The 104,515-nt window shown below is 36.2% G+C and carries 102 protein-coding genes and 2 riboswitches (1 of these 104 running past the window's edge); of the genes, 90 read left to right on the plus strand and 12 right to left on the minus strand.

Annotation, left to right across the window (positions count from 1 at the left end; all coding sequences use genetic code 11):
• Positions 1 to 547: the 3' portion of a septum site-determining protein MinD gene (minD, locus tag U8521_RS08200; RefSeq protein WP_334332671.1), read on the plus strand. It extends 251 nt beyond the left edge of the window; the window shows 547 of its 798 coding nt (coding positions 252-798); the start codon falls outside the window, past its left edge; the stop codon is at positions 545 to 547.
• A gap of 32 nt (positions 548 to 579) precedes the next feature.
• Positions 580 to 681: riboswitch (TPP riboswitch) on the plus strand.
• Between the two features lie 48 nt (positions 682 to 729).
• Positions 730 to 1,311, plus strand: coding sequence for an energy-coupled thiamine transporter ThiT (gene thiT / locus U8521_RS08205; protein ID WP_334332670.1), 582 nt, complete (start codon positions 730 to 732; stop codon positions 1,309 to 1,311).
• A 50-nt stretch (positions 1,312 to 1,361) separates the two neighbouring features.
• Here thiT and U8521_RS08210 read toward each other — a convergent pair whose 3' ends face one another.
• On the minus strand, positions 1,362 to 1,478 hold the full coding sequence (locus U8521_RS08210) for a DUF4044 domain-containing protein (protein WP_135370922.1): 117 nt from the start codon (positions 1,476 to 1,478) through the stop codon (positions 1,362 to 1,364).
• A gap of 233 nt (positions 1,479 to 1,711) precedes the next feature.
• Here U8521_RS08210 and mraZ point away from each other — a divergent pair, with 233 nt between their 5' ends.
• The 26 genes from mraZ (at position 1,712) to recD2 (ending at position 27,480) form a co-directional block, all read left to right on the plus strand.
• On the plus strand, positions 1,712 to 2,143 hold the full coding sequence (gene mraZ, locus U8521_RS08215; RefSeq protein ID WP_334332669.1) for a division/cell wall cluster transcriptional repressor MraZ: 432 nt from the start codon (positions 1,712 to 1,714) through the stop codon (positions 2,141 to 2,143).
• Positions 2,133 to 3,083, plus strand: coding sequence for a 16S rRNA (cytosine(1402)-N(4))-methyltransferase RsmH (gene rsmH, locus U8521_RS08220; protein ID WP_334332668.1), 951 nt, complete (start codon positions 2,133 to 2,135; stop codon positions 3,081 to 3,083). Before mraZ ends, rsmH begins: the two co-directional genes overlap by 11 nt.
• A 12-nt stretch (positions 3,084 to 3,095) precedes the next feature.
• On the plus strand, positions 3,096 to 3,461 hold the full coding sequence (gene ftsL / locus U8521_RS08225; protein WP_334332667.1) for a cell division protein FtsL: 366 nt from the start codon (positions 3,096 to 3,098) through the stop codon (positions 3,459 to 3,461).
• Positions 3,452 to 5,626, plus strand: coding sequence for a penicillin-binding transpeptidase domain-containing protein (locus U8521_RS08230; protein ID WP_442885973.1), 2,175 nt, complete (start codon positions 3,452 to 3,454; stop codon positions 5,624 to 5,626). Before ftsL ends, U8521_RS08230 begins: the two co-directional genes overlap by 10 nt.
• 14 nt (positions 5,627 to 5,640) lie before the next feature.
• Entirely contained in the window at positions 5,641 to 6,606 is a 966-nt protein-coding gene (mraY, locus tag U8521_RS08235; protein ID WP_334352397.1) for a phospho-N-acetylmuramoyl-pentapeptide-transferase, read from the plus strand.
• Between the two features lie 16 nt (positions 6,607 to 6,622).
• Complete coding sequence (murD, locus tag U8521_RS08240; RefSeq protein ID WP_334352398.1) at positions 6,623 to 7,996, plus strand: UDP-N-acetylmuramoyl-L-alanine--D-glutamate ligase; 1,374 nt, start codon at positions 6,623 to 6,625, stop codon at positions 7,994 to 7,996.
• A gap of 8 nt (positions 7,997 to 8,004) precedes the next feature.
• Complete coding sequence (gene murG, locus U8521_RS08245; RefSeq protein ID WP_334352447.1) at positions 8,005 to 9,105, plus strand: undecaprenyldiphospho-muramoylpentapeptide beta-N-acetylglucosaminyltransferase; 1,101 nt, start codon at positions 8,005 to 8,007, stop codon at positions 9,103 to 9,105.
• An 18-nt stretch (positions 9,106 to 9,123) separates the two neighbouring features.
• Complete coding sequence (locus U8521_RS08250) at positions 9,124 to 9,819, plus strand: cell division protein FtsQ/DivIB (protein WP_334332663.1); 696 nt, start codon at positions 9,124 to 9,126, stop codon at positions 9,817 to 9,819.
• Between the two features lie 75 nt (positions 9,820 to 9,894).
• Positions 9,895 to 11,223: a cell division protein FtsA gene (ftsA, locus tag U8521_RS08255; protein WP_334332662.1), complete on the plus strand. Its 1,329-nt coding sequence runs from the start codon at positions 9,895 to 9,897 to the stop codon at positions 11,221 to 11,223.
• Positions 11,224 to 11,270: 47 nt separating this feature from the next.
• Positions 11,271 to 12,506 (plus strand): cell division protein FtsZ, encoded by a 1,236-nt coding sequence (ftsZ, locus tag U8521_RS08260; RefSeq protein WP_334332661.1) that lies wholly within the window; start codon positions 11,271 to 11,273, stop codon positions 12,504 to 12,506.
• Between the two features lie 14 nt (positions 12,507 to 12,520).
• Entirely contained in the window at positions 12,521 to 12,925 is a 405-nt protein-coding gene (locus U8521_RS08265; RefSeq protein ID WP_334332660.1) for a cell division protein SepF, read from the plus strand.
• Positions 12,926 to 12,941: 16 nt separating this feature from the next.
• A complete protein-coding gene (locus U8521_RS08270; RefSeq protein WP_135370934.1) occupies positions 12,942 to 13,208 on the plus strand; it encodes a YggT family protein in 267 nt (88 codons plus the stop codon).
• A 1-nt stretch (position 13,209) separates the two neighbouring features.
• Positions 13,210 to 14,004, plus strand: coding sequence for a YlmH family RNA-binding protein (locus U8521_RS08275; protein ID WP_334352399.1), 795 nt, complete (start codon positions 13,210 to 13,212; stop codon positions 14,002 to 14,004).
• Positions 14,005 to 14,016: 12 nt separating this feature from the next.
• Complete coding sequence (locus U8521_RS08280) at positions 14,017 to 14,754, plus strand: DivIVA domain-containing protein (protein WP_334352400.1); 738 nt, start codon at positions 14,017 to 14,019, stop codon at positions 14,752 to 14,754.
• Positions 14,755 to 14,929: 175 nt separating this feature from the next.
• A complete protein-coding gene (ileS, locus tag U8521_RS08285; protein ID WP_334332657.1) occupies positions 14,930 to 17,707 on the plus strand; it encodes an isoleucine--tRNA ligase in 2,778 nt (925 codons plus the stop codon).
• Between the two features lie 12 nt (positions 17,708 to 17,719).
• Positions 17,720 to 17,935: a cold-shock protein gene (locus tag U8521_RS08290; RefSeq protein WP_334332656.1), complete on the plus strand. Its 216-nt coding sequence runs from the start codon at positions 17,720 to 17,722 to the stop codon at positions 17,933 to 17,935.
• A 33-nt stretch (positions 17,936 to 17,968) separates the two neighbouring features.
• Entirely contained in the window at positions 17,969 to 19,390 is a 1,422-nt protein-coding gene (locus U8521_RS08295; protein WP_334332655.1) for a DHA2 family efflux MFS transporter permease subunit, read from the plus strand.
• On the plus strand, positions 19,383 to 19,952 hold the full coding sequence (locus tag U8521_RS08300) for an NUDIX hydrolase (RefSeq protein ID WP_334352401.1): 570 nt from the start codon (positions 19,383 to 19,385) through the stop codon (positions 19,950 to 19,952). The genes U8521_RS08295 and U8521_RS08300 overlap by 8 nt, the downstream gene beginning before the upstream one ends.
• Entirely contained in the window at positions 19,953 to 20,237 is a 285-nt protein-coding gene (locus tag U8521_RS08305) for a hypothetical protein (RefSeq protein ID WP_334352402.1), read from the plus strand. It begins immediately after the preceding gene.
• Positions 20,238 to 20,247: 10 nt separating this feature from the next.
• The gene (locus U8521_RS08310) at positions 20,248 to 20,937 is read left to right on the plus strand and encodes a 5'-methylthioadenosine/adenosylhomocysteine nucleosidase (RefSeq protein WP_334332652.1); all 690 of its coding nucleotides are present in this window, start codon (positions 20,248 to 20,250) and stop codon (positions 20,935 to 20,937) included.
• A gap of 12 nt (positions 20,938 to 20,949) precedes the next feature.
• Complete coding sequence (locus U8521_RS08315) at positions 20,950 to 22,101, plus strand: cysteine desulfurase family protein (protein WP_334332651.1); 1,152 nt, start codon at positions 20,950 to 20,952, stop codon at positions 22,099 to 22,101.
• A gap of 46 nt (positions 22,102 to 22,147) precedes the next feature.
• Positions 22,148 to 22,483 carry a hypothetical protein gene (locus tag U8521_RS08320; RefSeq protein WP_135370944.1) on the plus strand — a complete coding sequence of 112 codons (336 nt, stop codon included), beginning with the start codon at positions 22,148 to 22,150 and terminating at the stop codon, positions 22,481 to 22,483.
• Positions 22,484 to 22,496: 13 nt separating this feature from the next.
• The gene (mnmA, locus tag U8521_RS08325) at positions 22,497 to 23,615 is read left to right on the plus strand and encodes a tRNA 2-thiouridine(34) synthase MnmA (protein ID WP_334332650.1); all 1,119 of its coding nucleotides are present in this window, start codon (positions 22,497 to 22,499) and stop codon (positions 23,613 to 23,615) included.
• A gap of 193 nt (positions 23,616 to 23,808) precedes the next feature.
• Entirely contained in the window at positions 23,809 to 24,459 is a 651-nt protein-coding gene (locus U8521_RS08330; protein ID WP_334332649.1) for a histidine phosphatase family protein, read from the plus strand.
• A gap of 8 nt (positions 24,460 to 24,467) precedes the next feature.
• Positions 24,468 to 25,130, plus strand: coding sequence for a tetratricopeptide repeat protein (locus tag U8521_RS08335; protein ID WP_334332648.1), 663 nt, complete (start codon positions 24,468 to 24,470; stop codon positions 25,128 to 25,130).
• The gene (gene recD2, locus U8521_RS08340; RefSeq protein ID WP_334352403.1) at positions 25,120 to 27,480 is read left to right on the plus strand and encodes an SF1B family DNA helicase RecD2; all 2,361 of its coding nucleotides are present in this window, start codon (positions 25,120 to 25,122) and stop codon (positions 27,478 to 27,480) included. Before U8521_RS08335 ends, recD2 begins: the two co-directional genes overlap by 11 nt.
• Before the next feature lie 41 nt (positions 27,481 to 27,521).
• Here recD2 and U8521_RS08345 read toward each other — a convergent pair whose 3' ends face one another.
• From U8521_RS08345 to def, 4 genes are all read right to left on the minus strand, one after another.
• Complete coding sequence (locus U8521_RS08345; RefSeq protein WP_334352404.1) at positions 27,522 to 28,463, minus strand: diacylglycerol/lipid kinase family protein; 942 nt, start codon at positions 28,461 to 28,463, stop codon at positions 27,522 to 27,524.
• Between the two features lie 55 nt (positions 28,464 to 28,518).
• Positions 28,519 to 30,210: a ribonuclease J1 gene (gene rnjA / locus U8521_RS08350; protein WP_334332645.1), complete on the minus strand. Its 1,692-nt coding sequence runs from the start codon at positions 30,208 to 30,210 to the stop codon at positions 28,519 to 28,521.
• A gap of 3 nt (positions 30,211 to 30,213) precedes the next feature.
• The gene (locus U8521_RS08355; RefSeq protein WP_135370951.1) at positions 30,214 to 30,426 is read right to left on the minus strand and encodes a DNA-directed RNA polymerase subunit epsilon; all 213 of its coding nucleotides are present in this window, start codon (positions 30,424 to 30,426) and stop codon (positions 30,214 to 30,216) included.
• 133 nt (positions 30,427 to 30,559) lie between these two features.
• A complete protein-coding gene (gene def, locus U8521_RS08360) occupies positions 30,560 to 31,120 on the minus strand; it encodes a peptide deformylase (RefSeq protein WP_334332644.1) in 561 nt (186 codons plus the stop codon).
• Between the two features lie 226 nt (positions 31,121 to 31,346).
• Between def and U8521_RS08365 the strand changes: the two genes are divergently transcribed.
• From U8521_RS08365 to holA, 16 genes are all read left to right on the plus strand, one after another.
• Positions 31,347 to 32,345: a D-2-hydroxyacid dehydrogenase gene (locus U8521_RS08365; RefSeq protein WP_334332643.1), complete on the plus strand. Its 999-nt coding sequence runs from the start codon at positions 31,347 to 31,349 to the stop codon at positions 32,343 to 32,345.
• A 148-nt stretch (positions 32,346 to 32,493) separates the two neighbouring features.
• Positions 32,494 to 33,597, plus strand: coding sequence for a thiamine pyrophosphate-dependent dehydrogenase E1 component subunit alpha (locus U8521_RS08370; RefSeq protein ID WP_334332642.1), 1,104 nt, complete (start codon positions 32,494 to 32,496; stop codon positions 33,595 to 33,597).
• A 2-nt stretch (positions 33,598 to 33,599) separates the two neighbouring features.
• A complete protein-coding gene (locus U8521_RS08375; RefSeq protein ID WP_334332641.1) occupies positions 33,600 to 34,577 on the plus strand; it encodes an alpha-ketoacid dehydrogenase subunit beta in 978 nt (325 codons plus the stop codon).
• A gap of 25 nt (positions 34,578 to 34,602) precedes the next feature.
• Positions 34,603 to 35,886 carry a 2-oxo acid dehydrogenase subunit E2 gene (locus tag U8521_RS08380; RefSeq protein WP_334352405.1) on the plus strand — a complete coding sequence of 428 codons (1,284 nt, stop codon included), beginning with the start codon at positions 34,603 to 34,605 and terminating at the stop codon, positions 35,884 to 35,886.
• 6 nt (positions 35,887 to 35,892) lie between these two features.
• Positions 35,893 to 37,320, plus strand: a complete 1,428-nt coding sequence (gene lpdA, locus U8521_RS08385; RefSeq protein ID WP_334332639.1) for a dihydrolipoyl dehydrogenase — start codon at positions 35,893 to 35,895, stop codon at positions 37,318 to 37,320.
• Between the two features lie 137 nt (positions 37,321 to 37,457).
• The gene (locus U8521_RS08390) at positions 37,458 to 37,751 is read left to right on the plus strand and encodes a UPF0223 family protein (RefSeq protein ID WP_334332638.1); all 294 of its coding nucleotides are present in this window, start codon (positions 37,458 to 37,460) and stop codon (positions 37,749 to 37,751) included.
• Complete coding sequence (locus U8521_RS08395; RefSeq protein WP_334332637.1) at positions 37,735 to 38,514, plus strand: inositol monophosphatase family protein; 780 nt, start codon at positions 37,735 to 37,737, stop codon at positions 38,512 to 38,514. Before U8521_RS08390 ends, U8521_RS08395 begins: the two co-directional genes overlap by 17 nt.
• A 55-nt stretch (positions 38,515 to 38,569) precedes the next feature.
• Positions 38,570 to 40,429, plus strand: a complete 1,860-nt coding sequence (typA, locus tag U8521_RS08400) for a translational GTPase TypA (protein ID WP_334352406.1) — start codon at positions 38,570 to 38,572, stop codon at positions 40,427 to 40,429.
• Between the two features lie 122 nt (positions 40,430 to 40,551).
• Positions 40,552 to 41,730: an FtsW/RodA/SpoVE family cell cycle protein gene (locus U8521_RS08405; RefSeq protein WP_334332635.1), complete on the plus strand. Its 1,179-nt coding sequence runs from the start codon at positions 40,552 to 40,554 to the stop codon at positions 41,728 to 41,730.
• Positions 41,731 to 41,734: 4 nt separating this feature from the next.
• Positions 41,735 to 42,004: a DUF2129 domain-containing protein gene (locus U8521_RS08410; RefSeq protein WP_334332634.1), complete on the plus strand. Its 270-nt coding sequence runs from the start codon at positions 41,735 to 41,737 to the stop codon at positions 42,002 to 42,004.
• The gene (rsmD, locus tag U8521_RS08415; RefSeq protein WP_334332633.1) at positions 42,001 to 42,555 is read left to right on the plus strand and encodes a 16S rRNA (guanine(966)-N(2))-methyltransferase RsmD; all 555 of its coding nucleotides are present in this window, start codon (positions 42,001 to 42,003) and stop codon (positions 42,553 to 42,555) included. Before U8521_RS08410 ends, rsmD begins: the two co-directional genes overlap by 4 nt.
• A gap of 1 nt (position 42,556) precedes the next feature.
• Positions 42,557 to 43,048 carry a pantetheine-phosphate adenylyltransferase gene (gene coaD, locus U8521_RS08420; RefSeq protein ID WP_334332632.1) on the plus strand — a complete coding sequence of 164 codons (492 nt, stop codon included), beginning with the start codon at positions 42,557 to 42,559 and terminating at the stop codon, positions 43,046 to 43,048.
• Between the two features lie 4 nt (positions 43,049 to 43,052).
• The gene (locus tag U8521_RS08425) at positions 43,053 to 44,099 is read left to right on the plus strand and encodes a SepM family pheromone-processing serine protease (protein ID WP_334332631.1); all 1,047 of its coding nucleotides are present in this window, start codon (positions 43,053 to 43,055) and stop codon (positions 44,097 to 44,099) included.
• A 49-nt stretch (positions 44,100 to 44,148) separates the two neighbouring features.
• Positions 44,149 to 44,742, plus strand: coding sequence for a helix-hairpin-helix domain-containing protein (locus U8521_RS08430; protein ID WP_334352407.1), 594 nt, complete (start codon positions 44,149 to 44,151; stop codon positions 44,740 to 44,742).
• 116 nt (positions 44,743 to 44,858) lie between these two features.
• On the plus strand, positions 44,859 to 46,976 hold the full coding sequence (locus tag U8521_RS08435; RefSeq protein WP_334352408.1) for a DNA internalization-related competence protein ComEC/Rec2: 2,118 nt from the start codon (positions 44,859 to 44,861) through the stop codon (positions 46,974 to 46,976).
• Between the two features lie 28 nt (positions 46,977 to 47,004).
• Positions 47,005 to 47,976 carry a DNA polymerase III subunit delta gene (gene holA, locus U8521_RS08440; protein ID WP_334352409.1) on the plus strand — a complete coding sequence of 324 codons (972 nt, stop codon included), beginning with the start codon at positions 47,005 to 47,007 and terminating at the stop codon, positions 47,974 to 47,976.
• Between the two features lie 68 nt (positions 47,977 to 48,044).
• Here holA and rpsT read toward each other — a convergent pair whose 3' ends face one another.
• A complete protein-coding gene (rpsT, locus tag U8521_RS08445; RefSeq protein ID WP_334352410.1) occupies positions 48,045 to 48,293 on the minus strand; it encodes a 30S ribosomal protein S20 in 249 nt (82 codons plus the stop codon).
• Between the two features lie 214 nt (positions 48,294 to 48,507).
• Between rpsT and rpsO the strand changes: the two genes are divergently transcribed.
• From rpsO to yihA, 7 genes are all read left to right on the plus strand, one after another.
• On the plus strand, positions 48,508 to 48,777 hold the full coding sequence (rpsO, locus tag U8521_RS08450; protein WP_135370970.1) for a 30S ribosomal protein S15: 270 nt from the start codon (positions 48,508 to 48,510) through the stop codon (positions 48,775 to 48,777).
• 176 nt (positions 48,778 to 48,953) lie between these two features.
• Positions 48,954 to 50,651 (plus strand): ribonuclease J, encoded by a 1,698-nt coding sequence (locus U8521_RS08455; RefSeq protein ID WP_334352411.1) that lies wholly within the window; start codon positions 48,954 to 48,956, stop codon positions 50,649 to 50,651.
• Positions 50,652 to 50,682: 31 nt separating this feature from the next.
• Positions 50,683 to 51,630 carry a tetratricopeptide repeat protein gene (locus U8521_RS08460; RefSeq protein ID WP_334352412.1) on the plus strand — a complete coding sequence of 316 codons (948 nt, stop codon included), beginning with the start codon at positions 50,683 to 50,685 and terminating at the stop codon, positions 51,628 to 51,630.
• A 205-nt stretch (positions 51,631 to 51,835) separates the two neighbouring features.
• Positions 51,836 to 53,026, plus strand: a complete 1,191-nt coding sequence (gene tuf, locus U8521_RS08465) for an elongation factor Tu (protein WP_135370973.1) — start codon at positions 51,836 to 51,838, stop codon at positions 53,024 to 53,026.
• 208 nt (positions 53,027 to 53,234) lie between these two features.
• Positions 53,235 to 54,521, plus strand: a complete 1,287-nt coding sequence (gene tig, locus U8521_RS08470) for a trigger factor (protein ID WP_334332625.1) — start codon at positions 53,235 to 53,237, stop codon at positions 54,519 to 54,521.
• Between the two features lie 138 nt (positions 54,522 to 54,659).
• Positions 54,660 to 55,907: an ATP-dependent Clp protease ATP-binding subunit ClpX gene (gene clpX / locus U8521_RS08475; RefSeq protein WP_135370975.1), complete on the plus strand. Its 1,248-nt coding sequence runs from the start codon at positions 54,660 to 54,662 to the stop codon at positions 55,905 to 55,907.
• Positions 55,908 to 55,960: 53 nt separating this feature from the next.
• Entirely contained in the window at positions 55,961 to 56,545 is a 585-nt protein-coding gene (yihA, locus tag U8521_RS08480) for a ribosome biogenesis GTP-binding protein YihA/YsxC (RefSeq protein ID WP_334332624.1), read from the plus strand.
• Positions 56,546 to 56,699: 154 nt separating this feature from the next.
• Here yihA and U8521_RS08485 read toward each other — a convergent pair whose 3' ends face one another.
• Positions 56,700 to 57,278 carry a histidine phosphatase family protein gene (locus tag U8521_RS08485; RefSeq protein WP_334352413.1) on the minus strand — a complete coding sequence of 193 codons (579 nt, stop codon included), beginning with the start codon at positions 57,276 to 57,278 and terminating at the stop codon, positions 56,700 to 56,702.
• Between the two features lie 327 nt (positions 57,279 to 57,605).
• Between U8521_RS08485 and tyrS the strand changes: the two genes are divergently transcribed.
• The 7 genes from tyrS to U8521_RS08520 all read left to right on the plus strand — a co-directional run bounded on the left by tyrS (position 57,606) and on the right by U8521_RS08520 (position 64,858).
• Positions 57,606 to 58,850, plus strand: coding sequence for a tyrosine--tRNA ligase (gene tyrS, locus U8521_RS08490; protein WP_334352414.1), 1,245 nt, complete (start codon positions 57,606 to 57,608; stop codon positions 58,848 to 58,850).
• A 259-nt stretch (positions 58,851 to 59,109) separates the two neighbouring features.
• Positions 59,110 to 60,006 carry an aspartate carbamoyltransferase catalytic subunit gene (locus U8521_RS08495; protein ID WP_334352415.1) on the plus strand — a complete coding sequence of 299 codons (897 nt, stop codon included), beginning with the start codon at positions 59,110 to 59,112 and terminating at the stop codon, positions 60,004 to 60,006.
• A 3-nt stretch (positions 60,007 to 60,009) separates the two neighbouring features.
• The gene (pyrC, locus tag U8521_RS08500; RefSeq protein ID WP_334352416.1) at positions 60,010 to 61,278 is read left to right on the plus strand and encodes a dihydroorotase; all 1,269 of its coding nucleotides are present in this window, start codon (positions 60,010 to 60,012) and stop codon (positions 61,276 to 61,278) included.
• A 12-nt stretch (positions 61,279 to 61,290) separates the two neighbouring features.
• Positions 61,291 to 61,983, plus strand: coding sequence for an orotidine-5'-phosphate decarboxylase (gene pyrF, locus U8521_RS08505; RefSeq protein WP_334352417.1), 693 nt, complete (start codon positions 61,291 to 61,293; stop codon positions 61,981 to 61,983).
• A complete protein-coding gene (gene pyrE / locus U8521_RS08510) occupies positions 61,983 to 62,618 on the plus strand; it encodes an orotate phosphoribosyltransferase (protein WP_334352418.1) in 636 nt (211 codons plus the stop codon). Before pyrF ends, pyrE begins: the two co-directional genes overlap by 1 nt.
• On the plus strand, positions 62,618 to 63,766 hold the full coding sequence (locus U8521_RS08515; RefSeq protein WP_334352419.1) for a quinone-dependent dihydroorotate dehydrogenase: 1,149 nt from the start codon (positions 62,618 to 62,620) through the stop codon (positions 63,764 to 63,766). The genes pyrE and U8521_RS08515 overlap by 1 nt, the downstream gene beginning before the upstream one ends.
• Positions 63,767 to 64,024: 258 nt before the next feature.
• Positions 64,025 to 64,858 carry a Cof-type HAD-IIB family hydrolase gene (locus U8521_RS08520; RefSeq protein WP_334352420.1) on the plus strand — a complete coding sequence of 278 codons (834 nt, stop codon included), beginning with the start codon at positions 64,025 to 64,027 and terminating at the stop codon, positions 64,856 to 64,858.
• A gap of 1 nt (position 64,859) precedes the next feature.
• On the opposite strand, the gene U8521_RS08525 is transcribed toward U8521_RS08520, so the two are convergent.
• Positions 64,860 to 66,449 carry an L-lactate permease gene (locus U8521_RS08525; protein WP_334352421.1) on the minus strand — a complete coding sequence of 530 codons (1,590 nt, stop codon included), beginning with the start codon at positions 66,447 to 66,449 and terminating at the stop codon, positions 64,860 to 64,862.
• Positions 66,450 to 66,849: 400 nt separating this feature from the next.
• Here U8521_RS08525 and U8521_RS08530 point away from each other — a divergent pair, with 400 nt between their 5' ends.
• On the plus strand, positions 66,850 to 67,200 hold the full coding sequence (locus U8521_RS08530; protein WP_334352422.1) for a PadR family transcriptional regulator: 351 nt from the start codon (positions 66,850 to 66,852) through the stop codon (positions 67,198 to 67,200).
• On the plus strand, positions 67,193 to 68,533 hold the full coding sequence (locus U8521_RS08535; protein ID WP_334352423.1) for a DUF4097 family beta strand repeat-containing protein: 1,341 nt from the start codon (positions 67,193 to 67,195) through the stop codon (positions 68,531 to 68,533). Before U8521_RS08530 ends, U8521_RS08535 begins: the two co-directional genes overlap by 8 nt.
• A 244-nt stretch (positions 68,534 to 68,777) precedes the next feature.
• Here the strand turns inward: U8521_RS08535 and U8521_RS08540 are convergent, their stop codons facing one another.
• Positions 68,778 to 69,317: a hypothetical protein gene (locus tag U8521_RS08540; RefSeq protein WP_334352424.1), complete on the minus strand. Its 540-nt coding sequence runs from the start codon at positions 69,315 to 69,317 to the stop codon at positions 68,778 to 68,780.
• Positions 69,318 to 69,472: 155 nt separating this feature from the next.
• On the opposite strand from U8521_RS08540, the gene U8521_RS08545 reads away from it, so the two are divergent.
• From U8521_RS08545 to U8521_RS08610, 14 genes are all read left to right on the plus strand, one after another.
• Positions 69,473 to 70,978, plus strand: coding sequence for a YfcC family protein (locus U8521_RS08545; RefSeq protein ID WP_334352425.1), 1,506 nt, complete (start codon positions 69,473 to 69,475; stop codon positions 70,976 to 70,978).
• 13 nt (positions 70,979 to 70,991) lie between these two features.
• A complete protein-coding gene (locus U8521_RS08550) occupies positions 70,992 to 72,329 on the plus strand; it encodes a M20 family metallopeptidase (protein WP_334352426.1) in 1,338 nt (445 codons plus the stop codon).
• A 177-nt stretch (positions 72,330 to 72,506) separates the two neighbouring features.
• Positions 72,507 to 73,811: a 3-phosphoshikimate 1-carboxyvinyltransferase gene (gene aroA / locus U8521_RS08555; RefSeq protein ID WP_334332610.1), complete on the plus strand. Its 1,305-nt coding sequence runs from the start codon at positions 72,507 to 72,509 to the stop codon at positions 73,809 to 73,811.
• Between the two features lie 105 nt (positions 73,812 to 73,916).
• Positions 73,917 to 74,735: a Cof-type HAD-IIB family hydrolase gene (locus U8521_RS08560; protein ID WP_334332609.1), complete on the plus strand. Its 819-nt coding sequence runs from the start codon at positions 73,917 to 73,919 to the stop codon at positions 74,733 to 74,735.
• Positions 74,736 to 74,959: 224 nt separating this feature from the next.
• A complete protein-coding gene (locus U8521_RS08565; protein WP_334332608.1) occupies positions 74,960 to 75,268 on the plus strand; it encodes a PTS sugar transporter subunit IIB in 309 nt (102 codons plus the stop codon).
• Positions 75,269 to 75,363: 95 nt separating this feature from the next.
• Positions 75,364 to 75,699 carry a PTS lactose/cellobiose transporter subunit IIA gene (locus U8521_RS08570; protein WP_334332607.1) on the plus strand — a complete coding sequence of 112 codons (336 nt, stop codon included), beginning with the start codon at positions 75,364 to 75,366 and terminating at the stop codon, positions 75,697 to 75,699.
• Positions 75,700 to 75,702: 3 nt separating this feature from the next.
• A complete protein-coding gene (locus U8521_RS08575) occupies positions 75,703 to 77,148 on the plus strand; it encodes a 6-phospho-beta-glucosidase (protein ID WP_334352427.1) in 1,446 nt (481 codons plus the stop codon).
• Positions 77,149 to 77,166: 18 nt separating this feature from the next.
• Complete coding sequence (locus U8521_RS08580) at positions 77,167 to 78,624, plus strand: 6-phospho-beta-glucosidase (RefSeq protein WP_334352428.1); 1,458 nt, start codon at positions 77,167 to 77,169, stop codon at positions 78,622 to 78,624.
• Positions 78,625 to 78,759: 135 nt separating this feature from the next.
• Positions 78,760 to 79,533, plus strand: coding sequence for a MurR/RpiR family transcriptional regulator (locus tag U8521_RS08585; RefSeq protein ID WP_334332604.1), 774 nt, complete (start codon positions 78,760 to 78,762; stop codon positions 79,531 to 79,533).
• Between the two features lie 139 nt (positions 79,534 to 79,672).
• Positions 79,673 to 80,968 (plus strand): PTS cellobiose transporter subunit IIC, encoded by a 1,296-nt coding sequence (gene celB, locus U8521_RS08590; RefSeq protein ID WP_334332603.1) that lies wholly within the window; start codon positions 79,673 to 79,675, stop codon positions 80,966 to 80,968.
• Between the two features lie 20 nt (positions 80,969 to 80,988).
• Positions 80,989 to 82,074 (plus strand): DUF871 domain-containing protein, encoded by a 1,086-nt coding sequence (locus tag U8521_RS08595; RefSeq protein ID WP_334352429.1) that lies wholly within the window; start codon positions 80,989 to 80,991, stop codon positions 82,072 to 82,074.
• Positions 82,075 to 82,130: 56 nt separating this feature from the next.
• Positions 82,131 to 83,291, plus strand: coding sequence for a GNAT family N-acetyltransferase (locus tag U8521_RS08600; protein WP_334352430.1), 1,161 nt, complete (start codon positions 82,131 to 82,133; stop codon positions 83,289 to 83,291).
• A gap of 141 nt (positions 83,292 to 83,432) precedes the next feature.
• Entirely contained in the window at positions 83,433 to 84,560 is a 1,128-nt protein-coding gene (locus U8521_RS08605) for a GGDEF domain-containing protein (RefSeq protein ID WP_334332600.1), read from the plus strand.
• 112 nt (positions 84,561 to 84,672) lie between these two features.
• Entirely contained in the window at positions 84,673 to 85,800 is a 1,128-nt protein-coding gene (locus U8521_RS08610; protein ID WP_334352448.1) for a GGDEF domain-containing protein, read from the plus strand.
• A gap of 56 nt (positions 85,801 to 85,856) precedes the next feature.
• On the opposite strand, the gene U8521_RS08615 is transcribed toward U8521_RS08610, so the two are convergent.
• Positions 85,857 to 87,200, minus strand: coding sequence for a uracil-xanthine permease family protein (locus U8521_RS08615; RefSeq protein ID WP_334352431.1), 1,344 nt, complete (start codon positions 87,198 to 87,200; stop codon positions 85,857 to 85,859).
• Positions 87,190 to 88,491 (minus strand): guanine deaminase, encoded by a 1,302-nt coding sequence (gene guaD / locus U8521_RS08620; protein ID WP_442886150.1) that lies wholly within the window; start codon positions 88,489 to 88,491, stop codon positions 87,190 to 87,192. The genes U8521_RS08615 and guaD overlap by 11 nt, the downstream gene beginning before the upstream one ends.
• A gap of 395 nt (positions 88,492 to 88,886) precedes the next feature.
• Here guaD and U8521_RS08625 point away from each other — a divergent pair, with 395 nt between their 5' ends.
• The 15 genes from U8521_RS08625 (at position 88,887) to ribH (ending at position 102,144) form a co-directional block, all read left to right on the plus strand.
• Complete coding sequence (locus U8521_RS08625) at positions 88,887 to 89,840, plus strand: glycosylasparaginase (RefSeq protein WP_334352433.1); 954 nt, start codon at positions 88,887 to 88,889, stop codon at positions 89,838 to 89,840.
• A 13-nt stretch (positions 89,841 to 89,853) separates the two neighbouring features.
• The gene (locus U8521_RS08630; protein WP_334352434.1) at positions 89,854 to 90,570 is read left to right on the plus strand and encodes a GntR family transcriptional regulator, LSA1692 subfamily; all 717 of its coding nucleotides are present in this window, start codon (positions 89,854 to 89,856) and stop codon (positions 90,568 to 90,570) included.
• A gap of 13 nt (positions 90,571 to 90,583) precedes the next feature.
• Entirely contained in the window at positions 90,584 to 91,108 is a 525-nt protein-coding gene (locus U8521_RS08635; RefSeq protein ID WP_334352435.1) for a GrdB-related putative oxidoreductase, read from the plus strand.
• Between the two features lie 18 nt (positions 91,109 to 91,126).
• A complete protein-coding gene (locus U8521_RS08640) occupies positions 91,127 to 92,443 on the plus strand; it encodes a PTS sugar transporter subunit IIC (protein WP_334352436.1) in 1,317 nt (438 codons plus the stop codon).
• 15 nt (positions 92,444 to 92,458) lie between these two features.
• Complete coding sequence (locus tag U8521_RS08645; protein ID WP_334352437.1) at positions 92,459 to 93,763, plus strand: Sapep family Mn(2+)-dependent dipeptidase; 1,305 nt, start codon at positions 92,459 to 92,461, stop codon at positions 93,761 to 93,763.
• A gap of 118 nt (positions 93,764 to 93,881) precedes the next feature.
• On the plus strand, positions 93,882 to 94,652 hold the full coding sequence (locus tag U8521_RS08650) for a Cof-type HAD-IIB family hydrolase (RefSeq protein ID WP_334332589.1): 771 nt from the start codon (positions 93,882 to 93,884) through the stop codon (positions 94,650 to 94,652).
• On the plus strand, positions 94,652 to 95,464 hold the full coding sequence (locus U8521_RS08655; protein ID WP_334332588.1) for a Cof-type HAD-IIB family hydrolase: 813 nt from the start codon (positions 94,652 to 94,654) through the stop codon (positions 95,462 to 95,464). Before U8521_RS08650 ends, U8521_RS08655 begins: the two co-directional genes overlap by 1 nt.
• A 66-nt stretch (positions 95,465 to 95,530) precedes the next feature.
• Positions 95,531 to 96,523, plus strand: coding sequence for a dihydroxyacetone kinase subunit DhaK (gene dhaK / locus U8521_RS08660; protein ID WP_334352438.1), 993 nt, complete (start codon positions 95,531 to 95,533; stop codon positions 96,521 to 96,523).
• A gap of 15 nt (positions 96,524 to 96,538) precedes the next feature.
• On the plus strand, positions 96,539 to 97,123 hold the full coding sequence (dhaL, locus tag U8521_RS08665) for a dihydroxyacetone kinase subunit DhaL (protein ID WP_334352439.1): 585 nt from the start codon (positions 96,539 to 96,541) through the stop codon (positions 97,121 to 97,123).
• 5 nt (positions 97,124 to 97,128) lie between these two features.
• Positions 97,129 to 97,497, plus strand: a complete 369-nt coding sequence (dhaM, locus tag U8521_RS08670) for a dihydroxyacetone kinase phosphoryl donor subunit DhaM (protein WP_334332586.1) — start codon at positions 97,129 to 97,131, stop codon at positions 97,495 to 97,497.
• A gap of 234 nt (positions 97,498 to 97,731) precedes the next feature.
• Positions 97,732 to 98,511 carry a gamma-glutamyl-gamma-aminobutyrate hydrolase family protein gene (locus tag U8521_RS08675; RefSeq protein WP_334332585.1) on the plus strand — a complete coding sequence of 260 codons (780 nt, stop codon included), beginning with the start codon at positions 97,732 to 97,734 and terminating at the stop codon, positions 98,509 to 98,511.
• A 101-nt stretch (positions 98,512 to 98,612) separates the two neighbouring features.
• A riboswitch (FMN riboswitch) is annotated at positions 98,613 to 98,748 on the plus strand.
• A gap of 116 nt (positions 98,749 to 98,864) precedes the next feature.
• Positions 98,865 to 99,890: a bifunctional diaminohydroxyphosphoribosylaminopyrimidine deaminase/5-amino-6-(5-phosphoribosylamino)uracil reductase RibD gene (ribD, locus tag U8521_RS08680; protein WP_334352440.1), complete on the plus strand. Its 1,026-nt coding sequence runs from the start codon at positions 98,865 to 98,867 to the stop codon at positions 99,888 to 99,890.
• Positions 99,890 to 100,483 (plus strand): riboflavin synthase, encoded by a 594-nt coding sequence (gene ribE, locus U8521_RS08685; RefSeq protein ID WP_334352441.1) that lies wholly within the window; start codon positions 99,890 to 99,892, stop codon positions 100,481 to 100,483. The genes ribD and ribE overlap by 1 nt, the downstream gene beginning before the upstream one ends.
• Entirely contained in the window at positions 100,476 to 101,672 is a 1,197-nt protein-coding gene (gene ribA, locus U8521_RS08690; RefSeq protein WP_334352442.1) for a GTP cyclohydrolase II, read from the plus strand. Before ribE ends, ribA begins: the two co-directional genes overlap by 8 nt.
• A 1-nt stretch (position 101,673) precedes the next feature.
• Positions 101,674 to 102,144 (plus strand): 6,7-dimethyl-8-ribityllumazine synthase, encoded by a 471-nt coding sequence (gene ribH / locus U8521_RS08695; RefSeq protein WP_334352443.1) that lies wholly within the window; start codon positions 101,674 to 101,676, stop codon positions 102,142 to 102,144.
• Between the two features lie 15 nt (positions 102,145 to 102,159).
• Here ribH and U8521_RS08700 read toward each other — a convergent pair whose 3' ends face one another.
• Positions 102,160 to 103,005, minus strand: a complete 846-nt coding sequence (locus tag U8521_RS08700) for an aldo/keto reductase (protein ID WP_334352444.1) — start codon at positions 103,003 to 103,005, stop codon at positions 102,160 to 102,162.
• A gap of 152 nt (positions 103,006 to 103,157) precedes the next feature.
• Between U8521_RS08700 and U8521_RS08705 the strand changes: the two genes are divergently transcribed.
• Positions 103,158 to 104,360, plus strand: a complete 1,203-nt coding sequence (locus U8521_RS08705) for a NupC/NupG family nucleoside CNT transporter (protein ID WP_334332579.1) — start codon at positions 103,158 to 103,160, stop codon at positions 104,358 to 104,360.
• Positions 104,361 to 104,515 lie beyond the last annotated feature (155 nt).

Below are 104,515 nucleotides of genomic sequence, written 5' to 3' on the forward strand. Positions count from 1 at the left end.
GTATTTATTAGCGGCTTCACAATTTGCTGATAAATATGTCTTGGATAAGGATTCTTTAGCAATGATCGTGAATGAATTGAAACAGCGGTTTGATTTCGTGATGATCGATTGTCCAGCTGGAATTGAATATGGTTTTCAAAATGCCGTATCTTCAGCTGATGGGGCCTTAGTCGTTACTAATCCAGAAGTCGCTTCAGTTAGTGATGCGGATCGAGTAGTTGGTATTTTAGAAAACATGAATATGCCAATTACACCACATTTAATCATTAACCGAATCCGCAAGAATATGATTAATAATGGGACCTCAATGCGAATTGATGACATCGTTAATCATTTAGGAATTCCACTATTGGGCATCGTGATCGATGAAGATCGGGTGATTTCCGCGTCAAATGCCGGGCAGACGGTTGCTTTTGACCGGGATAGTGATGCAGGTCACAGTTATCAAAATATTGCTCGCCGAATGCTAGGTGAAAATATTCCGTTAGATTTATCAAGTCAGACAAAAAAAATCGGTTTTTGGGGCCGAGTTTTTGGAAAAAAATAGAACCTATGGTAGAATTTACTTGAATTAAATAAAGTCAACACAGGGGGAGCCAGTGGCTGAGAGTGAACGAATTGTTCAGACCCTTTAAACCTGTTATGTTAATGCATGCGTAGGGATAGTGTTGTTCAAGCAAATGCTCGAACTCTCTTGTGATGGCTAAAATCAGAAGGGAGTTTTTTTGTATGATCAATAAGGTTAGTAGCCAAGATGGCTTGGTGGTTTTAACTGAGGGTGCTATTATAGCAGCCTTGGCAATGGGATTATCATATATCCCTCATTCAACGGGGATTTCTTCAATTCAAGTGGCTTATGGATTGATTCCAATGTCTGTTTATTCATTGAGACGAGGTTTAAAGGCTGGTTTACTAGCTGGACTTGCTTGGGGATTGTTGGATATGTTCTTGCGTGGACTTGGTGGCGGAGTTTTAAATCCATTACAAGGTTTTGTCGAATATCCTTTGGCTTTTGGTGTTGTTGGATTAATCGGTTTGGGTAGCGTTAGTGTTCAACGTGCAGTTAGAAATGGCAAGAATGCTATCGGATTGATTATTTTTTATTCGGCAATTGGATTCTTCGCTAAGTACTTCTGCCACTTTTTAGCTGGTGGTATATATTGGGGGTCATATGCTCCAAAGGGTATGAATCCTTGGATCTATTCATTAGTTATTAACGGTGGTAGTTTTATTGCTAATATGATTATGCTAGTTGTTTTGGCATTTTTATTGAATCGTATTTTTAAACAATTAGTTATTCCAAGAAATTAAATAATAAAAAAGACGGGATTCGAAGATTCGAATCCCGTCTTTTTTGCGTTCTAGATAAAGCTCATAACTGAACCGAGAACTACACCGCCGATTGTGACAATAATCATTAACCATACAACTATTTGAATAATTTTAGTTAATGTACTTTTAGGCTTTTTTTCACTCAAAACTTCCACCACCTAATTAATATATAGTGAAATGTTACTTCACAAACTCGAAATATGCAATATTTGTAACTGCTTTCTTTTAAATTTTGGGAAAATCCCCCACTATGATAATTCTTTTAATACCAACACTTTACAAGTTTTTTGAAGACTTAGTACTGATTGTAAAATATCGTGTGGTTAATTGTGGTGATTTGTGGTAAATTAGGAAGTGTTAAAGAATTGAGGTGATTTCCATGTTCATGGGTGAATTTCATCACGCACTTGATAATAAGGGTAGAATTATCATTCCTGCCAAATTTAGAAAATTGCTTGGTGAAGAGTTTGTAATCACTCGTGGAATGGATGGTTGCCTATTTGGTTATCCGATGGAACAGTGGGATAAGTTGGAAGGTCAACTTGACAAATTACCATTGACGAAAAAGGATGCTAGGGCATTCACGAGATTCTTTTATTCTGCAGCAGCAGAAGTTGAATTTGATAAACAAGGGCGGATCAATTTGTCAGCTCCTTTAATCAAATTTGCTAAGTTAACAAAAAATTGTGTCATCGTAGGTGTTTCAGATCGCTTTGAGATTTGGGATGAACAACGATGGAACGACTTTAGCCAGGAGGCTGAAGATAATTTTGAAGAAATATCGGAGAAAATGACAGACTTTGACTTCTAATGAATATAAACATAAAACAGTACTTTTGAAGGAAACTATTGATGAAGTGAATCCACATGATGAAGGAGTCTATGTGGATGCAACTTTTGGGCGTGGAGGACACACAAAAGAGTTGTTGAGTCGGGTTCATCATAGTAAGCTTTATGTTTTTGATCGTGATGAGGCTGCTATTGAGGTCGGTGAAAGTATTCAAAAAAATGCCGAGATAATTGGTGATAATTCATTAACGTTAATACGTGATAATTTTGAGAATATGCAAGAACGTCTATTAGAACTTGGTGTAACTGAGGTTGATGGGATAGTTTATGATTTGGGAGTTTCCTCGCCACAATTTGACGATGCTGTACGCGGTTTTAGTTACAAAAAAGCAGCGCGTTTAGATATGAGGATGGATCAAAGACAAGATCTTGACGCGGAAAAAATTGTCAATGATTGGTCTTATAATGATTTAGTCAGTATTTTCTATAAATACAGTGATGAAAAATTCTCCAAACAAATAGCCAGAGCAATCGAAAGAACTCGTGCTGACCATCGAATCACTTCGACATTGGAATTAGCAGATATAATTAAAAATGCTATTCCAGCTGCCAAGAGAAGAACTGGTGGTCATCCTGCCAAACGTGTCTTTCAAGCTATTCGAATTGCTGTCAACGATGAATTAGGATCTCTTGAGAGATCTCTTGAACAAGCAATTCAACTACTTGCACCACACGGCAGAATCAGTGTTATAACTTTTCAATCCAAAGAAGACAGAATTGTAAAACATATATTTAAGAATAATTCACACGTTGATGTGCCAAGAGGGCTCCCTGTGATTCCGGATGATATTAAGCCGGTTTTGAAGCAGATCACTAGAAAACCAATCCTGCCTAATGATGAAGAATTATCTGAAAATAATCGAGCACATAGTGCAAAATTACGCGTTGTTGAAAAGATATAATGGAGAAATAATATGAGAGAAGAAAGTACAGCTAGAAATTTACAAGATTATCAAGCTGAGGCACAACCACAACAGGTTGAACAACCAGCTGTAAAAACTCATAGTGTCAGTTTGTCAAAATTTGAGACTTTTTCAATCGTTGGTCTCGCTCTTTTAACGTTGGCATTAATGGTTGCCGTTGTGAGTTTGAAAGTATCTATGACTTCTTCTCAAAATGAATTAGATAGTCTCACTACTCAAATATCAAAAACAAATACAAGTAACGTAAATTTAAAACAAGAAATTTCTGAGTTAAGTAGTTTTGATCGATTTTCTTCTTTCGCCAAAAAACATAATTTAAAAATGAGCGACAATAACGTAAGGAATATATCAAAATGAGTAAGTTCAGAAAATTATTAAAAAATAAGGCAAGACGCAATCATTATATAGTTGGTATATTAATTTTGATTGCGACTGCCTTTTCTTTTATCCTTTTTATTCAAAGATTTGCCTATATTGCAATTGAGAAACATTATGATGGTACCAACTTAGTTGAAAGGACACGAGCTCAGTACGTTAAAACATCGAAAATTAATGCTAAACGTGGTGATATTTTAGATGTCAATGGTGATATGATTGCTGGGGATTCAACGGTTTACAACATTGTTGCAATTTTGGATCATGATAGTAAAACAGCCAGTGGCAAACCGAGATATGTTGTCAATAAGGAAAAAACGGCACGTGAATTGAGTAAATATTTGGCCCTTTCACAAAAACAGATTTTGAAATATTTAAATCCTAGTAACAAAGGGCAATATCAAGTGGAAATGGGTCAGGCTGGACGTAATTTATCAATTGAAATCAAAAGAAAGATTGATGCGTTACATCTGCCAGGAATTACTTTTACAGCGCTTCCGTCACGGTCGTATCCTAATGGAGTTTTTGCGACCAATTTAGTGGGTATTACTAAAGCCGATAATGTTAACGATAAAAATAGTAATATCAGTGGTGTCATGGGAATTGAAAAATATTTCAATAAGATATTATCAGGGAAAAATGGTAAAAAAATTACTAAGGTCGATGGCAACGGTAATGAGTTACCAAATTCTCAGAAAAATGAAGTAGAATCAGCTGATGGAACTAATATTTATCTAACGTTAAATAGCAAGATACAACAGTATGCTGAAATCTTAGCTGAAGAAGCAGATGAGAAATATCAACCGGAAAATCTGCAAGTTATTGTGATGAATGCTAAGACGGGGGCAATTGAAGCGGCCACCCAAAGACCAACCTTTAATCCGACTACCGGTAAAGGCTTGTCCAATAGTTGGCGTGATACTTTAGTCGAGGATCAATATGAACCGGGTTCAGTCATGAAAATATTGACTCTTTCAGCTTCAATTGATTCTGGTAACTATGACCCTGATGAACTGTATCATTCTGGTTCCGTTGAAGTAGGCGGTCGAACGATCAGTGATTGGAATAATGCCGGCTGGGGTTATATTCCTTTATCTGAAGCTTTTCCAAGATCTTCTAATGTCGGAATGGTAAAACTCGAGGAGAAGATGGGTTCAAAAACTTGGATGAAATACATGCAACGGTTTAAAATTGGGACTAAGACTGGAATTGAGCTCCCTGGTGAAGTTGCTGGTGGTATTTCTTACAAGCATGTTAGTGACCAAGCAATGACTTCGTTTGGTCAAAGTGTCAACGTTAATGCGATTCAGATGTTACAAGCATTTTCTGCGATTGCAAACGACGGTGAGATGATTAAACCACAAATTATTCAAAAGACAGTTGATCCTGATACTGGTAAGACTATCAAGAATTTTAAACGTACAGTTGTGGGACAACCAATCAAGAAATCGACTGCTAAAAAAGTTCAAAAGGCAATGCGCCAAGTTGTGACGAAGAATTATGGTACTGGTATGGTTTATAACGTCCCTGGCGTTAAAGTTGGAGTTAAGACGGGTACAGCTCAGATTGCTTCACCAAATGGTGGTTACTTGACTGGCTCAAATAATTACATTTTCTCGGTCGCTGGGATGATTCCTTATGATGATCCTAACTACATCGTATATATTACTTTGAAGCAACCTCAAAAAATGACAGAATCTCCTGAAAAAATTCTGTCAGAAATTTTTAATCCACTCGTTAAGAGGTTAGTAAATCAAGGTAAGTCGCCAACTCGTGCTACTGAGGCAGGTAGTCAATATGTGAAGATTCCAAGTCTTTTGGATGAAACAACGACTGCGGCACAAAGTAAGATCAAGAGTTTGAATTTGCAATCCGGTGTTATTGGTACGGGTAACAAAGTTGTTCAGCAATTGCCATCAAGCGGTGAAAAAGTCATGCCGGGTCAAAGAATGGTCTTGTTAACTAACGGTGCAATGACAATGCCTGATCTTTCTGGTTGGTCCAAGAATGATGTCTTAAAGTTTGCTGAAATCACAGGTAAGTCGGTCAAAACCAAAGGTGATGGCTATGTTACGGAACAGTCAGTCAAGGCTGGTCAGGTGATAAATGGCAGTGGTAAAATTGTAGTTACATTGAAAAATAATTAATTAAGGGGATTTTCATGGAAACTAGTCATATTGTTTTCGATATATTGAGTTCGTTTCTAATCGTGGCAATTTTAATGCCATTCATGATTAGATATTTAATCAAACACAAGGAAGGCCAATCGATTCGTGATGAAGGACCGAAATGGCACGAAAAAAAATCGGGTACGCCAACTATGGGTGGACTCTTAGTGATTTTAGCTACTCTGATTACAAATATTTGGGTTGGAGCTTGGCAAGGTCAATTAACACATTCACTTTTAATAACAACTTTTGTAATTGTGTTGTATGGATGCATCGGTTTTATCGATGATTTCATCAAAGTTTTTAAAAAACGCAATTTGGGCTTGCGAGCCTATCAAAAAGCTTTATTACAAATAATTGTTGGCCTGATTTTTCTTTACGTCTACAACAATGATCAATTACCTATGAATTTTACGATTCCAGGGATTCTTTCGGTCAACTCGATAGTGATCTTCATCCTGTTCACATTATTCTGGTTGGTTGGTTTTTCAAATGCCACTAATTTGACAGATGGACTCGACGGTTTGTTAGGTGGTTTAGGAACGATATCTTATGCTACGTATGGAATTATTTCATTGAGTCAAAATCGTATTGATTTGGCAATTGTCTGTTTCTCAGTGGTAGGTGGTCTCTTGGCTTTCTTACTTTACAATCATAAACCTGCAAAGATTTTCATGGGTGATGTTGGTTCATTAGCCCTTGGAGCAGGTTTAGCTGCAATTTCGATTCTTTTGGGTCGTTATTGGTCATTATTGTTGATTGGTTTTGTTTATGTAGTGGAAACTACTAGTGTTATGCTGCAAGTCTTTTCATTCAAAGTTTTTCATCGTCGTATTTTCAAAATGACTCCGATTCATCATCATTTTGAGATGCTCGGCTGGACGGAATGGAAGATTGATATTGTCTTTTGGATCGTCGGTTTAATTTGTTCCGCAATTTATTTAATTTTATTCGTATAGGAAGTAATTGATAGCAATGAAAACGAAAAGTAATTATTCAAATAAAAAATTCTTAGTTCTAGGTTTAGCTAAAAGTGGTTATGCGGTGGCTAAACTTTTGAAAAAAATGGGTTCTGAAGTTACGGTAGTTGATTCTAACCCCTTAGAAAAAAATACCGAGGCTAAGGCCTTGATCGATGAAGGATTCAAAGTGATCACCGGTAGTAATGATAAAAGTTTGATCGATGACTCATATGATTACTTAGTTAAGAATCCCGGAATCTTTTACTCAAATGAATTAGTCCAAGCTGCTGAAAAATTGAATATTCCAGTTATTACTGAACCAGAGATTGCTTATAGTTTTTCTGATGCCACAATGGTTGCAGTTACAGGAACTAATGGTAAAACGACTGTGACAACATTGATTCAATTGATGTTGAAACATTCTCCTAAATTTAAAAATGCTTATTATGCTGGTAATATTGGTATTCCTATTTCAGATGTGATTCAAAAAGCTACTAAAGATGACGTTGTTGTGACTGAATTATCTAGTTTCCAACTTCAAGGAACAATCGATCTACATCCTCATGTTGCTGTTTTGAATAATATTTACTCAACCCATTTAGATTTTCATAAAACACGTGCTAATTATATTAAAGCCAAGATGCATATTACTAAGAATCAAACTAAGAATGATTACTTTGTTGTTAATTGGAATACGGAAGAGTGGCGTAATCTTGCTAGCGAATCCGCTGCCAAAATTTTGCCATTCTCAGATAATCAAGAATTAGATAATGGTGCTTTTGTAAAGGATGACATTATTTATTGCAATGGTGAAAAGATTATGAATGCTTCGGACATCAAAATCCCTGGCGAACATAACGTTCAAAACGCTTTAGCTGCTATCAGTGTTGCAAAACTATACGACGTAAGTAACGAAGATATTATCGAAGTCTTAGCTACTTTTACTGGTGTTAAGCATAGAATTCAATATGTTGATACTTTTGGTGGACATAAATTCTACAATGATTCCAAAGCAACTAATGTTGAAGCCACCATCGTTGCTTTGACAGCGTTTAAGACACCAATCACTCTAATTGCTGGTGGCCTTGATCGTGGAAACGGTTTTGACGAATTGATTCCTTCTCTGAAGGGTAAAGTTAATAACTTGGTCGTTTATGGTCAAACCGCTGATAAGGTGATTGAATCAGCTCAAAAGGCTGACGTCGGCAACATTGTTAAAGTAGATAATTTGAAACAAGCTGTACCTGAAGCTTATAAACAAAGTGATGCTGGAGATGTGATCTTACTTTCACCAGCTGCTGCTAGTTGGGATCAATTTAAGACTTTCGAACAACGTGGAGATCAATTCATTGATGAGGTTGAAACTCTAAAGGGAGAAGTTAAGTAATGAAAAAAATACGTATAATTGTTTCCGGTGGTGGAACCGGTGGTCATATCTATCCGGCAATGGCTCTAATTAAGCGTCTAAAAGAACGAGACATGATTGAAGATGTTTTATACGTTGGTACCGAAAAAGGCTTAGAAAGCAAAATAGTAAAGAATGCTGGGATTGATTTTAAGACGATTGAAATTCGTGGATTTAAACGAAAGCTAACTTTAGAGAATATCAAAGTAGTTGAATTATTCTTGTCAAGCATTCACAAATCCAAGAAAATCATCAAGGAATTTAAACCAGATATTGTTATTGGAACCGGTGGTTATGTTTCCAGCGCTATCGTTTATGCGGCTCATGTGATGCATATCCCAACCGTGATTCATGAACAAAATACTATTGCGGGTGTGACAAATAAGTTTTTGGGCAATTTTGTTGATAAGATTGCGATTGCTTTTCCAGATGCAGTTGATCAATTCAGTGAAAAAAAGAAATTGGTCTTCGCTGGTAATCCTCGAGCTCAGGAAGTAGTCAATATTCAAAAGAATGATCGATTGAAGGAATTCAATTTAACACCTGATAAACCAACTGTGATGATTTTTGGTGGTTCAAGAGGAGCAAAACCAATTAACCTTGCAACTATCAGTGCATTGGAAAAATTTTCCGAAACTGATTATCAAGTATTATTTGTCACTGGACGGGTCCATTACGATGCTGTGATAGAAAAAATCGATAAAAAGTACCTAAATTGTGCAAATATTGCCGTATTACCATATATTGATAATATGCCGGAAATTTTACCTGATCTAAATTTGATCGTTGGTCGTAGCGGCGCTACAAGTATTGCGGAGATTACAGCATTAGGTATTCCAGCAATCTTTATTCCAAGTCCTTATGTAACGCATGATCATCAAACAAAAAATGCTCAATCTGTTTCTAAAGTGGGTGCTGCCCGCGTGATACCAGAAGCAGAATTGACACCTGAATTACTTTTCAAGAATGTTGATGAGATCATGGGCGACAAGAAGTTACAAAGTGAGATGTCAGAGAAGTCGAAACAAATCGGGGTTCCTGATGCCGCTGATCGCTTGATAAAAGTCTTAAGTGGCTTGGTAAATAAGTAATGTAAGGATTTGATGGTGTTGAAAAAAAGAATTAGGATAAGTAAAAATAGTCTGATATTTTTGATAGGCTTCATTATAGTTATCATTGCTTATTTTGGTTCACCTTTAAGTAAAGTCAGAAACATCAATGTTGAAGGTGTTAATGACTTAGGCGCACAACAAATTATCAATGCTTCTAAAGTAGATGATCATTCAATTTTGTTGCACGTTTTGATACACCATAAGTCTATTGCCCAGCAGACTGAAAAAAAGTTACCTTCAGTTGAATCAGTTTCAATCAGGAGTCGAAATTTTCGTGATTTAACGATTAAAGTTAAGGAATTCCCAACTTTAGGGTTCATTTATAAAAATGGTTCTTATTACCGAATAATTAAAAATGGTAAAGTGCTAAGTCAAAAAATGAACGCACCGATTGGTAATTATCCAGTCTATAGTAATTTTGGTTCTAAGCGTTTGAAGCAGATGTCTAAGTTATATGCTGATCTGCCAAGTAATGTTCAAACGAACATATCGGAGTTTTATAACGCTCCAACTAAATTGAATCCTTATCGGATCAAGATTGATATGAATGATGGTAACAAGGTCGTTGCGGATATTCGCACTGTAAAATCCAAATTAAAATATTATCCAGGTATGGCTGCCCAAATGAAGAAAAAGGGCGTTATAGATTTGGAAATTGGTGCCTATTCTCATCCGTATAAAGACAAGAAATAGGTTTAATATAATCATATTTGTGTTAAAATTTTTTAGTGAATAGATTTTTCTAGGTAAGGGAGGCTGCCACGATTAATGGACAATTCAGAGTTTTTTGTAGGTCTTGATATTGGCACAAATTCGATAAAAGTAGTGGTTGCTGAATCGTCAGATGATCGTTTAAGTATCGTCGGCGTTGGAAGCGAACGATCACAAGGAGTTAGCCGTGGCGTTATAGTCGATATAGATAAAGCTGCGGGTGCCATTAAACGGGCTGTTAAGCGAGCTGAAACACAAGCAAATATTTCGATTCGTGACGTTGTGGTCGGTATATCGGCTAATATGTTACAGATTGAGAAATGTCAAGGGATGATTGCCGTAGGTTCTTCATCCAAAGAAATTACAGAAAATGATGTCAGACAGGTTATGCTGGCAGCTATGGTTCAAAACTTACCTAGTGAGCGAGAAGTAGTTTCTTTAATTCCAAAGCAATTTTCTGTTGATGGATTTAATAATATTCGTGATCCGCGCGGTATGATCGGTGTCCGTTTAGAAATGAATGGAATTATTTATACAGCACCAAAAACAATCGTCCATAATACCAAAAAGGCAATTCAAAAGGCTGGATTGAATATAATCCACAAAGTGATTTCACCAATGGCTTTGAGCCAGGTTGTGTTAAACGATGGTGAAAGTGATTTTGGAGCTGTAATCATTGATATGGGAGCAGGTCAAACAACTGCATCTGTTGTTCATGATCATAATTTGAAATTATCGACTGTTGATTTTGAAGGTGGAGATTATGTTACACATGATATTTCAGTCGTTTTAAATACAACAGTTGAAAATGCCAATCAATTAAAGCTTTATTATGGAAATGCATCATCAGCAAAATCTTCTAAGGAAGAAAATATTAATGTTGAAGTAGTTGGCAAGAGCGAACCAGTTATGATTTCGGAAGAGTATCTTTCTGAGATCATTGAAGCAAGATTGGAACAAATTTTTACAAGACTTCAAGCACCACTTGAGGATGCTGGTGCACTGTCTCTTCCTGGTGGTATTGTTTTAACAGGCGGAGTGGCTGCAACACCGAATATTGAAGATTTAGCTAAACGAATATTTGATGTGAAAGTAAGAAGCTATGTACCGACACAAATGGGTATGAGATATCCTTCATATTCACTAGGCTTAGGATTAGTTACTTATGCTTCGAGGTTGAATGATATTGGTGTGATTGCTGATAACGTTGTCAATGGTGCTGTTGTAAATCATAATCAACAAGTACCAAAGACACCTGTCAATCCAACACCTCAGCCACAGCAACCACAACAGCAGCCAAAGGAATCTGAGGAACAGGCTTCTGAGGAACCAAAACCGAAGAAAACGTCTAAACTCAAAGACTTTTGGAGTAAGTTTTTTGATTAATTAAAAAGAAAATTATAATAACAATTTAAACTAGGAGGAACTCCTTAATGGAATATACTTTAGACTCAACCAATAATAAGGGAGCGGTAATTAAAGTTATCGGTGTTGGTGGCGCCGGTGGCAATGCCGTAAATCGAATGGTGGAAGCAGGCATCAAAGGCGTGCAATTTATTGCTGCTAACACTGACGTTCAAGCGCTAGAAAGTTCTAACGCTGAAACAAAAATTCAATTAGGACCTAAATTGACTAGAGGGTTAGGTGCTGGCTCAAATCCCGAGGTTGGCCAAAAAGCCGCTCAAGAAAGTGAAGAAGCCATTAAAGAGGCCCTTGAAGGTGCAGATATGATTTTTGTTACTGCCGGAATGGGTGGCGGTACTGGTACTGGTGCAGCACCAATTGTTGCTAACATCGCTAAAGAAAGTGGTGCTTTGACAGTCGGAGTTGTAACACGTCCGTTTGCTTTTGAAGGTGCTAAGCGTTCTCGTTTTGCTGCCGATGGTATTACTGAACTTAAAAAAGATGTTGATACTTTGGTTATCATTTCTAACAGTAAATTACTTGAAATTGTTGATAAAAAGACTCCAATGGGCGAAGCTTTCAGTATTGCCGATGATGTTTTACGTCAAGGCGTTCAAAGCATTTCTGATTTGATTACCTCACCAGGATTTGTTAACTTGGACTTTGCCGATGTAAAGACAGTTATGTCTGATCAAGGTTCTGCTTTGATGGGTATTGGTACTGCCAACGGTGAAAACAGAATTACGGAAGCCACTAAGAAGGCTATTTCTTCTCCACTACTTGAAGTTTCAATTGATGGAGCAAAACAAGTTCTTCTTAATATTACTGGTGGCCCAGACTTGTCACTATTTGAAGCACAAGATGCAGCGCAAATTGTTTCCGAACAAGCCACATCTGATGTTAATATTATCTTTGGTACTTCCATTGATGATACTTTAGGTGATCAAGTTAAAGTTACTGTAATTGCTACAGGCGTTGAAAGTGAAGATAAGAAGCGTGAACCTTCAAGACGTCCATTAAACAATCCTAGAGCTACTTTGAACAATAATAATGCTCAACAAAAAGCTCCAGAACAAGCCAAGAAGCCAGAAACTTCTAATGACCCATTGGCTGATTGGGACATCAATCGTGATGCTTCTAAATCAAAAGACGTTACTGGTGAAAAAGGAGATTTTGAAATTTTCCAAAAACCAGAAACAATTGATTTGAGTGATGATGATGACGATTCAACTCCTCCAATCTTTAAACGTCGTAACAACAAATAAAGGGAGATTTTCTTATGGCATTTGAAAAGTTAAGCAGTTTTTTTGGAATTAATGATGAAGATGATCTTGAAGATAACAAGGTTGAAGCACCAGTCCAAAAAAATTATTCAAACAATGAAAAGGTCGTTTCTATGAGTGCTGCTAGTGAAAGCCGAAGTGCAGTCAACAGTAAGATTGCAATTTATCAACCAAGAGTTTACTCAGATGCAAAAGTTATTGCTAAACAACTTTTGAATAATAAAGCTGTGATTGTTAATTTCAACAATGTCAACGATGAACAATCAAAGAGAATCGTAGATTTCTTAACTGGTACTATTTTCGCTTTGAATGGCGAAATCAAACGTGTTGGAGAAAAGATCTTTCTTTGCACACCACCGAAGTTTGAAATCGATGGAAGCATACCAGATATAAACGAATAGTTAGTCGAGGAAAGATATGGATCGAATTTTAAGTGGATTACCATTTATTATTGGGACGGCATTTGAATTATACGAATTTATATTGTTCGTATACTGTTTAATGTCATTTATACCGTCACTTTATGGTTCTAGCTTTGGAAGGTTTGTGGCCTCTTTGGTTAATCCATTGTTAGATCTAATTAGAAAAGTTATTCCTACAACAATAGGATTTCTAGATTTTTCTCCAATAATTGCTATTATTTTAATTCAATTATTGCAGAAAGTGATATTTATGATAATTTAAAATGGAAAATAAAAATGGAGTCGCAGGTGGAGGCTATTTCCGGCCTGAAGAAAAGCCGTTTATTGATAAGATGAGCGATATTTTATTGAAGGCACAGACGATGTATACTCCGCAATTAACGGATTTTTTGAATTTACGAGAACAAACAATTTTAAATAATCTGATTAATAAGTATGATGATTTATTTGTACATTATTTTGGCGGTTATCATAATGCTGAAAGGGTCAGGGGAATTGTTGCTCCTGACTATTTTGTGCCCCAAGAATCAGATTATCAGGTATCAATGATTGAGATTCGCTATCCAGAGAAATTTGCTAATTTACATCATGGCCAGATACTTGGTTCATTAACTGGATCTGGTGTAGATCGTGATCGATTTGGAGATATAATCACTGACGGACAACATTGGCAATTTTTCATGTTTAAATCAATGGTTCCTTATATTGAGGAACAAGTGAAAAAGATTGGTCCATTTAAAGTTCATTTACTGGAAAAAGATTTTAAAGACTTGTTATTGCCGATGGATGATTCAACTGATGAAACAGTGAGTGTGCAATCACTACGATTGGATTCTATTATCGCTACGGTTTATGACATGTCACGACAAAATGCAAAAACTTTGGTCGAACATGGGCAAGTTCAAATTAATTGGGCTGTGAATAAAAATGCTAGTTCATTTATTACAATTACTGATACACTTAGTGTAAGAGGTTTTGGTAGAATAAGGATTAACGACATTTTAGGACGTACAAGAAATAATAAATATCTTCTTGGCGTCAATGTGATTAAGAAATAGGGGCGTGAAGTTATGGTATTGTCACCGGTAGAGATACATGATAAAGAATTTGATAGCAAATTTCGAGGCTATGACCGCGACCAAGTGAATGAATTTTTGAAGCAAGCAGCCCAAGATTATAATTTAGCTTTGCAAAAAAATGCTGAACTGGAAAAAGAACTTAAAGATACAACTGACCAATTGAAATATTTCACTGATATGAAAGATGCTTTGAATCAGTCGATTTTGGTAGCTCAAGAAGCGGCTGAAAAAGTTAAGACTGAATCAGAGCAAGAAGCTCAAATTATTGTGGAAGAATCACAAAAAAAAGCTCGTGATTTGTTGAATCAATCAACACAGAAGTCAAATCAGATTTTACAAGATGCTTCTGAAAGAGCTCGTCAGGTGACAATTGAAACCGATAATTTGAAAAAATCAGTTAATTCCTTTAGAAAAGGTTTGCAAGGAATGTTGCAACAACAACTTGATATGGTTGATAATCCAGAGTGGTCAAAACTTGATGATGGGACTTCAACTGAAAAATTGAAGGAAAAGGTTGGTGGACAAGGCTTTGACAGTGGTTCTAATGGTCATGCAGAACAGTCAAATTCTGAAAATCAACAAGATACGGTTTTCAAGAACGACCAAATGAATTATAATAACAATGTTCTAGAAGATCAGTCTGGTGAATCTTATACGATCAATCATCAACAAAATGAACCAACGTTTAATTTTAAAGATGATCAGACTAAGGATACTTCGAATAATTAAAAGACTTAGTACTTAAATGTTTGTTTTTTCAGCGAGCTAGTGTTGGTGTGAGACTAGCAAAACTATTTTAGGTATATCAACTTTTAAACAGTTTATGTAATTTACCAATAGGTGGTATAGCGAGAACTCGTCCTAGAATTGGATGAGTTTTTTTTATTTTAGAAGGGGTGAAAAGATGCGAGTAAAAGATACATTAAATTTAGGTAAAACTAAATTTCCAATGCGTGGTAATTTGCCAAACAAAGAAGCTGAATGGCAAAAGGCATGGGAAGATAACAAGCTTTATGAGCAAAGACAAAAATTAAACGAAGGTAAACCAACTTTTGAGTTGTTAGATGGCCCTCCATTTGCTAATGGAGATATTCATATGGGACATGCTTTGAATAAAATTTCAAAGGATATTATCGTTCGTTTCAAATCAATGAATGGTTTCCGTTCTCCATATGTTCCTGGTTGGGATACTCACGGTCTTCCTATCGAACAACAATTGGCTAAAAAAGGTGTTAAACGTAAGGAAATGTCAATGAGTGAATATCGTAAATTGTGTTACGAATTTGCTCAAGGTGAAATCAAGAAGCAAATGGCTGGCTTTAAGCGTCTAGGTATCTCTGCTGATTGGGATCATCCATACATTACTTATCAAAAAGAATTTGAAGAAGCCGAGATCAAAGTTTTTGGTGAAATGGTCGATAAAGGTTACATTTATCGCGGTAAAAAACCGGTTTATTGGTCACCTTCTTCAGAATCAACCCTAGCTGAAGCTGAAGTTGAATATAAAGATATCAAGTCACCATCTATTTTCGTTGCTTTCAAAGTACGTGATGGCAAAGGTGTAGTCGATAGTGATGCCTCATTTATCATTTGGACAACTACTCCATGGACAATTCCATCAAATGAAGCTATCTGTGTAAATCCTAAGTTTATTTACGCTGAAGTTAATGCTGACGGTAAAAAATACGTCGTTGCTCAAGAAAGAATTCAATTTGTTCAAGAACAACTTGGCTGGGAAAATGTTGAAATTTTGAAGACTTTCAAGGGTGCTGAACTTGAGGGCTTAACAGCTACACATCCATTCTATGATCGTGAATCACAATTGATTCTTGGTTTCCATGTTACTTTGGACGATGGTACTGGTTTAGTTCATACGGCACCTGGATTTGGTGCTGATGACTTTGTTGTTGGTATGAAATACAAGTTGCCTGTGTTCTCACCAATTGATGCTCAAGGTCGTTTTACTGATGAAGTTCCTGAATACCAAGGTGTCTTCTATGATGACGCTAATAAGATGATCACTGAACGTATGAAGGAAAATGGCTCACTTTTGAAATTGAGTTTCTTCACTCACAGTTATCCTCATGATTGGCGGACTAAGAAACCAGTTATTTTCCGTGCTACACCACAATGGTTTGCTTCAATTGATAAGTTTAGACAACAAATTCTTGACGCTATTGATAATATTGACTTTAAACCAGCTTGGGGTAAAACACGTCTTTACAATATGATTCGTGATCGTGGTGACTGGGTAATTTCCAGACAACGTGCTTGGGGTGTTCCATTACCAATTTTCTATGCTGAAAATGGTGATCCAATCATGACTAAAGAAACAGTTGACCATGTCGCAGAATTATTTGGTAAATATGGTTCTAACATTTGGTTTGAAAGAGATGCTAAGGATCTTCTTCCAGAAGGTTATACTAACCCAGGTTCTCCAAATGGTAAGTTTACTAAAGAAACTGACATTCTTGATGTTTGGTTTGATTCTGGATCGGTTCACGCTGCAGTTGCTAAACAACGTGATAATTTAACTTATCCAGCTGACTTGATTCTTGAAGGATCAGATCAATATCGTGGTTGGTTCAACTCAATGTTAGTAACTTCAATTGCTGCCTTTGGTCAAGCTTCTTACAAGTCATTGATGTCACAAGGATTCACTTTGGATAAGAACGGTGTCAAAATGAGTAAATCACTTGGTAACGTTATTGCACCTAGTGATATTGAAAGACAATTCGGTGCTGAAATTATTCGTCTCTGGGTAGCCTCAGTTGATTCAAGTTCTGATGTGTCAGTTTCAGTTGACTCGTTCAAGCAAGTTTCTGAAACATACCGTAAGATCAGAAATACTATCAGATTCATGTTAGCTAATACAACTGACTTTGATCCAAAGACTGATGCTGTTTCATATAGTGATCTTCGTCCAGAAGATAAGTACATCAAGGTTAAGTTGAATGACTTAGTTAAAAATGTTTTGGCTGATTATGACAAATATGATTTTGCCGATGTTGAAAAATCAATTGTCAGCTTTATCGTTAACGAGATGTCAACTTTCTACTTAGATTTTGCTAAAGATGTTGTTTACATCGATGCTGAAGATTCACATGCTCGTCGTTCGATGCAAACTGTTATTTACGACGTAGCTGTTAAGCTAGCTAAGATGTTGACACCAATCTTGCCACATACTATGGAACAAGTTTGGGATTACCTCAAAGAACCAGAGGATTACGTTCAATTAGCTGAAATGCCAGAGGTTGAAGATATTCCTGATCAAGCTGAGATTGAAAATGATTGGGAAATCTTTATGAACTTTAGAGACAATGTTTTGAAATCACTCGAGGTAGCTCGTGGTAATAAGATGATTGGTAAGTCACTTGAAGCCAAAGTAACGGTTCACCCTAGTGCTGACTTAAAGGCTGTTCTTGATAAAATCGATAGCAATTTTGGTCAATTATTGATTGTTTCTCAATTTGAGTTAACAGATCAAGAACTTAACGATGCTGACAAGTATGAATTAGCCGATGTGCTCGTTGAAAAGGCTCAAGGAGACGTTTGTCAAAGATGTCGTATGATTAAGACTGATGTTGGCAGTGACTCTGATTATCCAACATTCTGTGCTAGATGTGCTAAAATAGTTGCACAAGAGTATCCAGAAACAAAGTCAGAAGGCTTTGATGATTAGGAATGGTGAATAATGTTCACAGGTAAAATTGTTAGATTTAATAAAAATCGTGGTTTTGGGTTTATCAATAATGGCGAAGAAGATATTTTCTTTTTTGCGGACTCAATTCTCAATCGTAGTGACTTCTATATCAAAGAAGGACTAGTCGCTACTTTTGAAATTGCTCCAGGATACAAGGGACCACAAGCCGTTAATATAAATATCCAAAAAGAAGAAAGCGCTGAATAGTGCTTTCTTTTTCTTTGGCAGTGAGGAAGAAATATGGATGAACAAGTAAATCCAAGAAGATGGCTGATTTTAATTTCAGTTGGGATCTTCACATTGATGTCTACACTTGATGGCTCAATTGTAAATATCGCTTTACCGATTATCAGTAAGAATTTGAAGATCGGGATGAATATGGCTGAATGGGTTGTCTCAATTTATTTAGTCACGATTTGTATTTTTTTGTTAATGTTTGGAAAGATTGCTGATTCAATTGGAAAAATTAAAGTTTTTAAAATTGGTTCGATTACTTTTATCGTTGGCTCAGTTATTTGTGGATTAAGTAATAACCTCGTTTTATTGTTGATAGGTCGAGTTATTCAAGCAATTGGGGCTTCAATGGCGATGGCAACCAACAACGGCATTATTACCCAAACTTTTCCGAGAAGTGAACGTGGTTATGCTTTAGGTTATATTGGTTCATTTGTTTCGATAGGAGCTATTGCTGGACCAGGAATCGGTGGATTGATTTTAGGACATTTTCACTGGAGTTATATTTTTTGGATCAATATTCCCATTGGAATCGTGGCTTTAGTCTTAGGCTATGTTAATTTGCCAAAGCAAGAACCAAAAAATCCAGTTAAATTTGATAAAAAAGGTTTTATGGTGTATTTTGTAACTTTATTGTTATTCTTTGGCGCTGTTTTTATTGGACAAGCAGTTGGTTTTTCAAATCCTTATATTATTGCTGCATTTGTATTGGCAATTGTTTTCTTTTATTACTTTCTTCGTTTGGAAAAGAAAATTAGTGATCCAATGATTGAATTGCGTATTTTTAAAAATCATAATTTTACTTTAGGTTTAGTAGCAGGATTCTTCATTTTTGTAACAAATTTCTTTTTCAACGTTTTATCACCGTTTTACTTGCAAAATGCATTAGGAATTGCCGCATCGACAGCTGGTTATATTTTGATGGCTTTTCCATTAGTTCAAGTTGTAGTTGCACCAATTTCTGGTAAAATATCAGCAAAGGTCAATCCCATCTTATTAACGATAGTTGGTTTAACGGTGATTGAAATTGCTCAAATTGGCTATTTGTTCTTTAATCTACAGACTCAAATTTGGTTCATTCTTTTGTGTATCGGACTCAATGGGCTTGGCAACGGGCTCTTTCAGGCACCAAACAATACAATGATCATGAGTTCTGTTGAACCCAAAGATCTCGGGATTGCGGGTGGTTTAAATGCCTTGTCCCGTAATTTAGGTATGATAATTGGAGTATCCCTTTCGACCACTATTCTATTTTTGTCCATGAGTCATTTTTATGGAAAATCAGTCACAACGTATATTGATGGACGACCGGATATTTTTATTAAAGGAATGCGTGTTACAATGACATTTGCAGTGGTAATTTGTTTAGTTGCAATTTTGATGTCGGTAATTAGATTAATTAAGTCAGGAAGGTCCCAAAATGAATAAAGAAGATTCAAGATATTATGAAGCAGTAGTTGAAAAGAAAAGAATGTTTGGCGGTAAAATTTTTAATGTTGATGTCGAACAAGTGATTTTGCCAAATGGTATTCCTGATATTCGAGAAGTTGTTGAACATCATGGTGCAGTCGCAATTATTCCGTTTACTGATGATAATAAAATGATTTTTGTTAGACAATGGCGGACTCCTTTGGAACAAGAGACTTTAGAAATTCCAGCTGGTAAAATCGATTCGGATGAAGGTAGCGATTTGAAGGAAGTTGCCTTAAGAGAGATGAATGAGGAACTTGGTTTGACAACGGATAAATTGGAAAAAATCACCGCTTTCTTCGCTAGTCCGGGTTATTCTAACGAAAAATTAACAGTATTTAAGGCTACTGATCTACAAAAAGTTGAATTCAAACGTCCTTTGGATGCTGACGAATTTTTGAATGTTGAAGAGTTAACTTTAGAAGAAGCAAAAAAACAAATTAAAGCTGGAGTTATTTGTGATTCTAAATCGATCTATGCGGTAACTTATTGGGAATTATTACAAGCAAAGGAAAAATAAATGTTCTCGAAAATAAAAGACTTTTATCACTCAAAGGTTAAGAAAAATCAGCCACAATCAGTCATGCGAGCTGATCAAGTCGAAAAGCAACAGCAAAAATATCGGCAGCAACAACGAAAAGCGGCTGAAAATGCCTATGCTCAAGAACATCCGGAGCAAATTTTAGAAGAAAAAACACGAGTTTTTGAGTATAAGACTAATCAATTGAAAAAAAAGCTAAATATTGCCATCATTACAGTATTCGGCTTAATTATTTTGGTATTTTTAATATTATTTTTTATTTAAGGAGTAAAGTATGAAAATTGGCGTAATCGTTCCCATGGAAGAGGAAATTAAATTAATGAAAGAATCTTTAACGGATATTAAAAAAGATTCAGTAGCTGGAGTAGATATTACTATTGGTAATTATAAAAATCATCAAGTTTATCTAGCTCAAAGCGGTATTGGTAAAGTCCAAGCGGGAATGACGACGACAATTATCAATGACCGTTATCAACCAGATTTTGTGGTTAATACGGGTTCAGCTGGTGGCATCGGAACTGGTTTAAAAATTGGAGATGTAGTAATTTCTGAAAAATTAGCTTATCACGATGTTGATGCAACTGGTTTTGGTTACAAAGTTGGTCAATTACCTCAACAAGACTTGTATTTTGAGGCAGACCCTACTTATGTCAAGAAAATTGCTGCTGCCGCAGAACGTACCGGATTAACTCATCATGTTGGTTTAATTGTCAGTGGAGACCAATTTATTGACGCAGCTGAAAAAATTGCTACAATTAAAAAGTCGTTCCCAGATGCTTTAGCATCTGAAATGGAAGGCGCAGCTGTGGCTCAAGTCTGTGCACAATTCAAGACACCATTTGTTGTTATTCGTTCAATGAGTGATGTTGGTGACGAAAATGCTAGTGTAAACTTTGACGAATTTGTTCTACAAGCCGGACGCAAATCAGTAACAATGTTATTGAACTTTTTAGACCAAGAATAGAGGGGATTTATTGTGGCATTTGTTTATTTAGATAATGCCGCTACAACACCAATGGCTACATCTGTAGTCGATGTTATTAGCGATCAAATGGCGCATAATTTTGGTAATGCATCTGCAACCAATTATTTTGGACGTCAAGCTCGTAAAGTGTTAGATGAAAGTCGACACGTGATTGCACAAAGTATCAATGCTAAGGATTCAGAAATTGTCTTTACTAGTGGTGGTACTGAAAGTGACAATACGGCCGTGATCGAAACGGCTTTGTCACGCCAAAAATTGGGTAAACACATCATTACGACTGCTATTGAACATGAAGCTATTTTGAAACCAATGGCTTATTTGGAATCACTAGGTTTTGAGATTACCTATTTGAAACCAAATAAACGTGGTGAAGTAACAGCTCAACAAGTTAAAGATGCTTTACGCGATGATACAATTTTAGTTTCAATCATGTATGGTAATAACGAGGTTGGATCAATGAATCCAATCAAGGAGATCGGTGAACTTTTAAAAGATCACCAAGCCTTTTTCCATACGGATGCCGTACAAGCTTTTGGAATGGAAGATATTGATGTAAAAGCTGAACATATTGACATGTTGTCGACCTCAGCACACAAGATCAATGGACCAAAATTCATTGGTTTCTTGTATATTAATGATGACATTCATATTCCATCCTTTATTAAAGGTGGAGATCAAGAGACTAAACGTCGTGCTGGAACGGAAAATGTACCGGCAATTGCGGGTTTTAGTAAAGCTGTGCAATTGTTGACTCCAGAAGTTAAAGAAGAACGTCAAAATCGTTATTTTGGCTTTAAACAAAAGATTCAAGCAATTTTAAAAGAAAATAATATTGCTTTTGAAATCAACGGACCAACTGATAAACATGCGCTCAATCACGTTATGAACTTGTATTTACCAGGAGTTGATCGTGGAGTTTTATTGACAAGACTTGATTTGGAAGGATTTGCCATTTCTGGTGGATCAGCATGTACAGCAGGAAGTCTAGAACCATCACACGTCTTGGTGGCTATGTTTGGTGAGGATAGTCCTAAGATCAATGATTCAGTACGAATTAGTTTTGGTAAAGATAATACAGAAGCTGAAATTGTTAAATTCGCTAATAAATTAGTTGAAATCGTTTCTGACTTGACTAATCAATAATTATTATTCAAACTTATCTTATGATTACTGATAAGGGATGATAAATATGGATAAAAAACAAGCTCAAGTATTAGGGGATCAAGAAGTTTATACTTTAAGCCCTGATGTAAAACGTTATTCATTGATGGATAGTGGTTTTATGGAAACTAATAAAGGTGGGTTCCGTTTGGAACATCCTTTGAATGGAACTTCTCCATATGCAGCCAGATTTTATCTAAAAGCCATCGTCAATAAGGACTTAGATAGTTTAAAATTGTCGATTACCGATAAAAGTGGGATGCACAATATTAATATATTTAAATTAAAAGATTCAGAAGCAGAGATTAACGATTATCGTTATTTAATGAACTTTCTGAAAGAAAAAAACGTATTAGCAAAATAAATGAGGTTTTAAAATGGAAAATAAGAAGAAGCGTGTTGTAGTAGGTATGAGTGGTGGCGTTGATTCGTCGGTAAGTGCACTTCTTTTGAAACAACAAGGTTATGAGGTTATCGGAGTTTTCATGAAGAATTGGGATGATTCTGATGACTCCGGTGTATGTACTGCAACTGAGGATTACGAGGATGTTGCTAAGGTTGCCAATAAGATTGGTATTCCTTACTACTCAGTTAATTTTGAAAAAGAATATTGGGATCGCGTTTTTGAGTACTTCCTTGATGAGTATCGTAAGGGTAGAACTCCAAATCCTGATGTTATGTGTAACAAGGAAGTTAAATTCAAGGCTTTCTTAGACTACGCAAATAAGTTAAACGCTGACTATATTGCCATGGGTCACTATGCACAATCATTCCGCGATGACAATGGTGTTGTTCATTTGTTACGTGGTGGTGATGCTAACAAGGATCAAACTTATTTCTTGAGTACTGTTCAACAAGACCAGTTGCAAAAAGCAATTTTCCCAATTGGTGGTATGCAAAAGTCAGAGGTTCGTCGTATTGCCCAAGAGGCTGGTTTGGCAACTGCTAAGAAGAAGGATTCAACTGGTGTATGTTTCATCGGTGAGAGAAACTTCCGTAAGTTCTTGAGTGAGTTCTTACCTGCACAACCTGGTAAGATGATGACACCTGATGGTGAGATCAAGGGTGATCATGCTGGTTTGATGTACTACACGATCGGTCAAAGATCAGGACTTGGAATTGGCGGTAACGGTAAGTCAAACGAGCCTTGGTTCGTAGTTGGTAAGGATATGAGTAAGAATATCCTTTATGTAGATCAAGGATATGACAATCCTAGACTTTATGCTGATCATCTTGATGCTTCAGATTTGTCATTTATCACAGGTCTTGACTATGGTGATACTTTCCATGCTACAGCTAAGTTCAGATATCGTCAGCAAGATACTGGCGTTACAGTTCACGTCTTAGACGGTGGCAAGGTCAGTGTTGAGTTTGATAACCCAGTTCGTGCAATTACACCTGGACAAGAAGTTGTCTTCTATGATGGCGAAGAGTGTCTCGGTGGCGCTACAATTGATGCTGCTTATATGGCAGAAAAGAAATTACAATATATTTAAAACTAAATCTAACTAAATTCAACTTAACGCGAATGGCACCGGGTAATCGTTTTTGATTATCCGGTGCTATTTGCGTTAATGATTGAATGATCCTTTTATGGCTGTTCTACTCTCTGTTTTTCATCTGACTTGAAAAAAGCAATGAAAAAACCGATAATTGTACTTAATTAACTTTGTAAGGTGAGAAGAAAAAATGGATTTGTATTTTGTCAGACACGGTAAGACTCAATGGAATTTAGAGGGGAAATATCAAGGTGGTCATGGTGATTCACCGCTTTTGGATGAAAGTTTACATGATATCAGTTTGTTAGCGAAACGTTTAAAAAATGTTGAAATCGATCATATGTATACTAGCCCGTTGCCACGGGCAAAAACGACTGCTGAAACGTTGATCAAAGATTTACATCGTTCGATTGACTTGTCAGTTGTTGATGGTTTGCGTGAATTCGATTTAGGTATTATGGAAGGCCGAAAGTTTTCCGAGTTGGAACTAGAAATGCCAGAGGTTATTTATGCTTTCCGCAACGAACCAAAAGATTATGATTATAGTTTGATTCGTGGTGAATCATTTGAACAAGTTGCTAAAAGAACTACTGAAGCGGTCAAAGATATCGTTAGTGAAAATAATGGTCAGGGAAGTATCGTAATTGTCAGTCACGGGGCCGCTTTAGTGACATTGATTCAATCACTTTTGGGTACTGATATTGAGAATATCCGTAAAGATGGTGGTCTTTCAAATACGAGTTTGACTCATTTACAATATAAAGATGGTCAATATAAATTGATCGAATGGAACGAAACGGGTTATTTACATAAAAAACTTGAAAGTTCGGATACAATTTGAGGTTATAAATGGACAGAGAAGCAGAGAAATTATTTAATCAAAATAAAAAAGAAGCAGCGATTAAACTCTTGGTAGCCGATTTAAATAAAGATGCTCATCAGTTGCCAAAAATTTTACAATTGTCTACTTACTTGGTTCAAGCTGGTGACTTAGAACAGGCTGAAGAATTACTAGCTAGAGCTTTAGAGATGTTTAAGAATAATCAGGATTTACTTTATAATTTAGGAAATGTCTACTATTTAGCGGATAAATTTGATAAGGCTAATCAAATTTTTAAAGATTTGGTCGATGATAACTATGCTTTTGAAGCTTATTTCATGTTGGCTAAGACTTTGGATCAACAAGGAAAACGTCAATTGGCAGTGATGTACGCATTGACTGCGGTTGAAAAAGCCCCTAAGGATTTACAAGCTAATGAGTTATTAGCCGATTTATTGCTTGCTAACGGCAATTTCAAGGAGTCATTGGGATTTTATCAACAAGCTAATAAAATCAAGCCAGAGGCCAAGCATTACTTTAATATGGCATTGTGTGCGATGAATCTGAAACAGGATTATCAATCGTACTTGAACGAATCAAAAGAATTAGATGAAGATTATTATTTGAAACATGAAAAGAAATTAGCTGATCTGCAAGAATTCATCAAACAAGGGGATAGCAATGACGAGTGATAAACAATACTTTGTCGGTACCGTTAAAGCCATTTTTTTTGAAAATCCTGAAAATCTTTTTAAAATTTTTACGATCAAAATAAAAAAGACTAATACTGACTGGGATGCTTCGGATATTGTTGTTACGGGTAGTTTTGGTGAAATTTCTGAAGAAGAAGAGTATCGTTTCGAAGGCCATATGGTCGACCATCCTAAATATGGAAAACAATTTCAAGCTGATTCATATAAACGGAGTTTGCCAAGTGGTCGTAAAGAATTGATCAGTTTCTTTTCTAGTGATGAATTCCCTGGTATTGGTAAGAAAAAGGCCGAGAAAATTGTTGATAAATTAGGTAATAATGCCATCGAGAAAATTTTACAAGATCCTAATGCGTTAGATTTCCTGAAATTAGGTGAAGAGAAAACCAAGATGATCGTTGACCAGATTTCGGCCAATCATCAGACAGAACAAGTGCTGTATCAGTTGAACAATTATGGCTTTGGAGCAACTTTGAGTGCACGTATTTTTCAAAAATATGGTGTCCAAACATTAGAAAAATTAACAGAAGATCCTTACCAATTAGTTTTGGATGTTAAAGGAGTTGGTTTTAAGAGAGCTGATGAATTAGCTAAGAAATTAGGTATCACTGGTGACGATCCACGAAGAATCAAGGGTGCTTTAATTCAGATGGTCAGTTTGATGATCAATGAAACTGGCGATACGTATGTTTCAGGAACCGAGTTGATCAAACGGGTTAGCAGTGTTCTAAATGCCAATTCGACACCAGATTTAGATAAAAAATTACTTACAGGCTTGAAAAAATTAGTGAATGATGGTGTTTTTTTAGTAGAAGATGGTCGCGTTTATGACAAGACTTTATCTGATAGTGAGTGGTCGATTGCTCAATCTTTAAAAATGATCACTGATACTTTCAAGGAAGTACCATTTAGTTTAAAAGCACTTCGTAAAGAGTTAAAACACATTGAAAAAAATTTCAAGGTACAATATGACGAGTCACAACAAAAAGCAATCGAACAATCTTTGACACATCCGATCTTTCTTCTAACAGGTGGTCCGGGAACCGGAAAGACGACTATCATCAATGCAATCGTTTCAGCATATGCGAGGTTAAATGATGCGACTTTAGATCCATCTTCAGAAGATTATGCAATTGCTCTGGCAGCTCCTACAGGACGAGCAGCTAAACATATGGGAGAATCAACTGGATTACCAGCAATGACGATTCATCGTCTGTTAGGTCTGACAGGTACAGAAGATGATGAATATGCTGAACCGACTTTGGATTGTAAGTTGTTGATCATCGATGAAATGTCGATGGTGGATACAAAATTATTTAAAACTTTAATTGAAGCCGTTCAACCGGGTACACAAGTAGTTTTAGTAGGTGATAAGGATCAATTACCTTCAGTTGGACCAGGACAGGTTTTCTCCGATTTAATTAACAGTGATGCTTTTCCGACAACAATTTTAAAGGAAATTCATCGACAAGACGAAGATTCAACTATTATTCAATTGGCACATGATATAAACGAAGGAATCGTTGATGAAACAATTTTTCAAAATAAAGCAGATCGTAGTTTCATTGGCTGCAATAGTCGTAACGTACCAGATGTCTTGTCACAGATTATTAGTAAATCAAGTGACAAAGGATTCGATATTGCTGATGTGCAAGTTTTAGCACCGATGTATCGTGGACAAGCGGGAATTGATAATCTGAACGTCGTGATTCAAAATGTTGTGAATCCAATGGGACCAAAGCGAAAAGAGGTTTCCATTGGTAACACGAATTATCGGATCAATGATAAAGTTGTTTATTTGGTCAATTCCCCAGAAGAAAATGTCTTCAATGGTGAAATTGGCAAAATTATTGGAATTCTTTTGGCCAAGGAAAATACGGATCACGTTGATAAATTAGTCATTGATTTTGATGGCAATGAAGTCACGTTAGATCGAAAAGACTGGGTCAATATCTCTCTAGCTTACTGTACGTCGATTCATAAGGCACAAGGTTCTGAGTTTGAAATGGTGATTTTACCATTAGTCAATGAGGAATCACGCATGTTAAGGCGAAATCTTTTGTATACAGCTGTAACTAGATCAAAACGGTTATTGATCATGGTAGGAGACCGCAGTGCGTTTGAACGTTCGATCAAGGATCAATCTAATGAACGTCAGACAACATTAAAAGAACGAATCTTTTCGACTTTTAAAATTAAACAAAAACCCAAAACAGTCGAACCAGAAAAAACTGTTCAAGATTATCGATTAACGTTAGATATGATTATGAATAATTCAATCAGTCCAATGATAGGGATGGAAAATGTAACGCCATTTGATTTTATGAAATAAAAAATGCTTAAAATTAGCAATTTGCTAGTTTTAAGCGTTTTTTAGTTTGGTTCGATGGGTAACCAAAATTGATGTTGACTAATTTGAAAATGAAAGTCAAATTCATGTTGACCTAATTCTTCTCCATCCATCTGCCCGTGTTGAGCAGTGTAGTTTTTCAGACTAAAATGTTGTTCTTCGATGTGCCAGACATTCTTATCTTTTAAATGAGATCCATCAGTCAGTAGTTTGATCATTAATTTGACAAATGTTAAACCAGTGATCTTTTTAACCACGACTAAATTCAAATGGTGGTTAAAAGGTGTTGCTGTCGGATCAATCGCAAAGCCACCACCAAAATAAGGATGATTCGTTGCAACTACGATGTAAGCATCTTTAAAGTGTTTGTGATGCGAATTTTCGACATCTAGGCCAAAGGATTTTTGTTTCTTAATTACTTTCAATAAATTAGTAAAGTAAGATAATGTCCCTAATCCTAAGTTATTCAACAATTCCTTACGTTCAGAATGATTCGTGTAGTAGACCGTACTAGCATCAAAACCGATTCCAATATTATTAATAAAATAATGGGAAAATTTTGTTCCCGAAACTTGCCCAACATCAATCACGCGAGGTTGTTTTAGTGACAAAATTGCTTGCATCAAAATGACAGGATCTTTAATCTTCATCTTAATACCACGGCAAAAATCATTTCCTGAACCGCCAGGAATATAACCTAAGGCTGTATTTGGATAATTAGAATTTTTGACACCATTAACAGCTTGATTGAGCGTACCATCGCCGCCAATGACGACGATCTTTGTTTGTGGTCGATTTAGATCAGCAATTTGCTTAGCAATTCGAAAGCCATCCCCATCACATTTGGTTAAATGGACTTCATAATAAATTTTTTCTGACTGTAAAAAGTCAGTAACTTTTTGACAAGCACGTTTAGCGCGTCCATTGCCGGCATGATGATTTAAAATTATTTCGATTTTTTCCATTTTTGAGACCCTTAAATAAAAAAAGTAGATCAATTGATCTACTTTAAAATTAAATTTAGATTGAAGTACCAATTAACATTGGTAAGATGACAGGATTTCTTTCTGTACGTTTGTACAAGAATTCTTGTAATCCTTCAATGATAACACGTTTTAATACTGCTTCTGTAACTTTTGTATCTTCGTCATCAAATGCGTTTTTGATAAGATGGAAGACACGTTTTTGAGCTTGATTGATTAACTCTCCAGATTCACGCATGTAAACAAAACCGCGTGATAAGATATCTGGACCAGCTAAGACAATATGTTTTTGATAGTCAATTGTTGCCACGACGACAACCATTCCTTCTTCGGAAAGAACCTGGCGATCATGAATTACTACATTGCCAATATCACCGACACCTTTACCATCGACATAAACATCGCCAGCAGGGAAGTGACCAGCAACTCTAGCATTGTCTTTCGTCAAGGCTAGTACGTCACCATTTTCAAGTAAGAATGAATGATCTTGAGGTACGTCACATAATTCAGCTAATTCAGTGTGAATCTTTAACATCCGATATTCACCATGAATTGGCATAAAGAACTTAGGCTTCATCAAACGTAACATTAACTCTTGTTCTTCTTGACCACCGTGACCGGAAGCATGGATATTATTAACTTTACCATGAATTACTTCGGCACCAGCTTCGGAAAGTTGGTTGATCAAATGGTTAACACTGATTGTGTTACCAGGAATTGGGTTACTTGAAAAGATAACCGTGTCACCTGGTTGAATTGTGATCTGTCTGTGAGTACCATTAGCAATCCGACTCAAAGCAGCTAATGGTTCACCTTGAGAACCAGTACATAAGATTAAGGTTTCGCTAGCTGGTGTTTGATTTAGAGCATGTGGATCGATCAACATATCATCAGTTATGTTCAAATAACCTAGTTCACGACCGTTTTCAATGGCTTGTTCCATACTTCGTCCAAAAACGGCAATCTTTCGACCTTGTTGAATAGCGGCATCGACAGCTTGAGAAATACGATAAATATTTGAAGCAAAAGTAGCAAAAATGATTCTGCCACTGATAGTTTCAAATATTTGATGAATCGTCAAACCAACTGAACGTTCAGACTTAGAAAATGTTGGGATTTCGGCATTAGTACTATCTGACAAGAGACAGAGAACACCTTTTTGTCCCAACGCAGCCATCTTTTGAAGGTTAGGTGATGGCAAACCGGCAACTGGTGTCAAATCAAATTTAAAGTCACCTGTTTCAACGATAATTCCTTGAGGTGTATGGACGGCAACACCAAGTGTATCTGGAATTGAGTGAGTTGTTCTAAAGAATGAAACGCTTGTCTTAGGGAATTTGATAACATCGTCTTCATGTAAGACATGCATTTCAGTCGTTCTGAGTAATCCATGTTCTTCCAATTTACCCTTGATCAATGCACATGCTAATGGACCGGCGTAAATAGGGATATTTGGAAGTTGTTGTAGTAAATAAGGAATACCACCAATGTGGTCTTCGTGACCGTGGGTAATAAATAGACCTTTGATCTTATCCTTATTTTCTACTAAGTAACTATAATCGGAAATGACATAGTCAATTCCGAGGAGTTCGTCTTCTGGAAATTTAATACCAGCATCGATCACGATTAATTCATCTTGATACTGAACTCCGTACATATTTTTACCGATTTCACCAAGGCCCCCGATGGCAAAAACGGCAACTTCATTATTTTTAACTTTAAATGACATTAACTAAAACTCCGTCAATTTAAAGTCAGGGCTCTTCTTTTCGTACTCAAGGTGCTTTTCATCGAGTTCCTGAATAAATTCAATGTTGTAATCAGTATTTTTTTCAACAGCGTCACGCACTGCAATACTTGATTCAGCATCCATATAGAGTGAATGTGTAAATTCACGACGGGGGTTATCTAGTTCGCTTGTTTGATATAAAACTTTGTAAATCAATATAAATTGCTCCTTTAATTGTATTAAATGAAACAGGTCAGTCTCATTTGTCTTTTTTCTAGTCCATTTGTGCATTAATCAATAGATAGCACAATTCTACCATATATAAGAAAGTAAGTATACTTTGCCACTATTAGGAAATAACGACTGTACTTGGATCAAGTGTGAATGGTTCTTTCTTATTGATCTTGTCATAGTATAAGTGACCATTTAGATGATCGATTTCATGTTGGCAGACGATAGCAGGATAGCCCTTAACACGTAATGTTTGTGAGTTCCCTTCAAAATCATCATATTTAATAGTAATTCGATCAGCTCTTGGTACGAAACCAGGAACATCTTTGTCAACTGAAAGACAACCTTCACCTTCAGAAAGGGCAGCTCTTTGAACTGAGTTTCTTACGATAACTGGATTGATCAAAGTGATTTTTAAAAGTGGCTTGTCAGGATCTTCTTCATTTGGAACGAGGACTGAAGCCATCATTTCTGAAACGCCAACTTGGGGAGCAGCTAAACCAACTCCGGCTCTTAATTGATGCTTTTCAGCATATTCTTCATCTTGACTCTTAACGAGATATTCCATCATATTAGCAGCTAAGGCCTTATCTTCATCACTCAATGGGAATTTAACGTCTTGGGCGACTTTTCTTAGTACGGGATCGCCATCACGGACGATATCTTTCATAAAATACATAGTTTCCTCCGAATGTTTAATTGTTTAAAAATACTTCAGTATTTCTATTATAGATTATTTTTCTATAAAAATAGTAGGATTTGAAAAAAAACATTCAGATTGTCTTGAAAAAGCGGTTCCAGTTATAGGTATTTTTGCCTATATATTCCATATCATGATAAAATAATAAGCGTATATGTTATCGGTTTCATTATGATGCATAAATAAATGCTACTGGAGGTTTTTTATGAAATTAATTGATTTTGGCGTACGGGAAGATGAAAAGAAATACATTCAAGAATGGTCAAAAGAAAACGATATCGAAGTAAAGATCGTTTCGGATCTATTAACACCAGAGACTGTTCAGTTGGCAAAAGGCTATGACGGTATCGTTGCTTATCAACAATTGCCATATGATGAGAAAATTTTTGACACTATGAATGAATTTGGAATTCATGTTTTGTCATTACGCAATGTAGGGGTGGATAACGTACCTTTTGATGCATTAAAGAAGAATCAGATCCGTTTAACAAATGTTCCTAGCTATTCACCAGAAGCAATTGCTGAATATTCAGTAACTGGTTTGATGGCTTTGTTGAGAAATATGAAACATATGATTAGAAAAATCGATACACATGATTTTAGATGGGCTCCAGATATTGGTAGAGAACTAAATGAATTGACTGTTGGGGTAGCTGGAACTGGAAGAATTGGTCGAGCCGCAATAAAAATTTATCAAGGTTTTGGAGCAAAAGTCATCGCATACGACAAATTTCACAATCCTGAAATCGAAAAACAAGGACTCTATGTTGACGATTTAGATACACTCCTCAAAGAGTCTGATGTAGTGACACTACACATTCCAAGTCTTGGTAAAGGACACACTTTGATCAATGAAGATTCGATCAAAGAAATGAAAGATGATGCAATCGTCGTTAATACTGCTCGTGGTGATTTGATCGATACTAAGGCGCTTTATGAAGCCGTTGCATCAGGAAAACTTTATGGAGCCGTACTTGATGTTTATGAAAATGAAGTTGGAATCTTCAATTCTGATTTGAGTGAAAATGGACTTTCCGATGAATTATTGGATAAAGTCATCAAGAGTCCAAGATTTATTTTGACACCACATATTGCATTTTACACAACAAAAGCTGTCAAAAATATGGCCACGATTTCATTAAATTCAATGGTACAAGAATTGAAGAATGGAACCTCAGAAAATGAAATAAATTTGGATAAATAGTGACTAGATTCACAAACTTTATAAAAAATTTAATAACGAAAAGAATGCCTAAATGACTTGTTTTTTGGCTGATCAATGATAGACTAAAAATATATGAAAGCCCTTACAGATTCACAAGGGATTAGTTTTTATGAAAGGACTGTGGAGAATGGCAAATAAACCAATTGTTGATTTTGAAGCAATTAAAAATAACTTATCGAATGTTTCAAAACCAATTCAAATTTTGAATGAAAATGCTGAAGTTGTAGATCAAGAAATCTTTGATTCATTTTCAGATGATGATTTAGTTGAGTTTATGAAAAAGATGGTATGGGAGCGTGCTTTGCATGAGCAAACAATGAACTTTTCACGTCAGGGACGCATGGGATTCTATGCACCAACTGAAGGTGAAGAAGCTTCCGAAATGGGGACCGTCTTAGCAATGAAGACAAACGATTACTTGTTACCAGCATATCGTGATGTTCCACAATTGATTCAACATGGGGCTACTGTTACTGAAGCTTATCTTTGGTCACGTGGCCATGTTGTAGGTAATAAATTTAAGGCTCGTTCAATGATGCCACAAATTATCATCGGTGCTGCATATGCAGAAGCTGCCGGTGTTGGTTTGGGAATTAAGAAGAGTGGAGAAAAAGATGCCATTGCCTTCACTTACACAGGTGATGGTGGTACTTCACAAGGTGATAGTTACGAAGGGATGAACTTTGCTGGTGCTTTCCAAGCTCCCGTTTTGTTTATTGTTCAAAATAATGGCTTCGCTATTTCAACACCTCGTGCTAAACAAACTGCTGCTCCAACACTTGCTCAAAAAGCAGTTGCTGCTGGTATTCCAAGTGTCCAAGTAGATGGAATGGATATTTTGGCTTGTTATGCTGTTGCCAAAGCTGCACGTGATTATATGGTGGCTGGAAATGGTCCAGTTATGATTGAAACATTGACTTATCGTTACGGTGCTCACTCAAGTGCTGGTGATGATCCTAAACGTTACAGAACTAAGGCTGAAGAACAACCTTGGTTTGATAAAGATCCATTGATCAGAATGAGAAAAGTTCTAGAGGATAAGGGTCTATGGTCTGAAGAAAAAGAAGACCAATTAGTTGATGAATATAAAGCTTCATTTAAAGAAGCAATCAAAGAGGCTGATGCAGTTCCTGCCGAAAAGGTTTCTGACATGTTGAAGCGGACATTTGAAATTCCAACTCCAGAAATGAAGAAAGAAATCGCTAAATTTGAAGCAAAGGAGTCGAAGTAAAAATGGCTAAGAAAACTTATATTCAAGCAATTACAGACGCCTTAGACATTGTTCTTGAAGATGATCCAAAAACTTTGATCTTTGGTGAAGACGTTGGTAAAAACGGTGGTGTATTCAGAACTACTCAAGGCCTACAAGACAAGTATGGTGAAGAAAGAGTTTTTGATACTCCACTAGCTGAATCAGGAATTTTAGGATTAGCTACAGGTTTAGGTTTAACTGGTTGGCGTCCAATTCCAGAAATTCAATTCATGGGCTTTTCTTTTGAAGCAATGGACCAAATTGCTGGACAAGAAGCACGGATGCGTTTCCGTTTTGATGGATTGAAGACTTCTCCAATTACCATTCGTACACCTTATGGTGGTGGTACTCATACCGCTGAAATGCATGCTGATAATTTGGAAAACTTCTTTACAGGTGTTCCAGGATTACGTGTTGTCATGCCAAGTAACCCATATGATGCTAAAGGTCTATTGATTTCATCAGTTGAAAACAATGATCCAGTATTATTTATGGAAAATCTAAAGTTGTATCGTTCAATGAAAGATGATATTCCTGATGGCAAATACACAGTTCCATTGGATAAAGCTAATGTCGTTCGTGAGGGTAACGATATTACTATCGTCGCTTATGGTGCTGAAGTTAACGAAGCTATCAAAGTAGCTGACAAATTAGCAGAAAAGAATATCTCAGTTGAAGTTATTGATTTAAGAACAGTGTCACCAATTGACAATGAAACAATTTTCAAATCTATTGAAAAAACTCATAAAGTTGTTATCGTTCAAGAAGCCCAAAAAATGGCAGGTGTTGGAGCTCAAGTAGCTTCAGCAATTGCCGAAGAAGCGGTTCTTTCTCTTGATGCACCAATTGGTAGAGTTGCTGCTCCAAATAGTGTTTATCCATTTGCTCTAGGTGAAGACATTTGGATTCCACGTGCAGACGAAATTGAAGAAAAAGTAAATGAAATCCTCAACTACTAATTAATCGAAGGAAGGGAATCCAACTATGGCTTATAAATTTAAATTACCAGAATTAGGCGAAGGGATGGCCGAAGGTGAAGTTTCAAGTTGGCTAGTTAAAGAAGGAGACACAGTTAAAGAGGATGACTCCTTAGTTGAAATCCAAAATGATAAATCTGTTGAAGAATTACCTTCACCAGTTTCTGGTACTGTAAAACAAATCATTGCCAAAGAGGGCGACACCGTTGAAATTGGTGATACTTTAATCGTTATTGACGATGGTTCTCCTGATACAGATGACGATGAACCAGCCAAAGCAGATGATAAGAAAGAAGAAGCACCTGCAAAGGCAGAAGAGAAGACTGAAGAAAAGGCAGCTGCAGGTCCTGCAACAGGATCAGCTAATACAAATTACTTAGCAATGCCTTCAGTTCGTCAATACGCTCGTGATAAGGGTGTTGATCTTTCACAAGTTACTCCAAGTGGGAAACACGGTCAAATTACTAAAGCCGATGTTGACTCATTTAATGGAGCAGAGGCTCCAAAGGCAGTTGCTAGTGCTTCTGCACCAGTAGCTCCAGCTGCAGAACCAAATAAAGTTACACCTTATGTTTCAGCTACACCAGAATTAGAAACACGTGAAAAGATGTCAATGACTAGAAAAGCTATTGCTAAGGCTATGCTCAATAGTAAACGCACCGCTCCACACGTAACTAGTTTTGATGACGTCGAAGTAAGCGCTTTGATGGCTAATAGAAAGAAGTACAAGGCACTTGCTGCTGACAAGGGAATTCACTTAACATTCTTGCCATACATTGCTAAGGCTTTAGTAGCTGTTTTGAAAGCTTATCCAGAACTCAATGCCTCGATTGATGATTCAACAGAGGAAATTGTTTACAAACATTACTACAACATTGGTATTGCTACGAATACTGAACATGGACTTTACGTTCCAAATATTAAGAACGTTGATTCTAAAGGTATGTTTGAAATCGCTAAAGAAATCACTGAGAACTCACAAGCTGCTTATGACAACAAGTTGAGTCACGACAAGATGAGTGGCGGTTCAATTACTATCAGTAACGTTGGTTCTATCGGTGGTGGCTGGTTCACACCAGTTATCAATTACCCAGAAGTTGCAATTTTAGGTGTTGGTAAGATTGCCAATGAACCTTATGCTGACGAGGATGGCAACATTCAAGTAGGTAAGATGTTGAAGTTATCATTGAGTTATGATCACAGACTAATTGATGGAGCTTTGGCACAAAATGCTTTGAATCTATTGAAGAAATTGTTGCATGATCCAGATTTGTTATTAATGGAGGGCTAGATTAACATGGCAGAGAATGTAATAGAAAAAGATACCGTTATTATTGGTTCCGGCCCTGGTGGTTATGTTGCAGCAATCAGAGCTTCAGAATTAGGACAAGATGTAACGATTATTGAAAAATCAGATACCGTTGGTGGTGTTTGTTTGAACGTTGGTTGTGTACCTTCGAAGGCTTTGATTACAGCCGGACACAGATTACAACAAGCTAAAGATTCATCAACTTATGGTATTTCAACGAGTGACGCAACAATCGACTTTACCAAGACGCAAGCTTGGAAAGATGAAAAAGTTGTTGCCAGAATGACAAATGGTGTACAAATGCTTTTGAAGAAACACCACGTTGAATTGATCAATGGTGAAGCTTATTTAGACAGTGACACACAACTTCGTATCATGCCTAGTGGCGAAAGACAATTCATGGATAATGGCGGTGGTCAAACTATCAAATTTAAGAATTTGATTTTGGCAACTGGTAGTCGTCCAATTGAAATCAGAGGATTCAAATTCCAAGACCGTGTAATCGACTCTACTGGCGGTTTGAACTTGAAAGAAATTCCTAAGGAATTTGTCATCATTGGTGGAGGATATGTCGGAACTGAATTGGCTGGTGCTTATGCTGACCTTGGTTCACACGTTACAATTCTTGAAGGTTCACCAAATATCATTCCTAATTTTGAAAAAGATATGGTCTCAATTGTTAAGAAGAACCTTGAAAAGAAAGGTGTCACGATCATTACTAATGCGATGGCAAAGAGTAGTGAACAAAAAGCTGATAGTGTAGACGTTACTTATGAAGTAGATGGCAAACCTTCAACAATCACCGCAGATTATTGTATGGTAACAGTTGGTCGTCGCCCTAATACTGATAACTTTGGTCTTGAAATGACTAATGTTAAAACTAACGACCGTGGATTAGTTGAAGTTGACGAACAAGGTAAAACTTCAGTTGATCACATCTATGCTATTGGTGATATCACACCTGGACCAGCTTTGGCCCACAAGGCTTTCTTTGAAGCAAAGACAGTTGCTGGAGCAATCTCAGGTAAGAATACAGCTAATGACTATATTGGCGTTCCTGCCGTTTGCTTTACTGATCCAGAACTTGCTAGTGTAGGTTTAACTGAACAAGACGCCAAGGACAAAGGCATTGAAGTGAAAACTGCTAAATTCCCATTTGCCGGAAATGCACGTGCTGTTTCACTTGATGCTGCCGAAGGTTTCGTGAAATTGATTGCTCAAAAGGACACAGGAACACTTCTTGGAGGTCAAATTGTTGGACCTGGTGCTAGTGATTTGATTTCTGAATTGAGTGTGGCTATTAATTGTCAATTGAATGCTGAAGATATTGCTTTGACAATTCATCCACATCCAACTCTAGGTGAACCAATTCAAGAAGCAGCTGATATCTTGATTGGTTACCCAACTCATATTTAAGCAAAGTAAAGGTAATGGAATGTAAGTTTAGAAACCGAAAAAACGTTTTTTCGTATACTAAATCATTAATTTCAAACAAAAAGCGATGCAATTGCACCGCTTTTTTTGTATAGTAGAGTAAATATGGAGGAATGATCATGCAGAGCAATTATAGCTATCCACTCAATGAAGACTGGAGCCAAGAAGAAATGGTCCAAGTGATCGACTTATACAATGCGGTTGAATTAGCTTATGAGTCTAGTATTAAGCGTGAAGTGTTTTTAGAGAAGTATCGAGCGTTTCAGCAAGTAGTTCCGATGAAAATGGAACAAAAGCGGCTTGATAAAGAGTTTGAATTGCAATCGGGTTATTCTATCTATCAAGTTTTCAAGAAGTGTCGTGCAGCAAAAAAAGGTGAAAAGGTCAGGGTTCGTAATGAGAGTAGACAGTAAACAAATCGATGAATTTTTAGTTAAATTATTGAATACAGTCGGACAAACTTTAAGAACTGATGCAATTAAGAAAAAATCAGTTGGAACGAAAAAGAATCGTAATGACTTAGTAACAAATTTTGATAAAAAAACTGAACAATTTGTTAATTCTGAAATTAAGAAAACTTTTCCAAATGCCACAATTGTCAGTGAAGAAGGTTATGGGGATGCGGTTCAAGACATGTCAGGTTTAGTCTTTTTCGTCGATCCAATTGATGGCACAATGAATTTTGTTAAACGTCAAGATGATTTTGCCTCAATGATTGGCGTTTACATTGACGGTGAACCACTAAATGGTGCTATTATTAATGTTATGGATAACGAGATTTATCATGGTGGTAAGGAAATTGGATTGTTTATCAATGATAAAAGAATCGAAAATCCAAAAAACTTGCCTTTGATAGAAGGACTCGTGGACGTATCAGCCCCTATGGCGTTGGCAAATAAGTTCAATGTTCAAGAGGTTATTAAGAAGAGCAGTGGCTTTCGAGTTTATGGAAGTGCCGGAATTATTTTTGGACATCTTCTGACTGGAAAAGAAGTTATGTATATGTCATACTTAGCTCCGTGGGATTTAGCTGCTGGACGTGTCTTGTGCGAAGCAGCTGGTATGAGCGTCGTAAGTATTGACGATGCCCCAATAAATATGCTAAAATCACAAGTCGTAATAGTTGGTACTTCAAAAGTTGTTTCAGAAGCGCTGACAACAGTCAAAACGCGTTAGTGAACTGTGACCAGCTTCACAGTTTTTTTATTGCAAGTAATTTAAACATGTATTTATGGAAGGAAGAACTAATTTGACTAAGAGAAGAGAAGATATTAGAAACATTGCTATCATTGCTCACGTTGACCACGGTAAAACTACATTAGTTAACGAAATGCTAAAACAATCAGATACACTAGGAAAGCACTATGAGATCCAAGATCGTGCGCTTGATTCGAATGCTATTGAAAGAGAACGTGGTATCACAATCCTTTCTAAAAATACAGCTGTTGATTACAAGGGTAAGAAAATCAATATTTTGGATACACCAGGACACGCGGACTTCGGTGGTGAAGTTGAACGTATCATGAAGATGGTTGATGGTGTATTGTTGGTTGTTGATGCCTATGAAGGTACAATGCCTCAAACACGTTTTGTTTTGAAGAAAGCTTTGGAACAACATTTAACACCAATCGTTGTTATTAACAAGATCGATAGACCAGGTGCTCGTCCTGCAGAAGTTGTTGACGAAGTTCTTGAATTGTTCATCGAGTTAGGTGCTGACGATTCACAACTAGATTTCCCAGTTATTTATGCTTCAGCTATCAACGGTACATCAAGTTATTCAGATGACCCAGCTGACCAAAAACATACTATGGATCCATTGTTTGACACAATTCTAAAGACTATTCCTGCACCAATCGATAACTCAGACGAACCATTACAATTCCAAGTTGCTTTGCTTGATTATAATGATTATGTTGGTCGTATTGGTATTGGTCGTATCTTTAGAGGTAAGATCAAGGTTGGTGACAATGTTACTGTTATGAAGCTTGATGGTTCAACTAAGAACTTCCGTGTAACTAAATTATTTGGTTTCATGGGCTTGAAACGTGTTGAAATCAATGAAGCTAAAGCTGGAGACTTAATTGCTGTTTCTGGTATGGAAGATATTTTCGTTGGAGAAACTGTTACACCAGTTGACCATCAAGAAGCACTTCCATTGCTACGTATCGATGAACCAACATTGAAGATGATGTTCTTACAAAATAACTCACCTTTCGCTGGTCGTGAAGGTACAGAAGTTACTGCTAGAAAGATCGAAGATCGTTTGAAGAAACAACTTCATACTGATGTTTCACTTAAGGTTGAAGACACTGACCAAGCTGGTGCTTGGATGGTTTCAGGACGTGGTGAACTTCACTTGTCAATTCTTGTTGAAGAAATGCGTCGTGAAGGCTTTGAATTACAACTTTCACGTCCAGAAGTTATTTACAAGGACATCGATGGTAAGAAGTGTGAACCATATGAGGAAGTTACAATCGATACTCCTGATGAGTACGTTGGTTCAGTTATTGACTCAATGGCACAAAGAAAAGGCGATATGAAGAACATGGAGAGTACAGGTAATGGTCAAACAAGACTTATCTTCTCTGCTCCTTCACGTGGTTTGATTGGTTATGCTACTGAATTCTTATCAATGACTGGTGGTTATGGAATCTTTAACCACACATTCTCAGAATACAAGCCAGTTGTTAAGAACTGGAACCCAGGTAGAAGAACTGGTGCTTTGGTTTCAATCAACCAAGGTCAATCAACAACATACTCACTACAATCTGTTGAAGATCGTGGTACTCTATTCATCGGTGCCGGTGTTGACGTTTATGAGGGAATGATCGTTGGTGAAAGTAGCCGTGATCAAGATATCGCTGTTACTGTTACTAAAGGTAAGAACCTTACAAATACTCGTGCCGCTGGTAAGGATCACGCTGCTGCTATCAAGACACCTAAAGACATGTCACTTGAACAATCAATCGAATTCCTAAACGAAGACGAACTTTGTGAAGTAACACCTAAGAGTGTCAGATTACGTAAGAAGATTTTGAACACAAACGAACGTAAGAAGTTTGATAAACAAAAGAAAAATACTAAGTAATAGTTACTTTGAGTCAGGGGTTTCCTCTGACTCTTTTTTTATGCCTAAAGGACAATTGGCACAAGTTTTTTCTGAGATTATTTGGTGGTATAATCTTATTATTAGATTTTAGGAGTTAAATTGTGAAAAAATTAAGAAAAATTGACTTATGGATTGTTATTCCATATATCCTGTTATTAGGTATCGGAATCGTTATGGTTTATTCAGCCAGTTTTTACAATGCATTGATGGTTGGAGCAAGTACAACGACTTATTTATTCAAACAATCTTTATTTGCAGTCTTAGGTTTGATCAGTTGCTTTTTTGTCTTCATTTTAAAAGCCAAGGTCTTCCGAAGTCGTCGATTAGTTAAACGGTTATTGTTTCTTACAATTGCGGCTCTTATTTTTGTGTTATTTTTAGGAATAATCAAGCCTAGTACTAGAATCAATGGTGCGGCAGCTTGGATTCCCTTGGGTTTTTTCAGTTTGCAACCACTGGAAATTGCAAAAGTAGTTTTAATTTTGTATCTGTCGTTAGTTTTGACGAATAAACAAGAACGCATTTTGGCTCATCAAGGGCTAAAGGAAGTTATCTGGGAAGTTTTGCCGCCAATGATAGTCGTTTTCGCAATTGTCTTTCTTTTGATCTGTCAGCCTGATTATGGTGGGGCAATGGTAATCGTATTGATTACCTTGATTCTCTTGGCGTCATCAACCATTCCAGGCAGATACATTCTTAGTTTGAGCGTTTCCTTAGCTGTAGGACTGGCATTGATGATTGGTGCTATCTTCATGGTCAATCCAACTTTCATTACGAAGCGTTATCAATATCAACGAGTCCTAGCAATGTTACATCCATTTCAGATGGAAAAAACGGCTGGTGCGCAATTGGTTAATTCGTTTTACGCAATTAGTAATGGTGGAATTTTCGGAGTTGGTTTAGGAAATGGGATTCAAAAGAGAGGCTATTTACCGGAGCCACATACTGACTTTATTATCGCGGTCATCAGTGAAGAACTCGGATTAGTAGGTGTAATTGTCGTTTTAGGTTTGTTGGCAATCATTGTTATTCGAATTATCCAAATTGGTATTAGAGCTAAGAAAAATTATGATTCATTAGTGTGTTATGGTGTTGCAACCATGTTTATGACTCAGATAATTTTGAACGTTGGTGGATCGATTGGTTTGGTGCCACTGACTGGTGTTACTCTACCGTTTTTGAGTTATGGTGGTTCAAGTATGCTGATTTTGTCAATCGCTTTAGGGATCGTCTTAAATCTCGATGCAACTAGAAAGTTTGAAAATATGAAAAAAAGGTGATTTTATGTTTAAAAAGGTAGAACGTCAAGCGCTCTACGTCTGGATGTATTCACTCAAATGGCGTAAGAAGTTACAGCGTTATGGCACGATCTACTATACTTCTCCAAAGATGAAGTATGTAATGATGTATGTTAATTCAAATCGAGTGGCGGAAGTTAGAAAAGAGCTTAATTCAAAGAATTACGTTAAGCGAGTTTCTCTAGCACATCGTAAAGAACTCGACGAACACTTTGTTTTAAAATCTTCTGAAAGTAAACACGAGGAAAAAGAATGAAAGTAGTATCAGGTAAATTTCGGGGATTGAACTTAAAAGCAGTTCCTACAAATAATACGAGGCCAACATCTGCTAAGGTCAAGGAAGCTGTTTTTAGCATGTTGACGCCATATATGGTAGATTCAGGAGTAGCTTTAGATCTGTTTGCAGGAACTGGTAGCTTAGGAATTGAAGCTGTTTCACGTGGCTTTGAACGTGCTTACTTGGTTGACAAAGCTTATAAGGCAATTAATACAATTAAAGATAATGTTGAAAAAACACGGGCAGCAGAGCAATTTGTTATCACGAAAGCTTCCGCAGTTGATGCTTTGAAAAAGTTTCAAGCTGACGGAGTTAAGTTTGATCTAGTGTTTTTAGATCCGCCTTATCGGATGAAAATCACGGAACAGATCATTAAAGATTTGGTTGAACAAGGGCTTTTAAATCCTGGTGCGGTAATCGTTGATGAAACGGATTATGAAATTGATTTAAGTGACTTTGAAAAAATCGAACTATTAAAGGAAAAAAGTTATAAAGATACTCGGGTAGCACTTTATCAGTATGGAGGATAATATGTCAGAGAAAATTGGACTATATGCTGGTAGTTTTGATCCAATTACCAATGGGCATTTGGATATTATCAGACGGGCAGCAAAATTATTTGATAAATTATACGTTGCGCCTATGACAAATACTTCCAAGCATTATCTTTTTTCATATCAAGAGAAAAAGGTTTTAATAGAAGATGAAATCAAAGATTTACCAAATGTTTATGTAGTCGATGGTAAATCAGAGCTTTCAACCAATTTAGCTGAGCAATTGGGTGCTAAATTTTTGGTACGGTCGATGCGAAATCCGGATGATTTTGGTTATGAATCTGGAGTGGCCTCAATCAATAAGGTATTGGATAAAAATATTGAAACGATTTTCCTACTAGCAAATGATAAGTATGCTACGATATCATCATCAATGATGAAAGAAGTAGCTAAATTTGGTGGAGATATATCCGAATTCGTGCCTCAAACGGTTGCTCATGAGTTGATAAATAAATTGCGGAAGGAATAGAATTTTGAGATTTAACAAAACTAGAAACAAAATCTTTGGTGCTATATTTATTTTTATTGTTGTCGTGGCATTCTTTTTTACACCAACTGGTTATTATCTAGAGGTACCAGGTAGTGCTGAAGATACTTCTCAATTTGTTAAAGTTGATGGTAAGCATGATACAAAGAAAGGTAGCTTATTATTGACTACCGTGGGGATCGTTACCGGAACACCTTTTACCATGTTAAAGTCTTTAGGTAATGATTTTGAAACAGTTTATTCCCAAGAGGAATTAATGGGAAATGAAAGTAATCAAGAGTACATGCAAGTTCAGCAATATTACATGAAATCAGCGACTAACAATGCCATTCAGGCTGCTTATTCAAAAGCTAAAAAGCCGTTTACGAAGAAGTACTTGGGCGTTTATATCATGGATGTGACTGATAATTCTGACTTTAAGAACAAATTAGCTGTGGGTGACACGATCACTGCCATTAATGATTTCAAATTTAAAAATGCTAATCAATTCATCAATTATGTTAAGAAATTAAACAAGCATTCCACTGTTCGAATTGATTTCACGCGTGATGGTAAGAAGAAAACTGCTAGTGGTAAGTTAGTCAAATTAGCTGGAACTAAACGTCACGGTTTGGGAATAACGCTGACCGACAATACTGAAGCCAAAGGTACTCCGGCGACAAAGATTAATGCTGGTGATATTGGTGGCCCTTCAGCGGGTTTGATGTTTACATTGCAAGTCTATTCTCAAATTACTAATCAGAATCTAAAAGCTGGACGTACAATAGCTGGAACTGGGACAATTGCTCCGGACGGCACAGTTGGTCCAATCGGTGGAATCGAAAAAAAGGTTTACGCTGCTTCAGCAATGGGCGCAACTGTTTTCTTTGCTCCGGACGATCCAGTTACTAAATTGATCAAAAAGTATGAACCAGGTTATGTAAATAACTATAATTTGGCAAAACGTGCCGCCAAGAAGATTCATACGAAAATGAAGATCGTACCGGTGAAGAATTTAGACGATGCGATAAATTATTTGGAAAAGACAAAATAGTCCGATTAGGGCTATTTTTTTTGCGTAATTTTATTTGAGGTGATTGAAAATGGAAAAAGTTTATCAATTATTCCAAAAAAATAAAATTCTTATTTTGGGTTGTTTAGTGGCATTAATCTTTGGTGGCTATTTTCTTTGGAATAGAAAACCAGTAAATAATGAACCTGTTAGAACGCAAGTTTTGGCCGATAAAAAATCAGCTTCGAAAGAAGAAATAAAATCTGCTGAAAAAACTATCGTCGTGGATGTTCAAGGAGCAGTTAAAAAGCCAGGTGTCTATCACTTGAAAGACAGAACGATTGTTTTAGATGCTCTGCAAATGGCCGGAGGGACGAAAAATGACGCAGATTTAAGGCAAATCAATCAGGCTAAGCGACTAAAGGATCAAATGCAGATTTATGTTCCTAGTAAAAACGAAAAAAAGGCTACAGTTTCTGGAACTTCAGAAAAAGAAGCCGTCAATATTAATTCGGCCTCAGTTGATGATTTTAAAAAAGTTACTGGAGTGGGGCCTAAAAAAGCAGAAAAGATTATCGCTTTTCGTGAACAACATGGTGATTTCAAAGATTTAAATGATCTGAAAAAAGTTTCAGGTTTTGGAGAGAAAACCATTGAAAAACTAAAAGATCAATTGACTGTTTAATTATGAAAGGTAAAGTATTTTTTTTAACTTTATTTATAGCAATTTGGTTAGGCTTTCTGACTGGCTCCAAAGTCATGCTGATATTTTTAATTATTTTGGGGATTAGGATTGCCTTCTTGAAAAATTGGTCGATGGTTATTTGGATAGTGCTATTAACTACCGTTTTTTCTTTTCGACTACAGACATTTCAAGTTCCCAATAAGCCTAATGTAAATCAAGCAGTAATTTTTTCAGATCAAATCTCTATTAATGGTGATAGTCTTAGTGGACAAATGCATCTAGAAAATCAAGTAGTGCGTTTTAATTATCGATTAAAGAGTCAATCGGAACAAAAGAATTGGCAAACTCTTTCAGGGATGTATACAGTAAAACCAAATATTGAAGAAGTCAAAACAATCGATAGTCCAAGAAATCCAGCAGAATTTAATTTTGGTAAGTATTTAGCTAATAAGGGTATCTTTTATCGAGTTCGGGTTAAAGAATTTAACTCGATTGAAAAAATTACAGCCGTTAAAATATTCGATAAAATAAATGTTTTACGAACACAAATTATCAAAAATTTAAATCAATTACCAAAATGGTTGAGAATTCACGCCCAAAGTTTGATTGTCGGCTATACACAATCTTCGGACAAAGACTTTTTAAAGATACTTAGTTCACTAGGAATTATTCATCTTTTTAGTCTGTCCGGATTACACGTATTGATCATCTTAACGATTGTGGTCAAAATAACTTCTTTATTGAAAATTCCACGTGAGTGGGTAGAGACAGCCATGTTGACGGTTTTGCCATGCTATGGATTATTAGTTGGTTCAAAAAGTGGTATTTGGCGAGCAATTGTTTTGGTGATGGTTGGAATAATTGTTAAAAAAGCGAGCATTGCTATCAGTCGCTTGGATCTCTTTAGTATCACAATGCTGATCTGTTTATTCATTTATCCTTTTGCAATCGTTGAAATGGGCGGACAATTGAGCTTTTTATTAGCTTTTGCAATCCTTTATTTATATCAAGGAGCTAATTTTTTTGAAGCCACTTTAAAAATGAATTTAGTCAGTTTACCAATTATTTGTTATTACACATACCAAATAAACTGGTTAACACTTTTAGTTAATTTAATCTTTATTCCAATCTTTTCTTATTTGATTTTACCGATCACGTTGCTATCGGCTCTCACAGTTCATTGGTCGTTTTGGCGATTTGTTAACGAAATTTTTGAAAAGATGTATTCATTATTAGACTATTTTGCCAGTGATCCTAATTTTATGTTTGTGACAGGACAAATATCCAGTTGGTTTGTAATTATTCTACTGATAATCAGTTTATTTTTAGTCGAGAGTAAGACTATCTTTAACAAGTATTTATTTCAGTACGTCATATTACTGTTAGTTTGTGTGGGTTTAAATAAGTTTCCAGTATTTGGTTGCGTGAATATAATTGATGTGGGACAGGGAGACAGTATTTTATTAACAACGCCTTTTTTAAGAAAAGTTTACTTGATTGATACGGGTGGTAAAGTGAAATTTAATTCAAAACCTTGGACTCAGCATGAGTCACTTAATCAAGTAGATACTAGTACGATCCCATATTTAAAGTCTAAGGGGATCGATAGAGTAGACCGGTTATTTTTGTCGCATAAAGATCAAGATCATATTGGCAATTTGGAAACTTTATTGGCTAAATTTCCGGTTAGTGAAGTTAATTTTGGTTTCGGTTTGGAACAAAATAAGCGAATCAAAGCTTTAATAACAAAATATCCGCAGATAAAATTTGTTGGCCGGAAGCAAGGGGATGTAATTAACGATGCCATTAATTTCCAAGTTTTGTGGCCTAAAAATAAAGGCTTAGGTGAGAATAAGGATTCGTTAACGCTTCTAACTAAAATTAAGGATAAGAGTTGGTTATTTACAGGGGATTTAGATATTGCTTCTGAAAAGAAAATTTTAAAGGATTATCATTTTAAAGTAGATTACTTAAAATTAGGTCATCATGGGTCTAAAACTTCAACTAGTGATGAGTTATTAACAGCCACTAAGCCAAAAATTGGTTTCATTTCGGCAGGTGTCAATAACCGTTACGGACATCCTAATAAAGAGACCTTAGAACGGTTAGAAAAGCATCAAGTCAAATATTTAAATACGGCTGAATATGGTATGATATCTTGGTATTACAATTTCTTCGATGATAAAGAAGAAATAACAACTTTTTTAAAGGGTGACTTGTTTGAGGATAACTGAATTAAAGAAAAATTTAAAACAGGGGAATTTGGATAACGTATACTTGGTAACCGGTCAAGAGCAAGTATTTATTGAAAATATTCAAAAATCCTTTAAAGAAATTATGACATCAGAAGAACGGGATATGAATTTTTCCAGTTTTGACTTGGAAGAGGTTTCGCTTGCAGATATGATCAATGAAGCCATTTCAGCACCTTTTTTTGGTGAAAGAAGATTAGTTTTCGCTCAAAATCCATATTTCTTGACCTCGGAAAAAGTTAAAAATGCAGTTGACCAAAATACTGACTTATTGTTGAAGTATATTCAAAATCCAACTCCATCGACTATTCTGGTTATTTTTGCAACTTATGAGAAATTGGATGCGCGAAAAAAATTGGTTAAACAATTAAAAAAATTAGCTATTCCAATTGATGCCGGACAAATGGAAGGTCCTCAATTGAATCGGGCTATCCAGCAGAGTTTGCAGAAGGATAATTACCAAATTGAGCCACAAGCATTAGATCTGTTAGTCAATAAAACTAAATCAAATTACTCATTAATTGTTAATCAGCTTGAGAAATTGAAGTTATACGCTTTGAAAACTAAAGTGATTGATCAAAAAGCTGTGTCGGAATTAGTGCCACAGTCACTGGAAGATAATGTGTTTGATTTGATGAATCAAATTTTACGAAAAAATATTTATCAGGCTGAAGAATTGTATCGTCAATTCTTACTACAAAAAATTGATCCCATTTTATTGATAGCCATTTTGACTTCACAAGTTCGGCTGTTGATTCAAGTCAAAGTTTTAACGGAGCGAGGATTGACTGAAGCAACTATTTCAAAAAACTTACGATTGCATCCATACCGAGTTAAACTGTCACACCGACAAGCGAGATCTTTAAAATTGCAACAATTGACGCAAATGTATCAAGATTTAGTGAATTTAGATTATCAAGTTAAATCAGGTCAAGGGGATAAAGAATTACTTTTTGACCTCTTTATTGCCAAATTTGCGTAAAAAAAAGGAGCCCAGTTAAACTGAGCTCCTTTTTAGCAAATAAAAAAGCAACCATAAGGTTACTTAAATTAGTTTAGTTTTGCAAGTCTTGACTTATCACGAGCAGCTTTGTTAGCTTTGATAAGACCTTTTGCTTTAGCCATATCAATTGCACGAACTGCTGTTCTGAACATATCGTCCTTGTTGTTAGCGTTGTTAGCTGCTGAAGTTTCAAAATTCTTGATAGCTGAACGCATTGCGCTCTTTTGTGAATTGTTGCGAAGAGTAGCTTTGTTAGCTGTCTTTACACGTTTCATAGCTGATTTAATTTGTGGCATCAATTTCACCTCCGATTACCTAGTAAGCTTAAAACTCAATACATAGAATTATACATAAATAGCATTATCAATGCAATAAATTGTCGTTTTTTTTTCAGTATTGCAAAAATGTCCAAAATGTAGTAAATTATTTAAATGTGTTAACCATGCTCTGTTTGACGAATCACCAACGCAGACATAGTTTGGCTAAATATATAAGGAAAAGGTGAATGAAATGGCTATTTCAAAAGAAAAGAAAAACGAAATTATCAAGCAATATGCTCGTAAAGATGGAGATACAGGTTCTCCAGAAGTACAAATTGCTGTATTAACATATGATATTAATTCTCTAAATGATCACTTGAAAGTTAACAAGAAGGACCACCACTCATATGTTGGTCTATTGAAGAAAATCGGTCACCGTCGTAATCTTTTGGCTTACTTACGTAACAAAGATGTTCAACGCTACCGTGAATTGATCAAGTCACTTGGTCTACGTCGTTAATATCGATTGAGGAAGTTTCCAGCAATGGAGCTTCTTTTTTTTTTTGGCTTAATTTTTAATAATCCGCTTTCGTATGGTAGAATAGCAAACAGGTATAGCTTAAATAGTCTTAAAAGACTTCAAAATCACAATAGAATATTATGATCTATGCTATTTTAATGAAATGAGAGATGAAAATGAGCAAAAAAATTAAAATAATTTTGTTAAGTGGCGTACGTGAAAATGGAAAGAATATGTACGCGGTAGAAGTAAACGATGAAATCTTTATTCTTGATATTGGGCTACAATATCCAGATAACGATTTATATGGAATCGACGTTGTGGTTCCAGACATGACTTATATTAAGAAAAATATCGACAAAGTTGTAGGTATTTTCTTATCTCATGGACATGCAGACGCAATTGGCGCTTTACCTTATTTGGTTAGTGACTATGATATTCCCGTCTTTGGTTCAGAGATGACAATTGAATTAGCTAAAATTGTTTGTTCGAATGATAATCGCAGTCGCAAGTTTAATGATTTTCATGTAATTGATGAAACGACGGCTATCGATTTTGAACAAGCTTCTGTTTCATTCTTTAAAACAACCCATTCGATTCCTGGTTCTTTAGGAATTGTTATTAAAACTGATGAAGGACAAATCGTTTATACTGGCGATTTCAAGTTTGATCAAGCTGCTGTTCCAGTTTATAAGACTGATTATGGTCGCATTGCTAAAATTGGTAGCGAAAAAGTTCTCGCTTTGTTGAGTGATTCGGCTAATGCAGAATCTCCTTACGAAAATTCTAGTGAGCGTGATATCTATGAATATATTTTAGATACTTTTAGTTATCACAATGGTCGTATCATTGTAGCTCAAGTTGCTTCAAATATTCAAAGAATGCAACAAGTTCTAGATGCTGCAGATAAGACAGGTCGCCACGTCTTTTTGTCCGGAACTGATGCTGAAAAAATTGTCAAAACGGCAATGAAATTAGGTTATTTGAAGATCAAAAATAAAGAATTACTCTTAAAGCCTAGAGATTTAAAGAGCTGTGACAAAAACAAGCTCGTTGTAGTTGAAACAGGTAAGATGGGTGAGCCAGTCAAAGTTTTACGTAAAATGGCTAATCCACCAGCTAAGACCAAGTTCCAAATTGAAGAAGGCGATTTAGTCTTTATTGCAACTACGCCATCACACGCTATGGATACGACAGTAGCTAAAGCTCGTGATGCAATTTATCGCACTGGAGCAGAAGTCAAGGCTCTTAGTGATGATAAGCATTCTTCAGGTCACGCTAATAAATCTGATTTACAATTGATGATCAATCTTTTGAATCCTGAAAATGTTATTCCGATTCAAGGGGAATATCGTCTTTTGGACGCACATGCTAGAATTGCCCATGAAACTGGCATACCATATCAAAATATTTTCCTAACTAAAAAGGGTGACGTCCTTAATTATGAAAATGGTCAATTTTATTTAGCTAAGGGTGTTGATGCTGGCGATACTATGATTGACGGTAAAGGTATCGGTGATATCGGTAGTATTGTTTTACGTGACCGTGAATTACTGGCTGAGGACGGCGTTTTCATTGCGGTAGCTACAATTGACCGTAAAAAGAAAAAAGTCGTTGCTAAACCAAAAATAACGGCTCGTGGCTTTGTTTACATGCGTGCCAGTCGAGACTTATTGAGTGAGAGCTCTGATATTATTGTCAAAACAATTGTTGACTACATGCAAAATAGCAAAGATTTTGATTGGTCTGATTTGAAACAAAGTGTTCGTGATAAGTTGAATCATTTCTTGTATGAACAAACAAATCGTCACCCTGTTATTCTTCCTGTCATTATGGAAGTTAATCAAAACAGACACCGTAAGGCTAAAAAATAATTAACTAGTACGAATATTGTTGAGGTATTGTATGAACGATTCAGATAATCTAAAAAGAATTATTGATCAAGCGGATGAGGCCTTTGAACAAGGAAGTTGGTCTGATGCGGTAGATTTATATACTCAAGCGTATGCAATGCAGCAGTCATTCTCAATTAATAAGGGGTTGGCTGCTTCTTTGTTGAACCAACAAAGACCAGGAGATGCTGAGGCAGTAATTTTAGATTATTTTAATTATTACCTCAGTGAAGTCGAAACGGCTAAATTAGCTGTAGATATTATTTTAGAAAATAATGACTTTTTATTGGCTAATCAGATGCTCAATTTTTATCAAATTGAGGATTTGCCTCACATTAAGCCTGAATTTATTGGTGAAGTAACTAAGCGAATTGAAGTTGCTCAGGATCGACATGAACGATCTTTTAAACCTGAAAAAGAAAAATTAGAAAAACAGGTCTATTCGATTGTAACTGATGCGACACCAAATCAAATTCAACTGTTACGTAGTTTGCGTCAGTTCACAAGGAACGACTACGTGAAAATTGCTAAAGTTTTATTGGTCAATCCCTTGCTACATCCGCTTTTGAAGAGTGAAGTTTTGGAAAATTTATTGAAGCTTGGACTTGATGAAGAGTTGGATATAAACTTTTATGGCAAAAATAAAACTTGCAATCCAAGTAAGTTAATGCCTATTATGACAACTGATGTCTATTTGAAAATGTGCGACGAATTAGAAAAATTGCTATCGGATACTGATGAAGTACAGCTAGATAATTTTAAGGGAGAACTTTCTCTCTATGCGGCTTTTGTCTATCCGTTTGGTCATGAAATAATAAAAGAGCCGAGACTCTGGACAAATGCCATGCTTTTACGGTATGGTTTAGTGGATGAATCACAGATAAGTGATAATCAGGGGTTAGAAGACGTAAAAAAATGGCTAAAAAGGTTCGATAAATTAATAAACGCCTTTCAGGAGTGAATTATTTGAACTTTTTTCGGTTTGAGTATTTACAATTTCGTTTACTCCCCGTATAATCCAAAGAGTATATTTTTAGTCGGTGATTTGCGTTGAATTGATTTGCTTTCACCTCTGAAAGTAGTATAATTTTTCAGTAAAGAGTCGTCTAAAGAACATTTTCTTTGGATCAATCTTATGAAATGAAATTTTAGGAGGATTCTTTGTAATGGCAGAAAAAGAACATTATGAGAGAACAAAGCCCCATGTAAATATTGGGACAATTGGTCACGTTGACCACGGTAAGACTACTTTAACAGCAGCAATCACAAAGATCTTGGCTGACAAAGGTTTAGCTAAGGCTGAAGATTACGCTGATATCGATAAGGCCCCAGAAGAAAAGGAACGTGGGATTACTATCAACACAGCTCACGTTGAATACGAAACTGAAAAGCGTCACTATGCACATATCGATGCTCCAGGACACGCTGATTACGTTAAGAATATGATCACTGGTGCTGCACAAATGGATGGTGCTATCCTTGTTGTTGCTGCTACTGATGGTCCTATGCCACAAACTCGTGAACACATCTTGCTTGCTCGCCAAGTTGGTGTTGAATACATCGTTGTCTTCTTGAACAAGACTGACCTTGTTGATGACCCAGAACTAGTTGACCTAGTTGAGATGGAAGTTCGTGAACTTCTATCAGAATACGATTTCCCAGGGGATGACATTCCTGTAGTACGTGGTTCAGCTTTGAAGGCTCTTGAAGGAGACCCTGAAGAAGTTAAACACGTTGAAGAACTTCTTGATGTTGTTGATGAATACATCCCAACACCAGAACGTGATAATACAAAGCCATTCATGATGCCTGTTGAAGATGTCTTCACTATCACTGGTCGTGGTACTGTTGCATCTGGTCGTATCGATCGTGGTGAAGTTAAGATCGGTGACGAAGTTGAAATTGTTGGTTTGAAGCCAGAAGTTGAAAAGTCAACTGTTACAGGTCTAGAAATGTTCCGTAAGACATTGGATCTTGGTGAAGCCGGAGATAACGTTGGTATCTTACTACGTGGTATTAACCGTGACCAAGTTGAACGTGGACAAGTTCTTGCTAAGCCAGGTTCAATCCAAACTCACAACAAGTTCAAGGGTGAAGTTTATATCATGAGTAAAGAAGAAGGTGGACGTCATACTCCATTCTTCTCAAACTACCGTCCACAATTCTACTTCCATACAACTGATGTTACTGGTGTTATTGAACTACCAGATGGTGTAGAAATGGTTATGCCTGGTGACCAAGTTACTTTCGAAGTTGACTTGATTGCTCCAGTTGCTATTGAAAATGGTACAAGATTTACTGTTCGTGAAGGTGGCCGTACTGTTGGTGCCGGAGTTGTTACAGAAATCTTAGACTAATTTCTAAGTGGTAATGATTAATAAAAAGAGTTGGTTAATCCAGCTCTTTTTTTTATGGCTGAAATGTTTAAAAATGCCGTAAAGTGTCATATAATATACAAATGATGTCTAAAAACAGCTATTAATCACGTCGAATGTTTACAATATCACCATTTTAAGGTAATATTACAAAGTATGAGATTGTTGAAATACCGGAGGGATAATATAAATGTCTGCTAAGGCTAAATTTACAAAAAAAGAAAATAATACTGGTGAATTAAAATTTGAAATTGACCAAGATACAATTAAAAAAGGTTTAGATACTGCTTTTAATCGTGTTAAAAAGAGTTTGAACGTTCCTGGATTCAGAAAAGGAAGAGTTCCTCGTCAAATCTTCAACCGTATGTATGGTGAAGAAGCATTGTACGAAGATGCATTGAATGCTGTATTACCAAATGCATATCAAAATGCTGTTGACGAAACAAAAGTAGAACCTGTTGATCAACCACAAATTAGTGTTGAATCAATGGAAAAGGATAAACCTTGGGCAATCACAGCTACAATTACTGTTAAACCAGATGTAGAACTTGGTGATTACAAGGGTATCGAAGTTAAGAAACAAAAGCGTAATGTTATGAAGGCTGACGTTGAAGAACGTCTAGAAAACCTACGTAAACAACAAGCTGAATTGGTTCTTAAAGATGGTAAAGCTGAAAACGGTGATACGGTTATTATCGACTATGTTGGTTCAGTTGATGGTAAAGAATTTGACGGTGGCAGTGCTCAAAACTACTCACTAGAACTTGGTTCAGGTTCATTCATCCCTGGCTTCGAAGATGAATTAGTTGGCCATGCTGCTGGTGAAGATGTTGACGTTAACGTTACATTCCCAGAAGATTACCAAGCAAAAGAATTAGCCGGAAAGAAAGCTATTTTCAAGACAAAGATCCACGAAGTTAAGTCAAAGGAACTTCCAGAATTAGATGATGATTTTGCTAAGGATGTTGACGAAAACGTTGATACTCTTGAAGAATTGAAGACAAAGCTTCATGACGAAATCAAGGAACAAAAGAAGGAAACTGCTGAAGAAAACATTCAAGAAGAAGCAATTTCTGGTGCAGTTAAGAATGCTAAGATCGATTCAATTCCACAAGCAATGATCGACACAGAAGTTGATAATCAATTGAACCAATACTTAGCAAACTTACGTCGTCAAGGAATCGATCCTAAGTTGTACTATCAAATGACAGGTACAGACGAAGCTAGTTTGAGAAAGCAATTTGCTAAGGATGCTGAAGAACGTGTTAAGACTGATTTAGTTATCGAAGCAATTGTTGCTAAGGAAAACATCAAACCAACTGAAGACGAAATCAAAGAAGAAGTTAAGTCACTTGCTGACGAATACAAGATGGAAGAATCAGCCGTAAGAAATGCACTTAGCGATGACATGTTAGCTCATGATATCGGCGCTAAGAAAGCAATCGAATTGATCGTTGATTCAGCTGTTGAAAAGTAGTAATTATTTGAATTAGAATATAGGAAGCCGTGGGGCTTCCTTTTTTTTTAAAAAGGTAGCTTCAAACTAATTACTTTACTAGTGTGTATTACAATGCTAGACTTTCAAAGTAATTGGAACTATTGAAGGAGAATAACTATGTTTGATAGTACAGAAAATACTGGCACGATTAGCTGTTCGTTCTGTGGTAAAACACAAGATCAAGTAAAGAAAATTGTCGCTGGACCAGGTGTGTATATTTGTAATGAATGTATTGACTTATGTAAAGAGATCATTGATGAAGAATTGAGTGATTCAACACCAATGGATCTAGATAACATTCCTACACCTGTAGAAATTAAAAATATTCTTGATGAATACGTGATTGGTCAAACTGACGCGAAGAGGGCGTTGTCAGTCGCTGTTTATAATCACTATAAGAGAATTAACAAGATGGAACATCTTAAAGATGGTGAAACAGAATTACAAAAGAGTAATATTGCCTTGATTGGACCTACTGGTTCAGGTAAGACTTTCTTGGCTCAAACTTTAGCTCGTATTTTGAAAGTACCATTTGCTATTGCTGATGCTACAACTTTGACTGAAGCAGGTTACGTTGGTGAAGATGTAGAAAACATTCTTTTGAAACTTTTGCAAAATGCTGATTTCGATGTCGACAAGGCTGAACATGGTATTGTCTATATTGATGAAATTGATAAGATTGCTAAAAAGAGTGAAAATGTTTCTATTACTCGTGATGTTTCGGGTGAAGGTGTTCAACAAGCTCTATTGAAGATTCTTGAAGGAACGATTGCTAGTGTGCCACCACAAGGTGGAAGAAAGCATCCTCAACAAGAATTGATTCAAATCGACACAACTAATATCCTCTTTATTGTTGGTGGTGCCTTTGATGGAATCGAAACAATTGTTAAAAATCGCTTAGGTGATAAGACAATTGGTTTTGGTGCTGAACAAAAGGCTAATGTGGCTGAAGAAAAGAGTTTGATGCAACAAATTATCCCTGAAGACTTGATGAAGTTTGGAATCATTCCTGAATTCATTGGTCGTATTCCAATCGTTACAGCCCTTGAAAAGCTTACAGAGAGTGATTTGGTTGAGATTCTAACAAAACCAAAGAACGCTTTGATCAAGCAATATAAGGAATTAATGAGTCTTGATGGTGTTAACTTGATCTTTACCGATGGTGCTCTAAAAGAGATTGCCAAGATGTCAATTGAAAGAAACACAGGAGCTCGTGGTTTGAGATCAATCGTTGAAGAGACGATGCTTGATACAATGTTTGAAGTCCCGGGACGTGATGACGTTGAAAGTGTTAAAGTAACCAAAGATGCAGTTAGAAAAATTAAAGAACCAGAATTGATTCTTAAAAACGGAGAAGTTGCCTAGTGGGCAGCTTTTTTTGTTTATGGTAAAATTAAATTATTATATTGAGGTGAATTATGCAGGTAAATAATGTATCGATGAATTTGAGTGCCGTAAGCTCAAAACAGTATCCAGATGAAGGATATCCCGAGATTGCCCTTTTGGGCCGTTCTAACGTCGGAAAGTCATCTTTGATAAATACTCTTATTAATCGTAAAAAATTTGCGAGAACGTCCAGTACACCGGGTAAAACTCAAACATTGAACTTTTACAATATCGAAGATCAATTATATTTAGTTGACGTTCCCGGTTATGGCTTTGCTAAAGTTTCTAAGAAACAACGTGAAGAATTCGGCGTAATGATCGAAGAGTATTTGACAACTCGCCAAGTTTTAAAAGGGGTAGTGATCTTGGTCGATGGCCGTCACAAACCAAGCGACGATGATATCTCGATGTATCAATTCGTTAGCTATTACCATATCCCAACATTGATAGTCGCAACAAAGATGGATAAAATTAAAGGTAATCAGTGGAATAAAACCATCAGTCAAGTTAAAAAGACGATGGAATTAAATCAAACTGATGATTTACAATTGTTCAGTTCTGAAACTAAGTATGGCAAAGATCAAGTTTGGGATTGGATCGAAAACCATATGAACTAATAATTTAAAGTTTTATTCTTTAATTAATGATGAAGAAAAAAGAAGCCGTACTAATGAATGACATTTCACTAGTATGGTTTCTTTTTTGAATTAATAAGGAAAAATAATAAAATTCTCTATTTAGATTGTTCTGAAAGATGGCAATTTACAACATTTAGTCTTTAAAGTTCACAATATCTTGAAAATGGAACTGATCATCATCGTAAGTAAATTTCAAAATACTGCAATTGCCAAAGCCAGAATCTTTAATTTTTTCAATATCGGTAAACTGGCCGGTGAAATTCATGATGGAACCAGCGTGACTAACAATTAAAACTGTTTGATTGTCTTGATTCATGATGTCGGTAATGGTTTTTCTGACCCGATCTTTATTTTGTTGGGCACTTTCACCGCCGTATTGAACGAAGAAATCACCATATTGCTTATTAAAATCAGTAATCTTGGGATTGAGATATTCATGTTCACCCTCAAATTTACCAAAAGACATCTCACGTAATCCCTTTAGTCTGGTATAAGGCATGTCAGTAACGAGTTCTAAAGTATCGCTGGATCTTTCGGCAGTTGAGCAAAAGGCAGCATCGAAATGGATTTGATTTTTTTTAAAATATTCTCCTGCACGTTTAGCTTGTTCGATACCTTTTGGGGTTAAAGGTGAGTCACACCAGCCTTGAATCTTTTCTAAAACGTTAAAAAGTGTCTGACCGTGACGCATCAGATATAAAGTTTTTTGCATATTATTCCCTCCATAAAAGCACTTACATTATACAATACGACTCGGATATTAAAAAATACTTGAAAAAGAATAGGTGTCTGTGTATCATCATATTTATAAATAGTTTTAAATAAGTAGTAATTTACTTCAGTGTTCAGAGAATTGACGGTTGGTGTGAGTCAAGCAGGGTAAATTATCAAATACGAAACTATCAATCGCAATCCTGTTTATAGGAATAAAGAGAGCAAGTACTTAGTACTTGAATTTGGGTGGTACCGCGCGTAAGCGTCCCTGCATATATTTGCAGGGACGCTTTTTTTATAGACAGGATCTCTAGGAGGAATAATTATGAATATAATTGACGAACTATCATGGCGTGGATTAATCAATCAGCAATCAGATGAAGAGGGCCTTCGTAAATTAGTTGATGAAAAGGCAATTTCTTTATACTGTGGAATGGATCCAACTGGGGATTCAATGCACATCGGACACTTGTTGCCATTCATGACTTTGGAAAGATTCGCTAAAGCAGGACATCATCCTTACATCGTTATCGGTGGAGCAACTGGTTCAATCGGTGATCCAAGTGGTAAAAAAGCTGAACGTCCGATGCAAACGATGGAGCAAGTTGATCACAATGTGGAAGCTTTGAGCAATCAAGCTAAGAGAATTTTTAGTAATTTCACGATGGTTAATAATTACGATTGGACTCATCAAATCGGTATTCTTGATTTCTTGCGTGATTACGGTAAATTATTCAACGTCAATACAATGTTGAACAAAGAGATCATTGCTAGTCGACTCGAAGTCGGAATTTCCTTTACTGAATTCACATACCAAATCTTGCAATCACTTGATTTTCTAACACTATATCGCAAACACAACGTGCAATTACAAGTCGGTGGTGGTGATCAATGGGGTAATTTGACTGCTGGACTTGACTTGATTCACAAGGCTGAAGGACAAGATGCCAAAGTTTATGCCTTGACAATTCCATTGTTATTGAAAGCTGATGGAACTAAATTTGGTAAGACAGCTGGTGGTGCTGTTTGGCTCGATGCTAAGAAGACTTCACCATATGAATTTTACCAATTCTGGTTCAACCAAGATGATAAGGATGTAATCAATTTATTGAAGAAATTTACATTCCTATCACGCGACGAAATAGAAAAGCTAGCTGAATCGGTTAAGAAAGAACCTGAAAAACGTCTCGCTCAAAAGACTTTAGCTGAAGAAGTAACTAAGTTTGTTCACGGAGAAGCTGCTTTAAAGACTGCTGAAAAAATTACTGACGTTCTTTTCTCTGGCGAAATTGGAGAATTGACAACTGCAGAAGTTGCTGAAGCTTTCCACGGTGTTCCTAGTGAAGAAATCGCTAATGAACCAATTAATTTGGTTGATTTATTGATTGCTGTAAACGTTGATAAATCAAAACGTCAAGCTCGTGAAGATATTCAAAATGGTGCCATCAGAATCAATGGTGAACGCTTGACAGATACAACGACAGAAATTGATCCTAAGGATTCATTTGATGGCAAGTACATCGTTATTCGTCGTGGTAAGAAGAAGTACTTCTTAGCTAAAATTAAATAAAACCATTGACTGAATGGGTAAAATCGTTTATATTATTTGCAACGAAAACTTTTAATCGGGTCCTGTGAGGCTTGGAAGGTTAAACACATTTATAGCCAAAGTGTAAACTTCCTTTCCTTGTGGGATAGGGAGTTTTTTGTTTACTTAAAAAAACTAGGGAACTTTTAAACAGATCCAGTGAGGTCTAAAAGGTTTATGGAATAAGTCTAAACTTTTTAGGGTAGCTGGAGAAGCTACCCTTTTTAATTTGGAGAAAACAATGAAAAATATACTTTCTATGTCACAATTATCGAATCAAGATGTTCAAGAATTTATTAACTCAGCTTTAGAGTTCAAAAATGGTCGAACTTCAGATATTGGGAAAAATAAATTTGCTGTTAACATGTTTTTTGAAAACAGTACACGAACAAAATCAAGTTTCCAAGTAGCTGAAATGAAACTGGGAATGCAACAAATCGTTTTTGATGCTGGAAAATCTTCAACTCAAAAAGGTGAAAGTTTATACGATACTTGTCGGACTTTGGAAAGTGTAGGAGCAAACTTAGCGGTGATTCGCCACAGTCAAGATGAATATTATCAAGAATTATTGAATAAAAACTTTAATATTCCTTTAATCAATGCTGGAGATGGAGCGGGTCAACATCCCTCACAGTCATTACTAGATTTGATGACGATTCAAGAACACTTTCAGCGCTTGGACGGTTTGAAAGTAGCAATTATCGGTGATTTGAGCCATTCAAGAGTCGCTCATTCCGATGCAGAGATTTTGACACAATTAGGTTCACAGGTTTACTTTGGCGGCTTGCCAGCTTGGTATACTTCAGAATTTCAAGCAATTGGACCACATAAGACAGTCGATGAGCTTTGTAAAGAAATGGATGTTGTAATGTTACTAAGAGTTCAACACGAAAGATTGTCACAAGAAGAAAATGCTGAATTTTCTAAAGAGAAATATTTTGAACAATATGGACTAGATATGCGTCGAGTTAATTTGATGAAAGAAAATGCTATGATCATGCATCCCGCACCAGTTAATCGCGGAGCTGAAATTGCAGACGAAGTTGTTGAATGTGATAAATCATATATTTTCAAACAGATGGTCAATGGAACTTTTATCAGAATGGCAATGATTGAAGCAGTTTTGAAGGGAGAATAAATTATGAAAACATTAATTAAAAATGGTCAAATTTTTTATCAAGGTTCACTTCAAAAAACTAATTTATTGATCGAGGATGGCAAAGTAAAAGCCATCGGCTATACCGGTCCTGTGGATAAAGAAATCGATGCTCAAAATGAATTGGTGACACCAGGATTAGTTGATATTCATGTTCATTTTCGCGAACCAGGTCAAGTTCATAAAGAGACTATTGCCACTGGTACGAAAGCTTCAGCACACGGCGGTTTTACGACCGTTGGAGCAATGCCCAATGTAACTCCCGTACCCGATGATTTAGAAAAATTTGCAAAACAAGTCGAATTAAATCAAAAGAATTCCATAATTAAGACTTATCAATATGCTCCCGTAACTAAAGACGAAACTAGTGATCAAGTTGTTGATATCGAAGGAATGCAAAAAGCTGGTGCTTTTGCTTTTTCAAACGATGGGCACGGAATTATGAACGCTCAGTCGATGTATTCAGCTATGGAAAGAATTGCTAATGTTAAGAGTCATTTGGCAGCGCATGTTGAAGATAAAAATCTTTTTAACAAAGGGGTCATCAATTTTGGCTCAGCTTCACAAAGGCTAGGATTACCAGGCATCAAACAAGTGGCTGAAACTTCTCAATTAGCCAGAGATTTAGTTTTAGCCAAGGAAACCGGCGTTCACTATCACGTCTGTCACATTTCAACTAAAGATAGCGTTGAATTAGTGCGTATGGCCAAAGATGCTGGGATCAACGTTACTTGTGAAGCGTCACCCCACCATTTGTTACTGAGTGATGCCGATATCAAAAAAGATGACGCTAATTTCAAAATGAATCCTCCTTTACGAACACCAGAGGATCGACAAGCGCTTCTAGCAGGGATTGCCGACGGAACGATTGATATGATTGCTACCGACCATGCCCCACATGCTGAGAGTGAAAAAAATCAAGGTTTTGAAAAAAGTGCTTTTGGAATAACCGGAATTGAAACTTCATTTCCACTGATGTACACCCACTTAGTCAAAACGGGTTTAATCAGTTTAGAAAAATTGCTGGCCTTGATGGCAACTGATCCGGCTAGAATTTTTGGCTTAAATCAAGCCGGTAAGATTGAAATTGGTCAGGCCGCCGATTTAACTATGATTGATTTGAATCGCGAATATACGATTGAAAAAGCTGATTTTCTGTCAAAAGGAACTAACAGTCCTTTTATTGGTCAAAAAGTTTTCGGCCAAGTTGAACAGACGTTAGTAAACGGACAAACTGTCTACGAACACAAATAATGGGGGATAAAAATGGATAAACCAGTTATAGTAGCACTAGATTATGCCGATGATTTTGAATGTATAAATTTTTTGAACCAGTTTCCTAAAAATCAGAAATTGTTTTTAAAAATTGGTCTGGAAATGTTTTGCCAATTCGGCTACCCGTTCGTAAAAAGTTTGCGTGAACGTGGTTATAATATTTTCTTGGATCTAAAGTTGCACGATATTCCTAATACTGTCAAACGGACTTGTCAGATGATTGCCAAGTGGGATGTGCAGTTGTTAACGATTCATGCAAGTGGTGGAGCAGAGATGATCAAGGCCGCCAAAGCTGGCTTAGCTGGTTCGAATACGAAACTGTTGGCAGTGACTCAACTGACTTCTCTAGGCCAGACCGAGTTAGTCAATGAATTGAAAGTTCCATTAAAATCACAAGATTATGTAACTCATCTGGCAAAATTAGCCTTTGACAATGGAGCAGACGGGGTGATCTCTTCAGCTTTGGAAGTACCAATGATCAAAGAAGCAACTAGTCAAGACTTTTTATGTATAACGCCAGGAATCAGACCTAAATCGGCTCAAGTCGGGGATCAAAAACGAGTGGCGACTCCGTCTCAAGCTAGAAGTTTAGGCAGTGATGGAATTGTTGTCGGCCGTCCCATCACGCAAGCAAAAAATAGTTTGAATGCTTATATGAATATTGATAAGGAGTGGAATAAATAATGGATAAAGAAATTGCCAGAGATATTGCAAGTCAGTTATTAAAAATTAAAGCGGTGACTTTAAGTCCCAAAGAACCCTTTACTTGGGCCAGTGGAATCAAGTCTCCAATTTATACCGATAATCGTTTGACGATTGCCTATCCAAAATTCCGCCAAACTATTGCGAACGATTTAGCAGCTTTGATCAAGGAAAAGTATCCCGATGTTGAAGTAATCGGTGGTGTTGCTACAGCAGGAATTCCTCACGCTACAGGAGTTGCAAATACCTTAGAATTACCATTAAATTACGTTCGTCCAAAGAAGAAAGACCATGGTAAAAAAGGTCAAATTGAAGGTCGTTGTCAAGCAGGTGACAAGGTCGTTTTGATCGATGATTTGATTTCAACCGGTGGCAGCATTTTAAAAGCTGTCGATGCAGTTAGAGAAACTGGAGCCAAGGTAATTGGTACAGTCGCAATTTTTTCATATGATTTACCAGAAAGTAAAACCAATTTTACCCAAAAAGATATGCAATTATTCACGCTAACTGATTTTCCAACTTTGATTGAGGTCGCTCAAGAACTCGATTATGTTGAAAAAGATGATACTCAGTTACTTCATGAATGGTACAAAAATCCCGAAGGTTGGTGCAAATAATGGATTTATATAAAGCAGTTCGTCCTCTAATTTTTAAAGTTGACCCAGAAGTTGATCATCATCTAGTAGCTAACGGATTAAAGATGTTTAATCGCACACCCCAAGTTTTAAAGACGATGTTTCAAACTAAGAAGCGTGCTGATTTAAAAGTGACTGTCAAAGGAGTAACTTTTGACTCACCAATCGGTATCGCAGCTGGTTTTGACAAAAAAGCTGAATTCTACAATAGTTTGGGTGCTTTAGGTGCTGGTTTTGTAGAAATTGGTAGTGTCACAAAGCACAATCAACCGGGGAACAAAAAGAAACGAATTTTTCGTTTGCCAGAAGATAAAGCGATTATCAACCGCATGGGCTTGAATAACTTAGGTGTTGAAGAAACTATCAAACATTTAGCTAATACTCCCAAACACACGACAATCGGTATCAGTGTTGCTCCAGGGCACGGTTTAACCAGTGAAGAAATGATTAATGAAATGGTTGAAGATATTCAAGAAATTCATTCTTTTGCAGACTATATTGCCTTGAATCAAAGTTGTCCTAATCAAAAAGGCGTTACAACTTTACAAGAGATTCCGGTTGCAAAAAAATTGCTTCAAAAGATTCACAACTTACACATTAAAGAACCAATCTTTTGTAAATTTGGTAATGATATTTCAGCTGAAGAACTAATTGAATTGATCAAAGAAACTGATGGTTTGATGGATGGCGTGATTTTGACTAACACAGCTTCTAATCCAAGTTCTATTCATGATCGACTTCAATCAAGTCATCGAAATGAAGGTGGCGGGTTGAGTGGTAAGCCAATTTTCTTGAAGTCACTTAGCTTAACTAAAGCTATTCATCAAGCATATCCAAACTTACCAATTATGTTCTCTGGTGGTATTTTTACGCCTGAAGATGCAACTGCAGCTTTACAAGCTGGAGCTAGTTTGGTGCAAGTTTATACTGGATTTATTTACAATGGACCATTGTTATTAGAAAAAATTAATCAGTCTTTGTCAAAAAATCAGGTTCTTGAAAAACTTGATTATTCGAATGTTTCAAAAGCACCTGTCAGAGATGATCAAAATATTGAAGTTACCGATATTGCCGACAGTGAAAAGGTCGAATTAGATGCCAATTCAGGTGCTTCATTTCATGAGGAATAACTAAAAAAAAGAGCGGGACAGGACATGGTCAACTCTCGAGCATTAAGGCAAATGGACCAAGGTAATTGTACTTCGATTACCTTGGTCCATTTGTTTTAAGCGGAAAGAGTTATGTCCTGTTCCGCGTTTATGCTGCAAGTTTAGGAGTGTAGTTATGTCCCAAACTCATTTTTTTAGTTTTGATGTAAAAATTCCCCGAAAGATGTATCTTTAATTTTCAGAAAATATTACAATTAGTTTTATTTGAGGAGGAAACAAATGAGTTACAAATTAATTACCACAGATATGGATGATACGCTGCTTACTACCGCTAAGGAGATATCAGAAAAGAATCAACTGATGATCAAACAAGCTATGGAAAATGGGGTTAAAGTAGTACTTTGTTCCGGCCGTCCCCATGCTGCCATGTATGACTATGCGAAGTCCTTAGGAATCACTGGTAAAGATAATTATATGATTACCAACGGTGGTGCCATTATTGAAAATATGGAAGGCGAGATCCTTTACGAGAAAACACTCGACAATGACTTCTACCACGAATTTGTCGCCTACGCTCGTGAACAAATGCTGCCATATTGTGTTTTAGATATTCAAGGTAACACTTATACAAGCAATTTTGACTTTATCGATGAATATACGATTGCCATGGCTTTTGAAAACAACCGTGGTTTATACATCAAGGAACCGGAATCACTACCACGCAATTTTCGAATCACCAAGGCAGTCGTTAACGGAAATGAAAACTACTTGGATGAAATGACTGAAATTATTGAACGCCGTTTTCCAGATAAATTTGTTGTTCGTACCGGAGTTGGCTATCTAGAAATCTTTCCCCAAAACGTCAATAAAGGTGAAGCCATTAAAGTATTAGCCAATAAACTTCAGATTGATTTACAAGATGTTTTGGCAGTTGGAGATCGTGACAATGATATTTCCATGTTAAAAGTTGCGGGAAAGGCAGTTGCGATGGGAAATGCTCAAAGTGGTGTTAAAGCAGTCAGTGACTTTGTAACTACCGATAATAATCATGACGGAGTTGGCTGTGCGATTGAAAAGTTTGTCATCGGTGATTTAGCTATTGAATCACTTTGATTTAAATAAATAGTGTAAAGGCAAACCCAACGATTCCGACGAGCAAACTGTAAAGTAAAGCCGGTAAGACGGTTTTTCGTAAGATATTACCTTCTTGACCACTCAAGCCAACGACTGAACTAACTGAGACGATATTGTGAACACATATCATATTACCAGCGGCAGCTCCAATTAATTGGGCCGCTAAAACTAGTTCCTTTGAAACATTGGCATTAACGGCAATGTCAGCTTGAATCTGTCCGAAGGTCAAAGTTGAAACGGTCGTACTTCCGGTAACAAAAGAACCTAATTGACCTAAGAATGGTGCGATAATGATCCAAATTGAAGATAAGTATTTAGAGATGATTTCCGCAATGTACATCGGCATGCTGGGCAGTTTTGCTAAATTGATCTCTGAGTTAGTAAAAATTTGTACCATAATCAGAGTTACGATTAAAGCCAGCGCTGTTGATTTCATTGAAAGAACTACTTTTTTAGCAGTCGGTAAGAAACTTTTTAATGATTTGACTTGAATCAAGAGACCGATAATTACGGAGATTGTCAGCAATGTTCCCGGTGAATAGAGGAACTCCCAGTCGGAATTGATTTGTGAATAACCTAGGATATTCTGCCAAGATAAGTTAACATTTTTTACGAGAAATTCTTTTAATGGTTGAATGGTTCTAGTTGCCAATAACATTAAAATAACCACGATGTAAGGTGACCAAGCAGTCAAAAGTGACATTGAGGATTTTTCTTCAGTAACAACTTTTTTGGAAGTTGACCAAGGATTTGTGAAAACTGTTTTAGGAAGAAGAATCTTAAATTTAATCGTGATAATTGCCAAAATAATGGCACCAAAGGGAGCCAGAATGGAGACAAATTCATAGCTGACCACAAAAGAGATCAATAAAGCTAAAAGGCTATAGGCTAAACCGATGAGGATAGTCCAAGGAATTAAGCTGAAAAAATCTTTTTGTTTGTGATCGTTATTTTTTCCGAAAACGAACACTAACATGAAAACGAGAATCAAGGGCATAAAAGTTCCAGCCAGTAAATCCAATTGCGTGATGCGTTGACCAATGGCGTTAAGAAAATCAGCTTTTTCACTGACATTACTTAAACCAACTGTCAAAGGCGTACCAACGGCTCCAAAAGAAGCTGGGGTTGAATCAGCTACAAGAGCTAATGTGACTGCGGCCATTGGAGAAAATCCTAAAGCAATCATCAAAGGTGCTGTGACCATTGCAGGTGTCCCGAAACCAGAGACCCCTTCAATCAAACCTCCGAAAAGAAATGCAACTAAAATTAACTGGATTCGCATATCGGCGGACAAAGTGTGGAAGCCTGAATTAATTCGATCAATCGCTCCAGTGTGCTGTAATATGTTGAGCATCATCAAGGCTCCAAATAAAATCCAAAGGATCGGCAAAGCTTTGTGAATGGATTGAAAAATGGAGGCGAGTAAAACCTTAGCTGGCATTTTCCAAAATAAAAATCCCTCAATCAGCACAATCAAAGCACTAATCGACATCCCCTTTGTCGCTGGCATGTTGACTACCCCTAAAAGAATTAAAGGGAGAATCACCGCTGAGAGTGCAACAATAATCATAAGAAACTCCTTTCAAAAACATACTTTAATTATTATATAATTTTTTCCTAATGAAAATGAACAGAAAATATAAAAATATTTTATCTTTACTGAAAATAACAGTGAAATTTGATTTTCTGATTCGAGTATACGCACTGGCTAGCTAAAAAAACAAGGCAGTGATGTAAGGCTGTACTTTACGTTATATATTTTGATATAGAGAATAATAAAGAATCTTGCTAAGGATGTAGTAAAATACTGCAACTTAATAAGATTCTTTTTCTTTTGGAAAATAGGACACAGTAACTCACCAAAATACTAAATGACAAACCATTCTAAAATACTATTTTAAATAAATTACTTTGACACACATAGTAATTGGTGATACATTATGGTCATAGAAAAAAGGTGGGGTAACGAAATGAAACCGATGATTTCTAAGGATATTATTCGTGGCCATACAACAACGATCGTGTTAAATATTTTGAGTCAGACTGACAGCTATGGTTATGAAATTGCCAAACTAGTTAAAGAATTGAGTGAAGGGAAATATGAATTGAATGAAGCAACCCTTTATACAGTTTTTAGACGACTAGAAAAGAATGGTGATATAAAAAGCTATTGGGGTGATGAAACTCAAGGTGGACGTCGCAAGTATTACCAAATAACGTCTCAAGGTAAACAAACTCTAGCTGATAATATTAAAGCTTGGAATTTTGCTAAAAAAGTAATTGATAATTTGATTTTAGGAAGGATAACTGATTATGAGTGAAAAATTAAGTTCATTAGTAGATACTAAATTAGATAAAATTTTTGTAGATTACCCGGCAACAAAGGATTTAACGGAATTAAGAGAAGAATTAGCTTCAGATTTGATTGCGTCAGCTCAAGATAAATTAAAAGATGGCAAGAGTGAAGAGGATGCTGTGGAACAGGCTTTTGCGGATTTTGGTGATATCGAGGAATTGATTAATTCGGTTCTCAACGAGAAAGATGATGATCAAAAAGAATATCACAGACATTTTCACTCACATAATTTAGATGTCGGCGAAGACGGTATCAAAATTGATAATGGTAAGATTTTGAATATTGATGATGACGGGATTTCCATCAATGGTGGCAAAACGATTCAAATCAATGATGATGGTATCAAATTAGGAAATATGGTTATCAATGATGATGGCATCAGTTTTGGTAAGCATCACAAAAAATCTTTTGATAATTTTGAAGCACATTTTGATAACACTAATTTCAATACTGAGGTCCATGTTGAATCATTACCCTTGGTCGATGAACATGAATTTGATCTTAATGATTTAAAAAAGGTTGCGATTTCTTATGCCAATGCTAGTTTAAAAGTTGAAGCAAGTGATGGGGAAAAAATCAAGGTTCGCGAATACATGTCACGTAATAATCCTGATTATCAAGTCAGAACTGAATTAAGTGCTGATACCTTAAAAATCATTCAAGGAAATGTACCTCATTTCTTACCACTAAAAATCAAAGTCCAAATTTTGATTCCAAAGCAGTTTGCTGGCGACCTACAAATCTTGAATCGAAGTGGCAATTTGCAAATTCAGGGATTGACTAATTTAAATCAAATTAATGGAGATGTCCGTAGTGGCTTGATTTATTTAAACAATGTTAAGAATAATCAGTTAAATATCAATGCTAATTCAGGGAAAGTTACTCTCGATAATGTTTATGTTAACGGTCTAATGACAATTGATTCTCGCAGTGGAGTAACTGAATTAAGTTCAGTATATAGTCCTGATTTCAATATTGAGGCACGTAGTGGTTCAATCAAAGGGGTCGATGTTTCAGGAGCTGGTAAAGTTTTAGCAAAATCAGGTACCGTTAAACTGATTTTTAAAGAAATCACGGGAGATATATCCGTTGATAACAGTAGTGGCACGATTAAATTATTGATGCCAGAAAATGATTCTTATACTTTTGATTTAGAAGCAAAAAGTGGCAGTGTTAAAATGAAACACCAAGCTGACTTTAAACACGATATTTCAAATCTCAAAGAAGGTACTGTCGGAAGTGATCCACAATATACTTTGACAGCACGTGCTAAGTCAGGAACAATCAAAGTTGAATAAGCAATCAGAGCAGGACATAAGGGTCATTCGAGCATTAAGTTAGTAATCGTGCTTGGGCTCTTTATCAAGTTTGGTTGTAAAATTAAAAGAAGCTGAATTAATGCATGTAGCACTAATTCAGCTTCTTTATTTAGTTTTAGAATTAGGAAGACGGCATCTTTACTAACCAAATTTAAGAAAAAACCGTTCTTTGATTACCCAAGGATATTGTTTTAAGAAATTGTTATGTTATGCACCAAACTCTTTAGTTTATCTTTGAGTCAATGATTTTTAGAACATTACTTAAACGATAAAGTGTATTTGGATCACTTCTTTGACTGGAAGATAAGTCTAAATTAATCGTTCCGTTTTTGATTTCTAGTTCTAAAAAGAAAGCCTTTCTTTTCCAAGGCAGTAAAGATTGTTTTGCTGGATTGATGGTTAAAATATCGGCTGAAGTATATTGGTGATTGCCTTCAACAACATGATATTTGTGAACTTGAGAAAAACTAATGAACTGAAAGTCAGTTTTATCAGGCAAGAGGACCATTTTTAAACGGTCACGATAAGAATGCATTTTATAATACGAGATTCCATGTTTTTCAACTTGCCAATGACCAAACAACGTTTTCAAATTAGCTGGGTAATACCATAGGAGCATCAGACCCAGGATTACAAAAAATACTGCCAGGGCTAATTTAAAGTTGATGATTCCAAAAAAGCTACCGACGATCAAACTAAGGAAAAAACTAACTATCAAAGGACGACGGTTAATTCTATTACCAAATTCAATTGAATCAGTCATTTTGCGTTATCCTTTCTTTAAATCTATCAATATTGTAGCGGTTTGTATGCGCTACCACAAGTGTGCTTGTAGTATTTGTATGGGTTATTGATTGTATTGAGCTTTTTTTTCGTTTATTCTACATGTATTAAATAAAGAGAAGGAAGTAATAATTAATGTCAAAAAAAGGCAAACAATGGCAAATGCCGTCTGCCTATACGATTTTATTTCTGCTGATAATTTTCGTTGCTATCCTAACTTGGATCATTCCAGCAGGAGAGTACGCTACCACAAAAGCAGGGAATCTAATTGCAGGGACTTATAAAGCGAAAGCAAGCAGTCCTCAGGGTATTTGGGATGTATTCTTAGCGCCAATTAACGGGATGGTAGGAACAAATGAGACCGAGGGTTCAATTTCCGTTTCTCTATTCATTCTAGTAATTGGTGGATTTTTAGGAGTTGTTAACAAAACTAAAGCTTTAGATGATGGGATTAGTGCCACCGTTGAAAAATATAGCGGGAAAGAAAAAGCTCTAATTCCAATTTTAATGACACTGTTCGCTATCGGTGGATCAGGTTATGGAATGGGTGAAGAGACGATTGCCTTTTATCCAATTTTGATTCCAGTAATGATTGGAGTAGGCTATGATTCAATCACCGCTATTTCGATTGCATTGATTGGAACTCAAGTTGGATGTTTGGCTTCAACAGTCAATCCTTTTGCAACCGGTGTTGCTTCACAAACGTTAAACATCTCGCCAGGGGATGGATTAATACCACGGTTGATTTTATTAGTGATCACGACCACTATCAGTATTATTTACGTGATGCATTATGCTGATAAAATTAAAAAAGACCCTTCACAGTCATATGTTTTTGATCGTCGTCAAAAAGATCTAGAAGAATTTTCAATGCCAGAAAGAGGACTCGATGATAAATTAAGTAAGCGACAAAAAGCTGTTCTATGGCTATTCGGATTAACCTTTTTGATCATGATTATTAGTTTGATTCCTTGGTCTAGTTTGAATCCTAATTGGACATTCTTTGAGGACTTTACTAAATGGTTGACCAATATTCCATTTTTAGGGGCTTTGATTGGTAAAGATTTAGCGCCTTTAGGAACTTGGTACTTTGACGAGATTACGACTTTATTCTTGTTGATGTCTGTCGTGATCATGTTTGTCTTTAGAATGAAAGAGTCTGAATTTATCGATGCTTTTATGGGTGGAATGAATGAATTTTTAAGTGTTGCGATTATCGTTGCAGTGGCTCGTGGGATTCAAGTCGTGATGAATAATGGTTATATTACGGCAACAGTATTGCATGCTGGTGAAACTGGTCTACAAAGTTTATCAAGTGGTGTCTTTATTGTTTTAACTTATATCTTCTATATACCAATGTCGTTTTTGATTCCGTCAACTTCAGGTTTAGCTGCAGCAACAATGGGAATCATGGGTCCATTAGGCAATTTTTCTGGTGTGGATGGGTCTTTAGTTATCACGGCCTATCAAGCTGCTTCCGGTTGGGTCAATTTAATTACCCCAACTTCAGGAGTAGTTATGGGAGCGCTAGCAATTGGACATGTATCTATAGTAAAATGGTGGAAGTATATGTGGAAATTAATGGCAATTTTATTTGTCGTTATTGTCGCATTCTTAGTAGTTTGTTCGATGATAAAATAGGAGGAATTTTGTTATGGAAAAATTTATCACTACCGAGATTCAAGATGAAGCAATTGCAGGTCTAAAAAAGATCGTAGGAGTCGCATCTTTTAATGAACCTGCTGAAGATAAGGCACCTTTTGGTAAAGGTCCTAAAAAAGCACTCGAAGAAGTTTTAAAAGTTGTTGAAAAATTAGGCTTTAAAACTTATTTGGATCCAGAAGGATACTATGCCTATGCGGATATTGGGTCCGGCGATGAAACCTTTGGTATCGTTGGTCATATGGATGAGGTGCCCGCTGGAAATTTAGACGCTTGGGATACTGATCCTTATGAATTAACTCAAAAAGACGGCAAATTGTATGGTCGTGGTACACAAGATGACAAGGGTCCTACAATGGCTGCTATTTATGCGGTTAAAGCTATTTTAGATAAAGGTTATAAGTTCAATAAAAAAATTCGTTTTATTTTTGGTTCAGACGAAGAAATTCTTTGGAGATGCTTGGAACAATACAACAAGAAAGAAGATCCAATTGATTTAGGAATTTCTCCTGATGCACAATTTCCAGTAATTTATGCTGAAAAAGGATTGCAACAATCATACTTAGTTGGCCCTGGTTCGAATGAATTACATTTAAATTTGGAAAATGCATTCAATGCCGTTCCTGGTAAGGCTGTTTATGATGGTCCTAAGCAGGATGAAGTTTTTGCTGCCTTACAAAAGCATAATTTTGAAGCAGATAAGAAAGAAAATTCAATCGAGGTCCATGGTAGATCCGTTCACGCAATGAATGCTCCTCAAGGAGTCAATGCCGTAGTTAGATTAGCTATTGCCTTGAGTGACGTCTATCCAGATATTAAAGTACTTCAATTTTTCAAGAAATTTGGTGAGGATGCTAACGCAACTAATTTGTTAGGAGATATTTCTGATGAAGCTTCTGGTAAGCTGACTTTTAATATTTCTAGTTTGAAGATTACTGATCAAGAGTCACGTGTTCAAATCGACATGCGTATCCCAGTTACAGTCGATCATGATGAATTAGTTGAAAAAGTTTCTCAAGCTGTCAAACCATTTGAAATGAAATATGAACACTTCGATTATCTAGAACCTCTCTATGTACCAACTGATAGTGAATTAGTTCAAACTCTAATGGCTACTTACAAAGATTTAACGGGTGATAAAGACGCTAAACCTTTGATTTCTGGTGGAGCTACTTTTGCTAGAACAATGCATAATTGTGTGGCCTTTGGAGGGATGCTACCAACGACACCTGATTTTATGCATCAAGCAAATGAAAACTGGAGTGTCGCTGATATGAAGAAAACAATGGAGATTTTTGCGGAAGCTATTTATCGTCTCTGTGTGGAATAAAAAATCTAACCAGGCTGAAAAGTCTGGTTTTTGCTTATACTAATAAATTTATAATTTAATGGCTATTTTTTTGATTTCAGGACAAAAAGTTTGTTTTATATTGCTAAATTCGGTAGCGTAACAGTTAGGATGAAACGGATCTAATGAAGGAAAATCAATATTTGAGGTGTAATGAAAATGTTTGATTATAATACTCGGGCATCAAAGTTCAAGTTTCAAGGTGAAGTGATCGTACCAGGTGATAAAAGTATTGCTCACCGGGCGATTGCTTTTGGTGCGCTCGCAAACGGGGTTACACAAATCAGCAATTTTTCGTATTCAGACGATCTAGCTGTTACTGCACAAGTATTTAAAGAATTAGGGGCCAAGATTCATACCGAACTTAGTACAAAAGATATGATAATCAAAGGTACTGGTCATCACTTACAGCCACTTGATCATCCACTAAATATTGATAATGTTGGTACTTTGGAAAGTATTCTCTTAGGAATTTTAACGACGAGTACGAATGAGTATACGATTGCCGGTGGAGATTATTTGAGTAAAAGGCCATTGGAACGCTTAGTAAAACTCTTGATTGCGATGGGTGGTAGCTTTTTGCCGATTGGTGAAGATGCTCTTCCTGTTAAAACCAAAGGAAGTCATGATTTAAAGGGCATTACTTATCAACAAGATATTTCTAGTGCTCAGATTAAAAGTGGATTGGTCTTTGCTGGAATATATGCCAAGACGCCAACTACGATTATCCGAAAATTGCCGACGCGTGATCATACCGAAGTTCTAGCTAATTTCTTTGGTGCCAATGTGGTCACTACTCCGGAAACAATCACTGTTAATCCAGAACATACTAATTTGACAGGGCAGAGCTTGACAATTCCTGGAGATTTCTCATCAGCAGCTTTATACATTGCTGGGGCATTACTCTCAAAAGGTAGTGAAATTCATTTACCAAAGGTAGGGTTGAATTCAACTCGAATCGGCATGCTGAACGTTGCCAAGCAAATGGGAGCTCACATTACGGTAGAAAATTGTTCAGTCAATAGTGTTGAACCTTATGGTGATTTAGTGATTCGTTCACAACAACTCCACGGGACAAAAATTTCTGCTAAACAGGTTCAATTTATTATCGATGAAATTCCAATCATTGCCTTGATGGCTTCACAAGCAACTGGCACGACGGTGATTGAAGGGATTCATGATGTTCATTTGCAGTTGAGTGATCGAATTAGAAATATGCGGGTCGAATTGGCTAAGTTAGGTATTGTTATGCAGGTAAACGATGATTCAATCGTTATTGATGGGGAGCAGACTATTAAAGTAAAGGATGACGTCGATAGTCACAATGATCATCGAATTGCTATGATGCTTTGTATCGCTTCAATTTTGACAGAAACACCATTTAAAATTAAAAATATTGAATCAATTGATATTTCTTATCCAAATTTTCTGTCTGATTTGAAGAAGATCTCAATCGCCAAGTAAGCTTTGTTTTCTTTACAAGCATAATTATGTTTGTAAAGACTTCTTTTTTATTAGACAGTGTCGTATGATTAATGTAATCGGATTATGTAAGGGGTTACTGTATTAATGATTAAGTTTATTGGAACTGACTTAGATGGAACATTGTTGAATAGTTACAGTAAAATTTCTGCTAAAAATGTGCAGGCTATTCGAGATGCAGTCAATTCCGGAATTGTGTTTGCAATTTGTTCAGGGAGAACACTTCATTCAGTTAGTAAATATTTTACAAAAGATTTAAAAGTTCCTGGCTATCGAGTAGTCCTGAATGGTGCAGTCGTGGTCAATCCTAAGAATGAGCGGGTAATTGACCGACCACTAGATCCAAAGGTCGTGGCTGAAATTCTTAAACGTTCAGAGTTTAGCAAGTTTAAGGTAGTTTTAGATGGATTAAATGATACTTATATTTACGATCCTAATCATCACTGGAATACTTATTTTGAAGGGATGAGTCGTCATCATTTCAAAGCACATTCTATCCGTGAGTTAATGGACATTAATGAAAAGGATATTAATATTTATAAAGTCTGTTTCAGTTGCCCACCAAAAAGGTTACGTGAATTGCAAAAAAAATTAGAATCGTTTACGGCTTTGCCCATCACTATCAGTCGCTCTGGGAGTGACTATTTTGAGATCAATAGTCAAGATGTGACTAAATTATCAGCGTTACAGCATATTTCTGAATTGGAAAAAATTCCGATGACTGATTTTATGTGTTTTGGAGATTATGGTAATGATTTAGACATGGTCAAAGAGGCTGGATATGGTGTAGCGATGGAAAATGCAATCGAAAATGTAAAAGATGTCGCCTGGAAAACAACATTAACGAACAATCAAGATGGTGTTGCAAAGATGATTTCACGAGTCTTAAACAAAGAATTTGATTAAATAAAGCTAGATGGCTGTAGCATATTAAGTGTTACAGCCTTTTTGCTTGTGAAAAATTGAAGTAACGATTTGTTAGTCACTATAATTTTCGGATGTTTTTTATTAAAAACATCTTGATAAATTTGGAAACTAGTTATACAATTTAATTGTTCTATGAAAGCGTTTTAAGCAAACGTTTTTAAATAAAAACAAATAAATATTTTAATTCAAAGGGGTATTTGATTATGGCTGAAAAGACAATTATGTTATGCTGTGCTGCCGGTATGTCAACAAGTTTACTAGTTTCAAAGATGCAAAAGGCTGCTGAAAGTGATGGTGTTGATGCTGAAATCTTCGCTACTGCTGCTGCCGATGCTGATGCAAAATTGGAAGAAAAACATCCTGATGTATTGATGCTTGGACCTCAAGTAAGATATCTTGAAGGACAATTCAAAGACAAGTTAAGCATTCCCGTTGAAGTTATCAATATGCAAGACTACGGAATGATGAACGGTGAAAAGGTTCTAAAACAAGCACTATCACTAATTAAGTAATCATTTCAAATATTAAAAAAAGGGCGCATATTAGCACCCTTTTCGTTTTTTAAAAGTAAAGTAAGCGCTTAATCACAAGAGAGGGAGAAAATAAAATGGCTGAAGAACAACATGATGAACAACTAGAAACAGTTATGGGACTAATTATTAACGGAGGTAACGCTAAGAGCTCAGCTTTTGAAGCTATTAACGCTGCTAAGAAAGGTCACTTTACTGTAGCTGATCAAAAATTAAAAGAATCGGATAAATTCTTAGTTGATGCACATAACTCACAAACAAGTATGCTAACTAAAGAAGCAAATGGTGATCACGCAAAAGTTACATTATTGATGGTTCACTCACAAGATCATATTATGAATGCTATTACATTCAGAGATTTAGCTGGAGAAATTGTTGACTTGTACAAGAGACTTGATAAAGAAGGAGACTAATTAATGAGTGAGGGAATTCAAATGCCCGAAGGATTCCTTTGGGGAGGCGCCGTCGCAGCACACCAATTAGAAGGTGGCTGGAATGAAGGCGGCAAAGGAGTAAGTATTGCCGATGTCATGACTGCTGGTGCTAAAGGCGTTGCTAGAAAAGTTACTGACGGCGTTAAGGATGGAGAAATTTATCCTAATCATTGGGGTAATGACTTCTATCACAAGTATCCGGAAGATATTAAGTTATTTGCAGAATTAGGCTTGAAGTGTTTTAGAACTTCCATCGCTTGGACAAGAATTTTTCCAAATGGTGATGAGGATGAACCTAACGAAGCAGGTTTGAAATTTTATGATGACATGTTTGATGAATGTCACAAATATGGAATCGAACCAGTAATTACTTTGTCACATTTTGAGATGCCATATCATTTGGTTAAAAAATATGGTGGTTGGAGCAACCGTAAGATGATTGAATTTTTCGACCGTTTTGCTGAAGTTTGTTTCAAACGTTACAAGGATAAAGTTAAGTATTGGATGACTTTCAATGAAATCAATAACCAGACTGATTGGAAAGATCCACACCCATTACTACAAAACTCTGGTTTGCAATTAACAAAAGATGACAACTGGGAAAAAGAGATGTTCCAAGCTGCTCATTATGAGTTTGTTGCCAGTGCTAGAGCAGTTCAAATTGCTCACAAGATCAATCCTGACTTTCAAGTTGGAGCAATGATCGCGATGTGCCCAATTTATCCTTTAACATCTAATCCACGTGACATTATGAAAGCTGAACGCGCCATGCAATATCGTTACTATTTTGGTGATGTGCAAGCACTTGGGGCTTATCCAGAATGGATTCAAAAATATTGGGCTAGAGAAGGCTTTAACCTTGATATCAATAACAGCGACTTAGCTACAATTAAAGCTGGTACAGTTGATTATGTTGGCTTTAGCTATTACATGTCATTTGCAACTAAAGCTCATGATGGTGAAGAACACTTCGACTATGATGAACACAATGATTTGGTTTCTAACCCTTACGTTGAAAAATCTGATTGGGGCTGGCAAATTGATCCCGTTGGATTGAGATATTCAATGAATTGGATGACTACTCGTTGGCACAAACCTTTATTCATCGTTGAAAATGGTTTTGGAGCTTACGATAAAGTTGAAGCTGATGGTAGTATTCATGATCCATATCGGATTCAATACTTCCATGATCATATTTTACAAATGGAAAAAGCCGTTAAAGAAGACGGTGTAAAATTGATTGGTTACACACCTTGGGGACACATTGATCTAGTATCCGCAAGTACTGGTGAAATGAAGAAACGTTACGGAATGATTTATGTTGACGAAGATGATGAGGGTCATGGTAGTCTCAAACGTTCTAAGAAAGACTCATTCTACTGGTATCAAAAGGTAATCAAGTCAAACGGTAAAGATTTAGACATATAATATAAGTGAGGTTTTTATATGACTGAAACAACAAAAAGTGGATTAAGAAAAGACTTCCTATGGGGAGGTGCTGTTGCCGCAAACCAGCTTGAGGGAGCTTGGGATGTAGATGGAAAAGGTGTCAGTGTAACTGATATCATGACAGCCGGTGCTTATCAAAAACCACGTGAAATTACTGATGGCGTGATTCCTGGTAAAAATTATCCTAATCATGAAGCAATTGACTTTTATCATCACTATAAGGGTGATATTAAATTGTTTGCTGAAATGGGTTTCAAGTGCTTTAGAACATCAATTGCTTGGACAAGAATTTTTCCAAATGGTGATGAAGCAGAACCTAATGAAGCAGGTTTGAAATTTTATGATGATATGTTTGATGAATGTTTGAAGTATGGTATTCAACCAGTAATTACTTTGTCACATTTTGAAATGCCATATCATTTAGTTACTGAATACGGTGGCTGGCGTAGTCGTAAAGTTATCGATTTTTATGTTAAATTTGCAAAAGTTTGCTTTGACCGTTACAAGGATAAAGTTAAGTATTGGATGACTTTCAACGAAATCAATAACCAAACAACTTACACAAATGACTTTTCAATTGCAACTGATTCAGGTTTGATCTTTAGAAATAATGAATCAGAAACTGAACGTGAAAAATTGATGTACTTAGCATCACATCATGAATTAGTTGCTAGTGCTTTGGCTGTTAAAATTGGTCACAAGATCAATCCTAATTTTGTGATTGGTAATATGGTCAACTTTACACCGGTTTATCCTGCATCAGCTGATCCAAAGGACATCTTATTAGCTGAAAAGGCCATGCAAAGACGTTACTGGTGGGCTGATGTTCAAGCTCTAGGCGAATACCCAGTTGGGATGATTGCTTATCTTGAAAATCATGATTTGATGCCTGATATTACCGCTGAAGATAAGGTAGTTTTGAAAGAAGGAACTGTCGACTATATTGGCTTCAGTTACTACAATTCAATTACCGTTAAATACAGTGATGACAATCCTGGCTTTAAGTTCGTTGGTGATCGTGAAACAGTCAAGAATCCTAATTTGAAGTATAACGATTGGGGCTGGCCAGTTGACCCTGTTGGATTGAGATATTCAATGAATTGGTTGACGGAACACTATCACAAGCCAGTTATGATCGTTGAAAACGGATTTGGTGCATATGACAAAGTTGAATCAGATGGCAGTATCCATGATGATTATCGTGTAGACTACTTGCGTGCTCACGTCAAACAAATGATTACAGCAGTAAATGAAGATGGCGTAGATCTTATGGGTTACACACCATGGGGATGCATTGATTTAGTTTCTGCTGGAACGGGTCAAATGTCAAAACGTTATGGATTTATCTATGTTGATAAAGATGATGAAGGTAACGGAACACTTGCACGTTCAAAGAAAGATTCATTCTACTGGTATCAAAAGGTAATCCGTTCAAACGGAGCCGATTTGGATTGAATCTAAACAAATAAGCTGAGACAAAACTAAATCTTGTCTCAGCTTATTTTTCTCAAAAAAATGTAATTTGTTACATCTGTGGTAAAATTAATTAAATAAAAATGATATATACCAATTTGTAAAGGAGGGTGAAAAATGTTTCCTTATCAAAAAGTTCATGAGTTGAATCGATTAGAGTTAATAGTTTATAAGTACATCATCGGACACACTAAAGAAGTTCAAGATATGACGATTCGAGAGATGGCAAATGCTGCTCACGTTTCAACCACGACAATTTTGCGTTTTTTAAAGAAGATGGATTACAGTGGTTTTTCAGAGTTTAAATTTGCTCTAAAACAAAGCCTTAAACAACCATCAAAAGCCCAACAGGATCCTAGTATGGAGCCAATTAAAAACTTTTTCCAATTAGTTGCCGATGAAGAACCGTTTGATAATAAAATTGAACAAGCAGCAGATATGATCAATGCTGCCGATTTAGTTTTATTCTTTGGAGTCGGAAATAGTGGCCGCATTGCCCAATATGGCGCTAGTATCTTGTCTAGTTACGGCATTTACTCTTTGCCGATCATTGATCCATTTCAGCCAGAACCTTTCTCAGATCGCGATTTTAGCAAGACCTTGTTGATTTTAGTTTCAGTATCTGGAGAGACTGATCAAGTGCTTGAGCAAGCACGATACTACAAGAAAAATGGAGCTGAAACTATTGCTTTAACAGCTAATTCTTATTCGGTTCTAAACCAAATTACTGATTTTGCGATTTCGTATGATACTCCTCAAAATCGAAAGGGACATATTAACGTTACGACCCAGGTACCAATCGTTTATACTTTGGAACAGATTTCAAATTGTGCTTATCACAAGATGGTAGACCAAGTTGATAATCGTTTCTCGGAACATGTCACAGATTAGTGACATGTTTTTTTAAAGGTGAATTTTTGTTTTATTTTTAAAAATACGTATTCACTGATGGAAAGGGTTACAATTAATGGCATAGACAGGTTTGTTTGTTCCTGTTTAATGTACTTTCTTATTTTAAAGGGGTTTTATAATGGCTGAAAAGAAGACCAACCGTTTTATTAATGACAAAGTCATTCCATTAGCGGGTAAAATGGCCTCTTCACGTCATTTGACAGCTTTGCGTGATGGGATGACTTTAGCTGTGCCGATGATTATTATCGGTTCATTCTTCATGATTATTGCGCAATTTCCAATTCAAGCTTATTTAGATTTTATGGCTAGTGTTTTTGGTAAGAATTGGGCGACGGTTTTGCAATATCCAACTAATGCATCATTTCATATTATGGGCTTAGTTGCTTTAGTAGGAATTTCCTATAATTTAGCAAAAAGTTATCGTGTCGACCCAATTTCAGCATCGATAGTTTCCTTAGGGGCGTTTATTTTAACGATTCCTTTAAAGACTGATCACGGTGCACTTTGGATACCGCTGCAGGAATTTGATTCGGGGGGATTATTTACTGCAATCATTGTTGGACTGTTTGTCACCGATTTATATGTTTGGATGGTTCACAGAAAGTGGACTATTAAAATGCCAGACACAGTTCCACCAGCAGTAAGCAATTCATTTGCGGCTTTGTTTCCAGGTCTAATAATCTTAATACTAGTTTGGTTGATTCGAATTGGTGTTGAAGCTACGCCAATGGAAAGTATTCCGAATATAGTTTCGTTTTTCTTAGCTGATCCACTAAGTCATTTGAGTAACACTTTCATGGGTGCTATTGTGGCTGAATTTATGATTTCTTTGCTATGGGTCTTTGGTGTCCATGGCGCCAATGTGGTGTTAGGAATCATGATGCCAACGTGGTTGTCAGCCTTGAATGCCAATCAAGTTGCTTTTAGTGCCGGTAAACCATTGCCTAATATTGTAACAACTGCCTTCTTTGACAATTTCGTTCATATGGGTGGAGCTGGTGCAACGATTGGCTTAGCAATGTTATTAGCGTTTGCATCAAAGAGTAGAGAATTGAAAACTTTAGGAAAATTAGTTGCTGGACCGGCACTTTTTAATATCAATGAACCAATTTTATTTGGTTTACCGATCGTGATGAATTATAAGATGTTAATTCCATTTATTTTGACACCGCTAGTAAACGTTACGACAACATATTTTGCTATGGCAACTGATTTAGTGGCTAGACCAATGGGGACGTATATTCCTTGGTTAACGCCACCGATTCTCTCAGGCTTTATTGCGACTGGTCATCTATCAGGATCAGTCATTCAAATAATTAATATTATTCTTGATACATTGATTTATTGGTATTTCTTCAAATCAATGGATAGAGAAAAATTAGCAAGTGAATTAGGACATAAAAAACGTTTTTAATAAAATTTGGAGGTTTCGTTTTGAGAAGATTAGGATTATCACTTTATCCTGAACATTCAACTTTAGATGAGGATAAAAAATACCTTGATACTGCAAGTAAATTGGGTTATTCACGTATTTTTGCATCATTACTAGAATTAGGAGCTGACAAGGATAAAACTATCAATCGTTTTAAAGAAACAATTGCCTATGCTAATAAATTAGGCTTTGTGACGATTGTCGATATGAATCCGAAATTGTTCAAGTCATTAGATATCAGTTATGATGATCTATCATTTTTCCATGATTTAGGAGCCTATGGAATTAGACTAGATGAAGGATTCTCCGGTATGGAAGAAGCTAAGATGACTCACAATCCATATGGCTTAAAGATCGAAATAAATATGAGTTCTGGAACTCATTATTTGGATAACATTTTGTCATATCATCCAGATACTAATAATTTATTAGGCTGTCATAATTTTTATCCACAAAGATACACTGGCTTAGGAGAAGACTTTTTCATCAAATGGTCTAATTTCTTTAAAGATCGTAATACTCACTCAGCCGCTTTTGTTAGTTCACATACGGCAACTTTTGGACCATGGCCGGTTCAAGATGGCTTGCCAACACTTGAAGATGATCGTGATTTACCAATCGGTACACAAGTTAAGCATTTGTTGCTCAGTGGAGTAGTCGATGATGTAATTATCGGTAATACTTACGCTTCTGATGAAGAATTAAAAGAAGCTTCAGAAGCCTTTTATTCACCATACCCAGTCTTGAAAGTTGACTTCAATCAAGGCGCTACTGATTTAGAAAAAGAAGTTATTTTGAAGTCAACTCATGTTTATCGAGGAGACGCTTCTGATTACTTGTTACGTAGCACAATGACACGAGTAGTTTATCATGATGGTAATTTCCCAGCTCATGACACACAAGATATTAGACGTGGTGACATCATTATTGTTAATGAAAATTACGGACAGTATAAAGGTGAAACTCAGATTGGACTTAGAGATATTCCAAATGACGGACGTAGAAATGTCGTTGGTCATCTGAACGAAAAAGAAGCATTTCTATTGAGTTATATCAAGCCATGGAGTAGTTTTAAGTTAGCTGAATAATTACAAAAAAAGATACTATTCTCAGCAGAATAGTATTTTTTTATAGGGAGATAAATATGAATAAATATTTGCTAGATGATAAAAGTTTTGATAAATTCTATGATCTGTATCTTTACTCATTTAATCGCGAAGATTCCACAGATAGAAAACGTGTCTTTAAAGAAAGATATGATCATTCATTAGTTTACGGTTTAATGAATGGGAAAAAATTAGGTAGTGGTTTATTCAGTATTCCGTTTGACGTTAACTTTCATGGAGTTGACTTCAAAATGAACGGAATTGGTGATGTAATGAGTGCTCCTGAATTTGGTGGTCGTGGTGGAGCATCTAAAATGCTTGATCAAGCATTGTTTGATATGTATAAAAATGAAGTCACATTATCTTATTTAGCACCATTTTCTTTCGGATACTATCGTCAATTTGGATATGAACAAGTCTTCGACCATACACAAGTAGTGATTGAAAATGATAAATTGCCTCGCATTAAGAGTAGCAATAAAGGTTATGTTGAACGGATCGATGTCAAAGATATCCCTGATGAAATGAAAAAACTCTATTTGGATCAAAATCATTTGGGCGGAGTTAATCGTTCACAATGGTGGTGGGATCACATGATCGATAAACACGCTGATCATAAAGTGGCACTAGCTTATAATAAAGACGATATTTTAATTGGTTATATGATTTATTATCATGAACAGGAGAATTTTTACATTCATGAATGGGTCAATTTGAATCCTTTGAGCCGTCAATTGCTGGCTAAGTTTGTTACTAAGCATCAATCGATTTTCAAGAAATTTATTTTTGAATCTCCAGATCCTGATTTTAAAGCTGATCTTCTAACTGATCCATATTCTGCTGAATTGACCGTTACGCCATATATGATGGCTAGAATTGTTAATTTAGAAGACTTCTTTACACGTTATCCTGTTCAAAATGATTTAGATGAAGTTTTTATTAAAGTAGAAGATACTTTGGAATGGAATGCTCATACATGGAAAATTAGTGTTCGTGATAGAAAAGTTACCATTAAAATTGCGGATGGTGAGGCAGCAAATATTGAATTAACTATCCAGAATTTGACCAAAGCCATGTTTGGCTATCGTTCTCTAGAATCATTAGCTGACTATGGATTTATCAAAGGTGACACTAAAAAAATTCAAGATTTGGATAAAGTTTTAGTTCAAAAAAAGCCAGAATTAATTGATTATTTTTAAGTTTTAGTAAATTTCAAAATGTTATTGAAAAATAAATCAGTGAATATTCTTTTAAATAATGAAAAAATAAAAAAATATAGTATTCTTGTCATGGGTATAGTTTCTTATAGAGGGAAAAACTGATGGGAGGTTTAATAATTATTGACATGGCATGTATGGCACGTATCACCGTTTATTACCAGTATTTTCTTTATTCTGGGTGTATTCACTTTGTATGAAGTTTTATATGATTGGTTGAAATCATTTTTTAACTTAAAAAAGTTTAAAATTGACGAAGATCATTTGAACTCGGTTTTCGGTATTTTTTACATGTTGATCTTTATTTTTAGTATGCAAGCTTCTTTGTCGGGTAAAGCAATTTCCTGGCAATTTATGAATTTTCAAATCATTGCATTAGTTTTTTGTGCTTACTTTTTAAATATCAAAGTACCACTGCGTTATTTTATTCCAATTGTTTTGGTATATATGACGATCAATGGTTCATTTGGTTATTGGGAATCATGGTGTCATGCTTGGACTGTTATTGTGACATATGATACTTTTAATCGGATTCATCGTATTCAAAATGAAAAACATCAATTTATTGACTATCTTATAACTGGCATAGTTTCTGGAATTTTATTGTGGACATTTGTCGCTTTGAAATTTGATTTAAGTTTCAGGATAACGCTGGAAGAGTGGTCATATATGATGATTTTTGAAATCTTACTTTATAGTTACGTCAATATGATTTTGCGTGATAGCAAATTAAAATTACGGCTAGTCGAATTTGCTAATCATGATGCCTTAACCAAAATTTCTAATTACGCAGCTTATGATTCCGAGATGAAATACGTTTTCAGTAATAGTCGTCATAATAAGTTACATCTGTCGATGATGATGTTTGATATTGACCATTTTAAGCAGGTTAATGATACTTATGGGCATTTGGCAGGAGACAAGGTTTTACAGCAGGTAGCGGACGTTGTATCAACAGTAATTAATGAGAACGATCCTTCCGTCAAGTTTTATCGGACTGGTGGGGAGGAATTCAATATAGTTTTTCCAGGTTATGATCTTGATTCAACAAAAATGATTGTGCAGGAGATTTTTTCGGCAGTTAATCACTTGCCAGTAGAATACAATGGAAATGAAATTACCATTTCGATTTCGGTCGGTGTTTCCGAGATTTCTGAAGATGATCTTCATCCTAACGATTTGTATGGTCGGGTGGATGAGAATCTTTATCAATCGAAAAACAATGGTCGGATGCAGATTACGGCTATTTAAAAAATTTCACTACTTCATCGAATTTTCGAGGGTAGTGAGTTTTTTTGTGCTATTATTATAAAATATAAATATATTTTTAAAAAAGAATATAAAGTTGGAGGTTATCGCATTCTTGACTTGGTCGATTTGGCACGTTTCACCTTTTATAACGGGTGTTTTCTTTATTTTAGGAATCTTCACACTTTATCAAGTTCTTTATGACGGTTTAAAAACGTTTCTACATTCTAAGAAAATAAATGTAGACGATGACAAATTAAATTCAGCCTTCGGGGTCTTGTACATGTTGATTTTTATCTTCAGTATGCAAGCGACGCTTGTCGGGACACCGATTTCTTGGCAGTTTATGAATTTTCAATTAATCGCCTTGGTCTTTTGTGCTTATTTCTTAAATATTAAAGTTCCGTTTTTGGTATTTTTTCCAATTATGATTTTATATATGATGTTCAATGGCTCAATAGGTTACTGGGAGTCATGGTGTCATGGATTCACCTTAATGTTGTTTTACCTCAGCATGAATCAATTACGTCGAAATCAAACGGTAAAACATTTCTTTATTAATTATATGTTTTTGGGAACGTTCTTTGGGGCACTCTTGTGGTTCTTCATGAAATTAAAATTTGATTTTACATGGTCAACGTATTTACAAGAATGGTTATATTTAATTATCTTTGAAGCTTTACTTTACAGTTACGTAGGGATGATTTTGCGTGACAGTCAATTAAAGCTTAAACTATTAAAGTTTGCTAATCATGATGCTCTAACGAAGACGGAAAATTTTGCCGCCTATAAAGCAGAAATGGATCATCTGTTTAGCGATAGCACGGTCAACAAACTTGATCTTTCAATGATGATGTTCGACATTGATCACTTCAAACAAGTTAATGATACTTATGGTCACTTGGCCGGTGATAAAGTTTTGCAACATGTAGTTGATGTCGTTGAAACTGTGATTTCTGAAAATGACCCGAATGTTAAACTTTATCGAACAGGTGGCGAAGAATTTAACGTCATCTTTCCCGGTTATGATTTAGAGGCGACCGAACCAATCGTGCATCAAATTTTTGCCGCTTTAAATCATATTGATGTAGAAGTTAATGGGCAAAAAATCAATATCACAATTTCAGTTGGAGTGTCGATGATCTCTAAAAAAGATGCTCAGCCAAATGATTTCTATTCGCGTGTTGATGGCAATCTTTATCACTCTAAAAGAAATGGGCGTAAACAGATTACGGCGTTGTGATGTATGAAAAAAATAGCATCTATTCATTGTTAATTGAATAGATGCTATTTTTTGGCTTAGGCTGTCTTAACTTGTTTAGCTGATTGTTTAGGCATAACAAGATTTAAGATAATTGCCGCGATTGCAGCAACAGCGATTGGTGAACCTAATAAGTATTGAATAATTTGTGGAGCATTCTTAGTTACATTAGCAGGTAGTAGAACTAAAGCTAACGTTAAGATAATTGGAACCCCAATGATGTAAAGATCACGATCAGTCGTTTCAATTCCACGAATAACATTCAAACCGTTTAGCATGATAGTTACAGTGATAATTGCAAAGACACCACCGATAACAGGGGCAGGGATTGCAGCTAGAAAGGCTGATAATTTACTGAAGAAACCTAAGATTGAGAACCAGATTCCAGCAAATAAGAAAACCCGTTTTGAAGCAACACCAGTAATAGAGATAACACCGGCATTAGTTGAGTAACCTGTAACTGGAGTTGTACCAAGAAGTGCGGCTACCATACAACTTAAACCTTCACCGATGATACCGTGATTCCATTGTTTGTCAGTGATTTCATGATTAGTTACAGCACCCATGGCAAACCAAGTACCAGTTGTTTCAGTTGTGATAACAGCATAAATGATGATGAAAGTGACGATTGCTGAAGGTGAGAAATTGATACCCCAATGTAGAATAGTTCCATTTGGAAGACCAAACCAAGGAGCACTCGTAACTGTCTTCCAGTCAAACATTCCCATCATAGTTGAAACAAGAGTTCCGACACCTAGTGCTAAGATAATTGAACTAGTTCTAAAGAAACGTTCAACTTTTTTAAATTTCAAACTAATTGCGACTGAAACTAATAAAGTTAACGCAGTTACAGCTGCCAAAATCATATTTTTATTGATATTTCCTGGAGCATTGAAAATATTACTGTTTAAAGCAGTTGGAATCAGCGACAATCCAACACAAGTGATGATCGTACCTCCAACGAGGGCAGGGACAAGTTTGTTGATGATCTTTTGGAAGATTCCGGTTGCACCTAAGATAATTAAAATTATGGAACCAACCAATAAGGCACCGATCAAGGTACCCATACCATTACCTCTGAGGCCACCTGAACCTAAAACAACTCCGGCTGCAGCCCCGAGTGGAACAAAAGATGGGCCTTGTGAAACAGGCATTTTCATGAAGACGAAAGTTTGTAAAATCGTACCAATACCAGCCGCTAAGAAAGTAGACTGGAGCAGATTCATTTGGTCGCCGACACCCATGGCCATCATTCCGGCTAGAATAATTGGTGGAACGTAAATATCCATTGCTAAGACATGTTGTAATCCTAAGAAACCAGCTTCAGTTGCGCCGATTTTATCATCAGGACCAACTAATAAGGTACTTTTTTTATTTTCCATTTTTCTCTCCTAAATTGTTATGAACTAATTTTCCTGAGACGTAAACTTGTAAAATATTCTCTTTATTAGTGTGATATATCAATCTTTCAAAAATATCCTGACTTTGATTTGAAGCAACTTCTCTAAAAGAATCAGAAACTATTTGTAAATCAGCTTGATAGCCGGCTTTGATTTGACCAGTTTGAAGGTGTAAAGCTTTTGCACCACCAACCGTTGCCAGATAGAAAACGTTACTAGCAGTTAAGCGACTATTTTGATCAGTTTGATCTTTTAAAATCTGTGAGGACATGATTGCTTGTTGCATATTTTTGTAAATGCTTGGGGAGAAACCGCCGGAAATATCCGTTCCCAGACCAACTTTGACATTTTGTTCATGAGCCTTAAGAATTGGCGCTACTTGATTTCCAAAATAAACATTGGAAATTGGGCAGTGTGCCAAAGCAGTTTTACGGTTTGAAAATAATTTTAGATCGGCATCATTTAATAATGTACCATGCGCCATAACGGCTTTATCAGTCAAAAGTCCGTACTTGTCAAGGACTGAAGCATCGCGCTGATGAAAGTTCTCTTTGGCAAAACCATCTTCCCAGATGCTTTCACTACAGTGTGATTGAATTGGCAAGTCATACTTTTTAGCCAGTTGTCCTAAGCCCTTTAAGGTCTCTGGAGTACAACTGGGAACAAAACGTGGCGTGATTACTGGTGTCAATTGCGCACCAGTTTCTTTTTGTAAAGCAAACATTTCTTGGATGAATTTTTCAGTTTCAGAAATGCTTTCTGCAGAAGAACTGTCACGATAATAATCTGGTGTCTGTTCTGGATTGTCCATGTTGACACGGCCGATGAACGCACGCTGACCATACTCAGCACAAATCTTAGCTAAGACTAAATCAGCTTTAGTGTCAATGGAACCGAAAAACAGCCCAGTAGTTGTTCCATTGGCTAACAGTTCCTTAATTAAACTTTTATAGACTTTCTTGGCATAGGCTAGATCCTTAAATTTAGCTTCCAATGGGAAAGTATAAGTGTTAAGCCATTCATTTAATGGCTTATCCAAGGCAAGACCTGCTTGAGGCCATTGTGGAGCATGAATATGTAAATCAGTGAAACCTGGCAAAAGATAATTACCAGGTGAAACGATACGAAGGGTATCTTGATTAATTGCAGCTTGTTTGACAGACTGATAATCAGAATCAGTAGCGGAAATTACGCGGTCAATAATGCCTGACTGGTCTACACATATAAGAGCTTTTGGTGTAAAATCCGCCTTGTCAAATGTTGCTGGGGTAATCACAGATCCCTCAAAAACAATTTGATAGGTGATAATCTAACACTTCCTTAAATTTATTAATATTAGGTTAACATGAATGATAATGTAAATAAATAGTAAATTGTTCGTATTTGGCTTAAAAAAGAGAAACCTCGTTTCCGAAAATTGGAAATGGGGCTTTTTTTGACTATGATAATAATTTTGTATGCCATTTCAAATCCCAATGAAACGGTATTCTGTTTTTTTAGGTAAAAGGTAATTAAATTTCGTAAAAAAATTTTAGATATCTTAAAAAAAATAAAAAAAGGTCTAATTGTAAAGTTAAATTTACATAACTCAGCATAATTTGTACTTGATTGTATATACAATCGTGATTATACTAAATTATGAAATCGATTACAAAAAGGAGTGATCAGATGACTTATGCAATGATTGGAACTTGGAGAATGGCTTATGAAGGTCTCTCTAAAGGACTTGATTTATTGAAAGGTGGTGGTACTAGCAGCGATGCGGTAGAATCTGCCATTAAAGAAGTGGAGGATTATCCATACTTTAAATCTGTCGGATTCGGTGGTTTGCCTAACGAAAATGGATTAGTTGAATTAGATTCAGCCTTTATGAGTGGTGATACTTTTGGCGTTGGTGCAGTCATGGGTATCAGTGATGTGAAGAATCCGATCTCAGTAGCCAGAAGCTTGAGCCATGAGCATTTCAACAGCGTTTTGGTAGGCGAAGGTGCCAGTCAATATGCGACTAAAAATGGCTTCGAAAGAAAGAATATGTTGACACCTAGAGCAAAGAAAATTTGGGAGAAACGCAAAGCTGAAATTGCTGAAAAGAATCTTTCACCATATGACGGACATGATACTGTTGGAATGGTAAGTTTGGATCAAACCGGCTCAATGTCAGTCGGAACTTCGACTTCAGGACTATTTATGAAAAAAGCTGGTCGAACTGGTGATTCCGCTTTAGTAGGTGATGGTTTTTACGTTGACAGTGATATTGGAGGAGCTGCCGCAACTGGTTTAGGTGAAGATATTATGAAAGGATGTCTTTGCTATGAGATAGTTCGTTTAATGGGAACTGGTTTGAGTCCACAAGCAGCCTGTGATAAAGCTCTCTATCCATTTTTGAGAAAATTAAAGAAGCGCTTCGGAAAAATTGGAGAGTTCTCCTTAATTGCTTTGAGTAAGGATGGACAATGGGGAGTTTCAACCAATGTTGAATTCACATTTGCCATGGGAACAGAAAAAGAAGCACCAGCAGTTTATATCGCCTATCCAGATGAAAATGATAAGACTAAGATCAGTCCCATCACACAAGAGTGGATGGATGCATATGAGAAGAGAATTAAAGCACCAATAGATTAAGAGGAATTTTTTTATGCCAGAATATTTGTACAGCAAGATCGCGGATAAATTAGAAAAGATCATCAAAGATGGAGAATATGGAGTTCATCAAAAGTTGCCGTCTGAGACGGAATTATCATTTCGATTTGATACTTCACGTTTGACGATTCGCAAATCGATTGAAGAATTGGTACGTCGAAAGATTGTTGTTAAGGATCGTAACCGCGGGACATTTGTTTTATCACCACAGACTAAAATCTCTAGTGGTGCCGATGGTTTAGTGGGTTTTACTGAAGCAGCGCAAAATCATCATTTGAAGTCTCGTACTATCGTATTAGATTTCAAATCAACTAAGCGTGTCCCTGTTATGGTGACAGAAAAACTACATGTTAAAAATGACGAGCCGTTTTGGATGATTGAACGTTTGCGTTTAATAGATGATGTCCCAATGACACACGAATTACTTTTTTTGAGAAAGAGATTTGTCCGTGATTTGTCGATTGAAGATGCAAAAGGTTCCTTGTTTAAAGTGATCGAACAAACAATTCCAATATCTTATGCTGATCAGGAGTTAGAGTCAGTTTTGCTTAAAGGGAGAATTGCACAATTAATGGAAGTGAAAGAAGGCTTGCCAGCTTTCTTGGCACATACGGTGTCTTATTCTGCGAATGGATATCCACTTTTATTTGACGAATCATATTATCCTGCTGACAAATATACGTTCCATAATATTTTGTACCGTAATCATTAAGGAGGTAGTGAGTATGAAGGTAATTGTTTTATTGGACCAAATCCAGTCCGGCTTAGGTGGTAAAGAAAAAGCCGATACTGAATTAGGCGGTAAGAAGTTGGCTATGGGTGCTGCAGATACGATCGATAAAGATTTAAAGAAACAAGATTCAAGCGTTATGGCTACCTTTTTCTGTGGGACTCAATACTATGAGGAAAACAGTGAAGTAGTACAAGGTAAAATCACACGGATGTGTCAAAAGATGCAACCAGATGTTTTGTTAGTCGGACCAACTTACGACTACGCTGATTTTGCCAAAATGGCTTGTGAAGTTGGAGCTGCCGTCCAAAAAGATTCTGATATTCCAGTTGTCGCAATGGTTGCACAAGAAAAAAATGCAGATATAATCAATCAATTTAAAGATCAATTAAACATCGTTAAAATGCCTAAAAAAGGTGGAACGGGTCTTCAAGATTCAATCGATCATGGAATTGAATTGTGTAATAAAAAGGTTAAGAAAGAAGATATTAATGAATTCGTTAGTCAATATTGTTATTAGTTAAGGGGGATGAGCTTTATGCAAAAGAAATTTGAGCAAATTTTGATGCCTGTGGCGACAAAATTAGCCAACAACGTAGTTTTACGTTCGTTGCGTGATGGATTTTTAATTATCACACCACTAATCATTGTTACTTCAATTTTCTTACTAATTGGTAACTTTCCGATTCCCGGTTGGGAAAGTTTCTGGACAGGTATTTTAGGCCCCAAATGGACCGAGTGGTTTGGTGCTGTTTCTGATTCTGTTTTCAGTTTTACAGGTTTATTGGCATGTTTTGGTATCTCATATTCTTATGGTAAAAACCGTGGTTTGAGAGCCGTTCATGCCAGTGCAGTTGCCATTGTCTCATTTTTGATCATGACACCAACAACGGTTAAAGTTGGTAAGGAAACTGTCGGTGCCGTTCAGACAATGTATTTAGGTCCAAACGGAATTTTCTTAGGTTTATTTACAGCTATTATAAGTGTTGAATTATTTAGATTTGCGATTAAACGTAATTGGACGATCAAGATGCCTGATGGGGTTCCACCCGCTGTCAGTGAATCATTTGATGCATTATTGCCAAGTGGTTTTGTTATTTTGATTTTCTTCTTAGTTAGAGTTTTGTTCAGTTTGACTGATTTTGGTACTGCTTATAATTTCATTTATACAATGTTGCAAGCTCCATTGAAGGATGTCGGTAACTCATTACCTTCAGTACTGCTTTATAACTTCTTAGCTTCACTATTGTGGTGCTTTGGTATCAATGGACCAACTATTACTAATAGTGTTTGGTCACCAATTTTCTTCGTTTTAACACAAGATAATTTGAAGGCTTTCCAAACAGGCCATGAATTACCACATATTTATACACAACAATTTATTGATATTTTCACAACATACGGTGGTGGTGGTAGTACATTGTCACTATTAATCGTTATGTTGTTCATTTGTAAATCAAGACGTATTAAAGAACTTGGTAAATTAGCGATTGTTCCTGGTATCTTTGGTATCAACGAACCTATTATTTTTGGTTTACCAGTTGTTTTAAACCCAATCATTGCCATTCCATTTATCATTGTTCCAGTTTTAAATACTTTGATTTCTGGAATTGTCTTTACATTGCATTGGATACCGTACACAAATGGGGTTATGTTGCCATGGACTACGCCGCCATTGATCTCTGGTTGGCTGTCGACTGGTAGTTGGCTAGCCTCGTTATTGCAGTTGTTTGAATTAGTACTGGGAGTCCTCATTTACTATCCATTTGTCATGATGCTTGATAAACAATATCTGAAGGAAGAACAAGCAGCTGCCGAAGTAGATGACGTTGATATTGATTTTAGTAATATTTAAAGGGATGAAAATACAGTGAAAGAAATTAGACCGGATTTTGAAAAGTTATTTAATCAATCACGCGATGAATTTATCGAAGATTTTAGAAAGTTAGTTCAAATACCTAGTATCAATGGCAACAAGACTTATCAAGCTCCCTTTGGGATTGGTCCTAAAAGAGCGTTAGAGTATTTATTGGAACTTTCTAATAAATTAGGTTTTAAGACTGGACAAGTATCAGATTGTGTCGGTTGGGCTGAGTATGGTCCGGATACAGATGAGTACTTTGGTGTTTTAGGTCACCTGGATGTCGTTGACGTGACAGACGATTGGAATTACCCACCCTTTGATTTAACTCTAAAAGATGGATACTTTTATGGACGAGGAGTTTTAGATAACAAAGGACCATTTCTTTCATCGTTATTCGCTCTGTACCTAATTAAGCAGCAAAATATTCCTTTGAAGAAAAGAATCAGAATCATGTTTGGAACAGATGAAGAATCTGGTAGTCGAGATGTTCCATATTATTTGCAAACAGAAAAACCTCCTTATGGTGGGTTTACTCCGGATTGTAAATTTCCAATCGTATATGGTGAACGTGGTTTGATTGACTTAACGATAACTGCAAAAGTTTCTGATGATTCTTTGTCACAGATTGATGCGATTGAAGGACAATTTGATCGTAGCTTTTTACCAGAATATGGTGCGGTTACTTTAGCCGGCAAAAAATTTGAATTTCATGGTAAGAAAGCTCCAAGTAATGCACCAGATATGGCAGATAATGTTTTGCCAAAAATGGTTGAAAAATGTAGCACACTAGATGGCGAGACGGGTAAAATTTTCCAATGGCTAAATGAAAAAGTTGGAACACAATTTGACGGTCACAATCTAGGTTTAGATTTTTCTGATGAGGCTTCAGGAAAATTACAGTTGTCATTTTATTCACTTGCCAAGGACACTGATGAGCTTACTTTTAATATTTCAATGCGCTATCCAGTGACAATTAGTGAAGAAAAAGTTCTTCAACAATTAAAGAGTCAATTAGCTGATGATATGTCAGTTAAGATTAATCGTAATTTCCCATCAGTGGTTAAGGATAAGGATTTGCCTTATATGCAAAAGTTTTCAAAAATTTATGAAGAAGACACAGGTTTAGATGGAAAACCAGTGACGACTACGGGGGCAACTTATGCTAGAGCTTTACCAAATATCGTTGCTTTTGGACCATCCTTCCCAGGACAAAAGGGAATTGCTCACAAAGGTGACGAATGGTTAAAATACAGTGATTGGCAAATGATGATGCAGATTTATTATGATTGCTTTTTGGCTGAATTGTCCTAAATAAAAGAAAGTAATATTTAATCATTTTAGTGATTGAATATTGCTTTTTTTGTTTATTTTCACTTAAATTTATGTAAAGGATTACAATTAAAGTAAAAGTAAAGCAAAGGAGAGCATTATGGACATAAAAATGATTGCTATTGATATGGATGGCACTCTTTTGGATGATAAGAAAAAGATTTCGGCTGATAATAAAGCGGCGATAAAAAAGGCTTTGGATCAAGGAATTAAAGTTGTTTTGAATTCAGGGCGTTCATATGATGGCATAATTGACAGTTGCCATGAATTAGGAATTTCAGGCAGTGACCAATATATTATTGAGTTTGGTGGTAATGTCATTGAAAGTCTAGATAAAAAAATTCATTATCGAAAAGTTCTAGAAAATACCACTTGTCAAGAAATAGCTGAGCAACTAACCGATGATAAAATTGCGCATATTTTGATTGATACCAAAGGAAATATTTATGATTCGTATCAAGAATGGATGGAAAAAAGGATGCTTGATCCAGAACTAGGTATTGTCAAGTTTTTAATGCATACAAGAAAACATAAGTTAAATTCATTAGCAGCAAGTTTGCATCAAAAATTTGATCAAAAGTTCTTTATTGTAATAACCAGTCCTCGTGATATTGAACTTTTTCCCAAGGAGGTTAACAAAGGTTTAGCCTTACAAAAATTAGCCAAACGATTAAAAATAAATATGAAACAAGTATTAGCTATCGGGGATTTGGATAATGATGTGCCGATGTTGAAATTAGCTGGCGTGGGTGTAGCAATGGCTAATTCACCACAAAGAATTAAAAATTTTGCTGACGACATAACGCTCGATAATAATCATAGCGGTGTTGGAGTGGCAATAACAAAATATGCTTTGAGTGAGGATAAGTAATGGATTATAAATTAATAGCACTAGATATGGATGATACTCTACTAACTTCTGAGAAGACGGTTTCAGCAAAAAACGCTTCCGCAATCAAAAGAGCTTTAGCTAAAGGAATTAAAGTTGTCTTGTGTTCAGGTAGAACTCATAACGCTATAACGGATTATGCCAAAAATCTGGGGATCAGTGGCTCTGAGCAATATATGATTACCAATGGTGGCGGAATCATTGAAAATATGGTTGGAAAAATCATTTACCAACAAACTTTGAGTAATCAATTTTATCGTGAATTTGTTGACTTTGCACAAAGAAACCGTTTGAACTATAACGTTGTCGATCCAGAAGGGCGGACATATACTAGTCATTTTGAAAATATTGATAAATATACTATTACGCAAGCTTTTGAAAATGATAATGGTTTGTTGATTCGTGAACCAGATGAACTGCCTGAAGATTTTGAAATCGTCAAAGCCATCATCAATGGTGATGAAAAGAAATTAGATTCAATCTCACAAATGGTTCATGACCATTTTGATCAAGACTATTTTGTAGTTAGGACAGGTGTTGGTTTTCTAGAAATTTTTCCACAGCACGTCAATAAAGGAGTTGCGGTCAAACATTTGGCTGATTCATTGAATATTGATATGAAGCAAGTAATTGCCATGGGTGATCGGGATAATGATATTTCTATGATAAAGCTTGCTGGCATGGGTGTAGCGATGGACAACGCCACTAAAGGTGCTAAAGAAGTTTGTGACTTTGTGACGGCTGATAACAATCATGATGGTGTTGGCTTAGCAATTGAGAAGTTTGCTTTGTAAAAAGTTGGGAAAAATCACGAGAAATAATATAATGAAACTGTATTGAAAGCGTTTAAGGAGGCAATTATGAAGAAGATCATTAATAAAACTGAGGATATCGTTTCCGAGATGATTTCTGGTCTTGTAAAAACTAATCCTAAGTTGGTTAAACAAATTGAGGGAACTACGGCAGTTGTTAGAAATGATGTAAAATTTTCTCAAAATAAACAAGTTGGTGTTGTTTCTGGCGGAGGATCTGGTCACGAACCTTTACATGCCGGTTATGTTGGTGACGGGATGTTGAGTGCTGCTGTTGCTGGTGAGGTCTTTACTTCACCAACTCCTGATCAAATCTATGAAGCTATTAAAGCAGTTGACCAAGGCTTAGGCGTCTTGTTGATCGTTAAGAATTATTCTGGTGATGTTATGAATTTTGATATGGCTAAAGAAATGGCTGAAGCTGAAGATATCAAAATTAAGACGATTGTTGTTGATGATGATATTTCAGTTGAAAATAGTGAATTCACACAAGGTAAACGTGGTGTAGCTGGAACAGTTTTGGTTGAAAAGATTGTTGGTGCAGCCGCTCGTTCAGGCATGAATCTGGATGATTTAGCTGTTTTGGGACAAAAGGTGATCGACAATACAAAGACTATTGGAATTGCTTTGCATGCAGCTACAGTTCCGGCTGTTGGACATCCGGGCTTTGAATTGAAAGATGATGAGGTCGAATATGGCATTGGTATTCATAATGAACGTGGTTATTCAGTTGAAAAAATCAAGCCTTCTAAGGAATTGGCTCATCAATTAATTGAAAAAATCATGCCAGAATTTTCTGATCAAACGGGAAAATTTGTTGTTCTAGTAAATGGTATGGGTGCTACACCTTTAATGGAACAATATATTTTTGCTAATGATGTTTTGAATGAATTGGCAGATAAGAAAATTCAAGTTGCTTTTAGCAAAGTGGGAAATAAAGTCACTTCACTTGATATGCAAGGTGTTTCATTAACAATAATGAAAGCTGAAGACGCATGGATCGATATGTTGGAAGAACCAGTTACTACAATTGGCTGGTAGAGAGGAAGTTTTTTGATGGAATTAAGTTTAGCTGAAACGAAAAAATGGATAGAATTGTTTGTTGGAAAAGTTGAAAGTGAAAAATCCCAATTAAATGAATTAGATACAGCTATCGGTGACGGTGATCACGGTACAAATATGGATCGAGGAATGAAAGCTATTACTGATGCTTTTGAAAAAAAGAATCCTGAAGATATTGCTGGTTTGTATAAAACTGTTGCTTTTGCTTTGATTCAAAAAGTTGGCGGAGCGTCAGGTCCCCTTTATGGAACAGCTTTTTTAGATATGTCAAAGAAGGCTAAGGATGATAAGGATTTAACTAAGCTAGTTCAAACAGGTCTTGCTGGTTTGAAACGTCGAGGGCAATCAGATTTTGGTATGAAGACGATGATCGATGTTTGGGAACCAGTGGCGCAAGCTTTGGAGAATAACCAATTCACACAAAGTGTTCTCGATGATGCTTTAGCAAACAATAAAGCTTTAGTTGCCACAAAGGGCCGGGCTAGTTATTTGGAAGAAAAGTCCAAAGGTCACATAGATCCTGGAGCTCAATCAAGTGCATACTTGTTTGAAGCTTTACTAACTGTGTTAGGAGCATAGTATTTATGAAATATGGAATTTTAATAGTTTCACATTCGCAAGATATTGCTACTGGAGTAAAGAAATTAATTGAACAGGCAGCACCAAAATTATCGATCACGATTGCTGGTGGAACTGACGATGGCAAAATTGGTTCATCATTAGAAAAAATTCAAACAGCAGTAGAAAAAAATTCCGGTGAGGAAATTTTAGCCTTTTATGATCTTGGCAGTTCAAAGATGAATTTAGAGATGTTAATGGAAATGACGGACAAGAAGATTCATAAATACGATGTTGCATTAGTCGAAGGTGCATATGCCGCAGCGACTTTAGCGGAAATTGATTCACCTCTTCAGACGATAGAAAAAACATTAGAACCACTTAAAATTAAATAAATTTGATCAAAGACACATTCGAAAATTAAAGAATGTGTCTTTTTTTTCCAAAATGTCTATAAAATTAGAGTAACTTTAATATTGATTGTATATATTAGCTCGATTATACTAGATAATATATTAAATTATTAGATATTTATTAGTAATTATTTAATATTATTAACAAAACATTTGACAGATTAATTTAGAGTGCTAGTCTTACAATTAAAATTATAAAAAGGGGGTTCAATCTCTATGAGCAAATTGATTGGTATTACTGCAGACGTATTTTTAGAGGCAACCGATGTAATCGATCAGAAGTTGATGGATTTTGTGCCAAGACCAATTGTTGATGGGGTATTAGCAGCTGGCGGCATTCCAGTAGGTTTACCATACCTACCAGTAGATAAAATCAATCAATTGGTTGAAAAAATGGATGGAATTATTTTTTCTGGTGGACCAGATATAGATCCTAGCTTTATGGGTGAAGAACCCATTCCGCAATTGCGAGTTACGAATCGTGATCGGGATTTATTTGAAATTGCTCTAATTCGTACTGCTGTGGCAAAAAAGATTCCAATTTTTGGAATTTGTCGTGGAGCTCAGATGATTGACGTTGCTTTGGGGGGAACGCTATATCAGGATTTACCAACTCAGTATTCGGGCAAATTGTTGAAACATGAACAGTCTGCGCCCGGAGATCAACCGACACATTTTGTTCGAGTTGATTTCAACTCAAAATTATATAAATCGATTGGCGACAATGTATATGTTAATTCTAGACATCACCAAGCTATCAAATCAGTACCTGATCATTTAAAAGTTGTAGCTACCGCTTCAGATGGTGTGATTGAAGCTATTGAGAATGAAGATGCAACTATCCAAGCTGTTCAGTGGCATCCTGAAAATTTGTGGCAAAAGGATTCACGTCAATTGACACTTTTTAGTGATTTTATTAATCGGACTGCTCCTACTTATTTCGAGACCACTGGCAATAAGGCTAATGAGAAGCTACATAATAATTCAGCTGTTTAATTTTTTAAACGATGGTTTCTAATTTATTAGACATAAATTAATAAAACTTGATTTGTCAAAATAACATTTTTATTGTAATATTTCTCATGAAAACTGAATATAGATTTCTTCGGGGCAGGGTGTAATTCCCGACCGACGGTAGCAGCTTCTTTGAAGTTGGAGCCCGTGACCCACGAGAGTGGTGGATCTGGTATTAAGCCAGAGCCGACAGTATAGTCTGGATGGTAGAAGAAAATAAAATTTCATGCTATTGATAAGCCTATTTGGCGTCGTCTCGTATGGAGTCTTATTTAGCTTATCTTAAAAGTCCCGCAAAATTTTTGCGGGGCTTTTTTTGTGGGGTGAATAGGATTTTGGATAGATTTATGAAATTAGCTTTTACAGAAGCGAGAAAGGGTAAAGATACATGGAAAAATCCCCAAGTTGGGGCCGTAATTGTAAAAAATCAGCAAATTTTAAGTTCTGGGTACCATGAAACTTATGGCCAGAATCATGCTGAGATAAACGCTTTACAACATTTGCCGGATATTTCCGAAGCTTATGGGGCAACTTTATACGTAACTTTAGAGCCTTGTTCACATTTTGGCAAAACACCACCATGTGTGCAAAAAATTGTTGAAGTAGGCATTAAGAAAGTAGTTATTGCCGAAACCGACCCTAATCCCATAGTCAGCGGTAATGGGATCAAGTATTTAGAGCATCATGGAGTTCAGGTTGAAAATTTGCATCAAAAAAATGATTTGAACCTTGCTTATAAATTTTTTCATCAAAACAACCGACCGCTAGTAACAATAAAATATGCCATGACTCTGGATGGAAAAGTCAATCAAACTAAGGGAACACGTTCAATGATCACCAATCAAGAGGTTTTCAAAGATAGTCAAGAATTACGCCGAGAATCGCAAGTGATTTTGGTTGGTGAAAATACATTTAAAATAGACGATCCTAAATTGACTGTTCGTAAAAAAGAAAAATTTCCACCCATTCGTGCAGTTGTCATTCGGGACGTGAACAGTGTTGATTTGAAAAGGCGGATTTTTCAAACCAGTGAACCGATTTATTTTTTTAGTCAAAAAGAATCCAGTCGAACATTACCGAAAAATGTTCAAGTTTTTGTAGATGATTGGACACCACTTAAAATTATCCAAAAACTAGGCCATTTAGGAATCCAATCGATATTAGTTGAAGGCGGTAGCCACCTGCAGGCAGATTTTCTCAATGAAAAATTGTGTGATCGACTGGTCATTTACTTAGCAAATAAAATTTTTGGCCAAGGATTACCAGCAATCAATGGACCCGTAGCTAAATTGAAATTTGCTCAACCAGAAATTTTAACGTTAGCTGATAATTTAAAGATTACGACTTGGAGGCTTGAATAATGTTTACAGGAATTGTGAAAGGTATTGGGAAGGTCCAACAGATCAAGCAATCACGCGATAATTTATCGTTGGTCATCTCACATCACCTAGGACAACTTGAACTTGGCGATAGTATTGCTATCGATGGCATCTGTTTGACAGTCACGCAAATTGAAAAAGCGCGTTTTCAAGTCGATGTGATGCCAGAAACAGTTAAAAAAACTAATATCAATGATTTTCAACTGCAACAGGAAGTGAATTTGGAACCAGCATTGCAACTAAATTCTAAAATCGGAGGCCATTTTGTTTTAGGACACGTTGATACAACTGGGCAATTATTGGCTAAAAAAAGAGCTAGAAATTCAGATCTTTTAATTTTTTCAATTGACCCTAAGTATTCACCTTATTTAGTTGAAAAAGGATCAATCACAATTGACGGAGTTAGTTTAACGATTATTAGTGTCCAAAAGGATCAATTTCAAGTTGGAATTATCCCCTTTACACAAGAAAAGACAGTTTTAGGAGCTTTAAAGCTTGGTGACGTAGTTAATTTAGAAACAGATATTTTAGGAAAATATGTGTATCGCAATTTGAGGGGGAGTCAAAATGACTAATGAAGTAGTTAAGAGAGTTGAACAAGCGGTTGAGGATTTAAAACAAGGTAAATTGATCATTGTCGCAGATTCAACTGATCGTGAAGCTGAGGGGGATATGATCGGTTTAGCCGATTTTGTAAATGGAGAAAAGGTCAACTTTATGATCAATCATGCTCGCGGATTGTTATGCGTTCCGATGAGTTCAGAAATTGCTCAAAAGTTGGATCTATCACTGATGGCAAGTTCACATGATGCTTTCAACACGGCTTTTACCATCAGTACTGACGTAAAAACTACAACGACTGGTATCTCAGCTTTTGACCGTGCTAAGACGATTAAAGCTTTAGCGACCTCAAACGAACCAAATGATTTTTATCATCCAGGGCATATTTTTCCATTGATTGCTAAAGATGGCGGCGTAATTGTTCGTGATGGACATACTGAAGCAGCCATTGATTTAGCTAAAATTGCCCAAGCCACACCGGTAGCTTACATTTGTGAAGTTATTCGAGACAATGGTCAGATGGCACGTCGTAAACAACTAAAGGAGATTGCGACCGAGAATCACATGACGATGATTACGATTGCTGACATTATTCAATATCGTTACTTAACTAACTTTCAAGTTTTGAAGTCAGATTCCGATGTTGATTTACCAACTAAATTTGGACATTTTCGCCTGCACTCGTTCACTTATCAAAATCAACCTTTGTTGGTCATTTATAAAGATGATCTCAAAAAATCGAACTTACTCTTACGAGTTCATTCAGAATGCTTCACCGGTGATATTTTAGGTTCCAAGCGTTGCGATTGTGGGGAACAATTAGAGACAGCTTTAAGGAAAATTGAAGCTAATGGTAACGGTGCTTTGATTTACTTGCATCAAGAAGGTCGGGGTATCGGATTGATCAATAAATTGCGAGCTTATCAGTTACAAGATTCCGGCTATGATACGGTTGAAGCCAATGAGAAATTAGGCTTGCCAGCAGATGCTAGAAATTATGACGTTGTAATGTCGGTTTTGAAATACTTTCAAATTGATTCGGTAGCTTTAATGACTAATAATCCTGACAAAATCAGCCAGTTACAAAAATTGGGCGTCAGCGTTAAACGAGTACCCTTGGAAACTAAGCCAAATAATAACGATCGTCATTATTTAGAAACTAAAAAGAAAAAATTTCATCATTTACTAAACGAGGTAGATTAACATGAACGAAATTAACGGAAATTTAAATGGAACAAATTTAAAAATTGCGATAGTTGTTGCTAAGTTTAATGAGCTTGTGACTAATAGATTGCTACAAGGAGCTTTGGAAAAATTAAAACAACTGCAGGTGGCTGATGCAGATATCACAGTAATTAAAGTGCCAGGAGCTTTTGAAATCCCTCGTATGACAAAAATCATTTCCGAGAACCAAAATATTGACGGTGTGATTGCCTTAGGGGCAGTAGTCAGAGGTGAAACTGCTCACTTTGATTATGTCTGTGCTCAGTCAGCCACTGGTGTGAGTCAACAAACACTGACCGGTAGAATCCCAGTAATGTATGGGATTTTGACGACTGATAATATGGATCAAGCACTCAATCGGGCTGGTGGAAAAGCTGGAAATAAAGGTAGTGAATGTGCCAGTGACGTAGTTGAAGTGATCAATGCCGAAAAAATAGCAGCCAAGTTGTAGTTGACTGCCATTGATTTAAATTGTTTCTAGTGATGTTTTTTGATTTGGTTTAGGGTAGTTCTGATCTAACAATTCCAATTCATCAGGAGTGAAACTGATATCGATGGCATCGAGGTTACTCTTCATATGTTCAACTGAAGAGGTCTTAGGGATGCTCAATAAGTCATGATTACGAATGACCCAGGCTAATAGCAATTGATGGATGGTGATATTTTTTGACTGAGCCATTTCCTTTAGAACTGGTTTGATATTTAAATAAGCTCCACCGTCTGATCCAAAGGGTGAATAACCGATAAATGACATTTGGTGTTGTTTTTGCCAAGGTAAGATGTCATATTCAATACCACGGCTGCCGATGTTATACAAATCTTCGTTGACGCGACAGTTAGTGCCATGTTCTAGCTGTGAAAGTTCTTTGAGATCGGCCAAATCAAAATTAGAAACACCCCAGTTTTTGATCAAACCAGCTTGAACCATTTTTTCTAAGCCAGTAACGGTTTCTGAGAGTGGGGTATCACCGCGCCAGTGTAACAAGTACAAGTCTAAGTAATCAGTTTGTAGGCGTTGCAAACTCTTCTTTAAACTAGTCTCGATCAATTTTTCGGTGGCGTGATAGGGATAAAACTTGGATACCAATTGAAATTTGTCCCGTGGATAGTCTTTGATTGTTTTACCAATCAAGGTTTCAGACAATCCTTCACCGTACATTTCGGCAGTATCGATCAAATTGATGCCATGATCGAGTCCATATTTGATGGCTTCCATTTGGCGGTTATTTTCAGTGGCATTGCCTTCTCCTAAATGCCAAGTACCAATGCCGATTGCTGAAGTCTGTTGTTGATTGAATAAGATGTTTTTCAAAATGAGGCCTCACTTTCAAGAATATTTGTATCACTATTATAAATCGTAAATATTTTTTTTAGAAATATTAACTGATGGGAACAAAAAATTATAGACAAGTCCATACACGCCATGTAATATTAAACAATATTACCAATACAAAGGAGTTTTTTATGTACCTATTAGTTAATGTTATAGGCCTGCTGGTATTTCTAGGTATTGGATTTCTATTCTCGAAAAACAAACAGGGAATACATTGGAGATCAATTGCGGTCATGGTCATTTTAAACTTAGTCTTGGCTTGGTTCTTGACTAGTTTTGAGGCTGGCCGTGCGATTGTTTCCGGTGCAGCAGAAGGGTTCAATTGGTTAGTTCAAGTTGCTTATGTGGGGATTGAGTTTGCCTTACCGAGTTTTGTGCACGTCAAGAGCATGGATTTTTTCACTAGTGCTTTGTTACCAATTTTATTGATTGTTCCATTATTTGATATTTTGACATATATTGGCGTTTTGCCATTTATCATCAAATGGATTGGAAAAGGGTTGTCATTTATCACTGGGCAACCGAAGTTTGAGTCGTTTTTTGCTGTAGAAATGATGTTTCTCGGTAATACTGAAGCTTTGGCGGTTTCAAGTTTACAATTAAAACAAATGAATTCGATGAGAAATTTGACTTTGGCGATGATGTCAATGAGTTGTGTCACGGCTTCAATTATTGGATCATACATTCAAATGATGCCAGGCCAATTTGTTTTGACGGCGATTCCTATCAATATCATCAATGCTATTATCGTCACGAGTTTGTTGAATCCGGTGACTGTAACGCCAGAAGAAGATACGATTGCTAAGCTTAAAGGACAAGGTGATGGCAAAAAAGAACCATTTTTCTCATTTTTAGGAGATTCTATTTTAGGTGCTGGTAAATTAATTTTGATCATTGCCGCAAATGTGATTGCCTTTGTTGCTTTAGCTGCCTTGATCGATAAAATTTTACAATTGGTTAATCCTTGGCTAACACTGGAACATATTTTAGGAATAATCATGTATCCTTTTGCCTGGTTACTTGGACTTAATTCCAGTGACTCTTTCCAGATGGCACAATATATGGGAACTAAGTTAGTGACGAATGAGTTTGTTGTTATGGGTAAAGTTACTAATACAATCAAGGATTTTGATCCACATTTTCGAGCTGTTTTGACAGTCTTTATTACTTCTTTTGCCAACTTCTCAACTTTGGGAATGATTATTGGTTGTTTCAAAGGAATTGTTGATAAAGAAAAGAACGATTTGATTTCGAAAAATGTAGGTTATATGTTGTTATCAGGGATCTTAGTTTCGCTGTTATCAGCTGCGTTCGTCGGATTGTTCATTTGGTAAACAACAGAGAGTGGAACAGGACATGGTCAACTCTCGAGCATTAAGGCAAATAGGCCGTGGTAATTGAAGTGCTTCATAATTGTTAGACAAGAAATCTAATGATTATGGAGCACTTTTTGTATGGTTAAATATAGTTTTGATTTGAAAGCAAAAGT

It is taken from the genome of Companilactobacillus miaonis (assembly GCF_036913615.1).
Lineage (GTDB): Bacteria > Bacillota > Bacilli > Lactobacillales > Lactobacillaceae > Companilactobacillus.

Bases quoted from the DNA above. Each gene is read 5' to 3' on its own strand.
- U8521_RS08300 (WP_334352401.1), top strand. From the start codon at position 19,383: ATGAATAAAGAAGATTCAAGATATTATGAAGCAGTAGTTGAAAAGAAA.
- tig (WP_334332625.1), top strand. From the start codon at position 53,235: ATGTCTGCTAAGGCTAAATTTACAAAAAAAGAAAATAATACTGGTGAA.
- U8521_RS08410 (WP_334332634.1), top strand. From the start codon at position 41,735: ATGTTTAAAAAGGTAGAACGTCAAGCGCTCTACGTCTGGATGTATTCA.
- dhaM (WP_334332586.1), top strand. From the start codon at position 97,129: ATGAAATATGGAATTTTAATAGTTTCACATTCGCAAGATATTGCTACT.
- U8521_RS08525 (WP_334352421.1), bottom strand. From the start codon at position 66,449: ATGATTATTGTTGCACTCTCAGCGGTGATTCTCCCTTTAATTCTTTTA.
- U8521_RS08330 (WP_334332649.1), top strand. From the start codon at position 23,809: ATGGATTTGTATTTTGTCAGACACGGTAAGACTCAATGGAATTTAGAG.
- U8521_RS08630 (WP_334352434.1), top strand. From the start codon at position 89,854: ATGCCAGAATATTTGTACAGCAAGATCGCGGATAAATTAGAAAAGATC.
- U8521_RS08570 (WP_334332607.1), top strand. From the start codon at position 75,364: ATGGCTGAAGAACAACATGATGAACAACTAGAAACAGTTATGGGACTA.
- ribH (WP_334352443.1), top strand. From the start codon at position 101,674: ATGAACGAAATTAACGGAAATTTAAATGGAACAAATTTAAAAATTGCG.
- U8521_RS08705 (WP_334332579.1), top strand. From the start codon at position 103,158: ATGTACCTATTAGTTAATGTTATAGGCCTGCTGGTATTTCTAGGTATT.
- U8521_RS08335 (WP_334332648.1), top strand. From the start codon at position 24,468: ATGGACAGAGAAGCAGAGAAATTATTTAATCAAAATAAAAAAGAAGCA.
- U8521_RS08655 (WP_334332588.1), top strand. From the start codon at position 94,652: ATGGATTATAAATTAATAGCACTAGATATGGATGATACTCTACTAACT.
- U8521_RS08650 (WP_334332589.1), top strand. From the start codon at position 93,882: ATGGACATAAAAATGATTGCTATTGATATGGATGGCACTCTTTTGGAT.
- U8521_RS08395 (WP_334332637.1), top strand. From the start codon at position 37,735: ATGAGAGTAGACAGTAAACAAATCGATGAATTTTTAGTTAAATTATTG.
- murD (WP_334352398.1), top strand. From the start codon at position 6,623: ATGAAAACGAAAAGTAATTATTCAAATAAAAAATTCTTAGTTCTAGGT.
- rpsT (WP_334352410.1), bottom strand. From the start codon at position 48,293: ATGCCACAAATTAAATCAGCTATGAAACGTGTAAAGACAGCTAACAAA.
- celB (WP_334332603.1), top strand. From the start codon at position 79,673: ATGGCTGAAAAGAAGACCAACCGTTTTATTAATGACAAAGTCATTCCA.
- U8521_RS08280 (WP_334352400.1), top strand. From the start codon at position 14,017: ATGGTATTGTCACCGGTAGAGATACATGATAAAGAATTTGATAGCAAA.
- clpX (WP_135370975.1), top strand. From the start codon at position 54,660: ATGTTTGATAGTACAGAAAATACTGGCACGATTAGCTGTTCGTTCTGT.
- U8521_RS08580 (WP_334352428.1), top strand. From the start codon at position 77,167: ATGACTGAAACAACAAAAAGTGGATTAAGAAAAGACTTCCTATGGGGA.
- recD2 (WP_334352403.1), top strand. From the start codon at position 25,120: ATGACGAGTGATAAACAATACTTTGTCGGTACCGTTAAAGCCATTTTT.
- U8521_RS08270 (WP_135370934.1), top strand. From the start codon at position 12,942: ATGGATCGAATTTTAAGTGGATTACCATTTATTATTGGGACGGCATTT.
- yihA (WP_334332624.1), top strand. From the start codon at position 55,961: ATGCAGGTAAATAATGTATCGATGAATTTGAGTGCCGTAAGCTCAAAA.
- mnmA (WP_334332650.1), top strand. From the start codon at position 22,497: ATGGAAAATAAGAAGAAGCGTGTTGTAGTAGGTATGAGTGGTGGCGTT.
- U8521_RS08370 (WP_334332642.1), top strand. From the start codon at position 32,494: ATGGCAAATAAACCAATTGTTGATTTTGAAGCAATTAAAAATAACTTA.
- mraY (WP_334352397.1), top strand. From the start codon at position 5,641: ATGGAAACTAGTCATATTGTTTTCGATATATTGAGTTCGTTTCTAATC.
- U8521_RS08545 (WP_334352425.1), top strand. From the start codon at position 69,473: ATGTCAAAAAAAGGCAAACAATGGCAAATGCCGTCTGCCTATACGATT.
- U8521_RS08535 (WP_334352423.1), top strand. From the start codon at position 67,193: ATGAGTGAAAAATTAAGTTCATTAGTAGATACTAAATTAGATAAAATT.
- U8521_RS08305 (WP_334352402.1), top strand. From the start codon at position 19,953: ATGTTCTCGAAAATAAAAGACTTTTATCACTCAAAGGTTAAGAAAAAT.
- dhaL (WP_334352439.1), top strand. From the start codon at position 96,539: ATGGAATTAAGTTTAGCTGAAACGAAAAAATGGATAGAATTGTTTGTT.
- U8521_RS08460 (WP_334352412.1), top strand. From the start codon at position 50,683: ATGAACGATTCAGATAATCTAAAAAGAATTATTGATCAAGCGGATGAG.
- U8521_RS08275 (WP_334352399.1), top strand. From the start codon at position 13,210: ATGGAAAATAAAAATGGAGTCGCAGGTGGAGGCTATTTCCGGCCTGAA.
- ribA (WP_334352442.1), top strand. From the start codon at position 100,476: ATGACTAATGAAGTAGTTAAGAGAGTTGAACAAGCGGTTGAGGATTTA.
- U8521_RS08290 (WP_334332656.1), top strand. From the start codon at position 17,720: ATGTTCACAGGTAAAATTGTTAGATTTAATAAAAATCGTGGTTTTGGG.
- U8521_RS08560 (WP_334332609.1), top strand. From the start codon at position 73,917: ATGATTAAGTTTATTGGAACTGACTTAGATGGAACATTGTTGAATAGT.
- U8521_RS08540 (WP_334352424.1), bottom strand. From the start codon at position 69,317: ATGACTGATTCAATTGAATTTGGTAATAGAATTAACCGTCGTCCTTTG.
- U8521_RS08485 (WP_334352413.1), bottom strand. From the start codon at position 57,278: ATGCAAAAAACTTTATATCTGATGCGTCACGGTCAGACACTTTTTAAC.
- U8521_RS08615 (WP_334352431.1), bottom strand. From the start codon at position 87,200: ATGGAAAATAAAAAAAGTACCTTATTAGTTGGTCCTGATGATAAAATC.
- ftsA (WP_334332662.1), top strand. From the start codon at position 9,895: ATGGACAATTCAGAGTTTTTTGTAGGTCTTGATATTGGCACAAATTCG.
- U8521_RS08345 (WP_334352404.1), bottom strand. From the start codon at position 28,463: ATGGAAAAAATCGAAATAATTTTAAATCATCATGCCGGCAATGGACGC.
- U8521_RS08430 (WP_334352407.1), top strand. From the start codon at position 44,149: ATGGAAAAAGTTTATCAATTATTCCAAAAAAATAAAATTCTTATTTTG.
- U8521_RS08520 (WP_334352420.1), top strand. From the start codon at position 64,025: ATGAGTTACAAATTAATTACCACAGATATGGATGATACGCTGCTTACT.
- typA (WP_334352406.1), top strand. From the start codon at position 38,570: ATGGAAGGAAGAACTAATTTGACTAAGAGAAGAGAAGATATTAGAAAC.
- U8521_RS08295 (WP_334332655.1), top strand. From the start codon at position 17,969: ATGGATGAACAAGTAAATCCAAGAAGATGGCTGATTTTAATTTCAGTT.
- U8521_RS08635 (WP_334352435.1), top strand. From the start codon at position 90,584: ATGAAGGTAATTGTTTTATTGGACCAAATCCAGTCCGGCTTAGGTGGT.
- U8521_RS08675 (WP_334332585.1), top strand. From the start codon at position 97,732: ATGAGCAAATTGATTGGTATTACTGCAGACGTATTTTTAGAGGCAACC.
- rnjA (WP_334332645.1), bottom strand. From the start codon at position 30,210: ATGTCATTTAAAGTTAAAAATAATGAAGTTGCCGTTTTTGCCATCGGG.
- dhaK (WP_334352438.1), top strand. From the start codon at position 95,531: ATGAAGAAGATCATTAATAAAACTGAGGATATCGTTTCCGAGATGATT.
- U8521_RS08575 (WP_334352427.1), top strand. From the start codon at position 75,703: ATGAGTGAGGGAATTCAAATGCCCGAAGGATTCCTTTGGGGAGGCGCC.
- U8521_RS08625 (WP_334352433.1), top strand. From the start codon at position 88,887: ATGACTTATGCAATGATTGGAACTTGGAGAATGGCTTATGAAGGTCTC.
- aroA (WP_334332610.1), top strand. From the start codon at position 72,507: ATGTTTGATTATAATACTCGGGCATCAAAGTTCAAGTTTCAAGGTGAA.
- U8521_RS08515 (WP_334352419.1), top strand. From the start codon at position 62,618: ATGGATTTATATAAAGCAGTTCGTCCTCTAATTTTTAAAGTTGACCCA.
- U8521_RS08530 (WP_334352422.1), top strand. From the start codon at position 66,850: ATGAAACCGATGATTTCTAAGGATATTATTCGTGGCCATACAACAACG.
- ftsZ (WP_334332661.1), top strand. From the start codon at position 11,271: ATGGAATATACTTTAGACTCAACCAATAATAAGGGAGCGGTAATTAAA.
- mraZ (WP_334332669.1), top strand. From the start codon at position 1,712: ATGTTCATGGGTGAATTTCATCACGCACTTGATAATAAGGGTAGAATT.
- U8521_RS08320 (WP_135370944.1), top strand. From the start codon at position 22,148: ATGGATAAAAAACAAGCTCAAGTATTAGGGGATCAAGAAGTTTATACT.
- thiT (WP_334332670.1), top strand. From the start codon at position 730: ATGATCAATAAGGTTAGTAGCCAAGATGGCTTGGTGGTTTTAACTGAG.
- rpsO (WP_135370970.1), top strand. From the start codon at position 48,508: ATGGCTATTTCAAAAGAAAAGAAAAACGAAATTATCAAGCAATATGCT.
- rsmD (WP_334332633.1), top strand. From the start codon at position 42,001: ATGAAAGTAGTATCAGGTAAATTTCGGGGATTGAACTTAAAAGCAGTT.
- tyrS (WP_334352414.1), top strand. From the start codon at position 57,606: ATGAATATAATTGACGAACTATCATGGCGTGGATTAATCAATCAGCAA.
- U8521_RS08495 (WP_334352415.1), top strand. From the start codon at position 59,110: ATGAAAAATATACTTTCTATGTCACAATTATCGAATCAAGATGTTCAA.
- pyrF (WP_334352417.1), top strand. From the start codon at position 61,291: ATGGATAAACCAGTTATAGTAGCACTAGATTATGCCGATGATTTTGAA.
- lpdA (WP_334332639.1), top strand. From the start codon at position 35,893: ATGGCAGAGAATGTAATAGAAAAAGATACCGTTATTATTGGTTCCGGC.
- U8521_RS08380 (WP_334352405.1), top strand. From the start codon at position 34,603: ATGGCTTATAAATTTAAATTACCAGAATTAGGCGAAGGGATGGCCGAA.
- U8521_RS08585 (WP_334332604.1), top strand. From the start codon at position 78,760: ATGTTTCCTTATCAAAAAGTTCATGAGTTGAATCGATTAGAGTTAATA.
- ileS (WP_334332657.1), top strand. From the start codon at position 14,930: ATGCGAGTAAAAGATACATTAAATTTAGGTAAAACTAAATTTCCAATG.
- U8521_RS08550 (WP_334352426.1), top strand. From the start codon at position 70,992: ATGGAAAAATTTATCACTACCGAGATTCAAGATGAAGCAATTGCAGGT.
- U8521_RS08365 (WP_334332643.1), top strand. From the start codon at position 31,347: ATGAAATTAATTGATTTTGGCGTACGGGAAGATGAAAAGAAATACATT.
- U8521_RS08455 (WP_334352411.1), top strand. From the start codon at position 48,954: ATGAGCAAAAAAATTAAAATAATTTTGTTAAGTGGCGTACGTGAAAAT.
- coaD (WP_334332632.1), top strand. From the start codon at position 42,557: ATGTCAGAGAAAATTGGACTATATGCTGGTAGTTTTGATCCAATTACC.
- U8521_RS08640 (WP_334352436.1), top strand. From the start codon at position 91,127: ATGCAAAAGAAATTTGAGCAAATTTTGATGCCTGTGGCGACAAAATTA.
- U8521_RS08310 (WP_334332652.1), top strand. From the start codon at position 20,248: ATGAAAATTGGCGTAATCGTTCCCATGGAAGAGGAAATTAAATTAATG.
- pyrE (WP_334352418.1), top strand. From the start codon at position 61,983: ATGGATAAAGAAATTGCCAGAGATATTGCAAGTCAGTTATTAAAAATT.
- U8521_RS08375 (WP_334332641.1), top strand. From the start codon at position 33,600: ATGGCTAAGAAAACTTATATTCAAGCAATTACAGACGCCTTAGACATT.
- U8521_RS08265 (WP_334332660.1), top strand. From the start codon at position 12,521: ATGGCATTTGAAAAGTTAAGCAGTTTTTTTGGAATTAATGATGAAGAT.
- def (WP_334332644.1), bottom strand. From the start codon at position 31,120: ATGTATTTTATGAAAGATATCGTCCGTGATGGCGATCCCGTACTAAGA.
- pyrC (WP_334352416.1), top strand. From the start codon at position 60,010: ATGAAAACATTAATTAAAAATGGTCAAATTTTTTATCAAGGTTCACTT.
- ribE (WP_334352441.1), top strand. From the start codon at position 99,890: ATGTTTACAGGAATTGTGAAAGGTATTGGGAAGGTCCAACAGATCAAG.
- ftsL (WP_334332667.1), top strand. From the start codon at position 3,096: ATGAGAGAAGAAAGTACAGCTAGAAATTTACAAGATTATCAAGCTGAG.
- U8521_RS08565 (WP_334332608.1), top strand. From the start codon at position 74,960: ATGGCTGAAAAGACAATTATGTTATGCTGTGCTGCCGGTATGTCAACA.
- U8521_RS08600 (WP_334352430.1), top strand. From the start codon at position 82,131: ATGAATAAATATTTGCTAGATGATAAAAGTTTTGATAAATTCTATGAT.
- tuf (WP_135370973.1), top strand. From the start codon at position 51,836: ATGGCAGAAAAAGAACATTATGAGAGAACAAAGCCCCATGTAAATATT.
- U8521_RS08390 (WP_334332638.1), top strand. From the start codon at position 37,458: ATGCAGAGCAATTATAGCTATCCACTCAATGAAGACTGGAGCCAAGAA.